Genomic DNA, 115,343 nt, shown 5'->3' with positions numbered 1-115,343 from the left:
TTGCACCTCTACCGCAGACCCCTTTAGATTCGTCGTGAACTTGAGTTTCTCATTGCTGAGTAAAGTAAAATTGGAGGCACTTTACCAGGCGGATCTCTAGTTCTTATTAAAATTACTTCGGGTCTCGCCAACCGGTTTCAGGGCAATATCGCAGGGAAAGTTGAGTATTTTATTTTTTTTTGCGATCGGTCGATCTGTCTTTACCGCTTATCCTCTACCACCAGCCCCCCAGGTGTAATCTTGATTTTGTGTCAATTAATTAATTGGTCAGCCCTGGATTCTCATCCGTAAGCCCTCCGCCCTCATCCTTAAGACCTCAGTGGCGATCGGTAATCGATTGTGGACCATCGATAATTGCTAATAACTTATTGCTAATTTGCCGCTTTTATGATATAGAAAACTTTTAATTTAACTCTCTTAATCTAGTTAAAGTTAAGCAGCAAAAATAAACTTAACCCGCCAATAACTCTCAACAATACAACGGCAATAAAATTATTCCGGTACTCTCAAGCAACCTCATTTTTGGCATCTAGAGGATTACGCCTCATCAGGCCGGTTCCTCGGAGAATTATTGGATTTGGTAGCGAAGCCTCTACAAAACAAATGGGTTTCGCAGCCTCGCCGTGGGTCGTGCCCCCTCAAAATGCCGATCGAGCTTGCAACTATCACCAAAAAATAATTCTTCGCATATACTACTCTTTAATTAATTTTGCAATATGTCTTGAGATAGATATGTTTTAGCAGAACTCTTAGTAGTGAGCCGAAAAAAAAGTTTTTCTCAGTTCGCGAGGTTTCCTAGAATCGAGAGAAAATTGTGCAACTAAAAATTAGAACAAATATTTGCCCGGGCGAATTATCTAAATTTCTAATTAATCATCGGGAACTAAAATTAGAAGCGTGCAGTCGTTTAGTCAAGAGATTCAAATCCTAAGTCAGGGAAGGATTTGTCAAAGCTGGGAGTGTTACAAAACTTCAATACACCCAGCCAAGCTCGGAAAAAATGCAAGGGAAAAATTTGGGGGATACAGGTTTTGGGTAGCTATTTAGGAGTTGTCAGTTGCGAGTTTAAATTCAGCTAATTCACTGTAGAAATTACGTAGAGAATCTACAAGAAGGGTGCCTTCGGCGCAGCTTACTGTAGAAATTACCGAGAACATCTCAAATGCTCGGCGCTTCGGCGCAGTAATTACAGTGTAGGTTGCGGATCAATTAATTTTGGTAGGCAATTGCAGAATATAAAACTCGCAATAGAGCGAAAAAAATCTTGCGGTTTAAGTGGCATCTATAATAGTAAAGATGAGGAAACCAGCTCCTCTAGCAGGCGAAAGCATGAAGTTTAAAAAAATCTTCTGCTGCCTCCTGTTTCGTGATAAATTGATTCTAAGAAGCTTATCATTTTTTGGGAAATATCAACGATGGCAGACGAACAATTGTTAGAAGAAACACCGGAAAAACTTTCTCCAGCTCAAAATGAAACACAAAATCCTGTCGGGGATTTAGGCGACGATAGCTCTACAATTTCCGATCGGGATTTAGCCGAGTTAATTCAGATAGCGATAACCGAAGACACCGACGGCCTTAAGGACAAATTTCCAGATCGGTCTAACGGCGTACAGGAAGAAGGTGCTACTGATGACAGCCAAATGGCGGAATCTACCGGCGTACTAGAAGAAGGTATGGGCGACATAGATGACTTAGACGATGGCAGCGGCATCGATCGCCGCCGAACCGTCATCGGTACCGATGACGATGACCTAATTGTCGCCACGGGCGCTAACGAGGAGATATACGGCAAAAAAGGCAAGGACAAAATCAAAGGAAACAATGGCAAAAAAAATAAAATCTACAGTGGTAAAGGTGACGACGATTGCGAAGGTGGCGATGACGACGATGAAATAAGAGGCGATCGTGGCAACGACACCGTTAAGGGCGGCAATGGCAACGACAAGGTTAATGGCGGTAAAGATAACGACAGCCTTTTTGGCGGTACCGGCAATGACACCTGCGAAGGCGATGACGGCGATGACTGGGCCCACGGCAACGAAGGAGATGATGACGTTGGCGGCGGGGCCGGCAACGATACCGTCTATGGCGGCAAAGGCAACGACGATTGTGAGGGCGACGAAGGCAACGATGCCGTCAGGGGCGACACAGGCAACGACGATTGTGAGGGCGGCGCTGGCAACGATACCGTTAATGGTGGCAAAGATAACGATACTGTGAGCGGCGGTGCCGACAGCGACAACTGTGCAGGCGACGACGGCGACGACAGCGTTAGCGGCGGCACAGGCGACGATACCGTGCTCGGCGGTGCCGGCAGCGACAACTGTGCAGGCGACGACGGCGACGACAGCGTTAGCGGCGGCATCGGCGACGATACCGTACTCGGCGGCGACGGTAGCGACAACTGTGCAGGCGATGACGGCGACGACAGCGTTAGCGGTGGTGCTGGCGACGACAGCGTTATGGGCGGTGCCGGCGACGATACCCTCGTGACTGGCGACGGCAATGACATAGGAGACGGCGGCGACGGCGACGACAGCGTTAGCGGCGGCGGCAACGGCGACGATACGCTGATGGGCGGCAACGGCAACGATACGCTGATGGGGGGTAGTGGCAACCATACCTGTGTCGGCGGTGCTGGAAATGACGTTTATGTCGTGAGTAACAGTACCTCTGGGGCAAGTGCAGTCATCACTGACTACGAAGATGGCATAGACAAGTTTCTGCTGTTTGGCGACTTGAACTTTAGCAGCTTGACCTTTATACAAGTCGGTGGCAATACCGAAATTCGGGTCAATAACTTCGCGCTGGCGCTATTGTTGAATGTCAACGCAACGCTCATCACTGCTGGCGACTTTTTGGGAGTTAATCCTCAAACTCCAACTCCAACTCAAACTCCAACTCCAACTGCGAACCCGATTTTTAACCCTCCGCGAGTGGAAGCTAATCAGCCCTTGACTGCTGGTTCCAGCGGTGGCGAGCGAACTATTACTTCTGAGTTGTTGCGGTTTGTCGATGACGAGCAAGGTCCTAGCAACACAGTCTTCAAGCTAACCGAGCTGCCCGATGCTACAACCGGCCAACTATTCTTTAAGGGAGTCGCCGTAACACAAGTCGGTTTTACCTTCACTCAAGCAGACATTAACGCAGGCTCGTTAAGTTTCAAAGCCGCAGTAGGTTTTATCGGTGCGCTTAGTTTTGGTTTTGAAGTTAGCAACGGCAAAAGATCTCTCACCGGCCAGCGTTTTAGCTTGAACGTCGAGCGAAATGTCTTTAAGTTTGCTGGCACTACAGAAGGTCAAGTTATTGTCGGTTCTGGGACGCTCGATAACGACATCGAAGGCAGCGAGGGTGACGATGACATTACAGCCGGCAAAGGCAAAGACAAAATCATCGGTGGCAAAGGCAAGGACAAAATTAAAGCAGGCGATGGCGATAACGATATCGACAGCGGCGATGACGATGACGATATCGAAGTCGGTAAAGGCAAAAACAAAATCAAAGCAGGCAAAGGCAAGGACAAAGTTAAAGCCGGCGATGATGATGACGATATCGACGGCGGCGATGACGATGACGATATCGACGGTGGTAAAGGCAAAAACACACTAAAAGGAGGCTTGGGCAAGGACAAAGTTAAAGGCGGCGATGATGATGACGATATCGACGGCGGCGATGACGATGACTCGATCGACGGTGGCCTCGGCATAGACAAAATCATCGGCGGTAGTGGCAATGACACATTAACCGGAAATGATGGCGATGACTCGATCGAAGGCGGTCTAGGAACCAATAATCTGAGTGGGGGTAATGGGAAAGATACCTTTATTTACCTCACTTCCCGCCAAGAGATTCAAACAGTTGTAGAAGCTGACTTTATTACTGACTTTAATGTCGATGACGATGTTTTACAGCTTTCTACGGCAGCTTTTGGTAATCTCAGCGTTTCTAGCTTGACCCGACTGGATATTACTGCTACTACTGCTGTTGGGTCGATCGGCAGCGCTAATTTGCTCGACTTCACCCTGGATATCAATGTTAACAGCATCGCGTCTTTGCAAGCGCGGTTTGTAGCTTTGGGTGGCAACCTAGACGTGCCTACTTTCTGTCAGTTTATAGATGCCGAGACTGGCCGTGCTGTACTGGTATTTGCTGTTGGGGGGCGCTTTGAAATTGTGACCAGTTTCTCAGTCAACATTCGCCTGCAAATCAGTAACTTTGTCTTCATCGGCGAGCCACTAAATGTTCCTGTAGGTACTGCCGGCCCTGACAATTTCGATTTCGGCACTTATCCGGCTGCTGTTAAGTTCGATGGTTTAGCAGGCGATGACAAGATTGTCGGCAGCAATTTTAACGATACCATCCTCGGCGGCGACGGCAACGATACCATCACCGGCGGCCTTGGTTTGGATGTCATAAGCGGTGGCAGTGGTGCGGATCTGTTTGTTTACAGGACAACTAAAGAAGGCGGCGATAAAATTTCCGACTTTACTGTTGGGGTAGACAAATTCGAGTTTAGCGCGAGCGCTTTCGGTAACTTGACTACGACTAACTTTGACGGCGTTAGCGGGGTTTCTCCTGATATTACTGGCAAAGAGTTAGTGATTTTTACAGGCGGCAGTTATGCCTCTTTGGAAGCTGCACAAGCTAAAGCTGTAGGCAATTCTACAACTGCTGGTTTCTTCGCCTTTACCAATGCGTCGAACGAAACAGTGTTGTATTTTGACTCGAACGGTACCGTAGCCGGTGGTTCTACCTTGATTGCGAATCTGGGTACTGCTGCTAGCACTCTGGGAACGGCGGACTTTGTATTTACAGGTACCATCGCCTCTGATAATGCGACTACTACCAACTCAGGCAGCATTGTTGATTTAACTGCTGCTGGGAACACTTACCCAAGTGACTTTAACAATTTCGGTTCTGGTGCTGGCGGTTACAACTTCACCACTCCTGTCTTGTTTACCGGAAATGCTGAGGCTAACAGCGTCACGGGTACTGAATTTGCTGACATCTTTAGCGGTGGCAGCGGTGCAGATATTCTGACTGGCGGTGCTGGTGCGGATCTGTTTGTTTACAAAGCAGCAGGCGAAGGCGGTGATACGATTACTGACTTTACCTCTGGAACTGACAAATTCGAGTTTAGCGCGAGCGCTTTCGGTAATTTGACTACGACTAACTTTGACGCTGTAAGTGGTTCAAATCCTGACATTACTGGCAAAGAGTTAGTGATTTTCACAGGCGGCAGTTATGCCTCTTTGGAAGCTGCACAAGCTAAGGCCGTGGGCAATTCTACAACTGCTGGTTTCTTCGCTTTTACGAATGCGTCGAACGAGACTGTGTTGTATTTTGACTCGAACGGTACCGCAGCCGGTGGTTCTACCTTGATTGCGAATCTGGGTACTGCTGCTAGCAATCTGGGAACGGCGGACTTTGTATTTACAGGTACCATCGCCTCTGATAATGCGACTACTACCAACTCAGGTAGCGTTGCCGATTTAACTGCTGCTGGGAACACTTTCCCCATCGCCTTTAACAATTTCGGTTCTGGTGCTGGCGGTTACAACTTCACCACTCCTGTCTTGTTTACAGGAGATGCGGGTGATAACAGCGTCACTGGTACTGAATTTGCTGACATCTTCAGCGGTGGCAGCGGTGCCGACATTTTCGACGGCGGTTTGGGTAACGACAGCATTTCCGGCGACGATGGCAATGACAGCCTCTTCGGCGGTGGCGGTAGCGATACTCTCAACGGCGGTATCGGGAATGACACTTTAATCGGTGGTGTGGGAACCAATGTTCTCAACGGCGGTGCTGGTTTGGATGTGTTTGTGTTCACCGGAACTACTGCTGACGGCGGGGATTTAATTACCAATTACAGCATTGCTGATGATGTAATTAACCTCGACACCACTGGTTTTGCCGCATTTACCACCGGATCTGGGCCTTTGGGTTCGAGTTTCTACGCTTACAGCAGCACAGTTTCTGATGTAACTGTGTTTGAAGGAACTTTAACCGGGCCGTCCATCATGGCTATCTACGACGGTTTGTCTACTAAGCTGTATTACGATAGCAACGGTTCTACGGTTGGTGGCAACAGTTTGTTTGCTACTGTCGATGTCAATTTGGGACCGACTGGTAATTCTGAATTGTTCTTGTTCTAAAGGGCAAGAATCCTAATCGGGATATCGGCGGTACGGTTAGGGACACGGCAAGCCGTGTTCCTACAATAAACAGGTAAGGACACAGTAATACTGTGTCCTTTTTTGGTAATTGTTAAACAATTTAGTCGCTCTTTTTTGCGTAGGGAAATGGCATAGCCAAGTCCTCCTTTACGTTGTTGTCCCGGGTTAGAGTCGATCGCGCTCGCGAGAGCAATTTCACGATCCAATCCGGTTTATTTTACCCGTTATATCGATTCCGGTTGTATCGGAATCGATATAACCGCAGAGGACACAGAGGATACAGAGACAGGGAAGAGACAGATGAATAATTCCGATGCCAACGGATTGGATATTACCCAAAATCAGGACACTGCGCCGTGCTGTTTCCCAAGAATTAATCAGGCGGTGGTTAAATTTGTATTCATTAATCCCTCTCCTGTGCAAGTACAAACCTCCGTTTACTTTTTAATAGTAAATTGTCATAACTTTGATTTTAGTCAACAGCTTTTTTAACAATTAAGCGCAACCGCTAATGATAATTACAGCACTTCCGGATGTTATGAGGTACAGTAGCAGCAATTAGTAAACCAGTTTTTAAGATGTTTCGGATTAATTAAGTCAAGAGCCACAGCAATTATGGTGTCAACCTTTTTAGTGGTGGTTGGTGAAAACTGGATCAATAAAGATTTGAGTGGCGACCACCATAATTCAATTGGATTAAAATAGGCGTGAGTATGGAGACAAACACAAGATAGAAGCACCCACCGCTTCAATCTACGGGCTTAATTGAATCTACTTTATGCGCTGGTAAGTTATCCATCACTACTACTGCTCCCGACCACAATTGTGGCACTAAACATTTCAAGGGTAAACACCTCAAATGCTTGGCTATCCATCGAGTTGTCTATGGTCATTAATGCCACTACTCGCTGGAAACTAATTGCACCAATTACTGTGACTTTCTTGCCTCGATAAAAAGGTTTGACTGCATAGGCTCTCGTTCCTCGTTGGGAACGTGCATGAGTTCTAGTTAAACAAGCGTAATACTCCAGTCTCATCTAAAAATACTAGATTTTTGGGGTCGATATGCTTGACTTTTTCCCAATACTCTAACCTTAATTTCATGACTCTTTCAGTGCCGGCTTGGCTACTTCTCACTGTTCTTTTTTACGATTTAATCCCAACTTTTGTAAGGCGTTACACATAGCTGTTCTACCCACCCAATTTCCCGTCTTCTGGGCAAATAACTCACACAATTCTAGTAAGGTTGCATCGGGATGTGCTGCCACTATTCCTCTCAAAGAAGCTGTGGAATTATTCAAATGACTGTATCTCGGTTTCCCCCTGGGTTTCGGCTGTAAATTTCCCTCTATTTTTTGTTGCTTGACCAGTTTCTGAACTAAGCTTTTACTGACGGAAAATATCGCTGCTGTTTTTCTGATCGACAGCTTCTGATCTTGATGGGCTGCTACTATTTTTGTCCGCAAATCTACTGAATATGCTTTCATTGGTGTATTTTTTTTATCTATTCTTATTGTACCTCATAACACCCGGAAGTGCTGTATTAATAAGCTTATGATAAAAATTTATAATTTAATGGTAGGAGTGAAGCGGGCTATGCCCATCCTACAAATAAAGTTCTCGATCGCCCCAATATAAAATCTATGAGTGCCGACTTCTGTGCCCAAAATCCCTTGTCAGTCAGTTTCGCTGATGTGGAGGCGGCGGCAAATCGCTTGCAGGGCAAAGCTTTTAAGACACCGATACTGACTTCGGAAACTTTCAACAAACGCACAAATTCTCAGGTATTTTTCAAGTGCGAGAACTTTCAGCGCACGGGTTCGTTTAAATTTCGGGGTGCTTGCAATGCTTTGATGCAGCTATCTGAAGCCGAAAAACAGCGCGGAGTGTTGACTTTTTCTTCGGGAAATCACGCGCAGGCGATCGCCCTTGCGGCACGGTTGCTAGGAATTCCTGCTACTGTTGTCATGCCGGCTGATGCGCCCAAAGTCAAGCAAGAAGCGACTCGCGGCTACGGCGCAGAGATTATTTTGTACGATCGCACTCAAGTTTCCCGCGAAGAGTTAACCGCTAAAATTGGCGCCGAACGGCACTTGACAATCATTCCTCCTTACGATCATGCGTGGGTGATTGCGGGACAAGGTACGGCGGCGCTGGAATTAATCGCAGAAGTTGGGGAGTTGGATTTGCTGTTAGTTTGTTGCGGTGGCGGCGGTTTGCTGTCGGGATGCGCGCTCGCCGCAAAAACTTTGTCTCCGCAGTGTAAGGTAATAGGAGTAGAACCGGAGCAAGCAGACGATGCGGCGCGATCGTTCCGCACGAAAACGCTACAAACTGTTACTAACCCCGATACGATTGCTGACGGTGCGCGCACGCCATCTTTGGGGAAATTAACTTTTCCTTTGGTGCTGCATTATGTTGATGATATGGCAACAGTTTCAGAAGAGGCTATTCGCAGCACAATGTTTTTTATGTGGGAACGCATGAAGATTGTTGTTGAACCGACAGGAGTGTTGGGGGCAGCAGCTTTGCTTTCAGGTGTTGTGAAAGCTGAAAATGCGAGAGTTGGGGTAATTGTCAGTGGGGGAAATGTCGATTTTAGTCATTAGTTATTGGATATCGGAATGATTTAACCGCAGATAACGCAGAGAACACGGAGGGAGACAAGAGAGAGTTGAATAATTCCTATGAAGAGATGAGATTTTATCGGGAGGCTTGTCTCTAGATTTATTTGCAGCAAAATTGCGGCTGGTAGTCGAAGGAACTGCACCTCAAGTTGAGCGAGATGCCAATAAATTATTTGCCAATACTTTCGCAACTGATGGCATTAAAACCCTAATCCGGGAAGTTTTCAGCCGCTCGATTTTGAGATACGGCGAACCAGAATTTATCGAGATTGAGGGGCGGTGGGTGTTATTGTCTGTTGAAACATCTCGTCACCAAAATATCACGATTTTGCGGACAATTTGGAGCGCGGATGGCAACTCGCTGACTCTGTTTTTTAAGGATACAACTTTTGACGATGATATGTTCGTATCGGGATATATGGCTGTGTGCGATCGCCCAAAAGGAGAAGAGTTTTTCTTAGCAGTATTGTACCACTAATGGTTTATCATTGAAAAAGCAGAGGTATTTGAATATTAATCTATAAATTTTTGGGATAATACCAATGCAGATTTAACTGGTTCCAAGGCTCTGCCTGGGAACCGATGTCTAGAGGCTCTGCTTCGGGAGCGGCTTTATCAGGCAGAGTCTGGTAACAAGTAAATTATTGAAGAGGTGAATTTATTATGACTATTGATGTGCGAAATGCAGTAGGTGCTGCTCAACGATATTTTGGTTCTCTGCAAGATGTGATAGGTTATCCTACCGAAGATTGGAGGCTGGAAGAAGCAGAACTCTCAGAGGATAAAAAACACTGGTTTATTACATTGGGGTTTATCCGACCCGTGGATAAAACAAGCAATCCCCTTGCTAATTTAATGGCAACTCCCAATTATGAACGAGAGTATAAAGTATTTAAAATAGATGCCACAACAGGGGAAGTGCAGTCTATGAAAATTCGCGAAGTATGAAAGATTTTGTTCGGTCTTTATTTCAGAAATACAAACAAAAAGGAATTTTAATTGATACAAATATCCTTTTGCTATGGTTTGTTGGTACGGTTAACCGGGAGCGAATTTCAAAATTTAATCGTACCGAAAAATTTGTGCCAGAAGATTACGATACTTTGCTGCAAATTTTGTCTGATTTTAACAAAATAGTTACAACTCCCAACATCCTGACAGAAGTTAACAGTTTAGCGAATCAGCTTGGGGAACCCGAACGTTCTCAATGTTTGTCTGTATTTGCTGAAGGAGTGGCCCGATTAAATGAATCCTATCTGGAAAGTACGGAGGTTGTTAGGACAGACAATTTTACTAAATTTGGCTTAACGGATTGTGGAATAGCCACTCTTGCAAAAAATAAGTATCTCGTACTGACTGATGACTTCAAATTAACTAATTACCTTGAAAACATTGGAATTGATACGATTAATTTCAATCATATTCGGCCCTATGGATGGAAGTTAAAAAAGTGACTGTATCAAAAAACGCCCCAAACTATTCATCGAGAAAATCATGCCCGTAAATCTGCTAAACGAAAATGCTTCAGTGTAATTGATGAGTTTTGGGAATCCGTTGTTTGAAGAAATGCTCAAGGCATCGCTCTGGTGCCAAACTGTCCTTAATCGAACACTGTGGGGCGGACTGTTTAGCTTGTTTCACGAGTTTACGTTATTTTGAGCTGTGCTAGAGTTTGCTGCTCAACTGTGGCACTTTTAGGACTAAACTACTTTTTATGACGATCGTCCTTTTTATTTAATTTGCACAATGTCTTCAGAAACAAACTCAGCGGCTCAATCTACAACTGGTGCAGATGCGATCGATGTTGCGATCGCCTCTGGAATCGATTTTGACGGTACTCCGATTCCGCAAGCAAAATTAGACCTCTACAAGCAAGTGATGGGATTAGAAGCCGGCAGACAGCGCAGTGGCGTGTCAAATACAATGCGATCGCGCATTGTCCGAATCGGTGTCAAACATCTGCCTCAAAACGAGCTCGATAAAATGCTCGTTGCTGCTGACTTCGCACCACTGAAAGATAAAGAAGTTGCGTTTTATTACGGCGGAAAGTAAAAATTATCTACCCTTCTAGATAGATGAACAGTCATCTCTGGATCGGTCAAAATTGGCACAAATCCTAGCAGAGGGTAAGTTTATGAGCACTAACGGTAGTACAGTCATCAGCAACCTCGAGTACGATTTGTTAACAGTTTTGCAAAACAAGTCTGAAGCTTTGAAAGCCTACGACGCTTACATGAAAGATGCTCAAGAAATGGGTTCTCAGCCTTGTGCTGAGCTGTTTCAAAAATTGCAGCAAGCTGACATGGAGCACGCGCAGGAAATTCGGCAGCACCTTCAACAGGTAATGCAGCACGGCAAGATGTAAAGCTGGTGCAACTCGCTCTGCAAGTTATGAGTTAGGAGTTATGAGTTAAGTAACAGCTATGAGTTAAAGAGTTTGGGATTCACAACTCATCTTCAATTCCTTAAACTCTTTCTCTACCGAGCGAGCAAAACATCAATCTGACCGCTCAACCAATGTCGCTTACAACTCTTAATTCATAACTAGCAACTGGTGACACCACTTCTTGAAACTTCAGCTACGGGTAGGGACTTAGGCTTTGCTTAAGTCCTTACCTATTTAGTGGTATAGGTTATAAAATCTCCGGTTTCAAAGCTCGTTCCATCAGCGATAAAACGGCTTGTTCGGCAGTAATTTCACCATTTAATAAGCGATAAACTTGACGAGAAACAGGCACTTCAATGCCGCGTTGATTAGCTAAATCAATCAACACATTAGTAGTATTGACTCCCTCAGCAGTGCTCTGTAATTCCTGCAAAATTTGCTCTAAAGATTTGCCTTCAGCTAATCCGAAACCAACCCGATAATTACGCGATAAAGGACTGTTGCAAGTAGCGAGCAAATCTCCTAAACCAGACAAACCGTAAAAAGTTTCTGCGCGAGCTCCCAAACGAACTCCCACCCGAATCATTTCCGGCAAAGCGCGAGTCAGCAAAGCAGATTTAGCATTAGTTCCTAATTGTAAACCGTCGCAAACACCAGCGGCGATCGCAAATACATTTTTCAAAGTTCCACCTAACTCAGTCCCCAGCGGGTCTTCATTCACATAAACCCGAAAAATATCAGAACTGTAAATATTTTGCACTTGCTTGGCCGCAGCTAAATCCGAACTCGCCGCTACCGTTGCAGCCGGCAACCCCTGCTGAATTTCCTCGGAAAGATTGGGGCCCGAAAGTACCACTATTGAATTGTTAGGAAAGGCATTTTGCCAAATTTGAGACGGAGTGCGCGTACTCGCGGGGTCTAAACCTTTGGTGACAGTAACTATAATTGTACTGGGACTTAACTCTAAAGCCAAAAGTCGATCGACTGTTGCTCCAACTCCTTTCATCGAAACTGCCGAAACAACAACATCCGCACCTGTTATAACTGATTCTAGATTAAAACAACTGCTGCGCGACCACAAATTAACTTGAGCGCCTTTTTTGCCTCCCAGATTTGCCAGTGCCGAACCCCAAGCACCTCCGCCTAATATTGTCAAGATTGGCATAGAATTTAGTTTAATGAATTTAGATGTTACACCATTCTCAAGAACGGGCTTCTAGCCCGTTCCACAAGAAGATTGAATTTTTTTTGTGGAACAGGCATCTTGCCTGTTCCTGACATTAGTGCAAGAAGATTGAATTTTTTTGTGGAACAGGCATCTTGCCTGTTCCTGACATTAGTGCAAGATGTGAAATCAACAAAGAAACAAAAACTCCCCTCCTACAAACGCGGCCGCAATCCATAATGACGGTAACGCCAATAATCACGCAAAATGCGATCGTGATCGAAACATAATTGATGGGGAATCTGCCAAGATTCAAAAATCTGTAAATTTTTAGCATCGTCGGCGGCTTGAGGTTCGCCCGTTGCAGAAGCCAAAAATACAATACTGATAGTGTGTTCGCGGGCGTCGCGATTTGGGTCAGAATAAACGTAAAATTGCTCAATTAATTCTACATTCAAGCTTGTTTCTTCTAAAGCTTCGCGTTTAGCGGCCGTTTCTACCGCTTCCCCGTAATCGACAAAACCGCCGGGAATTGCCCAGCCGTAGGGAATATTGCGACGTTCGATGAGTATGATCGGCCGATGGGGGCGATCGGCTAATTCGATGATAATATCAACTGTAGGAGCGGGATTTTTGTATGTCATTTGCAAAGGAAGAAGGAAGGCACGACAAGAATTTTGACACGGATAAACGGCTTAATTTCAACTGGTTCGGAGTTCCTTCTTCCTGCTGAATCATGCTAAACCGCGAATTAGTACGCGCTGCTTTTGCAAAACCTCAGAGTACAGCTTTTCCAACTCAGTAATATTCTGACTGAGAGTGTATCGCTCCATCGCCCGTTGGCGTGCTTTTTGACCAAGCAGCATTCCCAACTCAGGATGATCGCAAAACAGCGGCAGCAAGGTTTGCAACTGACTCCGTACCCGCTGAGTATTCAAAACTATCCCCGCACCTTCCTCCAAGGCCTCGCCGTCAGCACCGGCATCGGTTGCCAAACAAGCTAAACCGCAGGCCATCGCTTCCAGCAGCGACAGCGACAGTCCCTCCACCAAAGAAGGCAAAATAAATACGTCTGCACCCCGCAGAATTTCGATCCGGCGTTCCTCCTCGGCGACAAATCCGAGCCACACAATGCCATCATCTTCGCCGTAAAACAGTTGCAGCGAGGCGGCTAGGGGCCCGTCGCCTACGATCGCCAATACGTTCCCAGGGCCAAAATTGCACTGTTTCCATGCCTTGAGCAAAGCCTCGACATTTTTCTCCTGGGCAATGCGGCCTTGGTAAACAAAAATTCGATTGGCCTTTAATTCCGACTTCAACCCCGAAGGGCCTGGAGAATATTTAACAGCATCCACGCCGTTGGGAATCACAGCCACCCGTTCCTGTGGCACTCCCAACTTCACCAATATATCTCGCTGAATCTGAGAAAAAACGATCGTCGAGTCGTAGTTCGCCAAAAACGGAGCGTAAAGTTGATACATCAGGTGTTGGGTTCCCGATGTCAAATTCCGCAATTTGCGATCGAACGGCGGGTGAAAAGTCGCCACCAGAGGCAAATTCAATTCTTGACAAATTTCCGGCAGCAGAAAGTCTAGAGGCGAAAGCGTCAGGGAAGCGTGAACCACATCGGGTTTGAGCCGCCGCAGAGATTTCATCAGCACTGTGCGGGACTTGAGAGTGGGAATCGTATAAATTTGCGACTTGTAGTGACAGGGTAAAGAAACTTCGTTGCAACTAGCGGGCGATAGCGAATTGGTATATGAGGTTTGAGCAATTCCCTTGCCCCATGAACCATTTGCCATGTTCCACCCCGTATTGTTCCTGTCTAGTGGGCCCGCTTCTTGGGCAAAGTGCAGGAAACTGACCTGGTATCCCCGGTCTAATAGTGCGTTTGTGACTTCCCTGGAGTAAGTGACGTTACCGCAAAAAGGTGATTTTTTTCCTAGCCAAGCGATGTGCATTCCAGTAAATCAGAGTTTGTTATTTATTTAGATTCGATCGACTTTGCTATTACTGCTACGGAAAATATACCAGGTTAAGACACCCCCAGCCATCGCTAATCCTGCTAAACCCAAAAATACTGTCGGCAAACCCAGAAATGTTTCCGCTACCCCGGCCAAAGCCAACGGTAAACTCAAAGCGATATTAGTGGCATTGTTTTGGAGCCCGAAGACTTTTCCCCGCATTTCTTCTGGGGTTTCTGCTTGAATAGTAGTCTGCATCGGCACTCCCACCAAAGAAGCAAATAAACCCAACAGAGTAATGAACAGCACCGAGAGCCACAAATGGTGTGTAAATGCAGAAAGGCCCATCAAAGCAAGTGCCATGCCGATCGATCCGATTAAACTCAGTTGGGAGTGAGAAAATTTATGGCCGAGATAGCCGACTGTCGTCGCCCCACCCGCCATTCCGACGCCCACCGCCGCCAGCAAAAAGCCAAATTGTGATGCTTTCATACCGGGGAGGATTTCTGCCAGCCGAACTGCTAGAACTGCCAAGGCTGCAAAAATGGAAAATAGAATAATTAGTTGAATTAAAGCATTGCGGACTTTCGGTTGATCGTTGATGTAACGCAGGCCGTCTTGCAAATCTGCTAAGGGGTGCGGCGGTTCGTGTTCGACTTCGTTTTTTTCGCCTGTTTTCATCGACAGCAACAGCACTCCGGCGAAGGCGTAACTTCCCCCTACTACTAATTCTTTGCCGATGCCGAGTCCGCCGCCGATGTTGGAAAATAGGGTGTCGGCTAAAGCTAGTAAGGGTTCTCCGACTGCAAAGCCAATAATCACCGAACCCATCATGGTTGTGGTGTAGAGCGAGTTTGCCGATAGCAGGTGGCGGCGTTCCACAATTAGGGGAATCACTGACTGTTCTGCTGGGGCAAAAAATTGAGTTAGAGTCGATACTAGGAATGTCACTAGCAGCAGCAAGCAGAATCCGAGCGGCAGTTGACCGAGTTCCCACCCGTCAGAGAGCCACAGCAGCACGGGCAATGTTAAAACAAAGCCTCCCCGCAGGAGGTTTGTGGCTACGAGCACTGCTTTTTTCGACCACCGATCGACATACACGCCTGCTGCAGCCCCGAACAGCACTGCGGGAATGGTAAAGGCGATCATGATTGCCGATACCCACCTGCTGATGGTTTGATCTGGCGCTTGAAAGCGGCTGGCTACGAGGGCGATCGTCAGTACGAGATAAACTTTATCTGCTAGTTGGGAAAAAACTTGCCCGCTCCACAATGCTAGAAAATTTGGGTTTTTAAGCACTGGCAGAAATCCCGTTTCTTTTTCGGGAGTTTCGGCTAATGCTTCCGAGTCTTCTGCTGCTGGCTCTGGTGTGGGAACCAGGGGGATTTCTTCGGGTTGTGGGCTATTGCCGTTGGTTGACTCTGTTTTGGGAGTTGTGGGGTATTTATCCATTTCTGGGTCTGGGACGTTGCTCCATTGTCGATCGGCGGAGACGGGATAAGAGTCAAAATCTGGAAAATTTTCTCGTTCTTCCATCTTGTGGTGGGTCACAGCTAACACAGATATTCTCAAATCAGAATCGGACAGTCGCATCATAGGATTTGGGGTGGATGGCCTGGGATGGTGGAGATTGGGGGGATGGGAATTTGAAATTGAGGTGTTAACCCCTAAGTTTATTAATAATCTCGTAACTTTATCTCTATCTATTATCTGATGTCGCAACAACCTTGAGAATTTACCTGAAATGGCCGGCTGGTTCGGGTATCCGGCAGGCTGGGGGTGCGATGTACGATCGCCCGTTCACCTATTTAAATCAACACTCAAAATTTAAAACTCAAAACTCTCTAGGTAGGTGTCGATCGAGCTTCCCGATCTAATCGTGCAACCTAAATGATACTGGGCATATTGTCGCAAAATATTTTCTACTGATACCCACGTTGTTCGATCGGCAATCCCCTCTCCTAGTTCTGGACTAGCCAACTGTTGCAGCGCTGCTAATTCCTTAGCATTGATCTCAAAATTTGTCAAGTGCTTGCTGCCATTCGTTTGCCGGGAACGGGAGGCGGATTTGTACAAGCTACCGATTTCTGAAGAGAGTTCTGCCTCTAGGTTAGCTAGCTCGGGCAAGCTGAAGGTTCCCCCAGAGGGTATACTAAACCCGGTTTGCCAGTTCGGATCGGTGAAATTTGGGATGAGTGGCCCTCTGGTGGCGCAGCAAACTTGGACTTGGGGCGCGAGGCCGGCTAAGGCTAGTAGGTGAAAAATGCCGTGGCTGAGGTGGGCGACAAGCACGGCGGCGGATTCGATTTCTGTGCGATCGGACAAACGCTCCAAACGGCTCAAATGTTCGCCCAGCAACCAAAAAAGTTCTTCTTGGGGTTCGTCGGAAAGGGCGCTGGCGATCGCTAATTCGGCCAGATATTGCGCGGCGGAGAGTTTTCCGAGGTTGCGGCTCAAACCCGGATGGGATTGTACCGTGTCGGCTTGGGTAATTTTGTCGAGCGATCGGCCTTTGGCAATTAGCAATTCGTTAACGACAAATAATTCGCTTCTACCGCCAATGGTCGATCGTTGTTTGCGAACACCCGGTGCTACGGCTCGAATTAAGCCGAATTCCCGCGTCAAAATTGTCAGCACTCGATCGGATTCGCCGATGGGCGCACTCTTGAGATTGATTCCAGTTGCTTTGTAAGTTCGAGTCACTCGATTTTAGATTTGAGATTTTAGATTTACTACAATACTTCGGACAGTTTCATTGTCCTCGTTGGTCGATCGACCTGAAACAGTCATTCTACTGTTGGCAATCAAAAACTGTCCGAAGTATTGTTACTAGACAGTAGCAAAAACAGTCCAGCAGGCAGAACTTTTAGTTGTAGGGCCCGTAAGGGCGCACCAATTCCCCATTAGCCATGACCAATTAGGCCTTGCTAATAACTAATAACTAATGACTAATGACTTTTATCTAAATTATCGCGCTGGCGGAGTAATTCCGGACCGCGGGAAGTCCCCAAACGAGTTGCCCCAGCTACTACCAAATCTAGAGCTTGTTCATGAGTACGAATTCCGCCGGCCGCTTTAATCCCAATCCGTCCCTTCGTAACTTCCTTTAGCAGTCGCACATCGTCAACTTTTGCCGGACCAAAAAAGCCTGTGTTGGTTTTGATGTAAGCTACACCAGCTTCCATACAAATCTCAGCCGCTAATTGTTTTTCAGGATCGGAAAGGAGCGAACTTTCGATAATTGCTTTGATGGTGAGATTAGTTTCTTCGCAAATTTGGGCTAATTCCCGGTGGAATTCGTCGATTCTTCCAGCTTTCAACAATCCTAAGTTAACGGAGACATCTAACTCTACTGCTCCATTATCTGCAGCTTCTAGAGCTTCGTAAATTTTCACCGTTGAAGTCGAAGCACCGGTGGGAAAACCTATAACTGTACAGACTTTGGGACGTTTGCCGTGCAGCAGCTCAACGGCTTGTCTGACATAGGCGGGATACACGCAAACTGTGACAAACCCAAATCTCTCTGCTTGTTGACAACAGTATTCTACTTGCTCTGGCGTAGCGGTGGGGTCGATCAGGCCGTAGTCGATCAAGGGGGCAATATCGATGTCTGCCTGGTTTGCAGCCATTGCTGTTTTTTCTCCGAAGTAACTACTTCCTTATTATGTAGGGAATTTACCAATCTTCGACCGAAAGCAGCCCGGGTACAACCCCTCTGAATTCATCCGTGAGGTAGCTTTCTCCAATTCTCCAATCGATTGACTTTACTCCGGCCCCGACTGAGTACCTGAGTACAAATACTCGATGTGCAGGTACCAACTCTGGTAGGAATTGGTTTACCAATTAACCTCAAACAAATAATATTTATGTATCTGCCTTTAGATACATTTTCCCTCTTTCTTTAGGTATACTTTGTTAAAAAGAGTTGCGGTAGAGCCTGCGCCAGCTACGCTATGGCAGAGCCTGGTAGCGTCTACTGTTTTTACTCTTAGTAGTGCTTTAAAAACATAAAAGCCAGTGCCAAGCATGAATCATTTAGAACTCGAACAAGAAATTGGGAAAATGGCTATAGCGATGATGAGTCGCAATAGTTTAATTGGTAAAGATTTGATTGCGGATCTCAGAGGGCGGCTGTCTGTTGACAGTTTAGCTGCTTTGATGATTGTCAGTATGGAGCGTTTGATTTGGTCTGACTGCGAGTCCGTGATCTGGAGTTTGAGTTATTTGATTCCTGCTGACGTGATGGAAGAAATTCGCCGGATTACTGCGGTGGTTGTCTGCCAGCGGTTGATGGGCAAGGGTTTTGTGCTGGGGAAAGATTTTAGTATTGATGGAAGAGGCCAGTTGATGTTGAGTGAGAATGCTAAAACAGCGGTTGTGGTTGCTTGAATTGGGCAAGCAGAAGTTGAATCTATTAGCACTATGAGATTTGCAGTTGGACTTTGGGCGCTCTAGCACTCTTTGTGTGACTGCAAACCTAATTTGGGATGCGGTAATAGTGGGGTGATTCAGCAGGCTGATTTGAGATTCGCAGCAGCTTCAATAAGCGATGAGTGCGGTTAGCTAAAAGAGCTTTTTACGAGAGGAAAATAGTTAGTTTCGACAGCAAATTGTTGAGGTTGTTACTGGTCCTGTCTACGGGCAATCGCTATGTATCAAATGTTTCAGATTTTTAGTGGAATTACAGTTTTACTGCAGCTATGGTTTCATGTAGAATCATCCCTAAGATAGATACAAAATATTATGAACTTAATTCAAAACTTGGAAGCGGCTTGGTATTACCATCTGGGTTCGCGCCACCTCGAAGCTAACGATGATCATGGTGCTCTGGCAAACTTTAACAGAGCTTTGAAGTTGCAATCAGATCATTATAAGGCTTGGTTCGGTCGAGGTATGGCTCTAGGGAAATTAGAACGGCACTTAGAGGCGCTGAAGAGTTTTGATGAGGCCTTGGCGGTGGAGCCGAATGCGAGCTTTGGCTGGCACAACCGGGCTATTGCTTTAGGAAAGTTGGGCCGCTGGTTGGAGGCTCTCAACAGTTTTGATCGGGCTCTGGAGTTCAGTCCGTGTGCGGCGAGTATTTGGCACAACCGGGGACTGACACTGATCGATATGGGGCTTTACGAGAAGGCGGTTCTGAGTTTCGATCGCTCTTTAAATTTATACCCGGAGGCTGCTTGGGCGTGGTACAACCGAGGTAATGCCTTGTTGGAACTCAAGCTTTACTATCAGGCGCTCAACAGTTTTGACCGGGCGATCGAGTTTAACCCAGACGACGCAAAGGCTTGGTACAATCGCGGTATAGCTGCTAACTCTATGGGACTTTACAAACAAGCAGTGGCTAGTTTTAGCCGATCGATCACTCTACAACCGGGCAGAGCCGAAGCTGTGGGCGAACGGAGAGTTGCTTTAGAGAAATTAGTAGGTTTAAATCAGAGAAATGCCAAGTTTACTCCCACATCTGAGCGTCCCTTTGAAGATTATTTAATTTGGTACAACCGGGGTGTGGAATTGGCGCGAAAAGGCTGCTACTCTGAGGCGATTGCTTGCTACGAAACAGTCTTAGAAATAAATCCTGATTTTGCTAACGCTTTTTACAATAAAGCTTGCTGTTATGCGCTACTGGGATTTGCTGATTTGGCCCTTGACAATTTGCAGCGGGCTGTTGAGTTGATCCCTAATTTATACCGAGAGCTAGCTTTAGCTGACTCGGATTTAAGCTGCATTTGGAAACAAGAACGTTTTGAAGCGCTAATCCAAGGTTGATTTTACAAAAAAAATAGCTCGCCAATGGGGCGAGCTATTTTTTTTGTGGCGCAAATTCGATCGCCCTCAAGAGTATTTGTGCAATCTTTGCTATTGCACAGAAACTCGGATCGAGGGCTTGACTGGCCTCTTGGCAACTACGATTACCCGGTAGATGCCGGACTCGGGAAGTTGAGCAAAAGTTTGACCTTCACCTTGATCTAGGAGTTGTCCCGACGGAGATTCGATCGCCAGATCTAGATTTTTGTTGCTAGCTGTCACCCTGATAGTTTGTCCCTGTTTGCCTTGAACCGTGAGGGGCTGGATTTGGTAGCCGGACATTTTGAGTTTGACTGTGGCTTGTTTTTCCCTGAAGGCTATGGGAATTGCGCGATCGGGCCTATAAGTCCACTTAGCGTTAAAATCGCGTCCGAGTACAAAGCTGGTGGTTTCACCTTTCGGGGTAACTCGCACGCGGTAGATGCCTGACTCTGGCAACTGGCCAACCCACTGATTGTCTGATTTTTCAATAACCCCCATATTTTCACCATTGGGACTGTACAGTTCGGCTGTCAGTTGTCCCGCCCACAGGGAGAGAGTGAGTTCTCGCCCTTTGATGCCTTCAAAAATATAGGTGGTGGGTTGGTTGATGGTTTCTCGGATTTCCGAGGTTGACATTCGCTCGATCGGTTCGAGGTTGGGAACTGATTCAGAGGTAACAGGTTTGTTAAGGGTTTCTGTAATTTCCGAGGCAGCCATCAGCTCGCTCGGCGCAATTTTGGGGGCTACTGGGCTGGCAAATACTGATTTTGCCGTCATCATGAGTAGCATTCCAGTCAGTAAAATTAGTTTTTTCATGTCGCACTTCCGAGGGGGGTAAGGAATTGTATATGGTTACTTGTGTTTGCCTGTTTTCACCGGATTAAATCGGGCGATCGCACAGAGGCTACAGGAGCATATAGGATACACGTAAATATCCCGTACTTGCACAAAACCTGCGGGTAGCAAGTTGGCAGTGCGGGAGCTAAGTAGTAGCCTTAGTTTGTCGGGGCATTTTAATGATACTCCTTACACATAATATCATCAAAGAATATTAGTAATTTGGTGGAGGAAAATTCAAGCTTTTTCCGAGGATCTTGCTAAAAAAAATGCCCCCACCCAAAAAATGCGGTGTCGGGGATTCAGGCTCTGCCTTGCTACTAGAAAGCGGCTAGCACCCTCACGGGGTGACAGCCCCTAGTCTTACTTTATTTTTGACGATCGACTAATTATTTAGGGCGCTGCAAACCCCACCTTACCATATTTGTAGCGTGTTAAACTATTTTTTTCGTAAGTTTTGAACCTGTTTTTTTAGAGGGCGGATTTAGTTAGAATATCTGATGAAAACGAGTTAATCATGGCAAAATCCGCCCTCCCACACGAGGTTAATTTGTACTACGAACCAGCCAGGATTTTTAGGTAAGCTTGTACTGTGTTCGACAACCCCATTTCTAGCGCTTCCGCAATTAAAGCATGACCAATTGATACTTCGAGGATATCAGGAATAGAGCAAAATTTAGCTAAGTTTTGCAAATTTAAATCATGTCCGGCATTCACTCCCAAACCTGCTGCTTGGGCGGCTTGAGCGGCTAAAACATATTGTTGGAAAACAAGTTCTACTCTACCTTCGCGAAAAGCACTCGCGTAGGGTTCCGTGTACAATTCTACTCTATCTGCTCCAACTTCTTTTGCTAGCGGCATGAGAGCAGCATCTGCGTCCATAAATAAGCTGACTCTGATGCCATTGTCTTTTAATTTTTCAATGATTGGTAAGAGGCGATCGCGATTTTCGGGAATATTCCAACCGCTATCGGATGTTAGCACGTCGGGAGCGTCCGGGACTAAGGTACACTGAGCCGGTTTTACGTCGCAAACTATATCCATAAATGGTGGTTGAAACGGATTTCCTTCGATGTTGAACTCAACGGTTAGCATTTTAGCTAATTCGTAAACATCGGCAGCTTTGATGTGTCTTTCGTCTGGGCGGGGATGGACGGTAACGCCGTGAGCTCCGGCAGCAATTACTGTTTTTGCGGCTTCGGTAACGCTGGGGATGCCGATGTTTCGAGAGTTTCTGAGGAGGGCGATTCTGTTGATGTTGACGCTGAGTTTTGTCACGGGATGTTACTCTTTAAGGTTGATGCTACTATATTAATCGCTTTCGGTACTAAACTTTGAGCCTATTGCGGTAGTGTTGGGGTTTTATCCAAGTACAAATTAGCTTCCGCAAGCGGTAAACTTTCTGCAAAAAAAGCCTCAGCTATTTGCTGTTTTGCTGCCAAATCTTCAATGTTAGCAATGCAGAAAAGCGGTGCGACGCGATCGACTATTTCGGGCGGAAAATCTCGGCTAAAATATTTGAGTTCAAAGTCGTATCTGTGGGGACGGTAAATCATTCCCAACAATTCGACTAAGGGTAGAAGCGTCCAATTGTGATAGTTGCCGATCGCATCTACTAAATGTCCGCGATAAATCTCTTTTTTTACCAGAGGTTGCAGCAAATCAAAAAGGATTTTAATCTCGTTGAATCGGGTTTGCATTTGGGATAAATGCTGGTTTTTATCCAAAAGAGGCGGTACAATTAGATTTGCTTTGTCAAAGGCGATCGGGACTTGTCCGTGTCTCTCTCTTTCCAGAAAATCGTTGCGGCTGCTGCGCCGGAAAACGGCAAAATCAATTAGCAAAAACGGCGGGGTTTCTTTGAGCCTCCAGAAGCACTGCGACTGACCGTGCCAAGCGGGCTCGGGAACTCGATATTTCAGTTCAATTTCGCCAATTTCTGCGAGGGCTTTTTCAACAATATCAAATGTTTCTTCCACGCAGTTATCTTCAACCACAACCGCAATATCGAGGTCTGACCACTCGTCGGTGTATCCGTGGGCTGCTGAACCTCCTTGCCACAAAGCGAGAACAAAATCTAAAGGTTGTAAGGTAGAAACAATCTTTTCGAGAATGATTTGTCTCATGGAATCAAGCTATACTGTTTGTTTTCCCTGGCTTGCACAAGTTTAACAAACGATCGCGTGTTGAGATTGCTCCGCGACGGTTCTCCGAGGAGTTGCTAATGCTTCCGGTTGTGCACTGCTGCCAAAAATTACACTGGAAGCTGCAAGGGAAAGTGGCAATCTTTGGGAAAGTGCGATCGCCCGCGATTGAAAATCAATCTTAAATTGTCAGAATCAGAAACTTGTCCGCTGTCCGGTAACATGAGAAAGGATTAATTTTTAACAGCGCGGCATGGCTACTATTTGGGAACTCGACTTTTACAGCCGTCCAATCATAGACGAGCGAGAGAAAAAAAAATGGGAAGTGTTGATCTGCGAAAGCCCGCTGAATGTAGGCGACAAAGCCGAATCTCTGTTTCGCTACTCGCAATTCTGCTCCAGTTCTACCGTGAATTCCCTGTGGCTGGCGGGTGCAATTAAAGAGGCGATCGCCGCAGCACCGAAACGACCCGAAAAAATCCGCTTTTTCCGCCGCCAAATGGCGAACATGATTACCAAAGCCTGCGAGGATTTGGACATTCCCGCAGCCTGCAGCCGCCGCACCCTCGCCCTCAGCCTGTGGCTGGAAGAACGGATGCAAGACGTTTATCCTGCAGAACCGGGCTATCAACCGGTTGTGAACCCAAGTGTTCAATTTATACCCGAAACGCCAGTTGCGCTGCCGGATGCTTTAATCGGCGAAAAATGGGCGTTTGTGAGTTTGCCGATCGCAGCTTTTGACGAAATGTCCGAGTGGGATATCGGATTTGGCGAAGCTTTCGGCCTGCCGATGACACGCCTCGCCCCAGAAACGCAAATTCCGGGACTAATTATCTACTCGTCGAGAGCAACAGCTTTGGCAGGTTGGATGTCGGGGTTGGAGTTGGCTTTTCTGAAATTTGAGAGCGGCCCACCTGCTAGGCTGGTATTAGATACGGGAGCTAACGATCGCTGGATTTTAGCTAATCTCAGAGACGCAGCAACTGAGAGAGAAGCGAAAGGATTTGAAGCCGCTAAAAAGCAAGCAAAAAAAGTACATTTCTTAGCAATTCAGTCGAATCCCGAATCGGAATCTTTTGCAGGATTTTGGCTGCTGCACGAACTAACTATTTAGTCGATCGCTTGGCAATAACTGATATCGGGCAGCATTCTCAATCAGATTTAAGCAACCGGGTTTTTTCAGGAAAAATCTCGGCTTAGAGATCTGAACCGCAGCAAAAAAGTCGGTTTCTAACCGCAGCCAAAAACAGATACCTTCCCACGTACTCCTGTCGTGGAGATATCAAGATTTTAGATTCAAGTTCAAGTTCCCAGATTCACCTGTGGAGTAAATCTAAAAGCTAAAATCGACGCTAAGCGGTTGGCAAGATGCAAACAATCACAAATGCGTACAATATTGCGATCGCGCATTCTACCCGTTTCCCCAAAGAATCTAAATGTAGGCTCGTACTCCAAACCCATATCCAGTAAGTCCTTGCCAATTCTTTAATCGAAAATCGAAAATCGAAAATCGAAAATGGTATTACCATCGCCCATTACCAACCACCGAGAACAATGACCAATCAGCAATCAGCAGAACAACTGTTAGAACTAGCCACCAAAGCAGGTGCAGAAGCTGCTGAGGTATTGGAATCGCAATCGCTCTCACGGCCGGTCTTTTTTGAAGCAAACCGCCTCAAACAGCTAGAAACCGCCCAAGCAGAAGGCATTGCACTGCGGCTGTGGCGGGATGGGCGGCCGGGTTTGGCGGTGGCCTACGGGCCTGTGGAACTACAAATTTTGGTGGACAGGGCGATCGCGCTTTCGCAACTTAACGAACCGGAAACCATCGAACTCGGCACCGGTGAGAAAGTTGTTTATCCCGATCTCGGAGTGTCAGTGTCGGCCGAACAGCTAGTAAACTGGGGCAAAGAGGCGATCGCGATCGTCCGCGAAGCCTATCCAGAAAGCCTCTGCACCGCCGAACTCGACTGCGAAATCGAGAGCACCCGCTTGGTGAACACCAAAGGCTTGGATTCGAGTCACACCGACACCACCCTCAGCGGTTACTTATCAGCAGAATTAGTGCGGGGCGAAGATTTCCTCAACATTTGGGAAGGCGAAACCGAACGCGGTACTCTCGACTTAAACACCAGCGCCAAGCGGGTTTTGCAGCGTTTAGAATGGGCGAAAGACAATGTAGCCCCCCCCACGGGCCGCGTGCCGGTGCTATTTACAGCCAAAGCAGCCGATTTACTGTGGGGGACTGTGTGTGCCGCGTTGAACGGCAAACAGGTACTCGAAGGCGCTTCGCCTTGGAACGATCGATTAGGCCAACAAGTGACATCGCCACTTGTCACCCTCTCGCAGCAGCCGGATATCGGGCCCTATAGCTGTCCTTTTGACGACGAAGGTACTCCCACTCGGGCGATCGTCTTTATCAACAGCGGAGTGTTGCAGCTATTTTATACCGATCGCACCACCGGTCGAGCCTTGGGTAGCGGTACCACCGGCAACGGATTTCGCCCGGGTTTAGGCAGCTATCCGACACCGAGTTTGTTCAATGTTTTGATTAAACCAGGTTCGCTTTCGCTAATCGATTTAATCGCTCAATTAGACGACGGAATTGTAGTAGATCAAATGCTTGGCGGCAGTGCCGGAATTTCCGGCGATTTTTCAATTAATGTCGATCTCGGCTACCGAGTCAAAAAAGGTCAAATAGTCGGCAGAATAAAAGACACAATGGTAGCTGGCAACGTCTACAGCGTCCTCAAACAATTAGTAGAATTGGGAGGAGACTCTGAGTGGAACGGTTCTTGCCACACACCGTCTGTAATTGTAGAGGGATTGTCCGTCATCGGCAAGAATTAAAGGCCGTTGGCAATTGTTAGTTGTTAGTAGTCATCAATCATCAGTTAACAGTCAACAGTCACCAATTCCCAATTCCCAATTCCCAATTCCCAATTCCCACTTCCCACACATAATATGCGTATTTGTTTTATCGGCGATTCTTTTGTAAACGGTACTTGCGATCCAAAATGTCTCGGTTGGACAGGACGGATTTGCGCTGCCGCTTGCGGACAAGGACACGATATTACCTACTACAATTTAGGAATAAGGGGAGAAACCAGTGCCGATATAGAAACTCGTTGGTTCAATGAAATTTCTGCCCGCTTACCTCACTACGCCGACGGCAGAATAGTATTTTCTTTTGGTGTCAACGACACTTACCTAGAAAACGAAAAAATTCGCATAGAAGTTGAGAAATCAATTGAAAATGCCCGCTCTATTCTCACGTCAGCCCAAAATATATTTCCAGTATTAATGGTAGGGCCACCGCCAGTTATCGATGCCGATCGCACAAAGCGGATTGCCAACTTATCCGAACAGTTCTCCCAAGTCTGCAACGAGTTAAATGTGCCTTATCTAGATGTTTGCACCCCGCTGCAAAACTCGGAAATTTGGCATAAAGAACTTACCGAAAATGACGTTTCCCATCCCCGTGCGGCCGGTTACGCTGAATTGGCTAAAATAGTTCACAATTGGGACGGTTGGAAAGCGTGGTTTAAAAATATCAATATATCAGATCAAGAGACAGTAACGCTGTTCCGAGCCGTCGGCAAAAAAGAAATGGAACTGATTAAAGAAAGCGATTTTATGGCATTTCCGCCACGCTTATCCTTTCAGCCTACTTTTTATCCCGTAGTTCACAAAGCCTATGCCATACAAATCGCGCGAGATTGGAATACAAGAGATGCAGCATCGGGATATTTCGGCTATGCCACGCGCTTTCGGGTGGCAGCAGAATTCTTAAAAAAATATCCGGTTCAAAATGTGGGCAGTTCGATTCACCAAGAATATTGGATTCCGGCAGAAGAATTGAGCGAATTCAATCAAAATATTGTGGGAAAAATTGAAATTTTTGCTGAATATCAACCCTAAACTAGGAGCGAAGTATGCTGGAATTCAATCAATTTCAAGTGGTAAGTTTTGACTGCTACGGTACTCTGATAGATTGGGAAAGAGGGATATTGCCCGCATTGAAACAATTGCTGTCAAATCGGGAAATTGATTTCAGCAATGACGGCATTTTAGAGTTTTTTGCTGCGGTCGAGTCAGAATTAGAAAGTCAGAATCATCCTTATATAAAATATCGGGAAATTTTGCAAGAAATAGTTAAAATTTTCGGTAAAAAATTGGATTTTGCAGCTACAGAAATAGAAATAAACTGTTTGGTTGATTCCGTCAAAAATTGGCAACCATTTCCCGATACCGTTGCAGCGTTGGAAGCACTCAAGCAGAAATACAAACTGGCAGTAATTTCCAATATTGACGATGAGTTGTTTGCTGAGACAGCCAAACACTTAAAAGTTGAATTCGACTGGTTGATTACTGCGGAACAAGTGCGATCGTACAAACCGTCAACTCGCAACTTTGAGATAGCCCTAGAAAGAATGGGAATTTCTACTGACAAACTCCTGCACGTTGCTCAGAGCATCTATCATGATATTGTACCGGCCGCATCCATGGGAATCTCAACGGTTTGGGTAAATCGCAGACACGACAAAACAGGATTTGGGGCGACACTGCCGGCCAGCGGCCAGCCAGACTTGGAAGTACCCGATTTAAAAACATTGGTGGAAATAATAGGGTAAACAACCGCAGAGTAACGCAAATTAGTAAAATTAATCTGCGTTAATTTTGGTACACCTCCGGTTAAAAATTAGTTATATTTTGCCAAGTCGAACGATTTTTCGCTAAAGTGCGATCGAGCAGACAATTATCAGGCCATCTACGCTATTTATGCCGTACATTACTATCCCTAAACAACTTAGGGAACCTTCTAGGGTCATCGAGTCTCAACTGTTTTTACGACCGAAACGCCTCGCTATTTTTGAAGCTTGTCTGATCGGTTTAATTTCAGGGCTGGCTGGGGTTTTGCTCAAATCAGGAGTAGGATGGCTCGGCAGTTGGCGAGTTGCTACCTCGACATTAATTCCAGCTTGGATCTTGCTTCCGGCTGTCGGTTTATTTGGCGGGTTGCTGACAGGTTTCTTGGTGGAGCGTTTTGCTCCCGAAACTGCCGGCAGCGGCATTCCTCACGTCAAAGCTGCTCTGGGCGGCGTCAATCTTGCCTTAGATTTGCGAGTAGCTGTCGCCAAACTTCTGACCACTATTTTAGCAGTTGGTTCCGGTTTAACTTTAGGAAGGCAAGGCCCCACTGTGCAAATAGGAGCCTCTTTGGCCGGCTGGATAGGTCACTTAATGCCTACTTCCCCAGACTACCGCCGACAATTGATTGCTTGCGGTGCTGCTGCGGGATTGGCTGCGGGTTTCAATGCTCCGATTGCAGGAGTTTTGTTTGTAGTTGAAGAACTGCTGCATGACGTTTCGGGATTGACTTTAGGGACTGCCATTATCGCTTCATTTATCGGTGCAGTTGTCTCGCAGCTTTTGGGCGGCGATAGTTTAAGTTTGAACCTTCGCGAGTACCAAACCAGTTTTGATGCTCAGGAAATCCCGTTCTACATACTATTAGGAGTTTTAGCAGGATTGCTGGGAGCTTTGTTCACCAAAGGGATTATTGCTAGCTTGCAATTTAACAGGCGATCGCTCAAATTAGCCTTACCAATGCGAATTGCTATAGCTGGCGTAATCTGCGGTTCAGTAATAGGTTTTCTCCCAGAAACTTTCCGCGATAATACGGGTTTACGGGAGTTTATGCTGACCGGCGAAGCAAGCGGGATAACGAGTTTAATTGCTTTTGTAGCTCACTTTTTTCTGACAATTATTTCCGCTGCTTCTGGAGCTCCGGGAGGATTATTTTCCCCTGCCCTAGTTATGGGTTCTGCACTCGGTCACATTGTGGGAATTGTGCAGGCAGATTCCCTGGGCGTTGGTTTGCCAGTAACTTACGCTTTGGCGGGAATGGGAGCGTTTTTTTGCGCAGTTTCTAGGGCGCCGATTACTGCGGTAGTGATTGTGTTTGAAATTACGGCGGATTTCAAATTAGTGCTGCCTTTGATGATCTGTTCTGTAGTTGCTTATTTGGTGGCGGAAAAGGTGGACAGTGGCTCTTTGTACGATCGCCTTTTGGAGTTTAACGGCATTCAACTGACAAAAGCAAAAGCTGCCAGCAATACTTTGAGCGACTTGCATGCAGATGACGTGATGCAGCGCCGAGTTGAAACTCTTTCGAGTCTGCTGACTTTCGATGAAGTGATCCAGGCATTTTCGCGATCGCACCACCGAGGATTTCCAGTCGTTGAAGATGGCAAATTAGTCGGAATTGTCAGTCAAACCGATTTGGCAAAAGCCAGCGAGTGCAATTTGTCCGGCAACTCGCTGCTCAAAGAATTTATGACTGTACAGCCGATCGCAGTCAAAGCAAGCGATACTTTAAGCGAGGTATTGTACAGGCTTAACAACTACAATATCAGCCGCTTACCAGTCGTAGAAGGCCGGCGTTTGGTGGGAATTATTACCCGCAGCGACATTATCCGAGTTGAATCCGATCGCCTCAGCGGAGAAACAACCCAAGGCCCGCATCCAGAACCTTCCTATGTTGTCTATCAAACCAGAGCTCCGCAAGTGGGAAACGGCCGCTTATTAGTGCCGCTTTCCAACCCCCAAACAGCACCCGCTTTGCTGCGGCTGGCGGCGGCGATCGCGCGCGATCGCAATTACGAATTAGAATGCCTGCAAATCATCTTAGTACCGCGCAACAGTTCCCCCTCAGAAAGCGCAGTGCGGACAACCAAAAGTCGCCGCCTGCTACAACAAGCCGAGCGAATAATTCGCAATTTGAACTTGCCAGTACACACCCAAATACGGGTAGCTCACGACGTGCCTAACGCGATTTTGGAGACAATTAAGGAGCGACATATCGATTTGATTTTGATGGGCTGGCAAGGCGAATTATCCACAAAAGAACGCATTTTTGGCGATGTGGTCGATACCGTAATTCGGCAAGCCGGCTGCGAGGTTATTTTGGTTAAATGGAGCGAAAAACTATTAACAACACGCAAGAAAAATGAGTTTTCTGCCACTTTCAGCGGGCGGAAATATGCGTCTATAGAATGGGAGTTAAATCCCGAAGGAGTTGACGGTGCAGATAATCCCGCATTGGCGAGCTCCTCAGATTCATCCGCGACTCCTGAGAGTGAACTTTCCCAGCCGAATTCAGACATTCCAGGGCCAGAATTGGGACTGCACACGCTGATGGGTTTGCACCGTTGGTTGGTGCCTATTCGCGGCGGTTACAAGCAAGCTGCGGCTTTGCGGCTGCTACCTGCTTTGGTGGCTGCGAGTGCTGTACCGGAGATTAAATTGTGTCAGGTTCATCAGCCTTCTGTTGCAGAACCCGATCGCGGAGAATTAAAGCAAGCGGCGGAGTTTATCAAGCGCCGGGTTAGCTGTTCGATAATAGCGACTTCGGTGTGCGCTAAATCGGTTTCTGATGCTTTAATTGATTTGGCTCAGAACGATCAGTGCGATGCGATCGTCCTGGGAGCGAGCCGTGAAGGGCTGCTGAAGCAGGTGATTCACGGGAACATCCCGGAAGCTGTGGCGCGCGGGTGCGACTGTACAGTCATTTTAGTGCGATCGGCCTCTTAGCAAATTCATACCATTTTAGTCTTGTTTCCAGACAGACGTCCTAAATAATTAAACTTTAAATAATTATGGGTTAGAGCTAGATATTTTTCCTAACGCAGAGGCGTTTTCCTTAATTCCATTCCAATTCCCTAAAGAAGTCTCCATGCCTTTTTCCGCTTGTCCTTCACAACCGCTAAATTCTCGCTTTCCTTTTATTTTTAACACTCAATTGCTTAGTAAGTGATGTATAATAATGCAAAGCAAAAAGCAGGTTAATTACAAAAAACAGCAAAGTTAAAACAAATGTAAAAAAAGACGTAAATGACAGCCGGGAAGTCATCGTAAACATCGCCAAAATGATTGAGCAAAGCCCAAAACCGGCAGCAAAAGAACTTAAAAGCAGCAACCGTACCTTAGACATAGTTTAATTTAAAGATTATCAGTAAAATGCACTCTTGGCAGCTACAGAGGAGTGCCAAATGATACTTATTACTATATAGCGGAATTGCTCAGTTCCGCCAAGGGCAAAACGACTGCTTTCCTAAAAAGGTTTGAATTATACAGAAAAATACAGCCCGCCCTCTTGTAAACTCCTGTTGCTCGACTTAATATAAATCAAAGGAATTCCCCAGCCTCCGCGAGCATTCCACCTTTCGCCGTACAGTCACCGCAGCCGCAATCCCGCTGACAGCAAAGTATTCGCTTCCAAAACCGCGCTTTCCCTCGGATTCCAAACATTGCCAAAATCCACAAACGGCGTCACCTGCAAAACTCCTTGTGTGTCGTCGCTGCGCTTGCATCGGATACCGCAACTCGCCTGAATAAAAAATCCCGCTATCGGCAAGCATTGCATCCTGACGGTAGCCCCGCAATGTGTCTGAGCCTCCTCTACCGAATGGTTCGATCGCCAAAAGCTCTGCCTCAGCCAATTTCACATTACCGCCTGCAGCAGCGTCTCAGGAGCCAACCACCGCACGTACTGCAATTGACCCCCGCCAAGTCAAAAATTGACTGTCTGAGCTGCTGCTGCTCACCGTAGCGACAAATGTTACCATTCCCAGAGTGAACTGCGATCGCGTCGCCAAGACATCTCTCCCCTTTGAGTAAAATCCTGGAACAGCCTCAGCACCGCAACCGGATATCTACCCCGATTATCTGCTTCCGGCAACAGTGGAAAATCCTTTCCCAGCAAAGATCTATCGCTTTCTCGACTGTAGGTACCGATATCGGGCGCGATTTCTCTTCTGGGATTTTGCACGATCGGCTCGCGGTAAATCAACTGCCAACTACTTCAAATCGATCAACTTTTATCGTACCCGGAATCTTAGCAATTCTGCAGGCTGTGCCGGCGCCGCAACAGCAGGCGGCAAAAGCTGTGTGGCTGAAGGCAAGGGCTTTGGTGGCGCGGGTTATGGGAGAGGAGCCGGATTTGGCAGTCGCGGGTTAGGAATCGGAAATTCGTGTCTCTTTTCTCCTCGGTTCGGCAATTGAGGGAGAGTTTCTGCAGGATCACTTTGGGTCGATTGATCGAATTCCGGGATGCTATTTTCTTGCTCTTTACTGCCTCTATCTAATTCTGAACCCGAGTATAAATCACGAAGCCGATCGCGATCGTCTGCTGTTTCTTGATTTAGTTTTAATTGAGACAGTAAATTATCCTGTAAAATGGGCGCTTGCACCCCTGAGTCGGTAGCAACCATCGACTCGCTAACACTTAGAGCTGATAGCAGTGCGGGGCAAATAGCTGCAATTGAGAAACCAAGTGCTAATGCCTTGAAAAACTTGATTTTACAAAAGCCTCTAGAAAATTGCACGGGCATGACAGATTAGGCATATTTGATAGTTATTTACACTTACGCTCGGGCGCGGCCAGCGCAATTGCAAGGAATAAAATTACTATATCACTTTAGAAAAAGTTTATTTATTAAGTCAATATAAAGATAGTTGACAGCCGTCCTATTTTGTGTATAAAACTAAAACCACTCCGACCTCCCAAGCTAGCCGTCTTGCAAGGAATAAAATTACTCTATCACTTTTTAAACACTTAATTCCTTAAGTCAATATAAAGATGGTTGACAATAACCATATTTTGTGCATTCAAAAATGACTAAAAAAAACTCCGACCTCCCAAGCTAGCTCTGTAGGTCGGCGGAGCATTCTATCAAACCTGCGATCTGAGAAATAGGTAAATTTTGATACAGATTACTACATTTTATTGAGCTGCGATCGCAATTCTTCCAACTCAGCGTCAATCACCGGGCTCGACTCCGAGCTACTAGCTGCTGCCGTTTTACCCGCTGCCGGCAATTGACCTTGAGACACAGAACCCCCGGTCAGTTGAGCTTTCATCTGAGCCAACTCGTCGTCAACATCACCGCCGCTTTCGAGCAAGCGGAACTGTTCCTCTAAATTGCTGCCGCCGGCCGCCAATTCTGCCGAAGCTCCCGCGCGAGCTTCAATCTGCAAAACTTTTTCTTCCATGCGATCGAAAGCTGCCATTGAACTGCCAGTATTCAATGTGCCAATGGTATTGTTGAGCTGTTCCTGAGCTTTAGCAGCGGATATCCTCGCCTTGAGCATATCCTTCTTAGTCTTAGCTTCGGAAATTTTGCTCTCCAAACCGATCAAGTTGCGCTTGAGACTTTCCACCTGAGCCGATTGCTGATCCAGACTGGCTTTCAGCGTAGCCGCCGTTTCAGCGTGAGACTTTTTGCGAACTAGCGCTTCCCGGGCCAAAGTCTCGTCTCCTTTTTGCAGGGCTAGCTGAGCGCGCTGCTGCCACTGGTTAGACTGAGATTCAGCTTGATTGTACTGAGTCTGGGTGCGCTTTTGAGTAGCGATCGCGCTGGCAACGGCCTGACGCAACTGCACCAAGTCTTCCTGCATATCCGTAACGGACTGTTCTAAAATCTTTTCCGGGTCTTCAGCTTTGTTGACCAGATCGTTAAGATTGGCTTTGACGACTCGGCTAATGCGGTCAAATAATCCCATAATGCTATTTTTCCTGGGTGAGGTGTACGAAGTAGGCGGAAAGCAGGCTTGATAGCCCTAGCCCGCAGTTGTGAAATTCACTCTTGTCAGATTTTTAGTGCGATTTAGTTTTTGGCAATTTTTGCAGACAGATAAATCCAGTTTAAAGCGATCGAGTAATGTGATGCAGGCAAGCTTATTCATGCACCTATCTATTGAGTTTAACGTCGATCCGGGAATTCCCCAACAGGCTTCGAGCCATCTCTAGCTAGGCTGTTGAGAAGTTTTTACTCGTCCCGACTCTTGTTCTTTTGCCTGGGGTTCAGGATGCGGGCGGCTCGCTCGGTGGCAATTTGGGTGTATTGTTGCCCGGAAGCATTTGTGCTTTCATTGCCGCCAACTCGGTATCCACATCGTCGGCACCTTCGAGAGAGAGAAACTTCTTTTCTAAATCATTAGTTCCGAGTTCTGCGATTGCTTCGGAGCGAGCTTCTAGCTGCATGACTTTCTCTTCCATCCGTTCAAACGCGCTCAAAGCACTGCCGGTACTGAGATTGCCCATCATTTCTTGCAGCCTTTCCGACGATGCGGCCGATCGAGCTCGGGCAATGTACATATCTTTTTTAGATTTTGCCTCGGAAATTTTACTTTCGAGCGCCCGCATATTTTCTTTTAGTTTAGTCACAACAGCGTTCTGTTGTCCGAGACTGGCTTTCATCGCCGTTGCCGTTTCTTGATAAGATTTTTTGCGCGTCAGAGCTTCCCGCGCCAAATTTTCCTCGCCTTTTTGCAAAGCTAGCTGCGCCCGCTGATGCCATTCTGCGGCTGTAGACTCAGCTTGGGAACACTGGCGTTCAGTGCGTTTTTGAGCTGCAATAGCTCCTGCCACAGCTTGTCTGAGCTGCACTAAATCTTCCTGCATATCCATTACAGCCTGTTCCAGAATTTTTTCTGGGTCTTCTGCAGCCCCGACCAAACTGTTAATATTGGCTCGAATCACTCGCCATAGGCGATCGAATAATCCCATTTTGCCAGTCTCCCGATTTTCAACTTTAGAATTAAGACAGAGAAATCAGAATTAAAAACTAAAAATGAAAACTCCTCAATCGTGTTTTTAATTTTTAATTTGGAAATTTTAATGCCCTCTAAGTTAGGTCATCATGATTATTTTTAAGATGGGTAGGGCGCGAGCATTACCCATCAAAACTGAGCAAATGTTGGGTGAAGCGAAACGGAGGGTTCGTACCTCGGCCCAACCTACTCCCCGATCATCAGTTTAATTGTCTTTGCCTAATTTATGGTTGATAGTATTGTGGCTTCACCCCTTTTTCTTGGAGTTCTTTCACCAAACGTTCTGCTGAGGCAGGATCGTTCAAAGCCCCCATTTGGATCTTGACACCCTTTGAGAAGTTCCGCACGTAGGCATCGGGAACTGCGGTTCTGGCTTGCTGGAGCGATTTTTCGTCGGTGTAATCGGTGACAACGTAATAGAAACCGTCTGCCGCCCGTGCAGGCCTTCCCAGGGGAGATGCTGCGGCTGGGGATGCTGTCGCCGGGGATGTGGCGGCTGGCTGGGCTGGGGATGCTGTCGCCGGAGATGTGGCGGCAGGCTGGGCTGGGGATGGTGTTTGAGGCAGTGTTGGCAGTGTCGGCACAGGCTGGGCAGCGCTAGGGCTGGGAGTGGGAAGCAAAGCCGTACTCAGATTGTTGAGTCCTTGTTCCCTGCCTCTGGGGGGGTTGCCGTCTTCTGTAGGAATCGGCACAACCCCGCTGGGGCCCGGAGGCGCTGGAGGGGTTGGCGGGATTGATGCTTTTGGTGACGGGGAAGGAATCGGGCTGACTGTCGGCTTGACATTGCTGAGAGTGCTCAAATCTAGCTCGACAAATTCCTTGGATACCAGATTTGGAGCTTTCGGCAGTTCCTTGGTGCTGGTATCTGAGATGGAAGTAGAGGGGGGACTGTCGCTTGAAGAGGGTGAGGTGCGATCGAGCAAACGGTTCAGGCCTGCCATCTTAACCAGATTTGACGGGTACATGACTGCGTAGCCCAAAGCTGTGCACGACAGCAAAAACAGCAGCATCGAACTCAGTCCCAAGGGAGTTAACAAACTGGCGGCTAAACTGCGTTCTACCGTAGGCTCAGCTTTTGACTCGTCCAAACTTTCGATCAGTTTTTCGCTTGATTCGAGATAATCGTTGGGTGCCAAGGCACTGCTAGATAATTTTGTGCCGCCCCTGGTAGTTGCTAGCGGGGCATCGCCCTGAGTGCCGGCAAGGGATAAGGGCAGCGATAGCGGCTGCTGGGTTTCCTCCGCAGTCTTCGGCGCCAAATTTTGGGGTAGCTGTTGCTCGGTTGTGGCTGTTTGGTTGCCAGTACGAACTGAGGGCGACACCCACTGTTCGGCGCGCTTCCTGTGCCTTCTGTATGTTGTCAGTTCTGCTTCTAGGTTTACATCTAGACTCCCCAGGACTGCTTGCAAAGCAGGCTTGATTGGGGTTGAAGAGGATTGATGATTTGGGGATTCAACCGAAGAACGCTTACTCATTAGCAAAACTCCTACCGCCTCTGAATTAATTTTAATGTTTTGATTGTAGATATAAACAAGAAGCTTGAAAACTTGCCTATTTTATGATTAGCTACTTTTGGCGTCAATGCAACAAGGGCCCGATCGCCTGCTGTCGATCGCCTGCAGCTATTTTTCATTTTCATTGGAAAACTGAATTGTTCCTCTTTCCCAGAGGCTGCTTACCGACACTCTCAGCCAATTTTTGTATTCTAAGCTACCGCTTATTTGTAACCTCTCATACTCGTTTGGCATTTGTACTTTGTCTTGATCCCTAACGGCTTTATAAACTTTTAACCTGTGTTTTTACCTATACAATGAGCAAGCACGGAGCTAATTGTTTCTATATATAACGAGATTATAAATAAATTATAAAATTTAATTATACTTCGGGGATCGCTACAACCCAGACAGCATAAAGGTTGGGATGCTCTAAAACCTGCTAGCTCTACAAAGGAGAATTAGAGATGAAAATGATTTCCCTAAGAACTTTTATGCAAACCTCCTTAACTTCACCTTTAACTTCAGCTTGTGGTCACTGCCGTCACTATACCCCTGAAGGCAGACGCGGAGGTGTTTGCGCTTTACTAGGCGGCCCGGTTCAAAGTCACTGGAAAGCTTGTGCTTTAGCGGTTTCGCCTTTTAGGTCATCTTGGGAAAACATAGAAGAAATTGAAATGTGGCAAGAATCGACTCTGACGCTGCAGGATGCCACCGTCACTTTTTCCGATCGCCATGCCTGCCAGCTTACAGGCACAACGTTAACCGAAAAATCGGCAGCAGCAGTCTCGGTTTAGTTAGTCGGCAGCAGGATAGGTCATACCATTTTCGATTGGGGAATCACTGATCATTATCATGGTTTGGATCTGACAAAGCAGTTTCATTCTTTTTGGGAACTGGTATCACTACTGACACTTTTGGACGATCGGGTGCATTTGGCTTTACTAACTCAGAAAAATCAGCAGCATCTACTTTAATATGAGCGCATAAAAAAACTGATTTCTCCATCCAGCTATGGCAGCCAAGGATATTGACTAAAATCAGGTTGCCGTTTTTCTAAAAAGGCTTGTTTGCCTTCGGCGCCTTCTTCGGTCATATAGTACAGCAAAGTGGCATTTCCCGCCAGTTCTTGCAAACCGGCTTGACCGTCGCAGTCGGCATTAAAAGCGGATTTCAAGCAGCGAATCGCGATCGGACTTTTTTCGAGAATTTCCGCAGCCCACTGAATCCCTTCTATTTCTAGTTGTTCGACGGGCACGACGCAGTTGACTAAACCCATTTCTAGGGCTTGCTGCGCGCTGTACTGGCGACACAAAAACCAAATTTCTCGGGCTTTTTTCTGGCCGACAACTCTGGCGAGATAGCTAGCTCCGAAACCACCGTCGAAACTGCCGACTTTGGGGCCGGTCTGTCCGAAAATAGCATTGTCAGCAGCGATCGTCAAGTCGCAAATTAAGTGCAGAACGTGACCGCCTCCTATTGCGTAGCCTGCAACTAAAGCAATTACAACTTTGGGCATAGAGCGAATCAACTTCTGCAAGTCGAGCACGTTCAACCGGGGTATGCCACCTTCGTCTACATATCCCGCCGAACCCCGCACGCTTTGGTCGCCGCCGGCGCAAAAGGCGTATTTGCCGTCTGTATGAGGCCCCGCACCTGTGAACAGGACAACGCCGATTTTGGTGTCTTCGCGGGCATCAGTAAAGGCATCGCACAGTTCCAGCACGGTTTTGGGACGGAAAGCGTTCCGTTTCTGAGGTCGATTGATGGTAATTTTGGCGGTGCCGCCGCTTTTGTGATAGAGAATGTCTTCGTAGGTTTTGGCGGTTTGCCATTCAATTTGCATAATCAATCAATTTGAGATTTGAGATTGAGCTGAGTCAATCAAGGCAGCGACAAGTCGCTTTTAGATTTTAGAGGCATTCGGTTCAATGGGATAGAAGGGTCGATCGACTCTTGCAAAAAAAAATAAAGCGGGAGTTAGGCCGAAACCAGGTTTTTTACGAACATACGCCGTACAGCGCTCTTGGTAGGGGGTAAAACAACCCGGTTTTTGAGGGTAAGAGCGCCCAAGTCCCATCTCAAATGGACACAGCGTCAAATCCTCGAACTCCTCGGTCACTACTGTTACTGCCCCAAAATTTATATGCGCTGGACTATTTGCGGAGTAAAATACTCAGCAAGTGCTTTGCTGCTTTGCCAAATACTGGATCGCGGGACTCGAATTCGCTGGGATCGAGTAAAGCTTGAACTTCGCCAAAAGCTTCTGAGTCGAGGGTTCCTTCTTTAGTAAATAAAGTGTCTAGGACTGCAATGTGTCTGGAGTCCAGGCCGAGCCGATTTGCGATCGACTGTAAGTACATTTGTTCCCGCAGGTCGATGTGCCCGTCGGCTGCTGACATTTCGTAGCCGGAACCGATAAGCAACAGTTTTTCAGATTCTGAGAACAAAGCTGTCAGGGTTAGCAATTCCGTGGGGTTGAAGTAAACCTGCTGTTTGGAGACTCCTTTGACAAGGCGCTGAATTAGTTCTACCCGATCGCGGTCGCCGCTGGCAAAGGCTTTGAGAGTCTTTTGCAGCCGTTCTTCTTCTTCAACTGCGATCGTCCTGTCAATAATCATCACTCCGCGCAGGATGGAAATCAGAGCAGTCACAAACACTACCAAAGGAGTGATATCTTGTTCGCGCAGCTTTTGCCGGCTAATGCGGCACAACAGCTCAACAATTTCAGTGGTGATCGTCGTGGTGTCCATAATTAAAAATGACTTTCTATTAAGCTGTAATGTAACTTTCTTTCTCGATCTTAAGTTTTTCTGTTACGTAGGTATGACGTGAATTCTAAAACTGAGCCATTGTCTATTAGTGATACTACTTATTTTATTCACAAACGCTGGATGACTAGGGCTGTGGAGTTGGCACAAGCAGCCGGTGATGCCGGTGAAGTACCCGTGGGTGCTGCAATTGTTGACGGTACTGGCAAATTGATTGCTGAAGCGCAAAATCGGCGAGAACGAGATTGCGATCCGACTGCTCACGCTGAAATCTTAGCTTTGCGGGCGGCCGGCCAAGTTTTGCAAGACTGGCATCTTAACCAATGCACGCTCTACGTAACGCTGGAACCTTGCCCGATGTGCGCTGGTGCGATCGTCCAAGCTCGGATTGGTCTGCTGATATACGGAGCAGATGACCCGAAAACTGGCACGATTCGGACTGCAGCTAATATTCCAGATAGCGCGCATTCGTGTCACCGCTTAGAGGTACTCGGCGGTATTATGGAGTCTGTTTGCCGCGATCAGTTGATTTCCTGGTTTGAAGCACGCCGGAAAAATTAACAGGTAAAATTTTTTACTCTATTCTGGGCGATGTTTAATAGAACTTGACCCTTTAGCTGGAATAATAGATCCGTAATTGCCCGATCGAGCTTTCCAGGCGGCCGACTACTTTGTATTGGTGCTGTCCGGTTGGCTGAGGTTTTATCTGTTAGAGATTATCTCTTGCGGGCGCGATCGCTCGATCGGTACAAGGCCAATAGCAAAAGTGTCCCGACCCAAAAACTAAAGATTTGTCCAATCACTTACTTTAGACTTGAGATATCGAGAGAGCAGCTTAATTGCTATGCCCCACACCGCCACGATCGCCGTTGAGTCCAGTAAATCATCTCTAGTGAAGCCAATGCCTGCCAAGGTAGCATCTAATACCTCTCGCGTTTCTCCTTGGTTAACCTCCTTGCTCTATCCGCTAGGTCACTATGTTGTCCTACCGTTTCATTTTGGCAAGATTGAGATAACCGGACAGGAGCACTTGCCGAAAGACGGGCCTGTCATCTTAGCCCCTACGCACCGCTCCCGGTGGGATGCCCTGATGATGCCCTATTCAACGGGACAGAAGGTGACTGGACGCGATTTGCGGTTTATGGTTACTGCTGATGAGGTCAAAGGAGTGCAAGGTTGGTTCATCAGACATTTGGGGGGGTTTGCTGTAGATCTCAAGCATCCGGCAATTGGCAGTCTCCGTTATGGGGTGGAACTACTCCTCGACAAGGAAATGTTGGTGATTTTTCCTGAAGGCGGTATTTTTCAGGATGGCGAAGTTCACCCGATTAAGCCGGGATTGGCGCGTTTGGCAATGCAAGCAGAGTTGAGCAAACCGGGTTTGGGGGTGAAAATTGTACCGATGAGTATCCGCTATCGCCCGCGCATTCCTCAATGGGGTGCTCAGGTAAAAATTGCGATCGGTTCTCCGATTTCCGTGGCGGATTATGCCAATGGTGGCGGTGGTAAAAAAGAAGCACGATTGTTGAGTGCCCAGCTCGAAATGGATCTTAAAAAGCTTGATGAAAGTTGAGAAGAAGGAAGTTCGGCAAAGGATTATGTAACGGATGTAACGGATGTCAGTCCGAGGGCAGTCGGAAGAAGGAAGAAGGAAGAAGGAATTATGATATAATGTTTTATGGTGCTGTCGAGAGCTGCACCAATTATTTTGCTTGGTTATGTCTGTATTAAGTGTGAGCATTAATGGGTTGTGCTTTGAACTTTAAGCCTGGTCAAATTGTTAGTTTAGAATGTGGAGATGCCTGCCTGCATTCCGAGGTAATCCAAGTGGTTGAGGCACGTCAAGTTTGTTGGGTGCGCCCTTTGATGTTAGTTGTATCGGTGTCGGGGAAGGATTCACCGACAGAATACACTTTATCCGATTTGCGAGATGGTGCTGATTTGCTTTGGCCGCTGAGCTTGTTTCGGGCGGCTTTAGATACTGAGGTAATTTCACTATTGACCGAGTTGCACTCTCTGGATGCTGAAAAAAAGGATGGTGCGATCGCATCTCGTCAACTTAGAGATTTTGTCGATCGAGTTTGGGAAGCTTTTCCGAGTGCTTTTCATTAAGCAAATATCTGGCGTTTTGTCTATGAGTCCGCCAGGGGTTGAAAACCCCTGTCTAATAGCTAAAGTCCTCTTGCATAGGACTGATACCCTCTTAATTCTTCAGTCCGCGTAGGCGGACTTCGTTTGTCTAGAAGCGATTTCAATCGCCCAATTTTCTTTTCGCTTTTCGCGGACTCTTATACTAAAATACAGCGTGTGAAAGCTCTTCGGGGTTGAGATTATTGTGAATAACTTTACCGTCGCGGAACCAGACAACGCGGCGAGTTTGACGCGCGACTTCGGGTTCGTGCGTTACCATAACAACAGTCATGCCATTTTCATTGAATTCTGTAAAAATATCCATTACTTCTTGAGTAGTTTTTGTATCCAATGCACCAGTCGGTTCGTCAGCCAGCAACAACACGGGACGGTTGACGATAGCCCTGGCGATGGCTACCCGCTGCTGCTGTCCTCCTGATAGTTGATTCGGTCTGTTTTGCAGGCGACTTTCCAGGCCTACTTTTGTTAAAGCCTCTACTCCCCGTTCGCGTCTTTCTGCTGCGGGAATGCCGGCATAAACCATCGGTAACATGACATTTTCTAATGCTGTCAATTGAGGCAACAGGTGAAATTGTTGGAATACAAAACCTAATTTTAAATTCCGAATTCCGGCTAATTCTTCTTCGGGCATTTGGGCGACATCTACGCCGTCTAAGTAGTAACTGCCGCTCGTAGGTCGATCGAGACAGCCGATAATATTCATAGCTGTAGATTTGCCGGAACCCGATGCGCCCATAATCGAGCAATATTCTCCTTGTCTTACGGTCAAGCTGACGCCGTTTAAGGCGCGAACTTCCAGGTCGCCAATCCCGTAAACTTTTGTTACCTCTTCCAGACCGACAACAACGGGCTTTGAGAGGACTTGCGGGTCGAGGTCTTGGTATGTATCGGTTTGTAGTTCAGGCATTTTTTTTCTGTGCGATCGACACAACTAACTACTAAGTTAACACTTCTTATCGGTTTTGGCGGCGGTCAGGGCGATCGTTTGGACGCTAATTGACGAGATATAAAAAAACTAAATCTTTAAGGACGTGTTTGTGAGTTCTTTGATGAGAGTCATCTGATGTTCTAGCACTAGATAGTTATCTAATTTGCTTTTTCCAGCGCGGGTCAAGCCTTGATTATTGTGGGCCTAAATTAGGTCGGCGATATGCTCTTTTGCTTCCTCCGAGAGTTGAAAGTTGATAAAGCTGTGGGAAGTGTGGCGATCGCCAAAACTTCAACTATTTCTGCATAAGCTTTGGAGATATTAGTGGCGACAGTCATATTTTATTTTTGCTTTTTGTGTTTCTATCACAGATTCTCTAATTTGGCCAATTCTTTCTGGGCAAAATTGCGGACTTCTTCATCTGGATCGTTGGCAAATCTATCACGAAGTATTTGTAAAGTTTTTGGGCAATCGGGGTATTGTTTGATCATGATTTCAAGTGCTGTTTGTCTGGGATTATCTTGGAAGTCAGACTTGCGTTTAAAAGGATGATTAATAGCAATATCGCCCAACCATTCAAATATCCCTGGTTCATCTTTCCACCCCCGTGCTAATTCTTCAATTACTAAAGATCGCACATACCAATTATCATTAGATTGAGCCAGTTCTTTGAGTATAGGTAAGGTTTCCGGGTCATCCTTCCACCCCCCTGCTAATTGGACTGCTGCACTTCGCACAACCGAATTATCATCAGATTGAGCCATTTGTTTGAGCCAAGGTAAGGTTTCTGGGTCATCTTTCCACCCCCGTGCTAATCCTCCGACTGCTGCATATCGCAGCAACGAATCATCATCAGATTGAGCCAGTTGTTTGAGCCAAGGTAAGGTTTTTGGGTCATCTTTCCACCTCGGTGCTAATTCTGAGACTACTGCTACCCGCACGACCGAATCATCATTAGATTGAGCCAGTTGTTTGAGCCAAGGTAAGGTTTCTGGGTCATCTTTCCACCCCAATTCTAATTCTACGACTGCTACTAGCCGCACAACCGAATTATCATGAGATTGAGCCAGTTGTTTGAGCCAAGGTAAGGTTTCCGGGTCATTTTTCCACCCCCGTGCTAATTCTTGGACTGCTGTTTGTCGCACATCCGAATTTTCATCAAATTTAGCCAGTTGTTTGAGCCAAGATAAGGTTGGTGGGTCATCTTTCCAAGTGTAGGCGATCGCACTTACTGCTTGAGTGCGAATTTCAGCAACTAGCGTTCCCTCTTCTTCATCAGCCTCATAATAATAATTGAGGTCGCACTTAGTTAACTCTTTTAAGCGTTCAAGCAATTGACCCTCAACCTCAGCAATCTCTTTTCTCTCCCTTACCTCATCCAAACACTTCGCCGCCAAAAACAGATTGCTGAACTTTTTGGCTTCCGCATCCTGTTCAATCAAAAACTCAATCAATTTCCCGGTCAAGTTTCCAGGAATCAATCCGGCAATCAAGCACAAAACTTCCTGCCAAGATTCATCATCCCAGTGCTTGCCAAAAACCTCGGTTTTCAACTCCTCCCGTAAAACTTCTGGTGTCTTATAAAGCCTTTCGACCACCTCCGACGCACAGAAATATTCCAAAAAAATTCTATGCACAAACCCATAAGTATCCGCACCCAAATAACATAAAATAAAGTTGCGAGTTCGCAGTTGGTTAATTATCAACTTTGCCCGCTCTTTCGGTCTATCGAAATCTTTATTCTTCAGATATGCTGTGAGGGTATTCTCCAAATCTTCCGCACTAATAATATTGCCAGCCAACCCTTCAGGTGCTGCTTGCATTTTGTAAGCGACTCGCCGCAGCATTTCTTGCTTATCTTTAGCATCAATCGTTTTCGGATCGAGCCTGCTATCCTCTACTAAAGACCTTTCCACATCCCATTGATACAGCAATACCCGCGAAGCTTGATTGTAAAGTTCCGCCCTGTCTCTCGGCAATTCTTGACTGCGATTCAAAATCGCCATAATCGTCAACAATAACGGATTACCCGCTAAATCTCGAATCGTTGATGAATACGCTAATGCTCTTTTCATGCGCTCACTAATCCGCGCTTTTTCCCCAGCATCAGTAAAAGTTAATTCGTGCCAGCGGCGAACAAAATCCTGAATTTGTTCCGCATTCAAATCTTGGAGGATAAAGTGATGAAAGTCTGCATCTTGCAACCGTTGAGGTTTGTAACCAATAATCCGAGACGTGACAATCACTCGCACGCGGGGATACTCATTGGTAAACCGATGAATCGCCGTAATTACATCTTCTCGTTTCCCGGCATCGAAAATTTCATCTAACCCGTCGAACATCACCACAGCCTCGCCTGCTTTAAGCTGTTCATGCAATTGATGCTGATTCAAGTGACAAATTGAACCGGGACTTTGATGAAAAAATTCGAGGAAATTCTTGCAATGCCCTGATTCCCCGCTGCGAATGTAAGTCCGCAATTCTATTAGCAGCGGAATCGGCAGAGATGTCAGGCTATTTAAGGGCGATCTCGCCCAGTTTAATGCTAAATATTGTAACAGAGTAGACTTGCCAGAACCCGGATCGCCTAAAATAACAATGTAGGGATACTTTTGCTTGTCATTGATAACATCTAACACCGATACGATCGGCTGAGAAAAATAACTGCGCCGATATTTCTCTAAATTTTCTAGATCGATCGCGTCTAATTGATTGCTGTCTTGCAGCCGCCGTTGATGTTCTTTAGGAATTTCGTAAGCTTGGGGCAGAAATGATTCGTAAATCGATCGCACATCTTGGAAAATAAAGATTTGCCAAACCTTCAGTTTTTCCCGATAATCGTATGTATTGGGATCGACGCTGCTTAAATTGAGATTGCTGTAACGCTCGCACAGAGCTTCTTGATATTGCCTCAAGTCAAATTCCGGGATAATCCCCGCCGTTTCTTGAGTATTTTTCTGAATGCTATCTAGATTTTGAGCATTCAAGATATCGCGCAAGTCTTTTGAGTCAAAGAGAATTTCTTGAACTTCTGCGAGATACTGATTGGCGATGGTTTGCCACTTAAATCTTGGGGGCAAAGAAGTTAAATTTAGTTGAGTCCAGGTTTGTTCGAGAAGTTCTGCATCCAGAGATTCGCGATCGCTCTCAAAAGCCTTGCCCAAAATTTCTTTAACAGACTTGTTATTGATAAACTGTTTAACATCTTTAATATACCGCTTAATTTCGTCGGGGGGAAGTCCGGCGATTTTTAACTGCTGTTGCACCAACTCCAAAAACTTTTTGATTGCTTTGCCCGCTGCGACTTGTCGGGGGTCTTTTTCGACTAAGACGTTTTTCAGGGAATCTTTAAAAAAATCTTTAGCAAAATCCTTCGCGCCGTCTTTGACTAAATCTTCTAAGATGGGTTTAACGAGAATGCCTACTGCTTCCGTTGCTCCCCAAAGTACCAGCCACTCGATCATAAAGCTAGCCCGAGAATTAATTTATCTTTATAATATAGCAATTATCAAGGATTGATAAAATTATCAAAAACTGTAGGGTAATAATCTCCCGTGATTGCTCCGATAGGTTAGGCTAGTATCAGTTTTCTGTCGCTGCGCTGCGATTAGTCCCGATCCCGCCTGATTGTTGCCCCCTACTACCCCTTAAAAATCGGGAAGACCATCAAATTTGCGCTTTTTTACAGGGATTTACGGGAGTTCGACTCGGCTATAACGAGCGATCGACAATTCGGTCTTTCCTTCTTGGTAGCGATCTCAAAAGAGAGAAATTTTTATATTTTTTTTGTCGTTCGCTTGTGTTATACTCTAGTAATGGAAGTGTGATCAGTATTATATTAACGCCCAGATTTCTATTATTTAATAATACCTGGTTAAAGGCAAAAAGTAAAGTAGTAGACCCCAAAAAAAACAAAAAATTTTTGAGATATCATTAAGAAAAGTAAAGCGTAAAATTGGTAAGTTGGCGATAAAAAGGTACAGACAATTATGACATACGACTACGACTTGTTTGTGATAGGTGCGGGTTCCGGCGGATTGGCGAGTTCCAAGCGAGCAGCATCCTACGGCGCAAAAGTGGCGATCGCCGAAAATGACTTAGTAGGCGGAACCTGCGTAATTCGCGGCTGTGTCCCCAAAAAACTCATGGTGTACGCCTCAACATTTTCGCACCTTTATGAAGATGCGGTGGGCTACGGTTGGAGTCCAGTAGAAAGCAGCTTTGATTGGGAAAAACTTGTCACCACCGTAGACACAGAAGTGCGGCGGCTGAGCAAACTGCACATCAGCTTTCTCGAAAAAGCCGGAGTCGAATTAATCTCAGGATACGCCAAATTTATTGATCCCCACACCGTCGAAGTTGGTGACAAGAAATTTACCGCAGCCAAAATCTTAATTGCAGTCGGCGGAGAAGCGCAAAGAGTCCCAATTGTCGGCATCGAACACGCGATTACCTCTCGCGAAATATTCCTCCTAAAAGAGCAGCCAAAACGGTTGGCAATTTGGGGCGGCGGCTACATCGGCGTCGAATTTGCTTGCATTATGAACGGATTGGGGAGCCAAGTAACTCAAATCATCCGCCGCGACTTAATTTTGAACGAATTTGACACAGAAATTCGCACCAACGTGCAAGAAGGGATGATTAAGCACGGAATAAACATTTTGACAGAAAGCTCGATCAACCACATTGAGAAAACCCCAGAAGGCTTAAAATTAACTCTGTCGGGGACATCCGAAGGAACGCTAGTAGTAGACGCGCTGTTGTGCGCTACCGGGCGTCAGCCTAATTTAGAAAAATTAGGTTTAGAAAATGCGGGAGTAGAAACAGATAAAGGTGCGATCGCAGTTACCAAAGACAGCCGCACCACTCAGCCACACATTTTTGCAGTGGGAGATTGCACCAACCGCATCAATTTAACGCCAATTGCGATCGCCGAAGGACGCGCTTTTGCAGATACTGAATTTGGCAACAATCCGAGAGCAATCACTCACGAAAATGTGCCGTCAGCGGTATTTTCCCAGCCGGAAGCTGCTACAGTCGGCTTAAACGAAGTGCAGGCTAGAGCAAAGTTTCCCGACTCAATTAAGTGCTACACAGCCAAGTTTCGACCGATGTTTCACGCTTTGACAGGTGCAGACGAGAAAACTTTTGTCAAGTTAATCGTTGAGACTAATACTGACAGAGTTTTGGGCGTGCACATGGTTGGGAAAGACGCGGGCGAGATTATTCAAGGAATGGCGATCGCTGTTAATATGGGAGCTACGAAGAAAGACTTCGACGCGACTATTGGCATTCACCCATCGACTGCTGAAGAGTTTGTTACTTTGCGGTAAAGCGGGGGAAGCAGCCAGGGGTTTAAACCCCTGGCTAATAGCTAAAGTCGCTTTTAACCGACTGAATATCATTGTTTTGATGTTTTGTATAGCAGATTAATGAGTGATTCAACCAAACACAACAAAATTTTAGCATTTTATCTCGGTCAGCAGCCTGATTCACAAGGTCGGGCGATAGAGCATATTTGGTCGTGGGATTACCAGAAGCTGGAATGTGTGCACAATTACATTCAATGGCTGTTTCCGCTGAGGGAAAAGAGTCGCTTTAATTCCACTGCTCCTACTTTAAATGATGAGGTGATTCAAGCTTTTAGAACAAGTGAAGAGTTGAAAAATCGCTTACTCCATTCGTTCAAAGTCATGCTGGCGTTTTACGGGTTGGAATGCCACGAAGGGGACAACGCAGAAATTGTAATTGCCAAATCCGCCGAATATTTCTCAAGAAAAAGAGAGTGGATTGAAAAATTTAATCACAATTACTTGCGGCTGACTAGGATTATTACAAGTTTGACCGAGTTGGGATTGAAAAATTACGCTTTAGCTCTTTTCAAGTGTTTAGATGAGATTTATAATGAAGACAAAGAAAGTATTGGTTTAGAAACTTATACTTATTGGAAAAAAGCTGTAAATAGTTAGAATTTATATTTGGGACTTGCCGCCATAGCCAACCATACGCCCCACAAAAAAATTAAATTTTTGTAGAACGGGTCGGAGAACTTGTTCAGACCCACGACCCACAATCTGCTGTATTGGTTTTGGAAGAGGCCGGAAAGCCTGTTACTGACCTTGGTGCAGTTTTCCGCCCCAGACTGATTAATGCTCAAAATAATATTTTAAATAATTTGAACCTTTTTTAGAACTGTCCTGTCTAAACACTTCAGATAACGAACTGGTGAGGGAGACTTCACAGGTGTTAGGTGTGCCAGCCAATGTTTTAACCGATGACTGTTCCGACTCCGACTTAGTTGCTGAGTGTCTAAAGGGCGATCGCACTTGCTTTCGCTACCTTTACAAACGCTACCAACACAAAGTCAGGTCAACCCTTTACCAACTCTGCGGCCCCTCGCTTCTTGACGATTTAGCACAAGAAGTATTTCTGCGAGTGTGGAAAGGATTGCCTAAACTCAAGCACCAGGAAAACTTTTCTACTTGGCTTTATCGAATCACTTGGAATGTGGCTTCCGACCAAAGACAAGCATTTGCTAAACAGCATTCTTTTGACTCCCAACTCAAAAATCAAGAAACAATGGATCGGGTTATTGTCAAAGATAACACATCGGACTTGATGCAGTTGCACTATCAAGATTTAGTGCAGCGGGGACTGGAGCAATTGAGCTTTGAACACCGCAGCGTTTTGGTGCTGCACGACTTAGAAGACATCCCGCAAAAAGAAGTAGCCCAAATTTTGGGGCTGCCTGCGGGAACCGTCAAATCTCGCGTGTTTTATGCCCGAAATGCTGTGCGGCAATTTTTGCAAAAAGAAGGTGTCAGCGAGCTATGAATAACCCAAGCAGCGACCAAGAGTTAGTTAACTTCTTGAAGCAACATCGCCCCAATATTCCTGAAGCTGTACCAGACTTAGAGCAAAAAATTCTAGCAGCAATCGACAGTAATCAGGCGAGTGCTTTCCATGAAACCCACCGCAAAAAAACGCGATTAAGTTCCTCAGCTAAGCCTGATGACAGGTTAAAAATCTCCTCGGTTTCTAAGTGGGCTTTATCGTCTGCGATTACTGCTAGCCTGCTACTTTTTTGGTCGGGCTACCGTCCGTTTGAGACTGCACAAGTGTCCGATAAGGAAACAGCTCAGTTAGAAGCATTTTTAGTTACTAACTGGGAGGGTGTACTGCATGATTCTCCCCAAGAAAATATGACCGATCGCTCACAAACAGACTGGTTGACTTTCAGCCAGGGTGCTGACAGTGAACCGCCCACAAATAAGTAATATCAAAGAGGCAATTTTCATGTCAATTCGTCGTATATCTGCCCTAGCGGTTTTAATGCTGACTCTCGGTAGCACAGCAGCAGCAATAGCAGTTCCTAATCCCCTAGAACCCCAAACACTTGCACAAAATCAGCGACCAAATCGACCTGCGGGCAAGGAAGGTGGGATGTTCGAGAAACTGAATTTAAGCGCAGACCAAAAGCAGCAAATGCAGGCAGTTCGCGATCGCTACAAGGACCAAGTTTCCCAGCGGATGCAAGCAGTCCGCCAAGCCAGACAAGAATTGGAAACGATGATGTCCGGCACGGCAAATGCTAGCGAAATACGCGAAAAACACCGTCAAATAATCGGATTGAGACAGCAGTTGGAAGAGGTGCAATTTGAAATTACACTCGCAATGCGAGAAGTCCTCACTGCCGAACAGCGCAGCCAATTAGCTCAACTAATGCAGCAGCGCCGACAAACGGCTAGAAACAGGATGCAAAACGGTCAAAAACCGCAGTAGTTGACGAAGATTTTTGAGTGAATCGCAGGGTATTTACGCACTCTGCGATTCATTAGTCCAAGCTCCCAGATTGGGAGCTTGAACTTTTTCAGGTAAGCTATAAATTGGAGTTTTGAGGCAGGAGCCACAAGGAAACAGGAAGAAGAAAGAAGAAAGAAGTCATAAGAAGTGTTTTTACAAATATGAGATGCTCTCCCAGATTCATGGAGTAAATCTAAAATCTAAAATCTAAAACCTAAACTCGAATGACCCCTCTAGCTGGGGCGAAACGTTAGCTTTCATGCTGGTTCCGTCGCCTAATGTAAAGGTGTGGGTTGAGATTTTCCCCTCCAGCATGATATCATCAGGCTGCTATATTTGGTTTGTTAATTTAGACGGGCTTTTAATATAGAATTTACTAAATGAACTGCCGAGAAGGCAGAAACTACAGAGGTGAGAGAAAGATCCAGTTAGAAATTTATTGATATGAGTACAATTTTCTATTAAACCGGAGCTATTGAAATGAGATTGTTAAAACCCTGGCGTTTAGTTTTATTAAGTCTAGTTTTTGGGATGGCTGTAATTTTATCAAATTGTGGCACGCCCTCAAACACGGTTAGCAATAATTCTCCAACTCCGACAACTCCTGCTGCGGTTCCGGCTGGGGCTTTAGTTTACGGTGCGGGCGGGCCGCCGGTCAATCTGGAACCGGGAAATATTACTGATGGCAATTCAGTGATTGTTATCGACCAAATTTACAATCGCTTGACTGATTTCAAACCGGGAACTGTGGAACTTGAACCGAGTCTGGCTACTGAATGGTCAAGTTCTAAAGATGGTAAAACTTGGACTTTTAAGTTGCGTTCCGGCGTAAAGTTTCACGACGGCACGGATTTTGATGCGGAAGCTGTTAAGTTTAATGTGGAGCGCTGGTGGGATGCGAAAAATCCTAACGGTTATCGAGAATCTGGCAAAAGTTATCCAATTTGGAAGAATTTTTTTGGTGGTTTTAAGGGAGATAAAAATTCCCTGGTAAAAGATGTGGCAGTTGTTGATAAGTTTACAATTAAGTTTGTTTTAAATCAACCTTTTGCTGCTTTTCCCTCGGCGATTGGGTCTGGTTATTTCGGGATGGCGAGTCCGACGGCGGTGAAAAAAGCGGGTGCTAACTACGGCACTCCGGGGTCGCTGGCGGTGGGTACGGGGCCTTTTGTGTTTAAGGAATGGCGATCGGGCGATCGCATTGTTTTAGAGAAAAATCCTAATTATTGGAAAACCGGGACGCCAAAAGTCAATCAATTGGTAATTCGTTTTGTTGACGATCCGGCGGCGAGACTGGCTCAGTTGCGAGCTGGTCAACTTGATTTTACTGTGGATTTAACGCCGGATCAACTGAAAGAGGTTGAGGGAGATGCTAATTTAGAAGCTGTTGTGCGACCTTCTTTTAATGTCGGTTATTTCGCGTTAAATCCGAGTTACGAACCTTTGTCAAAACCCGAAGTCAGGCGGGCGATCGCCCAAACAATTAACAAGCCAGCAATAGTGCAAGCTTTCTGGGGAGAACTCGGAAAACATGATTCGCAATTTATCCCGCCTGCGCTGAATTGGGCGGCGTCCGATAGAGTTAAAGATTATGAATTTAACCCGCAGCAAGCTAAAGCAATTCTCGCGAAAGCCGGTTATCCGAACGGTTTTGATTTGGATTTGTGGTATATGCCCGTCAGCCGTCCCTATTTTCCCACGCCGAAGCCGATTGCTGAGGCTTTGGCGGCGGATTTGAGCGCGATCGGGATTCGGGTAAAATTGCTGACAAAGGATTGGTCTGCTTATCTAGCCGATCGCCTCAAACCTCCCGGCTTTCAAGCTTTTATGATGGGTTGGAGTGGAGATTACGGCGATCCAGACAATTTTTATTATCCTCACTTCGGACCGGGTTCGACGGCGGATTTGGGAAATTGGAAAAATCCCAAAGTTCTGGAACTTTTGGATCGGGGGAGGGCGAGTGGGGATAAAGCTGCTAGGGCGAAAATTTATGCGGAAGTTAGCGAGATTTTGCACGGGGAAGCTGTGCGTTTGCCGATCGTACATTCGCAGCCGCTTTTAGGGAAACGCAAGAATATTCAAGGTTGGATTCCGAGTCCTTTGGGGTCGGAGTCTTTTGAGGAAGTGAGCAAAAATTGAGAGTTTAGATCGAGACACCTCTCCTCGGTTCTCATACTTAACATGAATTTACCTTAACAAACAGTATGGACAGCAATCCGCAACCTGCAAATCATCAGCCACAAATTATTTTGATTACTGGGAACATGGCTGCCGGAAAATCAAGTGTGGCCCAATCACTTGCCGAACGGTTGCCCAAAAGTGTCCACCTTCGCGGCGATATCTTTCGTCGCATGATTGTGAATGGACAGGCGGAAATGGCGTTAAATTTGTCAGCCGAGGCATATCAGCAGCTTCAACTGCGGTATCACCTGGCAGCAATGGCAGCGCGACACTATCTCCAGGCTGGTTTTACGGTCGTTTATCAAGACATCATCATTGGTTCGGCACTGGCTGAGGTACTTGCGAGTTTCCACGATGTGCCGTTGTCCGCGATCGTTCTGTGTCCGACGGCAGAAGTTGTAGCGGCACGGGATGCAGCAAGATCGAAGACCGGATATGCCAACGAAACAATGGTTTATGCCTTCGATCGCATTCTCCGTACCGAAACTCCTCGCCTTGGCTACTGGCTGGATTCAACCAATCTAACGGTAGAAGAAACGGTCGATCGGATTTTGGCAAATTTGCAAGGTGAATGAGATCAACTGATGTTTCAATATATTGCTAAACGTTTGCTGGGACTATTGCCAGTCCTTTTCGGAATCACTCTGCTAGTATTTATATTTTTGCATTTGATACCGGGAGATCCAGCTACAGTGCTTTTGGGAGAACGGGGGACGCCCGAACAGGTGGAAATTTTGAAAGCCAGATTAGGTTTAAATCAGCCTTTACCTTTGCAATATTTGGCTTTTTTATGGAGTTTACTTCGCTTTGACTTGGGAAATAGTATTATTAGCGGTATTCCGATAATTGATGAAATTACAAGCCGCTGGCCTGCTACTTTTGAACTCTCTGTGGTGGCGATGTTGGTGGCACTTTTTATCGGAATTCCGGCGGGGATTTTGGCTGCTGTTCGGAAAAATAGCTGGCTGGACAATCTCGCGATGAGCGGTTCGTTAATTGGCGTATCTTTGCCGGTGTATTGGTTGGGATTGATGTTGATTTATTTGTTTGCAGTTTATCTAAAATGGCTGCCTCCAAGCGGGCGGATTAGTGTAGATTTGGGGTTTGGTTTTAAGTCGATTACGGGTGTTTATGTTTTGGATTCTTTGCTGAGGTGGGATTTGGTTGCTTTGCGAGATACGATCGCCCATTTAATCCTGCCAGCTTTGACTTTAGGAACTATTCCTCTGGCTATTATAGCTCGCATCACTCGTTCTGCGATGCTGGAAGTGCTTTCTCAAGATTACATCCGCACTGCAAGGGCTAAGGGATTGCCGGAATATTGGGTGATTTTGAAACACGCTTTGAAAAATGCGTTTTTACCGATCGTCACAACTATCGGTTTGCAGTTCGGCACTCTTTTAGGTGGCGCTATTCTGACTGAAACGATTTTCTCGTGGCCGGGAATTGGTTCTTGGATTTATAGCGGTATTCTGACGCGGGATTACCCAATTGTCCAAGGAGGAGTAATTTTTGTGGCTGTGACTTTTGTACTGATTAATCTGGCGGTTGATATTTCCTATGCTTTTTTCGATCCGAGAATTCAGTACCGTTAATGAAAAGGAAATCAGACACGAAATGCTTGTTTAACATCCGGCCGCAGCAGGTAGTAAATGCTAGCCACTGCAAAACCCAGAGTTAAAAAATTGACTGCTGTACCGCCGCTGCCCAACATTTTGACAATTTGCGTGAGGGTGGCAAGGATATGGACAATTAACGTTCCCGTCCATGCCCAATTTTTGAGTTGAAACAAACCCCAAGTTAAGAGTAAGGAGAGGAGGCCTAAAATAAAACTTATTGCAGCAAAAATTGCAATGAAACCACCGATTACCGTGCCAACTTTTGCCCCGCCGAAAGCCGCACCAAGACCGCCAAAAATGCCAGCAAAAAGTAAGATGAACAAGCCGTCAAGGAGGCTGAAGACGCCGCTAATTAGCTGCAATATTGCCAAAACAGTAACGCTTTGAGGACGATTCATTGTTTTTTTTGTCCATTTTTAACGAATTTGAAAAATATTTTAACCTGTTGTGGACACAGGGCGGATATGTATTCAGGATTTATGCAGCGCTACCCCTGAAGCCGGGTTTATGAGAGTAAGGCTCTTAATATTGTGTCGTTACGAGCGATTCACTGGCCGATCCCCCTGCGATCGCTAACACGAGTCCACAATGACCTAGTGACGATCGATCGCCCCCTGCCATATCTGCCTTTGTTGCTGGTGAGAAGCACGATCCTAGATCCCAAAAACAATATTATCTGCTAAAATATATTTTTATTTGCCAGCAGCCAGGAGCGATTCTGTTTAGACCCACCTCTTTTAGCTGAAAAAACTTAACATTTTTTAATAAATTGCAAAGATTAGCTATAATTGTTTACAGGTGCTGGTTGGGGAACTTTTTTAAAATCACCCGATCGGATGAGTCTGAAAGACGATGCCAAGCATCAGCAAAAATTTTACCTTTAAGGTAATCCTGAGATTAAATTAGGTGAGTCGGTATGATCGTTAGCCCTAAAAAGGAAACTGCTCAGGTCAAGGTGGAAGATACTCAGACTGTAGACACCAAGACCGCAGAGACTAAAATTGCAGATAACAAAACCGCCCAAAAGCAGTCTCCGAAGAAACCCGCGCGCAAACCGCAGCGGTGGGCGATTGGGTTGGTTGCAGCCGGGTTGCTAGCTGTACCGACCACTATATATGTAGCAAAAAGTCGATCGCAGCCGAAAGTAGATGCGATCGCCACTATGACAGTGCCGGTGGAAGCGCAAAACCTCACGGTACGGATCACGTCTAGCGGCACGGTGCAGCCCGTACAGCGCGTGAATCTCAGCCCCAAAGGCTCCGGCAGGATCGCAGAATTGTTTGTCGAACAGGGCGATCGAGTCGAAGCAGGACAGATTGTGGCGCGCATGGAAAGCCGCGATGTAGAAGCTCAACTCGCTCAAGCTAAAGCCCGCGAAGCTAGCATTCGAGCCAAACTTGCCAAAATCGAAGCCGGAAATCGATCGGAAGACATCGCCAGCGCCCGAGCGCGCTTAGAGCAAGCCGAGGCCAGTCTCGCACAAGTCCAAGCCGGCAGCCGCGTGGAAGAAGTTGCAGGAGCCAGAGCCCGCTTGCAGCAAACTCAAGCAGGCTTGCAGCGACTGAGAGCCGGCAGCCGCGTTGAAGAAGTCAGCCAAGCGCGAGCTCGTTTAGCCCAAGCTCAAGCTCGTTTAGCAGATGCTCAAACCGGCAGTGTCAAACAAGAAATTGCCCAAGCACAAACGCAAATTGACTCGAGTAAAGCTCAAGCCGAACTCACCGCTCAACGGGTGGAACGCAATCGACCGCTAGTGGAAGAAGGTGCTCTAGCTAAAGATAAACTGGATGAATTAATTAAAGAAAATCGTACAGCCCAAGCTAAATTAATAGAATCTCAAAGACGCCTGCAACAACTACAAGAAAATCGGCTGTCGCAAATTCAGCAACTGCAAGCTGCTGTGCAAGTCGAGCAGCAAGCATTGAACCAATTGCAAAACGGCACGCGATCGGAAGAAATTGCCCAAGCCGAAGCAGAAGTTGCCGAAGCTAAAAGCAAATTAGCGCAGCTAGAAAACGGCAACCGTCCCGAAGAAATCGCCAAAGCCGAAGCAGCAGTTGCTGAAGCAAAAAGCCAATTGGCGGCACAAGAAAACGGTTCTCGCCCGGAAGAAATAGCTCAAGCTCAAGCTGAATTAGCCGAAGCTCAAGCTCAAGTCCGCTTTCAAGAAGTGCAGTTAGAAGATACGAAAGTTCGCGCTCCTTTTGCTGGAATTATTACCCAAAGATACGCCATCCAAGGAGCTTTTGTAACTCCGGCAACTTCTGCCTCGGAAGCTACTTCGGCAACTTCGACATCGATTGTCGCTTTAGCTAGAGATGTGGAAGTTTTGGCGAAAGTCCCGGAGGCTGATATCAGTCAAATTAAACCGGGTCAAGAAGTTGAAATAGTCGCCGATGCTTATCCAGACAAAGTGTTTAAAGGCCGCGTTAAATTAATTGCGCCGGAAGCTGTTAAGGAACGGGATGTGACGCTATTTCAAGTGCGAGTTGCCATTGATACGGGCAAAGAGTCGCTGCAATCGGGGATGAATGTAGATTTGAGATTTGTCGGTCAAAAGCTGAGCAATGCTTTAGTTGTGCCGACGGTGGCAATTGTGACTAATAAAGGTCAAACGGGTGTCCTAGTTCCCGATGAGAAACAGCAGCCGAAGTTTAAGCCTGTTACTGTTGGATCGACTATTGGCAACAAGATTCAGATTTTAGAGGGTGCTGCCGCGGGCGATCGCGTTTTTACCGAACTTCCTCAAGGTAAAAAACTAGAGGATATCATCAAGAATCAAAAGTAGTCATTTGAGTGCTATCCTCTCGCGCACGAGTCATTAGTAGGGTGCGCATTGCGCACCTTACCCAATTACCAATTCCTTAATCTAAAATCTAAAATCTAAAATTCAAAATCGAATTATGGATATTGTTGAAAGCGTCAAAATGGCTGTCACAACTTTGATGGCAAACAAGCTTCGCAGCACCTTGACGATGTTAGGAATTATCATCGGCAATGCTTCGGTAATTTCTATGATCGGTATCGGGGAAGGAGCTCAAACATTTATCGAGGGACAAGTTAACTCTCTGGGTTCAAACTTGCTATTTATTATTCCTGGAAGTCCTGAAGCGCAAAGCCGCCCGGTGATTCCCCCCCAGACTTTAGTAGTGGAAGATGCAGAGGCGATCGCATCTCAAGTTCCTTCTGTCCAAGAAGTCGCACCAACTCTCAATGACAGTCAACTCGTTACCTACCGCAACAAAAATGTCTCATCTTCGATTGTGGGAACTACCCCAGAATTTCTGACAGTCAGAAGCTTTGATGTTGGTCAAGGCCGATTTTTAAGCAAATTAGATTTAGAAAGACAAGAAAATGTAGTAGCTTTAGGATCGGAAGCAGCCGAACAATTATTTGGCAATACACAGCCAGTTGGTCAATACATCCGCATTAAAAACTCGACCTTTCAAGTGATTGGGGTCATGCAGGCAAAAGGTTCTAGTTTTGGCGACAATCAAGATATGAACGTTTATTTGCCGCTCACAACAATGGCAAATCGTATCGTAGGTAGATCGTCTCCCTACGGTACAAAAGTAACATTTATTTCGGTTGCCATCAAGGATGAAACTATGATGCAAGCAGCCCAATTTCAAATAGAAAATTTGCTGAGATTGCGTCATAAAATTACTAAAGAGGATGATTTTACTGTTCGCAACCAGAAAGATTTGATGAATACTTTGGGCAGTATTACTGGTGCTTTGACGTTGATGTTGGCTTTCGTGGCGGCAATTTCGCTGTTTGTGGGCGGAATCGGGATTATGAATATCATGCTGGTTTCTGTTACCGAACGCACGAAGGAAATTGGATTGAGAAAGGCGATCGGAGCATCTCAGCAAGATATCCTGATTCAGTTTATGATCGAGTCTGTGATTTTGTCAGCTGCAGGCGGGGCGATCGGCACTGGATTTGGTATCGGCGGCGTGCTTTTAGTAGCTGCTTTTACTCCCCTGCAAGCTAGCGTTTCCCCAGTGGCGATCGCACTTGCAGTCGGTGTTTCCGGCAGTATCGGCTTATTTTTCGGCATCGTACCTGCAAAACAAGCTGCTAAATTAGACCCGATTGTGGCATTGAGAAGTGCTTAATCAGTTTGTTGACTGTTGACTGTTGACTGTTGACTGTAGTAATTCATTATTAAGTGTGTCATGGTTTGCTGTGCGTCGCAATCCCGATCCCCTGGGATTTGGACGCACAGCAAAGCATGACATTGGCCTGTTTTTCTTCTTCCTTCTTGTTCATTTAAAGAAAATATGAATTTTATTGAAAGCGTCAAAATGGCAGGTCAAACACTGCTAGCAAACAAAACTCGCAGCAGTTTAACAATGATTGGCATGATTGTCGGCAACGCCTCAGTAATTGCCATGATTGGAATTGGAGAAGGAGCTCAAAAATTTGTAGCAGGACAAGTTCAATCCCTGGGTACAAACGTATTAATCGTGAGGCCGGGAGTACCGAACGCTAGGCGAAGTACCATCTCAAGTGCGCCTCAAACTCTCGTACTGCCAGACGCAAAGGCGATCGCAACTCAAGTCCCCTCCGTTCAAGGCGTGTCAGCGGAACTTAACAGTTCAGAGATTGTTCGCTACAGCAACAAAAACGTTTCTGCTCTAATTTTTGGCACGATTCCCGAATTTCTAGAAGTCAGAAGTTTTGAAATGGCAAAAGGGCAGTTTTTGACCGAACTTGATGTTAAGCAAAGTAACCAAGTTGTGGTTCTCGGTTCGGAATTAGCGGAGAAACTTTTTGGCAATACAAATCCCTTGGGCGAACAGGTGCGAATCCAAAATGTCAGCCTCAAAGTAATTGGAGTATTGGCGCCCAAAGGCACATCTTTTGGTACGAATTTTGACAATTCCGCCGCTGTGCCGATCGCCACAATGGCCAATCGCATAGTCGGGCGCACATCTCCCTACGGTTTGGCTGTCACATCGATATTTATTTCAATTAAAGATGAATCGCAAATGGACGCGGCGCAATTTCAGGTGGAAAACCTGCTGAGATTGCGGCACAAAATTACTACCGAAGATGATTTTAGTGTCAGAAACCAGAAAGATTTAATGGCAAGAATGGGGGCAATTTCCGGCGCTTTGACTCTGATGTTAACTGCTGTTGCCAGCATTTCCCTATTAGTCGGGGGCATTGGGATTATGAACATTATGCTTGTGTCTGTTAGCGAACGCACTCAGGAAATTGGGCTCAGAAAGGCGATCGGCGCATCCCAACAAGATATCTTGTTTCAATTTATTGTCGAAGCTGTAATTTTGTCGGCTGCCGGAGGGATAGTCGGTACTTGCGTAGGTGTCGGCGGTATCTTGCTTGTAGGTAATTTCACACCCTTGCAAGCTGGTATTTCGCCCGTGGCGATCGCCCTTGCTGTCAGTGTATCCGGTGCAGTCGGCCTCTTCTTCGGCGTTGTCCCTGCCCGCCAAGCCGCCAAACTCGACCCGATCGCAGCTTTGAGAAGTGCTTAATCAATATATACTTATTCAGTTACACAATCTGCTCCTTTTATGCTGGTAAAAATTATCTTGCCCTAAAGATTAAAAAAAACAGTTTTTTTATAAACAATCACCAACGTTGCAGTATCTAATGCAGTTTTAACATCTGTATTTTTACGCAGATTCAAAGCGCAAAACTTCATAAAAAGCCCGTTAAATATTAAATAAAGCTTGGTTGTGGCGTTTACTTGTCAACCAGAAAGTTTAATAATATTAAATCAGGGGTAAACACACCGAAGCATCTACAGACGGTACAAACCTTTGCGCTTTAATCAAAATATCCAATAAATAAACATGGCATCTCTCCCCCCAACTCCTAAATTTGACTTTCTCGAAGGAACCACCCAACCAGACAGATTTAACGGATTGGATGGTAACGACATAATTTATGCCAACAGCGGAGACGACTATCTAGAAGGCAATGCAGGCAAAGACAAAATCTGCGGCGACCAAGGCAACGATACGATTGTTGGCGGTGCGGACAATGACATCCTCTGGGGAGGCAAAGGCAGCGATCTAATTGGTGGCGATTCCGGCAACGATATCATCTACGCGGGCGCAGGTAGCGATACCGTGAGCGGCGGCGCAGGCGATGATTTATTTGCCATTACTAAAGGCCTCGGCGGGCCAACTGTAGCCACAGCCGACTACATCGCCGACTTCGGCAACGGTAATGACAAAATTCGATTGCTAGACGGTCTCATATTTGAAGATTTAAACATCCAGCAAGGCACCGGAGTCAACAGCAACAGCACCGTAATTCAAGACAAACTCACGGGCGAATATTTAGCAGTCTTGCCAGGAGTCAACAGCAACACAATCAATCGCGACCAATTCACAAATCAGCTATCGGGCAACCCTGTCACCGAGTGGAACGGAGTCCTGCTGAATGCAGTGCGGACAGCCAGCACCGCGCCTCCCCTCGCTTCCCGCAACATGGCAATGGTTCACGTAGCCATTTACGATGCTGTTAACTCGATCAGCAAAAAATACAGCCCTTACCTCGTGGAAATAGACCCACCTGCAGGTACATCAGCAGAAGCAGCCACCGCCGCAGCCGCCCACCGCGTCTTAGTCAAGCTCTACCCAGCGCAAGCAGCCACATTTGACCAAGCATACGCATCGTCTCTAGCTAAAATTACCGACGGTAAAGCCAAACAAGACGGGATTGCCCTCGGACAGCAAGTTGCCGACCAAATTATCAGTTCGCGGAGTACCGACGGCATCACGAAAGTAGTGCAGTATACCCCCTCAACCGACCCCGGCAGTTGGGTGCCGACTCCCCCCGCTTTTGCAGCAGGGTTAGCGCCACAGTGGGTCGAAGTTACTCCCTTTGCGATGACTAGCGGTTCTCAGTTCCGCCCGTCGGGCCCGCCCACCCTTGACAGCGCCAAGTACGCAGAGGAGGTTAACTATATCAAAGAAATCGGCAAAAGTGACAGCCTCACGCGCACCCCAGACCAAACAGTCATCGCCAAATTCTGGGCTAATGGCGCTGGGACGTTTACGCCTCCGGGCCACTGGAACCAAATCGCCGAAGAAACAGCGACTCTCACTGGTCAATCCTTAGAAGATAACGCCCGCTTGTTCGCCCTGCTGAATATTGCTCTGGCCGATGCAGCTATTAGCTGCTGGGATGCCAAGTATGAGTACAACTTCTGGCGTCCCGTGACAGCTATCCGCCAAGCTGACACAGACAACAATCCCGAAACAACAGCCGACCCCCTGTGGACTCCGCTGCTAACTACTCCGCCGTTCCCTGAGTACACGTCGGGTCACAGTACCTTTAGCGGTGCGGCAGATACTGTTATGAGTTCTGTATTTGGTTCGGATTATGGCTTTGGAGATCGGGGAGACAGGACTGTTAACACTTTGCGAACCTTTGAAAACTTCAGCGAAGCGGCTGATGAATCGGGCATGAGTCGCCTTTACGGAGGCATTCATTTCATGAGTGCTAACGTAAATGGTTTAAGTGTGGGTAGAAATGTGGGGAATTATGTTGTCCAGAATTTCTTAGTCTAAGAAAGTCGGGGCGGGTTTAGGAGATTATTGGTTTGAGCTTACATCTTTCACCATTTTCAATAACGGGCAAGATGCCCGTTCCACCAAACTCAATTTTATTGTGGAACAGGCATCTTGCCCGTTCCGCAATATGCATGTTCCACAATAAATCAACTCTTTGTGGAACAGGCCGGAAAGCCTGTTGCTAATTATTATTCCAGCAATTCTACAGTGCCGAGATACCCGTCTACTCGGACTTTTTGACCGTCTCGCAGGCGAGTTGTTGCTTCAGCAATATTCATGACTGCGGGAATTTTGTACTCGCGAGCAATTATTGCCCCGTGAGATAGTTGGCCGCCAACTTCGGCGATAATTGCTGTTGCTCCTAATAGCAGCGGCGCCCAACCCGCATCGGTGTAAGGAACTACTGCGATCGCATTTTCTCCTAAATCTGTGCTCGCGGTGCGGCAAATCTTGACAAAGCCTTCGACACGACCAATACTCGCGGGAATTCCCTGGATGATATTAGTTGCGGATTGGGTAAGTTCGATCGCCCTTGTCTGAGAATTAGGCAGCAAATTCCCGTAGACCACGGGGGGAATCGGACGATCGCGATCGGCTAACAGGCGATCGCGCCTTTCCCTAATTGTATCCTTAAACGAAACACTCGCACCGCTGCGAATCCACTGCTGAATTTCCCCAAATTCCAGATAAAAAATATCTCCGCTTTCCTGGAACACCTGCATTGCCAATCCGCAAGCTTCAATCTCCAAAAAAGTCCAGCGTAAATGAGCCAACAACCGCGCGTAAATTTCGCTAATTTCGTTTTTGACGCTCGCTCTTTCCTGACATTTATCTAATCGCCACTTCTGCGAAAAAGTCAATCTTCTTTCACGCTTTTCGATTAAATTATTTTCGGCTTTTTGAGCTATACTTATTACCAACTTTTGATAAATTTCCGGTTGTTCTCGCCAAGTAGGAACAGCGATATCCGTTCCCACCTCGCTCAAATATCCGTAAGTATCAAGCCACTTTTTAAATTCTGCTTGTAAAGCCGGACTTTCGGCAAATATATGTGCTAAATTTGCTACTGAAAGAGTTTCTTCAGACTGCGAAACAGCAGCTTGGCGCAATTTCTGAGCCAACTGCTGCAAAGATCTCACAGAAGCAATTTCAGGAGCGCTGTCATTGTCCAGCCATTCATCAGAAACGCGAAAAATAGCCTTGCGAATAGCCAGCCCAATCGGCCCTAATATATTGTAGTAAGTAATCGGTTTTAGCCACTCCTGAATTTGCTCGGCTTTCTCCAACAATTCCGACAAATATTGATAAGTGGGCATTGGGCGTTGGGCATTGGGCATTAATATTGCTTCGCTCGAACCTCTTCCTTCTTCCTTCTCCAGAATTTGCAGTGCTGGGATAAAAATAGAAGTGCGATCGCCTTTAAATTCTGCATTCAGCGCCCTCTCCCGCTGCACCAAACGCCACAAACCCGGCAAAGAAGGCAAAATCTTCCCCAAAGGCGGCTTGCCCATTTTTTGCCCTCTCAGCAAAAATTCCAAACCCTGCTCCGGCAATCCCATCATCCGAAAGATTTCGCCCAACAAAGTCGCATTAAAATAGGCGTGAGATCCGAGCAAAGTTGCCGTTTCATTAAAGTTTAAGCCGATCGCGCGATCGCCCAAAACCACCTTAAAAATCTCTCCCCAAACCCCGCAAGTCAGCGGCCGGTTAATCGACCAAGTTAGGGGACGAATTGCACCAGGAATCACTTCTGCTGCAATAGTTCGCGTCCAGAATGGCTGCAAATTAGTAATGGGGCGACTTTGCAAAATCCAAACTTTTTCACCGTCCCAACTCCACTCAATATCCTGGGGGATGCCGTGAAAAAATGCTTCAATTGCTTGGGCTTGTTTCGCTAATTCTGCTATAATCAATTTATCAATAATTGAATTATTTTTAAATTCACTTAAACTTTCTTCTAATGATTCCGGTCTACTAAAATCTATTTCCAAATGAATCGGAGTAACTTGTCCGCCGACAACAGATTCAGCCCCTCCCGGTAAAGCTTCAATAATAATCTGGGAACCGCCATCTAAAGGATTGCGGCTGAACATCACTCCCGCAACTTGGCTGTCAATATAAGGCTGAATTAATACAGCCATTTGCGTGTCTGGCAGTTGTCGCTGTCGGCGGTAAGCCACAGCTTCGGCAGTCAAATAAGACTGGCGACAGCGATTAATTGCATCGATTAATTCTGTTGCCGTCAAAACAGGTCCAATGGTTTCATATTGTCCAGCCGCCGAACTAAAATCGCCGTCTTCTCCCACAGCAGAAGAACGCACAATCATTCGATTTTTGATTTTGGATTTTAGATTTTGGATTACAGAATTACTGAGTAACAGTCGCTCGCCATTTTCCTGATCTCCTCTTCCTTCTTCCTTCTTCCATCTTCCTTCTTCCTTCGAGGCCAATATAAAACCCGTAGGTACGTTAAAACCTGCGCGTTTCAGTTGAGACAATTTAGCCGCTTTATCGCCGCAGATTGCAGCATCTAACGAGTCATCAAGAGAAAACAATTGTTCAGATTTAGATAAAGCCATATCATCACCCTGGCTGAAATTAATTGCTGCTAACAACAAAGCTAATCCTGTTGCTGCTAAAAATTCAGGCATTGATTGTCGCCACACCCAAACCCAGATAGGAGTACACAGACACCCGCAACGGGAAGCAAAGAGTCTCGCCTGATCGCCCTCACCCCACCACCGCTGTGCCCAACCCCACACCAGCAGCCCCCAAATGCCCGATGAAACAGCCACTGGCGGCGAAAATACCAAAAGACCCCAAACCGCGTTGGTCACGCCTCCACCTCGGGCGATCGCATATCTGCCAGCAACTAGCGGAATTAACAGCGCGATCGCGATCGCAGGTGCATCCGGGAAGCAAAATCGCCCTGCCAAAACCGGTACAATACCCCTGGCAATTTCCGCCAACACCGCAGCAATTCCCGCTAATTTCCCCCCGTGAATGAAAGCTGCCGACACGCCAACATTCCCCGTACCCAGTGCCCTCAAATCTCGGCGGGTAAAAACTCGCACCGCCCATCCCGTTAGCGGTAAAGCACCCAGGCTGAAACTAGCAGCCAACAGCAATGCTATTGTCCCCAACGGCATAAAATCAGCTCTCATATTTTCAACCTCTAACCATTATGACGGCAATTCTGTCACTTTTTCTGTCTTCAGATATATCAACAAAACGGCATTAGCACTTAAGATAATGTAAAAGTAGAGTAGATAAGGATTTGGCCTAATGATAGATATCAGCTTGACCACTCCCATGGCAGTTCTTGTTGCACCCATCAAGCGAGTAATGATTGATCTGCTGATGCAGCAGCCAGTGCCGGAATCAAGTGTCAGCTTGACCACTCCAATATTAGTTCTTGTTGCTGGCTTTATTGCTGCAGCTACGATCGGCTCGATCGCCTGGTATAACTCCAAGCGCCCACCTGGTTGGGAATCCAAAGAACGCCCTGATTTTGTCCCGAAAGTTGATAAAGACGATTTGATTGCTGATGTTTCTGATTCAAAGAAAAAATAGAACCAAGCTCTTTTAGATCGGAAAAAGCTTTGAGAGGAATAGAAATTACCCTTGCTTATATATCAGGTAGGGTGCGCCTCGGCGCGCCTTACGCTGCTATCATGTATAAAAACTTTGAGTGAATAGTTTTAATTGACAGAAAGCACTAAGGTCAATAAATCGAGTTCTCATCCCGCCATCGAACTCTTTATTGACCTTGATGCAAGAGATCATTAGATACATTTAATTATAGAAATTTAGAGATTGACTACAGCTTTAGAGTTCTCAGGAGATTCAGCCTCTTTTGGGAGGCGGCATTTGAGACATCTCACCACATATTCGTAAATTTGACTCATAAGGCGATCGCCCCGACGATTATTTTTCAGTTTAACGTCATAAGTTTATTTTGTAGAGGTATGGGCGATCGCTCTAAACCAATCCCGTGGCGGGACGGTGTGACTTTTTTTCTACGCCTAATTGGGTCCGCTTCAAAACCAACAATGTGATGTCATCAAACACTTTTTGAGTGCCGATATGTCGCCGTAAATCGTCAATCACCGCTTGCTTGATTTCCCCAGCCGACAAATGCCAATTTTGGCTAATGACTTCACACATCGCCTCCACGCCATATTGTTTTCTCTTAATGTCTTTTGCTTCGGGAATACCATCGGTATATAGCACTATACCATCTCCTGGGTATAGCTCTATTGAAATATGACTGATGAACTTAACAATGTCATCGTCAAGAGCAATCGGAAAACCTAAATCCATCGTGTCGATACGTTCTACCTCTCCACCGTTTCGCACAATAATTGTTTCTTCATGCTGACCGCTAATGCTGACCCGTCCTTGGGAATAATTTAAAATTGCTAAGGTGAGACTTTTTTCGGACTTCATGCGCTGCACGTTTTTGTAGAGGGTGCGGTTGAGCGCATCTAGGAACCGAACGGGGTCTACTTCGGGGATTTCCTTGAGGGTACGAACGGCGGTTTGCGCCATCAGCATCAGGATGCCACTTTCGAGTCCATGTCCAGTAACATCGCCGATGCCAAGAGTGACAACGCCATCGGTGTTTAAGACATCATAGTAGTCGCCGCCGACTTCATCGGCAGCCTCCATGTATGCAGCAATATCGAGTCCTTCAATTTCCAGTTCCTCAGCATTGGGCAGAATCATTTGCTGCATCTGACGCACGATATCCAATTCAGCACCCATGCGGAGATTTTCTTCCTTGAGTCTCTCGTTGAGGGTATCTAACTTTTGCGCGGAGTCCGCCAGTTGCTCTATGGCTTGTTCGAGTCGATCGGATTGTACAAAGATCGATTGGTCAAAAACATCAAGCAACTGCGTCAAAGTCGCTACTTTGGATTTAAGCTGCGCTAGCTCCTGCTCAGTATTTCTTGTGAATATTTGCCTAGAGGCTGTAGCAGATTCATCTTTTTGAGCGAAGACAGCTCCTCGATCGAAGGGCAGCAGTGCTGTCTTGACGTTCAGCGCCAGAGTGCTGAACATCTGAGCCGTGTTATGGGGAATCTGGACTTTCAAGAACATGATAATTGCAAACATATTGCCTGAAGGTAATAGACCACCAAACCCCAACACAGACTTGATTCCGAAGGGAATCACAAAGGAGTCTTGAGCGGGAATATAGGGGCTGCCAATCGCTTCAGGTACATAGAAGACGTTGTATTTCCTCTGCTCGATTTCTACCAAAAGATTCGGGTCAGGGTTGATAACTGTTTTTATATCTAAGCCGAGCTGTCTGATGAGTTGTGAGATCATCGGCATCTGAGCGACTACAGATTCACTTGCCAGTGGAATAGCTTTGTGTCCAACGGATGTGTGTCTTGAGTTCCATTCCGTTTGTTCTCCTACCGTTGCCAGTAGATTCATGCACTTCATGCCAGGCAAAGGGGGATAGTGGTCCAACATACTACGGGCATACTCGGTAAGTTCGACTTCTAAGTCTTCATAAGGGTAAGTTTTGAACAAACGGACGAGGGCGCAGGATTTCTCACCAGTTGGCTTAGTACAGAAATTTTCGTAAAGATACCTAACAATTCTGTTACTCGCCTCTTCCATACTTTCAACCCCCAAGCCGAACTGGCGTAGAGCCAACCCGCATTCGGCCATGTCCCTTAAAGTGAATCTCGTCAAGTCGTACATCGGACTTCCTTATAGATTTGGAAATAACGGCAACTAAGAAAGACAGTGCCACAATCGAGTAATTATGGTGCCTTTCGGCAGGTACTGGCATCGCCGCCATGCCAATATCAAGCATACTTCCAATGCCATAGCCCATGAGAATACCGGGGATTAACAATGAGAACCTGTGTGCAAAACCTCAATGCAAGCTGTAGAAGGCAATACCAGATGCAATGACTGCAGCAAGCCAAGAGACAATCACCATGGGTAAATCGTAGGCGCTCGCTACTGGCAGGTGATAAGCCAGCATTCCTAAAAAGTGCATTGCCCAAATGCCCGTTCCCGTCAACGAACCACGAATTAACCCACCTAAGCGAATATTTTCACCGTTTTTTGGAGTCAGGCTCCCAGGTAATTATAAGGTGATATAGGAGGCAAAAATGAGGGAAAAAATGACTGGCAAAAAATCGTATTTAATTACCATTAATATATGACACTCATAGAAACTATGACGGTGACTACAGCTTTGAAGTTCGCTTGATATTTAGCCTCTTTCGTGGCACTGCGTTGGAGGAATTTTACCACCTCGTCGTAAATTTGACTGTTAATGCGATCGCCCCGACGACCCTTTCCAGTTTAATGTCATAAGTTTATTTTTTCGAGGTATTGGCGATCGCTCTAAACCAAGGCTGCTGCTTGTGGCTGTGACTTTTTTTCTACACCTAATTGGGTCCGCTTCACAACCAACAGCGTAATATCATCAACTACTTTTTGAGTGCCGATATGTCGCCGTAAATCCTCAATTACTGCTTGCTTAATTTCCCCAGCCGATAAATGCCAGTTTTGGCTAATGACTTCACACATCTGCTCAATGCCATACTGTTTTTTCTTAATGTCTTGTGCTTCAGGAATACCATCGGTATATAGCACTATACCATCTCCTAGTTTTAGCTCAAGTGAAATGTGACTGATGAACTCAGCAATGTCATCGTCGAGGGCGATGGGGAAGCCTAAATCCATTGTGTCGATACGTTCTACCTCTCCACCGTTTCGCACAATGATTGTTTCTTCATGCTGACCGCTGATGCTGACCCGTCCTTGGGAGTAATTTAAAATAGCTAGGGTGAGAATTTTCTCCGAATTCATGCGCTGCACGTTTTTGTAAAGGGTTCGGTTGAGCGCATCTAGGAACCGAACCGGATCAGTTTCCTGGATTTCCTTGAGGGTGCGAACGGCGGTTTGCGCCATCAGCATCAAGATACCGCTTTCGAGTCCATGTCCAGTGACATCGCCGATGCCAAGAGTGACAACGCCATCGGTGTTTAAAACATCATAGTAGTCGCCGCCGACTTCATCGGCAGCCTCCATGTATGCGGCAATATCGAGCCCGTCAATTTTCAGTTCCTCAGCGTTTGGCAGAATCATCTGCTGCATTTGACGCACGATATCCAATTCAGCACCCATGCGAAGATTTTCTTGCTTGAGTCTCTCGTTGAGGGTAATGATTTCGTCGTTAGCATTTGCTAGTTCTGCCGTGCGTTGTTTGACTTTATCTTCTAAGGTTTCAAACAATTCCTTGAGTTGGCCTGCCATGCGGTTGAAGGAGTTTCCCAACTTATCAAGTTCAACGAGGCTAGTGTGTTTAACGTATTGCTTCAAGTTGCCATCTGCCATGTCTTCTGAAGCTTGGGTAATCCGCTCAATGGGGCGGGTAATCCAACCAGCGGTGAGAATACCGATCAGCAGCGCCATCATCAACGCTACCAGAGACAACCCTATTGTGCTACGAGTATTAGCATTGATTTGACCCATGAAGTCGGATTCTGGAACTACAGTCACGATTAGCCAATTCAAGCCAAACTCGTCGTGCCAAGGATGAACACGGACAAAGTGAGGTTGTCCTTGAATTTGAAAGTTCAACGTTTGCCTTTTTGTAATTGGCTGAAAATTACTAAACCGATTTTTTAGAGTTTGAGCAGTGCTTTGAATTAACGGATCATTAATGGTTAACGCATTAAAGCGTTGGGTCTTACCACTTAGTTTGGCAAAAGAGGGTTGAGAACTAGAATTGGCGATTAACTGCCCATCTCGTTCCATGACAAAAACTCGTCCTGATGAGCTAATGTTTAAGTGGCGCAAAAAGTTCGTAATATTTGATAGTTGTAAATCCACCCCAGTCACGCCAAGTAATTTGCCGTTTTTTGCATAAATTGGACGCACTGCCGGTAGAGAAATAAAGTTGATTTCGTCAACAGAGTACACCGAACCCCAAATTGGTTTACCTGCTTTAGCCGCCTCAATATACCATGAGGATGCCACGAAGTCGTCGGTCCAAAACCGTAGCACTTTACCCCGCTCGCCCTGCTTGTTCACGGCGTAGGTAGCTACTTTTCCGTTTGTTATTGCAGACTTTTCATCAATGATGACTCCTTCCCCTGGAAAGTATTTGCCAGCCCCAATAAAGCGTCCATCTGCTAACGTATTTGAAATATAGCCAACATTCTTAAAGGCTTGCACCTGCTTCCAAAAATAACTTCCAGTCATTTCAAAGTCTTCTATATTGAGTAATCCTGTCTCGATTGCATCAATATTTATCTGATTAATTTGATGAGGTATTGAAAGATAGTCATTTAGCTGCTGATCGGTTTGGTTGCTCACCTCAGTCATCAACTGGTTGGCAAGATCAGTTACGGCTTGTTGTCCGTTGCGTAATGAAAGATAGCCGACTAATCCAACTGCTGCAACAATTTGCAGGATAAAGGGTACTACGAGGGCAGTGCGGAGGCGGAATTTAAGGGAGTTATTATTCATAAAAATCTTTCACGGGTATAGCGCTTAACTAAGAATAGTTCACCCTTTCAGCCTGGCTTCCAGTTGTTGCAATGCGTTATTATACCTGGGTTTCTAGCTGTTGATTCAAAACCAGCAGGGTAATATCATCACTGGCTTAGGAGGACACAAACGGCGTTTTAATCCCACACAAAGCCTGCACTGGCTTTATATGAAGCTGTAGACATCCCTATTTTCTTGCAACCAGCCGATTTGTGGGGTTCGCTCTCAGCAGTTTACAGGCAATATGCCCTGTATTATACAAATCTTTGGGTCATCTCTGAAAAAGTTTTCCCTCGCCAGCGATATCAATCTGGCGGGAGAGATAGGGGCAAAACTTCTCCTCTAAAAAGATTCAATAACACCTTAATGCCCAGGATCTCTCGCTATTCTAATAAAAACTCTGTTATTTTATAAAAAACTCTCCAATAATCTGGGAGCTATCTGGTATTTTATCCATCATTACAAGGCTTCTTTACGCCTAAAAGTGTTTAGGATTTTTCCTGGCTCTGCAGAACGACCCAAAAATTTAAGTTTTCTTACTAAACTTGCCTGGGAATTTTGAGATAATTTACTAAAAATAGTCGAGTTTAGCACAGTTGGTGACAGAAGTCGTTCACGCAATTAAGAATTCATTCAGTTTTATTTACAGCCAAATAGTTAATTTTAATCAATCTGTTTTATATTTACCCAACCTGAGTAAAATTTACGCTAAATAGTCTCCCGCATTCGCACCATAAATTCCCTAAAATTTAAAACCTCTTAATCGGGATTTAATCAAAAATGCAGGAACCGCGTAAATATGGTTGAGCAAATAGCAGCTATACAAGCGTTTATCTAGTTTCAATAAATTATATTATTTATGTAGGGGCTAGTTTCAGATAGCCCCTACATCATCTTTACTCCGACTGACTTATTTTTGCAGCGGATTGAGTTTCGTAACCGAGCTTTCCTTGGCATCTTCAGCGCTATCTTTGAGGAAACCAGAAGCATCCTTAAAGGCGGCGCCTACTCTCTCTAAAATATTGGCATCGGGATCGCTGCGATCGAATACGGGTTGAGCCTTAGCCGGCTGTCCGTCTGGCGCTTCTAACAGAGTTTTATCTCCGCCGAGTTCAAGGTCGAACTTGTCAGTTTCCATGGGTGCAGAACCCGGATAAAGCAGCTTTGAGGAATTAGATTCACCGGTAGTCGCGGCCATGAGACGATCGCCCAAGATCGACAAATCAGCCCGATTCTTTTGTGCTTGAGCAGGCGACTGATTTACTTTAGGATCGGTGGATGTTTTATAATTCGTGTATCCATCACCGCCACCCTTGTGAGGGTTATTCATTCCTCCAGCTTGAACGGGAGGATTCTCAGGCCGAGCACCTCGAACATCGCCCGCATTGCAAGCGGTGCTGGTAAACAGCAGCAAACCTGCCATACATACAGTCAAAAGTTGAGTCAAAAATTGACCGCTACGCAGTTTTTTCAAAAAAGAAGTTACAGTGTTCACAAAAAGTTTCCAATTTTTAATTACTACTTGTCAAGATTAAAAGTAAACTCCCCATGCCTGCCTCTAACGGCGGTGATATTTTGCGGCGGGTTGGTAGCGACTTTTTTATAACTTTAGAGGGATTGAATAAACTGCGGAGATTTTTCCAAAGCAAAGCATAATGGTAGGGTGCGCCCGTTCCAATAGTTGCGGGAATTGAAGAGCTTTTTTGTTTATGACACACCCTACAAGATCCTAATTAGGGAATTTTTCGACTTTCGCTTCAGCTTGCAAAGTCAGCAAACCAGCTTCCACATTTAGCTGCTGAATTCGCAGGGACATTCCCTCAAGTTCAAAATTTCGCAAGTTTAAAACTTCACCAGCTTTGTCAGCCAAAGCTTCTGTTAACTCCGGCGAAAATTCCTTGTTTTCGGGATACTCGACATCCTGAAGAGAAATTGCCCAACCGCCCGCTGCGATCTCAGGTTTTGCTGTGAAATAAATCTTTTCCGTGGAGGCAGTTTCCCGCACCAATACCTCAGCATTTAAAGCGATTGTTCCGGTTAGCAATTTGCACTCAATAGTTTTAACGTCTATTGTCTGCTGTTGGCCATCAACAGTAACTTTTAAGTTTTTCAGTTTCCTGCTGATGTATTCGGAATTAAAAGCGCGGTTGATATCACTTTCGGTTAAAACGGCCCGCGCCCCCCCGAAGGCAGGCCCGTTCATTTCAATTTTCCCGAACATAGCGCTCAAGGGATTGACAGCAATATCCTTAACGTGGATTTGCAATTCTTCCACGCGCAAATCTTGCTGCATTACCAATCCTTTGCCCTCAACGGCAACGGCCTCTACTTCTCCCTGGGCTAGCTGGCCAGGATCGGTGTTAACTGTGACAGACAAAGTTTCGGATTCGTCTAATTTGCTCGCAATAGCAATCTCTGCCACTTTGTCGATCGCCTGTTCCCCTAAACTTCTATTTTGTTGAAGCACGCTCAGAATTCCTAATAATATTGTTGTAAGAAATAGTAGTTAATACTTAAGTCGTTTACCGTCTTCCTCCCGGCAGGTTTATCGTCTGAAAAAAACTCAGCCAAAGACAGAGGGTTTCCAGAAAATTACTAAAATTAATCAGGTACTCTTCGGCGCACTCTACATTGACTCGGTTGCGAAGCGGTGAAAACTCAAAAACTCGGACTTTTGCCCAAAGTCTTTTCTAGAAGTTCGATCGCCCGCTACAATAAGTAAGAGCCGGCACCGCTTTTTGCAATGAATTCAGAATCAACTCTCGCTAGACTACAAGCTACACTTCCCGACGGAAAACTGCCTTCTAGCTACGGGGTATACTTCAAAAACACCCTAGTAGCCCTATGTCACGCCCTAGAAGACCACATTTTGCAAACCAGTGGCGGGGACAAGAGCGAACTCCAACCCTTAGTTTTGGTAACGTTTCAGCAGGGAAAATGGTATTTACAGGAAGCCGATCGCTACCTAGATATTGCTAATGCCTCTCGGCGCGTTGTCATCGGTGCAGTAGCCGACAGCGGTTTCGCTACCCACAAAACGGGTCAATTAGAAAATGTATCTTTAATAAATCTCGATGAGAGCGACCCCCTCATCCAAGAATGGAATTTAATCATCGTCGCCCCCACATACAAAGCAATGGTGCTTTGCCGCGAACTTTCAGCCGAGGAATACTTGCCCGAGGGCAAGCCAGAAGTCGATACAGAACGAAAGTTCTACGGTTTGTGGTCGTTTGACCAGTCTTTGGTGTCGGCCTCGGCAGAAATTTTTATAGAACAGACGCGACATTACAACTCCCCCCTAGCCGACAGTTTGCTGGAAATGTACCACGAAATCCTGGCAACCAAAGGTCCGCCCTTGGCAGATATTAGTGGCGTGGTATCGCGGATAGTCACTTACCTGCAAAGTTCTCAGCAGCAAATGGTGGCAATTAACCGCCAAACCCGCGAATTGTGGGAATTGGAAGGTCAAGCTTTGCGCGTCAGCCGCAATTTGAACGCTAACAAACTTCAAGCTTTTCTGCGGATGGCCCAGCGGGTGGACGAACGCGATACCTCCAATCCTACAGCGTCTTTGCAGGTGGCGGCTTTGTCGGAAACTTTGGGTCAACTGCTGGATTTGCCGGCTTTGCAGTTGCGGAGGCTGCGGCTGGCTGGATTGCTGTTTCGAGTCGGCTTAGTTTCTGCGCCGAATGAGGTGTTCGATCGCACTCCCGATGCTTTCGACCAAGCAACTTTATCATTTTGGCGCGATCGCAGTTTCATCGGTTCCCAACTGCTGCAAGCAATGCCGGAACTAGCACCTGTGGCGGAAATTGTCAAGCATCAACTCGAATATTGGGACGGCAGTGGCAGGCCAGAGGGTTTGCGAGCCGAAACCATACCCGTTGCTTCGCGGATTTTGGGGTTGGTCGCCGATTTTCAAGAATTGACTCAACCGCGTGGCGATCGTGCGGCTTTGAGTTTGAGCGAAGCTTTGGAACAGTGCCGCGAACTGTCTGGCACTCGCTTCGATCCGGCTTTGGTGGAAACTCTCAGCAACGTCGTCAGGCTGGCAGAAATGGGCTTGATGGAGTTACCGAACCGCCCGAGCCAACTGCCTAACGTGTGGTTGGAGGATTTGGGCGATCGAACGACCGCGACCGCTCCGGCATTATAAAATAACTGGATGGGTAATGGGCGATCGGTAATTGGTAATAGGGAACTTGTACAGAGCTTGTGCTGAGCGCTGCCGAAGTGCCTAGCCGAATTATTGGGCATTTAAAACTCAGCACAAAATCTTTTCCAACACTACAAAAAATCAGCCTGTGCTTGCTAAGCGCACCCTACCACTGGGAGTTGTAGCAGCAGCCTGTCTGTGCGCTAATGACTAATGACCAATGACTGATGACTAAAAACTAATGACTAATGACCTCGAAGCCATACGAAAAGGCAAAATTTTGATGTTGGCCGGCACTAATTTAGCCGGCAAAGACTTAGCGGGCGCCGAACTCGCCGGTGCTGACTTGTCTCAAGCCAACTTGAGTGGAGCTAATCTCGCCGGCGCTAACTTGCAGCGGGCCGTATTGCGAGCCAACCTCAGAGGTGCTGACTTGAGCGGCGCTGACTTGCGAGGCGCAGATTTTCGCAATGCCGATTTGCGGGGAGCTTCCTTCGCTAACGCTTTAGTCCGCGACGCAAGTTTTGGGGGTGCTTTTTTGACGGGGGCATCCATCGGCAATTTGGATTTGAGCGGTGTCGATTTTCGTGGCGCCGATTTGCGGGGCGCTGCTTTGGCTCGGGCAATTTTGCTTGGTGCCGATTTGAGCAATGCCAATTTGTCCGGCGCTGATTTGTCAGGAGCTGACTTGGAAGAAGCGATTCTGAATGGAGCCGTACTGCGCGGCGCTAACCTGACGGGGGCTAATTTGCTTTGCGCCGTGATCGAACAAACCCTGTGGGATGGAGCGTTGCTCGATCGCGCCTGTCTCCAAGGCACCCCCCTGAGCGTTTAAATTTCAACAATGTTGTTTTGAAGACAGACAAAAAACAAGATCTGCTTATGAGGTGAATAAGCACAAGCGATTTTTACATTTCTTAATATGAGGTTATAATGGCGACTGTAGATGAGCAAACGAATAAATGGTAGCAGCTTTGTTTAGCGGTACATCCTTTCAAGGTCAAAGTGGCGATCGCCTTGTTAGTAAAGTAGCAGGAGCTGCGATCGCAGCCTTATTCAAGCGTTCTGAAAAGGCCGAGGCCAACATCCGAGTCGAACCAGTAGCCAAACTCTTGCAGGGAAGCATCGACGGTTTCGACTTTGTTGGCAAAGGTATGTTGATGTACAACGGCCTCCGCATAGAAGTGATGGAACTCTACCTGCAAGCACTCTCCATTGATTTTGGAGCGATTTTTGCAGGTCAAGTCAAATTGCGACAGCCTACCCAGGCAAATATGCGAGTAGTCTTAAGTCGATCGGATTTAACCACCTCATTCAATACACCTTTTGTAGTTGAAAAACTCCAGAAGCTGAAGTACCAAGAGCAATCTCTGCACTTTCAAAACACTGAAGTCAGCTTCGGAACCGACAAATCAATTCGGCTTCAGTCCGAAATTACCGTAGGCGATGCCAGCGAACCGGTCAAAATAGATATTACAGCTCAATTGCAAGTAGAAGACCGACGTAAAATCCAATTTGTCAGCGTTACTTACGGCGGTGACGAGCAAGCAGTAGACTTGGGTCAAGCTATAATTGCCCACGTAAATAACTTGCTAGACTTAGACAAATTTGCCTTAGAAGGCACTCAACTGCGAGTAGACCGCTGCCGAGTTCAGAACGACGAGCTAGTTTTCTACGGTTGGGCTGGTATCGAACAGTTCCCCAAAGGCAAGCGCTAAACCTCAGCAGGCTGAGGTTGGCGCAGCCATCTAATTCGGAAAAAGAGCATTTTCAGTTAGCAAACAACCCGCACCGGCGGGTTTTGCTTTAGGTTTTAGATGGGAAGAAAAATCTAAGATCTAAAATCTCGCATCTAAAGTCGATCGACTCAAAATCAGCACTGAGGTTGATTCGAGGGGCAAATTATTTTGATAGATTTAAATAATAAATTAAATCACCCCTGAAGAATAAAAATGCTCGGATTTTATTTATTTTGTATCTACGTCGCAGTCTTGTCCGTCTTTGCGGGGCCCAGCCACCGCCAGTCTGAGAAATGGTGGGTAGAAATTGTCACCGACTTGCCCCACTGTACCTACTATTTTGGCCCCTTTGACACCGACAAAGAAGCTTCCAGCAATACTCCAGGCTACATAGAAGACTTGGAAAGCGAGGGAGCCAAAAAAGTTAGCATCCGCATCAAACGGTGTCAGCCTTCGGCTCTCACCATTTGTGATGAATTCTCAGAAGGTGTCGCTGCTTAATAATTTTGATAGTCCAACCGGCAGAAACCGGGTTTTTTAACGCAAATACTCCATCTATTGCGAGGGGTATCGGTTAAACAACCCGGTTTCTGGGCGTCAAGAGAGTGTAAGTTCTGTTTGAGCTTTTCCTTAACTGAAGCCTCAACAATAATATTAAGCATCATGTTGTCTTAGTCATTACCCTGCGGACTTTATATTTGTAGTGGTGGCTTAAATGTCGGCATCTTCTCCACCAAAATGCAGATTTTAGCTAGCACTAACTGCCAAAAATAATCGGGGCTAAATCAGCACTGAGGACGAGCCGATAGATCCTGCTGCGTTGATAAATTGAGAGAGAACAGAAAAAACTACTTAAATCTTCCCAGAGGTAAATATGTTTGAAATATCTATGTTGGCTATGTTTTTCACGGCCTTTTGGGTGCTAGGTCAACCTGCTAGCAGCACTCGACGTGGCGAATGGTGGGTAGAAGTTGAGACTGATTCGCCAAAGCGTACCTATTACTTTGGCCCCTATGACAGCAGACAGGAAGCTTCTAACAGCTCGAACAGGTACATCCGAGACCTGGAGAACAAAGGAGCTAAAAAAATTAGCATCAACATCAAAGAAGGTAGCCAGCCTACTCAGCTAACAGCTAGCGAAGAGTCTTGATCACGTTGGAAACTGCCAATTACGGGCGAATAAAATTTCAGTTCTTAACAGGGTTTTTTTAAAATGAGAGCGCGCTTGCATACAGTAGGGACACAAAAATGCTGTGTCCCTAGGAAATATGTCAGAAAGGGTATTATTTGCGTCTGAGAAATGCACGTTTTTTCAAAGCAGCATTTGGTTGATATTGCTGCGGGGATTAAAAGTGCGATTTGCCTTGATTTTTTCATAGCATTCGCGTTCTACACTGCTCATTTCTTTCGGCGGCACGATCGCAATTTTTACTAACAAATCAGTCCGCTCGTCTTTCTTGGGTTTGGGCCATCCTTTGCCCCGCAACCGCAAAGACTGACCCGATCGCATCCCGGCTGGAAATTTTACAGTTATCATACCTTCCGGCGCCGGCACTTCAATTGAAGCTCCCAATACCGCTTCGTCCGGAGTTATAGGCACTTCGCAGACCAAATTCTCTCCCTCAAATTGGAAGAAAGCGTGAGGCAAGACTTCTAATTTTAGGTACAAATCTCCCTGTTGCTTGGTGTACGGGTCAAGTTGACCTTTGCCTTTTACCCGAATTTTGCTGCCAGTTTTTACTCCTGCTGGAATCGAAACTTCGCCCGTGGCGACTCGCTTGGAAGTGCCGCGAAATGCTTCCCCCAAAGTCAGAGAAACCACCACCTCGGTGTCGAGAGAGCTTCCTGCGCTGCGGTTTTCGTACCCCGCAAAATCTTCAAATCCGCCAAAACCGGTGGGCCCGCCGGCGCGGTAGTTGCTGTAATTCCACTTGGCGTTGCGACCGCTACTCGCATTGCTACCTGCGCGGCCGAGCAAGGCATTGATAAATTCGTCAAAACTGCCGTACTGGCTGAAGTCAACGCCGCCAAAGTCTACAGTCGTACCGCCCCCACCTGGCCATCCGCCTGGAGTGGTGGCAGCTTGCTTCCAGTATTGACCGTATTGATCGTATTTTTTGCGTTTTTCTGGGTCTGATAGCACTTCGTAAGCTTCGTTTACTTCTTTAAAACGAGCTTCGGCTTCTTTGTTCCCGGGGTTCATATCCGGGTGATATTTCCGGGCTAGTTTGCGGAAAGTTTTTTTAATTTCGTCAGAGCTGGCAGTTTTGTTGAGTCCCAAAATAGCGTAATAGTCTTTAAAATCTGTTGCAGCCATTAAGCAATCCCCTCTTTATTAGTTGTTATTTGTTAGTTGTTAGAAAGAATAAATCCCAAATTAGCCGCAGGATGGCGAATTAGTTTAATGCCAGGAGTAAAAGTACCTGCGGCATCTCATTCAAATTATAGGTTATCAAAGGTTTGGACTCTATCGAGTTCGGTTGTTGCTTGCGCGACGATCGCAATTTCCGCACCCCGCTGTTGTTTGAGATTTTATAGCATTCGGCTCTCTGGTGCTGAGGGCAGCCGGAGCAGCCGGGTCTAGAAATGCTTTTGGCATTCGACAACAAAAACAATGTTTCATCAATGAATGAACAACACCCTTACCCTATGGGCGGTTGCTACACCTTTGAACTTTTAGAGGGTAAAACTCTTGCCACCATAAATTTTTAGGAGTTGTGCGCCTTCGGGCTTTTGGGAGGAGGCGATAGCTTTAGGGTGCATCCCGGTTGAAGCGAGCCCGGAGAGATGCTGCTGTTGCTGGCGCCAGTACCCGTCGGGTTGAGTGTTGCGGAAGAGCCAGCTTTTTTTGCTCTTTTTTTGCGGTGCGCGGTGCGATCGAACTTCTCTCTAGGAGGTTTTCACCCAATGCAAATCTTAGCAGGTTCTCAGCAGCGATTCCGGTTGAATCTGGTGTCTGAACTGTGACTATATTATACCCTAAAGTGCGCCGTCATCCCACAAAATTTCGAGAGATTTTTTCCTCACCCCAGACCAGTGCTATAGAAGCTTATTTTTACAACCAATGAATATATTTTAATCAAACTAATATAGCATAATATCTCCGCTGTCTGTTAGCTACATCACACACTTCTATAAAACATTAAGATAAGATAATAGAGGGATCAGGTTTTAACGCCACGAGGGTGCTCACATTATGAATTATTTGCTAAGTTGGCCTTGCGGCTGCTGCGACGAGTGGAAAGATAGTTCCGAGAGTTGTGTTGTACTCAGAAACGGGCAGCGCATTTGTCAGTCGTGCTACGAGCGCAAATACAAGAATCAGAAGCTATTCTCCAGACGCAGGCGATCGGACATATCTATATCACGGCAGACAGTAACAGAGACTGTCCCTTATTAATAATGCGCGAGCCTTTGAATGAAGCCAAGTATTTCGACAACCTCGCCTCAGCGGTGGGAATTAATAATCAACAAAAAAAAGAATGAATTTCGTCATCAGTCATCAGTCATCGGTCATTGGTGATCTGTCACTAATTTACTTATTTATCATCAGTCACTTGCTGAGAGGTAACAGATTTTAACTTAAAAAATTAATGACTGACGACTAATGACTAATGACTAATAACTAAATGATAGTTCCATCAGGAATTGTGGCATTTTTCAGGACTACGATAATGCCGCTGCGGATGTAAAAACCTTGGTTTTCGCGGTTTGCTTCTTCCACTCGGTCTTTATTAATTATTTGAACATTGCGGCCGATGCGGGCATTTTTATCCACAATCGCGCGGCGAATTGTAGTATCTGCACCGATACCGAGGGCGACGCCGCCGTTGTCCAAACTCGAATGCCGTTCGGCGTCGGGTTCGTAGAAGTCAGCACCCATGACTAGAGTGTCTTGAATCGTACATCCAGCTTCAATGCGCGATCGAACTCCCAACACAGAATGGTCGATCCGGCACTGTTTGAGAATGCAGCCTTCAGCAATAATCGATTCAGTTACGTGAGTATCTAAAAGCTTAGTCGGCGGCAAGAAACGCGGGCGAGTGTAAATCGGCGCATCTTCATCGTAGAAACTGAAAGGTGGCTGAGGCTGTTTTGTCAGCGCCAAGTTAGCTTCGTAAAAAGCCTCAATGGTTCCGATATCCTCCCAGTAATCGTCAAACAAATAAGCTTGAACGTTGTGGTCTTTTGCATTATTCGGAATAATCTCTTTACCAAAATCAGTTTGGTTGGGAGATTCTTTCAGAAGTTTAATCAGAACTTCTTTTTTGAAGACGTAAATCCCCATCGAAGCAATGTAAGGACTTTCCTGAGCCTGCTGTGCTGTCAGTCCCAGTTTAGTAGTATCCACCTGCATTTGTTTGAGCGCATCGCCTTTTGGCTTTTCGCTGAAAGAAACAATGCGGCCGTTTTCGTCGATTTTCATCAAACCAAAATCCGAGGCCCGCTTCTCGTCCATTGGCAAAACAGAGAGGGTGATATCGGCGTTGGTTTCACGGTGTCTCTGCACAAACTTCTGGTAGTCCATGCGGTAGAGGTGGTCGCCCGAAAGAATCAAGTATTCATCAACATCCCACTCTTCTAACAGCCACAGATATTGGCGAACTGCGTCCGCTGTCCCTTGAAACCAGTTGGGGTTTTCCTGAGTTTGCTGGGCGGCGAGCACCTCGGCAAATCCGTCGGTGAAGCCGGAAAAGTTGTAGGTGCGAGCGATGTGGCGGTTGAGGGATGCCGAGTTGAATTGCGTGAGGACGTAAATTTTGACTATTTCGGAGTTGATGCAGTTGCTGACAGGAATATCGATGAGGCGATATTTGCCTGCGAGGGGAACTGCGGGTTTGGCTCGCAGTTTGGTTAAGGGGTAAAGGCGGGTGCCTACACCGCCACCGAGGATGATGGCTAAGACTTTTTTCAAGGAACTTTCTCCCTAGGGTCGATTAACTCTCCAAGTACAGTGTCGGATGGTGAGGGCTTCTTGACAAGGGGGGGGAGCAAGGAAGTTTTGAGTTTTGAGTGATGAGTTGAGTCGCTTACGCAGAAACTGGGTTGTTTAATCCAAATACTTCTTCAAACCTTCAATAAAAGTTAAAAAACCCAGTTTATGAGAGTTGGAGTACGTCCGGGACTGGAGTTAGGAGTTTCGATCTGTGAGTTAAAATACCCATCAATCAATAATGAATATTTAAAAAAGTTTTGAGTTGTGAGTTAAAATACGGCTCAATAAATAAGGGCTGTTTAAGGAAAGAATAAGGTGCGGGGTTTTGGCTGTTAATAACAAGTTTTTTGGATAAATTCGCGCTTTTGGCAATTCCTCCATCCAGGCTCATAGCGCTGTTGTTCTTTTTCAAGGCTGGCGGATAGCACCGCCACGCCCACTGATGCTCTGTATGGGCCCAAAGTGAACTCTGGTTATGCTTGAGTTTGATCCGGTTGTTTTTGCTGGCGTTCCTGTTATGTAAGTTTGTCTAACTCCACAGCAGTCAGGAAGCGCAGGCCGCCGGGACGATAAATTTCTAGGTAGAGTCAGTTTTCAATCTTAAATTGACTGCACATTTGTGTAATATTTTACAATTTGTCGATCTATAAAATGGGATTAAATGTCTATTCTCTACCAAAAGCTAGATCCCCTAGAAACCCCTGCTACTGTAGCCTAACCCCTAAAAGCTAGAAAAAGTGTATGCAAATTCAAACGCCGGACTGGGTTAAACACGCAGTATTCTACCAAATATTCCCCGATCGCTTCGCCAAAAGCAAACAGCCTCGCAAACGCCTGTTGCAAAACTTCATGTGGGAAGAATGGCACGCAATCCCCACCCTGCAAGGCTACAAAGGCGGCGACTTGTGGGGCGTGATGGAACAGCTAGACTACTTGCAAGACTTAGGCATTAACGCAATTTACTTCACCCCCATATTTCAGTCGGCCAGCAATCACCGCTACCATACCCACGACTACTATCAAGTCGATCCGATGTTGGGCGGCAATCCAGCGTTTAAAGAGCTTCTAGACGCCGCCCACGATCGCAACATCAAAATCGTCCTCGACGGCGTATTCAACCACGCCAGCCGCGGCTTTTTCTTCTTTCACGACATCCTCGAAAACGGCCCCCATTCTCCTTGGGTGGATTGGTTTAAAGTTGAAGGCTGGCCGCTATCTGCCTACGACGGCAATTTTCCTGCTAATTATGCCGGTTGGGATGGGAATCGAGCACTTCCTGAATTCAATCACGACAATCCAGAAGTGCGAGAATACATCATGGAAATCGCCGAATACTGGATTAAATTCGGCATTGATGGCTGGCGACTGGACGTTCCTTTTGAAATTAAAACGCCGGGATTTTGGCAGGAATTTCGAGAACGAGTTAAAGCTATTAATCCCGAAGCTTACATTGTTGGCGAAGTTTGGGAAGATGCGAGAGAGTGGCTCGACGGCAGTCAATTTGACGGAGTAATGAATTATCTTTTTGCTGCCCCGACTATTGCTTTTGCAGCAGGCGATCGGGTAGATTTAGCTCAAATTGAAGGTCGTTCTTACCATCCCTATCCGCCGCTTTTTGCTAAAGAATACGGCGACAAAATTCAGCACGTTTTGGAACTGTACCCGTGGCCGATACAGCTAACTCAACTTAATTTGTTGGCCAGTCACGATACAGCTAGGTTGCTGTCAATTGCTGGGGGCGATAAAGCTAGCGTCGAACTCGCTACTTTGCTGCTGTTAACTTTTCCTGGAGCTCCCAGCATTTACTACGGCGATGAAGTTGGTTTACCCGGTGCTCTAGATCCCGATTCTCGTCGCGGTTTCCCCTTAAAAGCTCATTGGGAACTCGATGTTTTAGATTATCACAAGCAGTTGATAGCTTTGCGGCACAAATACGAGGCTCTCCGCACTGGGTCGTACCACATTCTGTTTGCTGAAGGAACAGTTTACGTTTTTGCCCGAATTTTGGGGGATGAGGAAATAGTTGTTGCTGTCAATGTCGCAACCGAAGAAGCTAATATTAGCTTTGAGGCAGCTAATTTGAAATCTCCTCACGAGAAATTGCTGTTCGGTAAAGGCGAGTTTGTTTGGAAAGGTGAAGGGGAAACTCGGCAGTTAGAATTGATGCTGCCGGCACGATCTGGCTTGATTTTAGGTTCGGATAATTAGTTTAAAATGTAGGGTAATCTGCTCCCCGTAGACCTACATTTATAGCAGGAAGGTGCGCGCCAGACATTTATCGGTGAAGGTGCGCACCAGACATTGATCGGTGATTTGCCCCGCGTATTCTAAATTTATTAGAATTTATTATAGCCATCAGGTGCGCCTAGCGCACCCGAAATTTATCAGCGAAAACACAAGTTTTATTCTGCTGCAACCATTGCTGGTAGTAGCACCGAATCAATGATATGAATGACGCCGTTGTCGGCAATAATATCTGAAGTGAGAACTTTAGCATCATTGACTTTAATGCCGTCAGAAGTATCAATTCCCACCACAGAACCTTCCACTGTTTCAGCAGAACTTAACTCAAGTAAGTTCTCAGTTAGTACCTCTCCAAACAGAATGTGATAAGTCAGAATTTTCTTGAGCTTGGGTATGTTTTCCAACCAAGACGTAATAGTGTTCGTAGGAATTTTGGCAAATGCCTCGTCAGTTGGTGCTAAGACGGTGTAGGGACCCGGACTTTGCAATAAATCTAACAAACCAGCCGCTTCAATAACAGTCACGAGTGTTTTGAAAGAGCCGGCATTAGTGGCAGTCTCGACAATATCTGGCATGATGTTTTTCAGGAGTGCAAATAGCAGAAAATGAATCAGAAGCGAGAATCATTTTAGCAATTTACAAATAGCAGAAAATGAATCGGAGGGATGATGATTATTTTCCTCATTATAAGTTATTTGGATGGCCGGCCCTGATGGATCGGGGCGATCGACCTTTTGGGCTTATATTTGGCTCGCCTCCTCCCCCTTGCGGAAAAACTGCTTTAAAATCTCTCCGGGCGCTCTGTCCCAGGTGTCGATATGTTCGTAAATTAACCCGTCTTTATCCAGTTTATAAGTAGAGTAGCCGTTAAAAAAAATCCGAGCTTTCCAGGGAACCCGCAGTGTCCCGCGAACAGTCCAATTTGCCACAATAGTATCATGGGCTGTCTGACCTACGCCGTGCAGGTCGAAGTAAATCTCGTTAAAGAATAGCTGCCCGTGAAATCGCAGAGTCCAAAAGATAATGCGATAGTTGATTTTTCCTTTAAATTTGTTAACAGGGTCTTGAAAATAAACATCTTTTGTGTAGATGTCGTAGGAGATGTCTTTCTCAAAAAGCGTCGGGAGATCCGCTTTCAGGGTGTCTACTGCTTGTTCTACCTGCATTTGATATTCGATGGCGCTCAAACTACCACCTTGTGACAGTATTAATTTATAACTTTAAATGAATAATCTCGATCGGCAGCGGGATGAGAAAAAAATTGATACTTCATCCAGCTCTAATCTTACTTCTAATTATATTGTCCGCGCCGGCCTTTCTGCTGGCCCGGACTTGCGACATCGAAACCTTGACACAGATTTGACAGAACACCCCCACTCCTCTGACATTCTCGTAGAAATCAACAGCGGCAAGCTGTTGATGGTAGATAGCCGTCGCCGGAACGGCCTAATTTTGATTAAACGTTTCCACGCGGAGTTTGCCGGACCTGGGGCTGCCGTTGGGGGCGCTTTTGATGTTGACTCTCAACAGGCGATTCCCGTCGGCAATTTTTGTTTGGTTTGCCCTCAATCTCCCGAACAAATACAGAAAGCTTTTGGAATTCGGCGGCAGTGGGTGCGGTTAATGGAACAGTTAACGGCAAAGCCAGCAGCTTTGGAACGCGCACAAATGGTTTTAACTCAATTTGAACAATATTTGGATTCGGAAACGGTGGCACAAATTCCCGATGAAGCTTTGGCACTTTTAGTAGGCGTATTTCCCCAAACCATTCGGGCGGCGCGACAAGAAAATAATGAGTTATAAATTGGTGTAGATACCTGATGCGGCGATCGCGCTGCTACAAGCTCCACTCGGCATTCTGCAAAACGACTCGATAGCCATCTGGGTCTTCAAAGGTCACTCCATCTTTGTCCCAGTAGGGATTGTAGGAGTTTACCGGCTCAAGTCCAATTGCTTTCATTCGCTCAACAGCCTGCTGCCATTCTTGTTTGTTAGGAAGGTAAAAGACGATAATATTGTCTTGAGTTGGAGCGCCACCTACAATATGTCCCCGTTGATGGATGAATTCAAAGTGGTGGCTTTCTCCTGGCATCCCAACCATTACTCCGTCAAAACCTTCATGGTTTTCAAAACTATCGAGGATTTGCAGCCCTAAACCCTCTGTGTAGAAATGAACAACTTGATCGAGGCAATCCGTTGGACGAGCAACTCGTAAAACCTTTCCTTGAAGCATATATATCTTCTCCAAAGTTATTTTGGTGTCAAGCAGAAACTGGATACCAAATATTATGACTTGTCAAAAATTTCTCCAATTCGATCGACTGTTCGCTGATTTTCATCGGGACTGCCCACCGTAATTCGCAAACCTCCCCCAGTATGCCGAATTAAAGTACCTCTCTCTTTTAGCTGCTGCATGATTTGTTTGTGTTCACTTTCTGCTAAATTACGATCGCCGGTTTTCACCCGCAGGTAAACGAAGTTAGCCGCACTCGGCCAAACTTGCAATTTTTGATGCTGAGTTAGCGCTGCAATTAATTTCGTTCTTTCTGATATAGTTTCGGAAATGGTTGCTAGCAATAACTGCCGCTGCGCTAAGGCTAACTCGGCTGCAGTTTGCGAGAAACTGGGAAGGTTGTAGGGGAGGCGGATTTTTTCTAAGGCGGCTGCGAGTTCGGGATGGGCGATCGCATATCCGACTCTCATTGATGCCAATCGAAATGCTTTGGAAAATGTGCGTAAAATTATCCAATTCGGGTGTTGGTGCAATTGGTCGGCTAAAGTATTTTGGCTGAATTCAAAATAAGCTTCGTCAATTACTACTAATATCTGTTCCGGCAAACTTGACAACCATTCTATTTCATCAGTGGTTAAAGCATTGGCTGTGGGAGAATTGGGATGAACGACAAAGACGGCGCGCACGGGGGGATTTTGATTTTGGGCGATAGCCCTTTTAGCCGCCTCGATATCGATTTCAAAATTCTCATCTTTCCGCTGAACACTCACAACGGGAATGCCGAGGGTTTGGGCGATTATTCCATACATCGAGAAGGTGGGATTCGCCACCAAAATAGAGCCTTGCCCGCCTAAACAAGTAGCTATTAAGAGCGATCTAATTAGTTCGTCGGAACCGTTACCTACAGAAATATTGTCGGCTGTAATGGCGTTTTTTGGCGTAACCCCCCCTAGCCCCCCCTTATTAAGGGGGGGGACATTTAGGGATTCATTGACGTATTGGGCTATCGCCTCTTTGAGAGCTGCGTGCCCTCCGTCGGGATAGCGATTTGTCTCAATTAACTGCTGGTAACTCCAAGCTAGCTTTTTTTTTAATTCCTCTGGCAAGTCGTAGGGGCATTCGTTGGTATCGAGGCGATCGATCGCCCTTTCCGAGTGCGCTGGTTCTCCTGATGTGCCGCCCGGATGGGGAGTGTATGCGGTAAGTTGGGCTAAATCTTTTCGGATAAAGGGAAGCATGGTATAGTTTTAGACTTTTTATTTTAGATAATCTGCTTACAAGCATCTGAACTTAGCATAGAGCTTGTTCTATCTCGAAAGCAAGAGGAGAGGGGGGATTTAATTTCTGTCGATCGATTGATGCGTCTGCGGTGGCCAATTGATTATTCTGATAAAGTAACTGCTGATATTTGGAAACCGAGTATGAAAGTCAATCTGTCGGATATATCTAAAAATGCCGCCGCTACCCTCATAGCTTTGAGTTTGGCTGTTCTCCCTTCAGCTATGCCTGCCTCAGCTCAAACCGAGTCAGCTCCGGCGCAGAACAATAGTGATTCTAATGGAGTTGTTTTAGACAGAACTCCCCTTCAAGAAAGCAAGGAAGACAACAATCATTGGGGTGCTTTGGGTTTGTTGGGCATCCTCGGTTTGGCGAATCTGTTTCGCAAGGATGAACCCAAACGCTACCGTGATCCGATGGGCGAATAATGTTTTTTTAAACCAATCTCGCACCAGCCAAAAACAACATCAACTGTCCTCGATTTAGAAACCGGGTTTTTTAGGAAAAAACTGGATTATTGCCTTTAATCCGCGCCAAAAACACGGTTTCTTTGATTTGATATTTACGGGAATTTTTGCCACACAGTTGATTCAATCGCGCCACAAAGCAATCCCGCCCAATAAACCGCTGACGTTCGGTACTATTTTAACCTGCGGCGGTAACTCAAAAACAATCTTTTTAGTATTGCCACCGCCGATGTAAATGCGATCGCAGTTAAAGAGATTTTGCAGAAAGGCGAGTGCTTTTTCCAGACGGCGATTCCATCTTTTGGAACCGACTGCATCTAATGCCGATCGCCCTAATTGCTGTTCGTAAGTTTCCCCTTTGCGAAACGGGTGATGTCCTAATTCTAAATTGGGTACCAAGATACCATCGACAAATAAAGCAGAACCGAAACCTGTGCCCAGGGTAATTACTAATTCTACCCCCGTCCCAGCAATTGCTCCCAATCCCTGAATATCCGCATCGTTCGCCACTCGCACAGGTTTTCCCAAGCGATCTTTGAGCGTAGTTTCTAGGTCAAAATCTATCCAAGAGGGATCTAAATTCACTGCGGTTTTGATGACGCCTAGACGCACGACGCCGGGAAAACCGACGGATACTCGGTCAAATTCCCCTTGTCCGCTGGCTAAAGAGGCGATCGCCTCTAGTACGGGCTCAGGTTTCGGTGGTTGAGGCGTTTCTAAACGGCTGCGTTCCGTTTGGGGTTGGCCTTCATGATCCAAAACCATAACTTTGATGCCACTTCCGCCAATGTCAACGGCTAAGGTGCGAGTCGATCGATCTTGTTGAGTCATTTGATTGTTAAGACTTGCAAGTTGGTCAAGTTTTAATTTTTGAATTGGCAAAACTTTTGAATCGCTTCCCAAATTTCCGCTAGGACATTTCCCAAAGAATGATCGTCTTCTAATTCGATTAATTCCACCCAGGGACGGTTAGCAGCAAAATTTCTGCTAGCTTGAATCGGTATTATTGTATCATGCTTGCCGTGAAGAATTAACGTAGGGACGGAACGCATTAATTTTTCTTCAGGGTATTGAGCCATATCTGCCACAAACTGATAATTCAGCGGCAGATAACCTTGTTCCCCGTAGTGGTAAACGGGCAGATATTTCTCCGACTGCCACTTTTCTAACTGTTGCTGTCCCAACAGTGGCAGCCAGTGGGAGATAAAGTCAAAAGCCGGTGCTAACACAACTATTTGCTTTACTGACCATTGTCGCTGGGCCAACCAAGCTGCTGTCAGTCCCCCAAAACTAGACCCAATTATGGTGACTCCCCCTATACTTTTTACATTTTCTGCTGGAGATTGGGAGGATTCGCTTGACAAAAAATCTGTTTCTATTTGATTTAATTGGCGGGTGAGAGTGAGTCCCGAAAAATCGTTTTGATTGAGATCGGGAGTTTTTAGGTCAATTCCTAGGTAAGAAAAGCGATCTCGGAAATATTTAGCCTTCGCTGAATCGGGACTTGAAGCAAATCCGTGTAAATAAATGTAACTCGAATCGTTCTGTAGATTCATCCAGAAAATTTTATGAGACTTCCCAACTAATTATTTTAACTTAATATGAGTTATTAACTAAACTAAAAAACTTAAGACACTAACTCAAAGAAAATATATACTGATATTTGGAAGACATTAAGGAGTCGCAGGGATTTAAATAATATGCTTTTAGACAATAGTCCGGACAGTTTTTAAGCAGCCAGAGTACCATCAGACAAGACTGAAGGAAGGTTAGGGTGATTGAAAATCAAATCATGGTCTAAATCTAACTTGTCAATAAAAATACAAAGTAGGTGTTTATTGAATTCCATACCTTTATAATAGGTCATTAAAAACACAAACGACTTGGCAGATTAATGACAACTAGAGAGTTAATTTTTGGCTATATTTAAAGCAATAAAACTGGCATTAAAATGAAAATCAAGCCGTATAAATGACGAGCTTGAAAATCAGACAATTCCGTAAATTGCTTGACCTCACGAAAAATAAATTCAATCTGGAAACGAGTCTGATAATATTCAACAATTTGCTCAGGTAGTAAATGAATATAAATGCTAAATAATAAAGCATTTTTGATTTTACCATTGGCTTTAACCTCAGAGATACAAGCGAAACTAATTGGGCAATTCAAACAACAACGACTCACCTCCAATGTATATAATGAAACTCCCGATTTTATATCTTTAACAAAATTTAGACGACTCAAATCATGCCAGTCAACCTTACCATCATATTTACGAGGATCACCCAGTTTCTTTTGTTCACCTGTATAGAGATAGCGTAGGTTAGCATCAACTCGCTCGCTCGCCAATAAAGTCTAAATTTAACTCCCGCACCGCCTCCCAGAATTTAGAGCGATAATAATAGCGATCAGCCACCAAATAACGTACAGAAGTTGGTCAGAAACAACGAGTATTCTTCAAATGTTGTGCCTAGTCATCAACTCTTGTAATGTCAGGCTTTGAGCTTTGAGACTCTGGTTTTTTGCGAGATTTTTTTGATAGGCTAGTTTTCGATTCTTGGGCAGTTTTTGCACGGGCTTTATTTGAGGGCGTGATGGAGTTGGTTGTATGCTTAAGCTATAATATAAACTACTATCAATCTCGACAATATAAATCATAGAAATTTCCAAGCCCTGTTCTGATTTACCCGCTACACCATTATAAAAGTAAGCCTTACCGTCAGCTTTTTTGCCACTTTTCCTTAAGAAATAACAATCAATAACAGCAATGACTGTGTGTTCAGGATTTAAGGCAACACGCGAGGAAATATTGATTAAAGTGTGGAAAGTTAAAGCTTTTGAGAAAGTGACGACGGTAGTTTTTTTCGCTCAAATAACTATAACGACTGAGATTCGTGAAGTCGATCTTGCCTTCTTACTAGCAAAATAGTTGAGAATAAAGTGATTAAAAAATTCTTTTGTGGTTGACTAATCCCTGGCATTTGTTGTAAGATGGATTCCATAATATTCCTAATGCAATCTGTTCTGCTTGTGTGTTTTTATAGCTTAACCGAAAAGAAGGTCTTTTTTTCGGTTTATTTTGGGTTCAGATTGCACTCACTTTTTTCACTTCTCTGCTGTATTGCGTAAGCGTTGCTTGCCGAAGGCATCGCATCCCTAATTAAAAAACTGCCCGGAGTATTGTCAACACTTGATGTCATTATTTTATATATTTTTTTATTTCATTAGGTTTTTAATTGTATTTTTAGCATACTAAGTGATGAAAAAAAAATCTACTTTTTTTCAAGCAATAGGATGGCTATGTGCGATCGTACCCACCCTAAAAATCAACACTCTCTTCACCAATACTTCCGAGTTCCCCGCTACCCAGAAACTCTTCCTCCTCTACTTCCTCACTGCCAGACTCGAAACTTTCCACCACAAACGGTAAACCAGCCGCCATCAAACCCCGTTGAATCAGTTCCGATGTTTCGTCAAACAAAACAAATAGCGGATGAACAGCCTCAGCTTCATCGCTGTAAATATGTCTGTAGCGGTGTGGCATCACCCATTCATAACCTTTGTCCAGCCAAACCTGAGACTGCCGCCAGCGGCCGAGCAACTCAGAAAACTCTTCGCCCGGACGATGAATGAAAATCAAAATTTCCACGCCAATTTTAACTTTCCATTCAGGATCGCACATCAAAATCGCCAAATCGCAGGGCAAACAAACTGCCTGTCCGGGCGATATGCTAGTGCCGCTGCTTCCGGCATAAGAAACACCGTCTCGCAAGCGGGCAATTGGCAAAGGAATTGTGATTAAACTCTCATGGGCGCGGCGGATACTCGGAATCATTTCCATGTAAACCCGATATTTTTTCAGCAGGGCGATCGCGGCAGAAGATTCGCTGTACTCTGCTAGTAAAGTCTCGTAATGTGATTGTTTAACAGACATTTTCAAACCAAAGAATAAGTAATTATTAATTGCTGCTAATTGCTAATCGATCGCTTCTCGTTACCAAGCAGACCTCATTTGTGACAACTTAAGCTCAAGTTCCCCGAAGGGAGGAACTTAAGCTTGCCTCCAGGCCTTGGTGTGTAACGCGAACAGCGATTGAAGCATTGAGGGCTATGGGCTACCAATGTCTGGAGAATGCTTACAGGTTTTTTATTTACAAGGTTTGAGCCATTTGGCGTCTCAAGATTAAGCCCGATACGATGCCTATTTGTCATTTTATGCCGATCGCCGGAACTTCATCTGAGCCAAAAAGGTAATCTCGTCTGTAAGGTGTGACTCTGGGAGCAACAGGGGAAAACGACGTACTATAAATCCAGATCGTATTCGCCATCGGAATGTACCAGGTCGCCTCAAATTAAGCGATCGCAGCTAGATTGCAAGAATTGCTCTCTCCCCTAGTCTATAACCAACTAGGCTATGACCAGTTGGGATTAAGGTCCCCGATACTCGGTTTACCTTTGATGATGGCCGCAGTGTTAACCTTGCATAACTTAGCGGTGGAACTTTTCTTGCAATCCTTGATGGACTACGCGGCCAAGCCAGAAGCTTACCAGAGCAGCCTAGGTGAACTATTGCCCACCTACCCAGAATTCACCGGATGTGTGTTCAAGCTTCAGGCAAACATGGACCCGAAACGCCGTGATCCCATCGCCTTTGTGCGGGTGTGTTCTGGTAAGTTTGAAAAAGACATGATGGTGAAACACACCGTCACGGGGAAAAGCATCCGCGACAATGCCTTGGAAGGTCTGATTCTGGTCTCTTTAAGAATCGAATGTGTCTTCATACCTGAGCCTCTCAATTTCCCAAGTTCAAGAGCGCGATGGGGCAATCGTAAGTATCATAAAATTGATCTTAAGTCAACATTAAACCTAAATCTTTACAAAAAGTGGCTAATTTTAAAGACTTGCTAAAACAATGAGGGGTTGTACCCCCCATAAGTTAGAGTCAGATATTATAGATGCACCCTGATGGCTTTCCCGTTCCACAAGAGCGGGATTTTTATTATTGGAAAGCCGGAGCGTTAAGTTTCACAATACCTACTACAGATAAAATCACGTAGGGATGCCAAGATTAAAGATATAGCAGAGCTAAAGCTCAAACTAGGGCGTCGATCGATCGAACCTCACCCCCAACTCTGCGAAATAACCCAAAGGCGGTAGCATAGTTTGGGAAACGGCATCAACTAAAGATGAACTTAGCGCCAGCAACAGTCCTGCAACAGGGCAAATACAAAATTAACGCGACTTTAGGGATAGGAGGGTTCGGCATCACTTACCGAGCTATCCACACCCATTTAAATCAAACCGTCGTACTCAAAACCCTCAACGAAAGTCTGCGCCAACACCCAGAATCTGCCCAATTTCAGCAGCAGTTTATTGCCGAAGCCCAACGCCTGTCGCGGTGTCAGCATTCCAACATAGTCAGGGTAATCGACTTTTTTGAAGAAGCCGGACAGTCTTTTATTGCAATGGACTACATTCCGGGCCAAACTCTCGCCCAAATAGTCGAAACCGATCAGCCGCTGCCAGAAGCCCAGGCCCTGCACTATATTCGGCAAATAGCCTCAGCCATAAGTACAGTGCACCACAGCGGATTGCTGCACGGAGATATCAATCCAGAAAATATTATCCGGCGAGCCGATTCTCACGTAGTAATGTTAATAGATTTCGGCATTGCCCGCGGCTTTACCGCCGGCACCAAACAAACCCACACTAACTTGCTCTCCCCGGGGTACGCGCCGATCGAACAATACCTCTATGACGGTAAATGTACACCGGCCACTGACATCTACGCGCTCTCCGCCACCCTATACTACTTACTCTCCGGCGTGGCGCCCGTAGCAGCACCCCTGCGCGATCGCATTCCCTTGACTGAGTTACGGCAATTTCAGCCCAACCTCAGCCCAGGAATCGAGCGAGCCATCCTTCAGGGACTCGAAATCGACCCCCACAACCGCCCTCACACAGTGGAAAATTGGCTCACCATGCTCCAAGAAACAGAGCGAGTATCAGTAAAAAGAAAAGGCAAGCAAAGTCTAAAATTGCCCGCACCTCCCCCGCCACAGTTGACTTTTGTGGCGTTTGTGGTAACGGCTGCAATTGCAGGCTGGATGGGTTTTGACCTAGCATGGCACTACAACAGCACCAGTCTCAGCAATCGTCCCAAAATTGAATCCTTCCCATCTCTGGAAGATTTGCTCAAATCCCGCGATTTGTCAGGGCCGATGTTCGGGCAGCCGTCTGTCGAAAGCAGCCCTCTCTACCCGATCGAACTCAACAAGCGCCCCAAACCCCCCTTAGACAGCACCAACATTCCCGAACAGATCGAAGATCCCTCAGAAACTAGCGCCAAACCTTCTGAATCTCCAAGCCAGGAAACTCCCGCCCCAGAACCCGAAGCGGAACCTGAGCCATCGCCGACGCCCGAACCCGCAGAGGAGCCTTCTGAGTCCCCCATTCCAGAGCCTCAAACCGAAATCGAGCCAGTTCCCCAACCAGAAGCCGCACCAGTACCAGAAGTTGCGCCTCTGCCTGCAGAACCGCCCGCCGCGCCCGCCCCGCCTGCCCCTGAGAGTGCTAGCGCTGAAACCTTGCCGCCGTCGGAATCCGCGCCGCCAGTAATAGCCTCGCCGATCGAGCGATCGCCTGAGCCTGCGATACCGAGCGGCAGTGGCAACAATTTAGATAGTTCGATCGCACCTGATTCACCACCCCCTGTGGCAGATCCCACGATACCTTTTCCCGAACCTGCGACAAATTAGTAGGGTTTTTGTTGGCTCAAAGTGCGGACAAATACTTGGTTTTATGAGTCAGCAAATATCTGCTAAGGAGTTGAGATAATAAGCCTCTACCTAGCGAACCACTATCTTCCAAAAACTTCCGTCGAATCTAAAAATCCCAACAGTCGCCGTCTGAGTTTATCGAATATTTCCTATTTCCTCTGCCATCGAAATGCCCTAAAAAAAATGCAGGACGGTGTTCTATTTTGATTTAAATTATGTTAGAATATGTGCGCGGGGCTGAGGTGGTGTGATGTCGCGTATTAATACTGCCAAGCTGCAAACATTTTGGTACAAAGCAACCCCAACCTCGAATTTGAGCCAGTGTAAGCAAGGCTTTTATGCTAAGCCGTGGCGCCTTAGACTGTTCTAACTCTCAACAATCCCATCGCCGGCACTCGGGGTGGGAGTGTCAATTCCCCCAAAATTCCTTCCTTTGGGAGCAAGCATCATCGGGGACAAGCAAGTTATAATTTGTTGCGGAAGCGCACAGAGATTTTTTATGAGTAAACCCCCAGTTCATGCTTTTTTTGTAGGCAGAGCACTTGCCGAAGCACTGTACGAGCAATTAGAAAGCGCAGCAACCAACGCTTTCTCTGAACTCGGCAGATTTGACGCAGAACAAAGAGAACGCCTGCGGCAATTCACCGATCGAGTTGTGGAACGGGCAAATCGAGCTTCGGATGAGGCGATGCAGACCAGGACTGGCACTGCGAGCACCACCACCATTCAAGACATCCATCCTGCAGATTTGCAAGCGACTATTGACGAGCTGCGCGCCGAAGTGGCTCTGGTGCGATCGGAATTGCAGCGCTACCGCAGCAGTTTGCCGTAGCGATCGATCCTCCGACGACAACTATTATTTATGACTACGTGAGCGCATTGCTTTGCGCTCCAGCGCTCCTACTTTCAATCAAAGCAACAACATAAAATAAGCAATTTGGGAACCCAAGTGTCTGCTCTCCTTGATGACTCTGTTAATCGCCAGCGCTCCCCCAAGCACACTGGCGAAGCCGATGAGCCAAAAACTGCTAGTAAATCCTACAAAAGTAAAGCTTATCGTTGGAACCGCGAAAAATATTCCCGGAAGCGGCGCTTCTTCGACATTTGGGCCTTTGTCTTGCTCTGGCTGGCTTCCCTCTGGCTCGACAGCAAAAATTGGAGCTACTGGGGAGGCGTGACTGAAGAAAAGAAAGTTGCCAGACGCCGCTTTCAAGCTATCTGGGTTCGAGAAACACTCTTGGATTTGGGGCCAACTTTCATTAAAGTTGGGCAGTTATTTTCCACCCGCGCCGACTTGTTCCCCGCAGAGTTTGTCGAGGAACTTTCTAAGCTGCAAGATAAAGTGCCTGCTTTCAGCTACGAGCAGTTAGAGGTAATTGTCGAGCAAGATTTGGGCAAGACTGTTCAAGAACTCTACCGCAGCTTTGACCCGGTGCCCCTGGCGGCTGCAAGTCTGGGTCAGGTACACAAAGCTCAACTGCATTCGGGCCCGGAAGTGGTGGTTAAGGTGCAGCGACCGGGACTGCGGAAGCTGTTCGAGATCGATTTGCAAATTCTTAAGGGAATTGCCCGTTACTTTCAAAACCATCCTAAGTGGGGCCGCGGCCGAGATTGGATGGGGATTTATGAGGAATGCTGTCGCATTCTGTGGCTGGAAATTGACTATCTCCATGAAGGCCGCAATGCTGATACTTTTCGCCGCAATTTTAGCAACTGTGACTGGGTGCGGGTGCCGAGGGTTTATTGGCGGTACGCGGCTCCGCGAGTGCTGACTTTGGAATACCTGCCGGGGATTAAAATCAGCCACTACGAAGCTTTGGAAGCGGCCGGTATCGATCGTAAATTAATCGCTCAGTTGGGCGCAAAAGCTTATTTGCGCCAGTTGCTCAACGATGGCTTTTTCCACGCTGACCCACACCCCGGCAACATCGCTGTTAGTGCTGACGGTTGTCTGATTTTCTACGATTTTGGCATGATGGGGCAAATCCAGTCGAACGTCCGCGAAGGACTGATGGAGACGCTCTACGGCATTGCTTCCAAGGATGGACAGCGGATTATGGATTCTCTGATCAATTTGGGAGCTTTGGTGCCTACGGGTGATATGAGTCCGGTGCGCCGATCGATCCAGTATATGCTGGATCACTTCATGGACAAGCCTTTTGAAAATCAATCGGTGAGCGCGATTACGGACGACCTTTACGATATTGCCTACAACCAACCTTTTCGCTTCCCAGCTACTTTTACTTTTGTAATGCGAGCTTTTTCCACCATCGAAGGGGTGGGCCGAGGTTTAGATCCCGAGTTCAACTTTATGGAGGTGGCACAACCTTTTGCCATGCAGCTTATGAGTAATGGAAATGGCCCGGATGCAGGTAGCAGCATTTTTAACGAAATCGGCCGTCAGGCGGCTCAGGTGAGTTCGAGTGCTTTGGGTTTGCCCCGCCGGATTGAGGAAACGATTGATAAACTCGAACAGGGAGATTTGCGGATTCGCGTCCGTTCTGCAGAAACAGAGCGCTTGCTCCGCCGCATGAGCAGCGCTCAAATGGGCACGAATTATGCTTTGCTGATGAGTGCTTTTACTTTGTCGGCGACAATTTTGTTTGTCAGCAATCAAGTCTGGCCGGCTGTCGCTGTGGCAGTGCTGGCGGCGGGTGCAGGGTTTGCTATGCTGCGTTTGTTCAAGCGGATCGATCGTTTAGACAGGATGTCATAATTGTGCAATTCGCGATTTGAAATTTCAGATTTGAGATTTCTCGCCAGCCAAAATTTGACATCGAATGTTCAGTTTTGGCTGGCTGACCACAGATTGCTGAAATTTACAACACTTATGCGCTTTGAGGCTAAAAACCCAGTTTCTGCCTAGATTTCTCGCCAGCAAAACCTCTAATTTTGGGTAGAAATCCAGTTTTTTTTGCAGGTGCTGCTTGATTTACTGGATTTACCGAAATTTTAAGATGGGATTACCATCATACGATCTACAATATGAGGTCAAGGAAGTGCAATTTTTCCAAAACTCGCGATCGTGGGGCGCAGAAATTTCAACTGCCGTTCGGGATTTAAGTTTTGGAAGAAAACATCGCACCCCATTAAATCAAGCTTTCAAGTTCGATGAGTCCAATCACCCAATCTATGAAACGCTCTTTCGCAGGTAAGACAGACACAGGGCTAGTTCGTTCCGTAAATCAGGATTCGTACTACATAGACTCTGACGGGCGATTTTTCATAGTGGCCGATGGAATGGGAGGACACGCCGGAGGTCAAGAAGCCAGCCGGATTGCGACTGAGGCGATTCAATCTTATTTGCTAGAACATTGGGAAGGGCCTGAGGATTCTCCGCTGTTGTTGGAAAAGGCTTTTTTAATTGCCAATCAAGCAATTTTGACGGATCAGCTCGACCACCCGGAGCGTGCTGATATGGGAACTACGGCTGTGGTTCTAATGTTTCGGGATGAGGGCCGACCCTGGTGCGCTAATATCGGGGACTCTCGCTTATACCGACTGCACGGCTCTCGCTTGGAACAGATTACTGAAGACCAGACTTGGGTGGCTCAGGCTGTCAAAAGAAAAGCTCTAACTCCCGATCAGGCTCGCACTCATCCTTGGCGTCACGTTTTGTCCCAGTGTTTGGGCCGCGATGATTTGCGGGAGATAGATATTTTGCCGGTGGACGTGCAGCCTGGGGATCGCTTGCTGCTCTGCAGCGATGGCTTGACTGAAGAACTTTCCGATCCTTTGATTGCTTCGCCTCTCAAGTCGATTCGCGCCTGCGAGGGCGCTGCAAATGCTTTAATTCAAGCAGCTAAGGATAAAGGTGGACGCGATAATATTACTGTGGTGATCGTGACGATCGACCTCAAATAATATTCGATCGCCAGATCGCAACCGACCATCCAAAATCGAAAAATCTAAAATCTAAAATCTAAAATCTAAAATCTAAAATTGAATGACCCGCGTTATCGGTTTGATCAGTGGCACGTCGGTGGATGGCATTGATGCTGCTTTGGTGGATGTGCTCGGTTCCCAAACAGACTTGAAAGTGCAATTGGTGGCCGGCAAGACTTTCCCTTATCCTGCTAATTTGCGATCGCAAATTCTCTCGGTTTGCAGTGGCTCAGCTTTGTCAATGGCTGAACTAGCAGAATTAGATGATGCCATCGCCCAAGAATTTGCCACGGCGGCATTGACAATTCAAGCAGAATATGATAGTGCCGAATTAATCGGCTCTCACGGTCAAACTGTCTACCACCGACCTGCTGGGAAAGCCCAGAAAGACAGCGCCAGTGGGTTAATGGGCTACAGTTTGCAACTCGGGCGGGGCGCGCTAATTGCAGAATTGACAGGCATTACTACTGTGAGTAACTTTCGATCGGCAGACATTGCAGCAGGGGGTCAAGGAGCACCGCTAGTGTCAATAGTTGATGCCTGCTTGCTGGCAGAACCCAACCGCAGCCTCTGCATCCAAAATCTGGGCGGAATTGGCAATGTTACCTATCTTCCGGCAAGAGGAAAAGGGGGAAACAATGATGAGTCTGAGATTTTCAGTCTTGGGGAGGGCATATCCGGCTGGGATACAGGCCCGGCGAATTCCCTGTTAGATTTGGCAGTACAGCACTTCTCAGGCGGCAGTAAGACGATCGACGAAGGTGGAGCTTGGGCGGCATCAGGAACTCCCTGTCAAGCTTTAGTCGAGGATTGGCTCGCATCAGAGTTCTTCCGCCAAGCACCGCCGAAATCAACGGGGCGAGAGCTATTTGGTGTAGACTATTTTGACAGGTGTTTGGTCGAGGCCCAAGGTTACAACCTCAGTCCTGCTGACGTGCTGGCTACTCTGACCGAACTGACTGTTGCCTCGATCGTTCACAGTTACCAAACTTTTTTACCGGCTATGCCCGATCGAGTTTTACTATGCGGGGGTGGCAGTCACAATCTCTACTTAAAACGCCGATTGCAATCTCAATTGCATCCAGTGCAAGTGTTGACTACTTCTGAGGCAGGCTTGAATGTAGATTTTAAAGAGGCGATCGCTTTTGCGGTTTTAGCCGCATGGCGGGTTCGGGGCATTCCCGGTAATCTGCCTCAAGTTACTGGTGCCCGGACACCGGTACTTTTAGGGGAAATTAACTCTTGTTGGCACAGTTGGGCGTGATAGCATAGAGTCTGAGGGACAACGGCTGTGCGTTGTTGCACCAGCATTGTAGCCAGCAGGAAAAGCATAGGAACAGCACTGTGGCTCACACGTTTTTAATGGAATCTGGCCAATGGACGCTCGAAGGAAGTTGGATTGAGCGCAATGGCGTGCCAATTACGGTTAAAGGCAAAACTTTAGTGAGCTGGAACCGAACAGATTGGTTCAGTATGGTGACGAAACTCGTGTTTCCTGGAGGCGATCGCGAAGAGATTATTTTGCAGTACCGAGGACACCTCAACAGCGATGAACGGCAGTATACTTTTGTACTCCAACACAGCGAACTCGGCCGCGTCGAGGGCGAAGGTTGGATTGCTCCCCAGTCGATCGTCCAACGTTATTGGGTATTGGGAGACGAACGCCAGCGACGAACGGGTTTTGATACCCTTCACCGCGTTGATGATAACCGATACTACCAATCTAGTGGCATCATGTCTGGTCATTACCTGACGAGTACGATGGAAGCGACTCTGGAACGTCAGCCGGAATAACTCTTTCTAGAGTCAACACTTGCGAGTTCTAGGGTTCGATGTGAAAATTAAAGGTTTTGCTAGTCGGGGGTCGCGCTCAGATGTCCGACTAGCGCCATTGCTGTCAAACCTCATCCGCTGCAACTAAAGACAAATATATTGAATAAGTTAAAAGTTTTAATTGGTTAAAAAATTAACACTTATTATTAAGAGTTATTCAATTTTCGAGTCGAGGCGCGATAAATTATATTTGCGCTCTCCTGTGGTATCAAGAAAGAAACTGCTTAGCTCGACTCCCACATTGAGTGAAATCCAAAAAGAAACTGTCAAATTTTCCTCATGTCTGTACAGAGGCCTTCTACCTTCTGTCTGCGAGTGACGCCCCATCACCCCCAACTCCTTTCCGCCTGAGGGAAGAGAGTAAGAGACGGAGGTCGCCGACTGCGACTCTTTGCTAGTCAACACCTGGGTTAGGTTCTAAACCCCAGTGGTGTTTCAGAAAATGGCGGTACATGGTTTCCCGCAGCATCATTTGCTCGTAAAGCTTGACCAAAAACTCCTGAGCTTGTTCGCGGCTCATGTCACTTACCTGTGTTTTGAAGGAACACAGGCTAAATTGCTGTTCCAAAGACAATTCTGCTGGTTGGCTCATGACTTTGACTCCTCTGTAAGTAAAGGTGACTTAAAAGTGAACACCTGGATTAACCAGATTTGTAAGTTGTTTCAGCGATCGACCGTTGGTTTCGGGATACCCGATTGCCCATCTGGCTTTAGTCTATATTACAAAAGGTAACAATCATTTGACAAAGTTACCATATGTCCGAGGAAATAACTTACTTAGGGACAGAGATGGCGAGATGCCTGCAAAAGTTCCTTCTGCAGGCATATACAACTGTATCTACTTGTCAAGAGGAAAAAGGCTCAGTACGAACCAAAAGAATTGAAGCCCTTTATACCAAATCGGGCGGAGCTTCTCTCCGCGAGGGGGAGAGGGGGAAATGAGGAGAGGGGGAGAGGCAGAGATTGGAAGATGAGGAGATGAGGAGAGGGGGAGAGGCAGAGATTGGAAGATGAGGAGAGCGGGAGATTGAAAAATGAGGAAGATGGGGAGAGTGGAAGATGAGGGAGCGAAAGATAGGGAGAGTCTGAGAATTTCTATTTCTCTGTTCTCCCTTCTTCCTTCTTCCTTCTAACTAATTCGAGGGCGGGCCATCCTGGGGTGGAGTTGCCGCTCCGGGTCGGAAATTGGGAGCAGCGGGTGCAGGCGAAACAGGAGGAAGGCCCTGATTTGCCCCAAAGTTGCTAGGCTGCTGTGGAGCCGGAAGAGGAGATTGAAACTGATTGGGATTGAACTGCTGCTGCCCCGGAGCGGGGAGAGGAGATTGAAACTGATTGGGATTGAACTGTTGCTGCCCCGGAGCCAGAGGAGACGGCAGGGGTTGACCGGAATTGCCGATCGCAGGTGCTGCAGGAATGCCAGAATTCGGAAGCGAGGGATTGGGCGATGGGGAGGAAGCCGAACTAGGAAGAGTTGCCAGGGCAACTCGATCGCCCCCTACCTCTCTCAATTTGTCTAAAACCTCGACAACTTTGGCATATCTCGCATTTTGAGGAGCGTACAGCACCATCAACCCCGTAGGATTTTGGGTTTGGAAACTCTTTAAAACTCGATCGAGCTGTTGGTAATTAACAGGCAATTGGTCGATATAAGTTTGCCCGAAATCGTCAATGCTGACAATCAGCATCTCTCGCATTTGCGTTTGTCCCGTCTTCGCTTTAGGCAAATCGACATTAATTGCTTGCTGGCGAGTCAGTTGCAAAGCGGCCAGGAGAAAAAACGTCAGAATGCAAAAGATCACGTCAATTAAAGGTACCAGTTCAATCCGAGCCTCTTCAGCAGGAGTATCTAAGTGAATCTTCATCCGTTCTCCTTAGTTCTAATTATTAGAAGGTGAATCTTCAGCCGGATCGGAACCTTTCAATTTCGGCTCCCGGTTACGTTCTCCCGCTTCTTGAGAATTGAGAGAACGCTTGTTCAAACCATCTGCACCAAAAGAAGAATTGCTGTATTCCGCACCCGGCGATCGACCTTTAGCATTAGCTGTCGGCCAGTATTGTCTGTAAAGCAATTCGAGTTCATTTCCAGCTTTGCGAAATATTTTTGCCTGGTTGAACAAAAAAGCTTGAAATATCCGATAAAACGCCAAGGTAAAAATTGCTACTACCATCCCAGTAGCAGTCGTGATCAGCGCCTCACTAATCCCCAAAGTTACGCCTGTTGTTGCCGACGTGCCGATGTCGCCCAGACGGATAGAACTGAGGGAGTTAATCAAGCCCAGAACAGTTCCCAGCAAGCCCAACAAAGGAGCTAGAGCGATCGTAGCTTCTAAGATTTTGTCACCGCGACGCATCGAAGCCAACTCTTCATCGGCTGCTGCTTCGAGTGCGAGTCGAAATAAATCTGGTTCGGGATTGTAGAGCCGCAGAGGTGCAGAAAGAAATCGTCCGATCGGCTGTCGGTTAGCTTGTCTGGCAATCTCGTTAGCCGCCCCCCAATCGCTGCGAGCCGCTTCCAGAATGCGGTTAACTATCTGCTTTTCTTTGCTCAGGAGGCTCGCCCAAAACCACAAGCGCTCGATAATTGTACTCAAAGATAAAATCGATAACAGCAACAGGGGCCACATGGCGGGGCCGCCTTTTTCAAACAGTTCTTGAATATTCACAATATTTTTGCTCCTGCAGTACCCGCTAACTTTTGCTTCTGTTCTACTTTTTTTAACAAATCTAAGGCCATTTAATTTTAGCTATTAATGTACTCAGGACTTACGCACTCGCGACTAAAGAACGCCGGTTTTGCGAAGGGGCATCGGGGTACAACGAAGTATTTTCGTCGAGGAAACCCGGTTTTTGGGTAAGTCTTGGTACTGTTTTCTAGTGCCTACGGGCTATGGGCGGCGACTTCCTCACAATTCCTCTAAGTCTTGACACATATCTTGGAGTGACTGGTGTTGAACGCGACGGGAAGAACGGCGATATTTTTTAGTTTGCAGCTTCGGTTCGTAATGCTGCGTACCATCCGACTTGGTTTGCTGCTTCAAACTCGATTCGGCGCTGCTGGAGTTTTGCAGAGCTTGTTGGCGGACGATCGCCTCTTCGAGAAACTGCAAGTAATACTCATAGCGCTCCCAACCGCCCCTAACCACACAGTTAGGCTCGTCTCGGTGCGAACAGTTGCTAAACTGGCAGCTACCCAAAGCCAGCCTCTGGCGCGCTTCTGGGAAATATTCCGCTAACTCTGAGGGATCGCATTCGAGAGCCGGCTGATTAAAGCCCGGAGTATCGGCCAAAAGTCCGCCGCCGGGGAGTTCAAATAGTTCGACGTGGCGAGTCGTATGGCGCCCGCGGCCGAGTTTGCCGGAAACAGCGTTCACTCGTAGGTTCAGCGCCGGGATCAGTTGGTTGATCAAGCTGGACTTGCCAACCCCAGAAGGGCCACAAATTACCGTTATTTTCCCTTGCAGGTGGTCTAGAAGCAAGTTCGGCAACGGGCTATGTACGGGGTTTAACGGATGTAATGCCTTGACCGAATTTGGATCTTGGGGGTGCTCCTCATAACTCATCAGAGATGGCTCTATTTTCTCCACTAAGTCATGGAAACAGGGTTCTGAGGCAGAAACTTCATTTTGAGCATTAGCGGGGGGTTCCTGAACTCCCGCACCGCTGCGGACGCTAATAAACATTGGTTCGTACCCCCAGCCTGAAAGCCGATCGCGCCACTGTTCCAACTCTTGGGGCGTGACCAAATCGCATTTGTTCAGGCACAAACTAACTTCTAAACCTGTAGATTCAGCCTTGACTAAAAACCGAGTTAATGATGCGGGATCTAAGTCGGGTTCAGCAAGGGCAAAAACAAGGAGAATGCGATCGGCATTAGCGACAGGCGGGCGGTTGAGTTCTGTTTGGCGTGGGAAGACTTCAGAAATTGCACCTCGGCGGTCAGTCCAGTCCGGTTCGTCTACCACCACGCGATCGCCCACCATCACCTGTTGACCAATTTTTTTCAGTCGAGTGCGACGAGTGCACAGGAGAATCGGAGAATCAGCGAGGGGAGCATTTTTCCCATCAATGGAGACTTCGGGATCTAACCTCACTTGGTAGAAGTTAGCCTGAACAGCAATTACAGTACCCACGATCGAGGGTGAATTCAGGCTCATCCTGCTTCCTTGTCTTCTGGGCGCTGCACTTTCATTGAAAAAAAGCCCGACTCCGGCTCATCCGCGACAAATTGCGTTTCCAGAATCTGGTAGCCTTCCATTTTGAGACTATCAGGTACTTGTTCGATCGGCTCCCCAGCATCCAGCCATACCTCCAAAACAGCACCCGGTGCCATTTGCTCCAAGCGCAGTTTAGTGCGGACAAAATTCAGAGGACACGGAGTACCCCGCAGATCGATTTTGGCATCTGGGGATTTGGGATTTTCAATTTTCGATGTTGAATTCATAATGCTTTTTGCAATCTCAAATCCTGAAAGCCTTAGTTTTTTAAACAAGTTGCCTGGAAACTGGAGAATCTAAAATTTTCTTTCCAATTGGACACAGACTATTATTCTTTCTGAAAAAAGTGAGCGCAATAGCGCTCACTTTTTTGAGCGCTGCTGAAACGCAATGCCCAGGAACAGGCCCACCTGCCATTTTTGTGAGCAATTGCACACAATTTTTTGACAGATACTAAAACCAATTGCCGGGGAATCCTGAAACAGGAAAATTTGACACCAATTGGTTTCAAAAATTGCTTATTTCTGAAACAAATTACCCAGAAATCCTTCCAAGCCGCCTTTACCGGTACGATCGCCCTTCAGCTTAGCAAGCTGCATCAGCAATTCCCGTTCCTCAGCCGTCACCTTAGTGGGAATGTCAATAGACACCGTAATCAAATGATCGCCGCGACTAACCGGATTTCCCAACCGAGGCACCCCTTTCTTCTCCAAAGTCAAAACAGTATTTGCCTGAGTTCCGCTAGGAATCAACAATTCCGTCGGCCCGTCTACGGTTTCCACTTCCAACCGGCACCCTAAAATTGCTTGCAAATAACTAATTTTAACTTCCGAGCTAACGTTAGTGCCGTCGCGCTTAAATAGCGGGTCTTCATTCACCGCCAAGAACACGTAAAGATCTCCGGGCGGCCCACCCAGTTTGCCGGCATCCCCTTCATTGGAAACGCGCAAGCGAGTACCGTTGTCAACCCCAGCCGGAATTGTGATTTTCAGCTTTTTCATCACTTCTTTCTGGCCTCGACCGCCACAAGTTTCGCACTTATCCTCAATCACTTGCCCCGTGCCGTTGCAAGTGGGGCAAACTGAAACTTGAGTAAAGCTGCCGAAAGGAGTGCGGGTAGCGCGTCGGACTTGACCGCTGCCGGTACAAGTCGAGCAAGTTTGGGGTCTGGTTCCCGGTTTGGCGCCAGTCCCGGTGCAAGTTTCGCAGGTTTCTAGATGCTTGATGCGGAGTTCTTTTTCCCCACCAAACACTGCTTCCCGAAAATCCAGCCGCAAATCGAGGCGCAAATCGTCTCCGCGCACCGGCCCGCTGCGCCTGCGACCTTGCTGTTGTTGGCCGACACCTCCCTGAAAACCCTGAAAGAAGCTTTCAAAAATATCGGCAAAGCTGTCACCGAAGTCTTGGAACCCAGGCGCGCCTGCACCGCTGACGCCTGCTTCGCCGAAACGGTCGAAACGGGCGCGGGTTTCTGGTTCTGAGAGTACCTCGTAGGCGCGGTTAATTTCTTTAAACCGCTCCTCAGCACCGGATTCTTTGTTGACATCTGGATGGTACTTGCGAGCTAGGCGGCGGTAAGCACGCTTAATTTCTTCTTTGTCTGCGCTGCGAGAAACGCCTAATATTTCATAGTAATCACCGGCCATAGAGCTGCTTGCCTGGAGGTAAATAACAAAAAGTGTACGAAAAAGAAACGGGGGACCTTTCCTGAAATTACAGATTAAAAATCAAAAATTCTCATTGTTAATTTTTAACTTTTAATTTTTAGTTTTTCAGTTTTAAAGGAAAGGATTCATATCATCAACTTCTGGTTCGGGAACCTTCTGTTTTTGTTTTGACTGTGGACTTGACTGTGGACTTGGCTGTGGACTTGGCTGTGGATTTGACTGTCGTTTTGACTGTCGCTCCGGCTTTGGTTCCGGCTTTGGTTCCGGCTTTGGTTCCGGCTTTGGTTCCGGCTTTGGTGTCGGCGGAGCTTGGGGCGCCACCAGCGGCTCTTCTTTCAGCAAAATACTGTCGTCGTCCGCTTTAACCTCTTCTGGTTCTGATGATTCTACTTCTGACATCATCTCGCTTTCAACAACAGATCCTGACGGGGCTGCCCCGCTGCGGGCTTGGTCGTAGACTGCTGTCCCCAGCGAGTATAGCAGTTGCTTGAAAGATTCGATTGCGGGCGTGAGTTCCTCGATTGTGATGTCGGGGTTAGTCATCGCTGCCCGCAAGGCTGCTGCGGCTGTTTCCGCTTCTGCCTTTAGGTCGTCGCTCAGCAGTTGCGCGTTGGTTTTTAAAGTTACACCACAATTATAGACGAGCGAGTCAGCTTGATTTTTGAGTTCGACGAGTAGAGCGCGCTTGATGTCCTCGTCGGCGTAAAGTTCGGCTTCTTGTCGCATCCGCTCGACTTCGGTTTCGCTCAATCCCCCTGTATTGGAAATTTGGATGCTTTGTTCTTTTCCGGTTCCCTTGTCTTCAGCAGCCACTTTGAGAATCCCGTTGGCATCGATTTCAAAGGTAACTTCGATTTGAGGTACGCCGCGGGGGGCTGGGGGAATGCCTTTGAGCAGGAACTTGCCGAGACTTTTATTGTCTTTAACCAATGCCCGCTCGCCTTGGAGGACGTGAATTTCTACCGAGGTTTGCCCGTCGGCCGCCGTGCTGTACATTTGCGATCGACTGGTGGGAATAGTTGTATTGCGCTCGATTACTTTGGTGAACACCCCGCCCAAGGTTTCGAGTCCCAGGGAGAGCGGCGTCACATCTAGCAGCAGCAAGTCTTTGACTTCACCACCCAACACTCCGGCTTGAATTGCCGCGCCTACGGCTACAGCTTCGTCGGGATTGACCGATTTATCAGGAGAAACGCCCCCAAAATACTTGCTAATTGCCTTTTGAACTGCCGGAATCCGGGTTGAGCCTCCGACTAAAATAATCCTGTCTATGTCTTTGGGGGTCAAACTTGCGTCTTTGAGGGCTTGAGTCACCGGATCGATCGTCGCTTGCACCAAATGAGCCACCAGTTTTTCAAACTGAGCTTTGGAGAGTTCCATTTCCAAATGCTTCGGCCCTTTTTCGTCAGAAGAGATGAAGGGCAGATTGATTGAGGTGGATTCCCGGTTTGATAGTTCGATTTTCGCTTTTTCGGCAGCTTCTCGGAGGCGCTGCAAGGCCATTTTGTCTTGTGAGAGGTCGCTGCCTTCTTGAGTCCGGAAAGCTTCTACGAGCCACTGGACTATGCAGTCGTCAAAGTCATCTCCTCCGAGATGGTTGTTACCGGAGGTAGCGTTGACTTCAAAAATTCCGTCTCCCAGTTGCAGGATCGAAACGTCGAAAGTACCGCCGCCCAGGTCAAAGACCAAGATTTTCTGTTCTATATTTTGCTTGTCCAGCCCGTAGGAAAGGGCTGCAGCCGTCGGTTCGTTGACGATCCGCAAGACTTCTAGGCCCGCGATCGTACCGGCGTCTTTAGTAGCTTGCCGTTGGGCGTCTGTGAAGTAGGCTGGCACTGTAATCACGGCTTGGGTAACAGTTTGTCCCAAATAAGCTTCAGCATCTTGCTTGAGCTTTTGGAGTACCATTGCCGAGATTTCTTGGGGAGTGTGAACCTTGTTCCGAATTTGCACGTTAACGGTATCGTCTTTGCCTTTTATGCAGGTATAGGGAGTCCGCGCTCGTTCTTCTTCCGTGTCGTCCCACCGCCGTCCGATAAATCGTTTGATACTGTAGACAGTATTTACAGCATTAGTTACAGCTTGCCGCTTGGCTAGTTGACCTACTAAGCGATCGCCCGCCTTACCGAATCCTACTATACTCGGAGTTGTGCGGCCGCCCTCGGAATTGGCGATCACGACGGGTTTACCACCCTCTAACACAGCTACGCAACTGTTAGTTGTGCCTAAGTCAATTCCAATAATTTTTCCCATAGCGCCTCATAAAACTTTGTGGGATGTTTGGAAACCTCCAACTACAGGTTGGGGGAGGAAAAACGACTCAGCTTGTTTAAACAAGCATTCCCAGACTAGATTTGTAGGAAATAAAGTTGATGTCCTAAAGCAATATCAAAGACTGGTAAAAACATTTTTCAGAATTTTTGGATCAAGCGCTGGCCTGCTTTTAGTCATCTTTAATTAAGAAGTTGGTGAGTCTGCCACCTGGGAACCCCCGAATTCTATTCGGGGGTCAGTGACTTTGAGGAATGCAGTAGCTTGTATCCCGATTAACCTTCCGAACTATCGGGATTTTCATCTGAGGCTACCACAGATAGCCCAGCCGCTGCAACTTTCACTTTGGCGTGCCGCAAGACGCGATCGCCCAGAATGTAGCCGCGTTCTAGTTCTTGGATAATTGTTCCTTCCTCGTGTTCGTCAGTTGGCTCGCTCAGTAGAGCTTCGTGGAGGTTGGGGTCAAACTGTTCGCCTTCGGGGCGCATCGGAGAAACCCCGATTTGCTTGAGGCCGTCTACCATTTGCTTGTAAACGCTTTGGTAGCTTTTGTGAATGTTCATTTCGCCATCGGTTTGCGGCTTGATGTGCGATCGAGCGCGCTCGAAATTGTCAATTACCGGCAACAGGGGTTTGATCGTGAGACACCTTGCCTGTAAATCTAGCTCTTCTTTTTCCTTTTGGGTACGCCTGCGGAAGTTTTCAAAATCTGCTGCTAAGCGGAGATTTTGATTTTTCAGTTCTTCTAGTTGAGCGGATGCGACTTGCAACTGAGTTTTTAAAGCCTCTTTTTCCTCGGTTACCTGCGCCAGTTCATTCTTCCAAGGCTCGGCCGCGTCGGCAGTCGGACTGTTAGTTGAACTGCTGGTGACGGTAGGGCCCGATGCGTTTGCTGGGGTGCGATCGCCCTGAGCACTTTGATAAGCTCGAGCAAGTTCGAGCTCCCAATCCGCCGATTCGTTCGAGTTTTCTGGGACCGCCGGATTTTCGCTTGCCATTGGCGCACCCTCTGGGGTGGCTTCCCCAGTTGAGTTAGGATCTTGATCTTGCTGTTTTTCCTCGTCAATCATAAAAGCTGCGCGACAGAACCCTATCAATTCTAGCAGATACAGTTAACCCGGTAAATCTAGAGGACTCGAATTGTCTGTGTATGGCACAATCTGAAAAGAGGCAAACTCGCCAGAGATCGAGACATTGCTCAAAGCTTTTCATAAAATATTCAAAGCTCCGTCTAGATATTTACTTATAATATGGCCGCAATGGGGGCAACCAAACCTTTGGTTGTTCCTCATTTTTAATTAACGCGATCGCCTTTACCACAATTTTTATAAGTATATTTTGCTGTTAGCTATACTACAATATTTCCACCTAAGAAACTTGATGTTTCAAGGATTACTTAAAACGATACTAACTTAAAATTATTATCGGTGAGGCTTTTTTAGTTGCAAGCTGATGCTGGCATTTATCACCATTTACTAAATTTTAGGCTTTGGGAGAAAAAGGAAGTTCTATTGAGTGACTAAGTAGCGATCTGTGTGCTTGTGTAACTGAGATACTAGGTTGTTAATCTTGATACGAATTAGGGTTGGGGTTTTTCTGATTTAATAAAGCCGAATTAGCTTTAAATCTCGAATTCTTGGCAAGCAAATGAGAGACATTAGCAGGTCTGATAGAGGTGATTATTTGTAGATCAAACTGATATCTAATTGGTTGATTTTCAACATTTATGAACCGTCAAGCTTACGTCACAAAGGTTCAGACACCAAAGAAGAATTAAAGTAATATTTAATGCTCCAAAACTAGAGTAGCTCAAAATTTGCCCTGGGGACTGATGCAGCCGACGATCGGGCACTGAGCGATCGCAGATAATTAATCAAAATATATTTCACAAGGGCGATCGAGGCTTTCGTAAAAGCTATCATCACAGAACATAGGTCATCTTGAATTTAGTACAGCTAACCGCGCCACCACGGGCGCTGTAATTTGAGCAAACAATTTGGGAAAATAGAATTAGCCTGGGAAGGGGACACACCCCGCCCCGCTTTTCTCTCCCGGTACGGGAAATCCCCAAGTGATGTGCCCTGACGCTATAACGAGAGTATCCCGCAAGTTAATCAGGTAAGTAAGCAACTTAGCACTCAACGAACAAGATTTGATTGCAAGCACCGGCAAATCCCTCCAAGGTCTCGTCAATTTGTGGACGAAGCTTAGAGGGGGCTGCGAGCTTACACTTGAGAGATAGGGATTGAGCAAGAAAATGATAGCTGATCCATAAGCAAAGAATACGGGGGTTAAAACCCCGCCTTGGTTTTCCTCTCAGCACTCTTTGTGACTGAGTTTCCCACCTATTGAGTGTTTTTTATGACTAGCACATCCCCGCTTCGCTCCACATCCATAGTTTCTGTGAGCCAATTTCCTCCGGCTCTCACCAAGATGATTCTGTCGGGTTACGTCAACGGCGAGCAAGTGAAGCAAGCTCAAATTGAAAGCCAGAAGTCGGGCAAGCGTTTGACGGAGGTATTAGAAGCACTTACCGGCCAGCCGTTACCCCCAGAATTGCTGCGACTTTACAAGAAGCAGCAGATGTTTGAACGGAAGATAGTCTACGGCGTTGAAGCATTTGACCCGGAGATGAGCGAAATGTCTAACGAGCAACTCGGAGTTATGCTCGACGCGTTGAAGATTTCGATCGACATTTGTCACCAAGGTCGGTTTTTACCCGTAGCTAAGACTGAAACTGAGCCGGCGGCGGTTTTAGTGGCAATGGTAGATCCCGACAACCTCAACGCTATAGAAGATTTGCGGCGGATTTTACAGCCTCACGGCTTGGCTTTGCAGCGGCGAGTGATTACGCCGGATGATTACCAGGACATTACTTCTGCTTATCAAGACGAACAAGTTAAGAGGGAAGCTAAAAAAGCTGAAATCGAAAAACAGAGAAAGATGGATTTAGGGGAGGGAGATTTTGGCGAGCTCTCGCTAGAAGAGGAGAGCACCGACCAAGAAGACCTCGCTAACACGTTGGACGATGCAGAGGCTGCTCCCGTAATTAAGGCCGTCAATATCATTTTGGCTAAAGCTTTGTCGGAAAAGGTGTCTGACATCCACGTAGAACCTCAAGAAGAGTTCATGCGGATTCGGATGCGGAAAGACGGGGTACTGCAAGAGTATTTCCGGTTTCCCAAGCAGGTAGTCGCATCGATTACGGCTCGTTTCAAGATTATTGCCAACCTGGATATTGCCGAACGCCGACAAGCTCAAGACGGGCGCATCCGCCGGGTGTTTGAGGGACGCACGGTCGATTTCCGGGTGAATAGCTTGCCTTCCCGGTACGGCGAAAAAATCGTGCTGCGGATTTTGGACAGTTCCAGCACTCAGTTGGGTTTGGGTTTGTTAATCTCCGACGAAGAAACTCTGGCTTTAGTGCGAGAAAGTGCTAGCCGTCCGTTCGGACTGATTTTGGTGACGGGGCCGACGGGTTCGGGCAAGTCAACTACTCTCTACTCGATTCTGGCGGAACGCAACGATCCGGGGGTTAATATCAGTACGGCGGAAGACCCGATCGAATATGCTTTGCCAGGAATTACCCAATGTCAAGTAATTCGGGAAAAAGACTTGACTTTTTCCAACATTCTGCGGGCATTTTTGCGGCAAGACCCTGACGTGATGCTGGTGGGGGAAACGCGGGACAAGGAAACGGCCAAAACCGCTCTGGAAGCTGCTTTGACGGGACACTTGGTGCTGACGACGCTGCACACGAACGACGCGGCCGGGGCGGTCGCGCGTTTGGCCGAAATGGGCGTAGAACCGTTCATGGTTTCGGCCGCTCTGTTGGGCGTTTTGGCTCAGCGTTTGATGCGGCGCGTTTGCGACAAATGCTGCATTCCTTACCAGCCTACTGCCACAGAACTCGGCAAGTACGGTCTGTCTGCTTCTCAAGAAATTGATCTAACCGTTTACAAAGCCAACACTATACCCGTGGAGGAAAGGAAGGAACTCGCAGAAAACGAGCAACTTTGTCGGAAGTGCGGTGGCCTGGGCTACAAAGGACGGGTAGGGGTTTACGAATTCCTGAAAAATACTGAGCGGCTTCAAACTCTGATCACTCAAGGAGCTCCCACAGAGCAAATTAAGGAAGCAGCAGTAGAAGAAGGGATGAAAACCTTGTTGGCTTACAGCTTGCAATTGGTGCGGGAAGGCGCGACTACTTTTGAAGAAGTCGAGCGGGTGACGTTTACAGACTCAGGCCTGGAGGCGGAAATGAAAGCCAAACGCAAGCAGGGGCTTACCTGCAAAACTTGTCAGGCGGAATTGAAGCCGGAGATGCTGGATTGTCCGTACTGCTTGACGCCACGCTTTGTGGATTGATTCAGCAGTTAACTGTTGACTGTTAACTGAGCTAGATTGGTCAATAACTATCAATTCGATCGAGGAGAGGTATCTATGGGTCTGATGATTGAAGACGTACTGGAGTCCCTGGTAGAGCAAGGGGGTTCGGACATACACATCCAAGCGGGCGCGCCTATATTCTTCCGAGTCAGCGGTAAACTAACTCCTCAGACTCAATACGGCGACATTCTGTCTGCTGAGGAAGTGCAGATCCTAATTTTCCAAATGCTCAACAATATGCAGCGCAAGCAGTTGGAAATGGAGTGGGAACTCGACTGCGCTTACGGCGTTCGGGGATTGGCTCGGTTTCGCGTCAATGTCTACCGGGAGCGGGGTGCTTGGGCTGCTTGTATGCGGGCTCTGGCTTCTAAGATTCCTAACGCCGATGCTTTAGGCGTGCCGCAAATTTTGCGGGATCTGACGGAAAGACCCAGGGGTATGCTGTTGGTGACGGGACAAACGGGTTCCGGGAAAACTACTACGATGGCGGCGTTGTTGGATCTGGTCAACCGGACGCGGGCGGAACATATTCTAACAGTTGAAGACCCGATCGAATATGTGTTTCCTAATATCAAGAGTTTGTTTCACCAGCGCCAAAAAGGGGAAGATACTAAGAGCTTTGCTAATGCGCTGAAAGCTGCTTTGCGCGAAGATCCTGATGTAATTCTGGTGGGGGAAATGCGGGACTTGGAAACGATCGGTCTGGCAATTTCGGCTGCGGAAACGGGTCACATGGTGATGGGAACGTTGCACACTAATTCTGCGGCTGCAACGATCGATCGGATTTTGGACGTGTTCCCGCCCATTCAACAACCCCAAGTTCGCGCCCAGGTGTCTAACTCTTTGGTGGGAATTTGCAGCCAAAATTTGGTAATAAAAGTTGGGGGCGGCCGCTGCTGCGCTATGGAAATCATGGTAAATACTCCAGCTATGGCTAACTTGATCCGGGAGGGCAAAACTCCGATGATTTACTCCCAAATCCAAATGGGGGCAAAATTGGGTATGAGGACGATGGAAATGGCCCTCGCTGAACTTTACAAGAGCGGTAAAGTCACTTGGGAATCGGCAATGGCCAAGGCTTCTAAGGCTGATGAACTCGAACGCTTAATCGGCCCGGCACCTGTTGGTGGCGCCCCGGTAAAAGCTCATTAATTCCGTCAGCAGTCATTAGTCTGGAGTCCGTAGAAAGAACTGATGACTGATGACTGATGAGTCATAAATTTTAATAAATTTTCAGAGGTGAGCTGTGGCTACCAACGTTATCCGCGAAAAACCGAAAGGTGGCTTTGATTTCAGTAAAATTCAGGAGCAAATAGAGTATAACCTTACCAGTCTTACTGTTAAGGATATGGCTATTTTTGCTCGTCAGTTTGCGGCTATGTTTAATGCAGGGGTGGCGATCGTGAGATGCCTTTCTGTGCTGCACGAGCAGTGTTCTAATGCTAAGCTGAAGCGAGCGCTCAGGAGCATGAATGCTGACGTGCAGGAGGGGATAAACTTGGCAGAGGCGATGGCTAAGTTTCCTGATGTTTTTGACCAACTGTTTATCAGTATGGTGGCGGCGGGAGAAGTCGGGGGTGTGCTAGATGAAACCCTAGACCGTCTGGCGGTGATGATGGAAAAAAATCACAAGACGGAGGCTGAAATTAATTCGGCAATGTCTTATCCGAAGACTGTGTTCTTTATTGCGATCGTTATTTTTTTCGCAATGACTATATTCTTGCTGCCAACTTTCGCTAAAATCTTTAAGGATATTGGTGCAGATTTGCCAGCTTTTACGCTGATGATGTTGGCAATTAGTACATTTTGTACGGCTTGGCCTCCTATCCAACAGATAACAGTTATTGGGGTAATTATAGCGCTAAAAATTGCCTTCGATATGTACTACAAAACTCCCATAGGTCGCCTACAAATTGATAGGATTGCGATGAAGTTGCCGATTTTTGGAGATTTAATCGAAAAATCTGCTGTGGCTCGGTTTTGCGTGATATTTGGGTCGCTGACGCGATCGGGCGTGCCGATTCTCAATTCTTTGGAAATTGTGCGAGATGTCGCGGGGAATCAGGCGATATCGAATGCGATCGAATATGCCAGGCAGGAAATTCAAAGCGGTGGCATGATCAGTATTGCTTTGCAAGAACAAGCTGTTTTTCCGTCTTTGGCCATCCAAATGATGGCAATTGGTGAGGAGACAGGGGAACTTGACAAGATGCTGATGAAAGTTGGCGCTTTCTACGAAACGGAAGTTGAAGAAGCAGTAAAAGGACTTACCAGTATGCTAGAACCTCTGATGATTGTTGTCGTCGGTGGTATCGTAGGTTCGATTTTGCTGTCGATGTATCTGCCGATGTTCGCAGTGTTCCAAAAGCTGTAAAAAAGGGGTAATTAGTTATTAGTTATTAGTTAGTAGAAATTAACGCATGACCAATGACTATTCCAATCGTTCCCAGGCTCTGCCTGGGAATGCCTTTGGAGGAGGCACATCCTCGATTAAAAGGAGAAAACAATAGGGAGGCAGAGCCTCCAAATCTTCATTACCAGGGTTTTCCCATTGGTGAAAAATTACGAAAATGTTACAAAAGTTAAGGAGGGTAGGCAGACAGATTTAACTGCTGCCTAATCCTGGCTTTACGATCCAGGGTAAACCCCTATTAATTTCAACCCAAAATATGCTACAGTTAAATCCGAATAAATTTCTATCTAGTTATTCTAGTTTATGGGTGCTATCAATGGAAAAAGGTTTTACTTAAACTTTAAATCACCAAGCAAAACAAACAGATTCATTGCCTTCGGTGAATATCTTAAATGCCAGTTTTTTATAAAATTTTGCCAATTTGAACGACCCCAGAAAAGAAAGAATAAAAAAACACTCAGAGATATTACAGGGTAATCACATCTTAATTAAGGTATAATGGTGAGGTAAATTTTTTAAACATTTGACAGTATCATTCAAGCGCAGCTCGTAAACTAAGGAATGAAAATTGAGTATGATGCTGATAGCCACCTAAGCACGATCGCTGCGGTTCCACTTAGTTGATGTATCTCCATCACGTACTCTTGCCTAGGGCGCGTTTTCAAACTATAACCACAACAGAATGCACGCGATCGTAATTATGGCTGTATAATTGGCAGCCAGCTTATCATATCGAATAGCGATCGGACTCCCTTGGTTGAGTAGGTTGATAGCACGTTCAACAATGTTCCGTTGCCGGTAGATTTAACGGCCGCCTTTTTCCATCTGCTTGAGTGAGGAATACCTGCCGGCAGTCCATTCCCAGTTTAACTGCTTGTTGGTCGCCGAGCGCGTCTCCACCGCAACCCTGCCTCTGGCGCGTCCATTTTCTGTCATTTGTCAAGTACAATTTATACCAAATTAGATGCGATTACCCTGACTAATAACCAATAAATATGGTTCACTTTAACGTTGGTTTCCAACCTGGGGGGGTGACAAGGCGGTCAGGAGCTAGATAGAATCTGGGCGAGAGCCTTCATCCCCCGTTGATAAAAATGGCG

At 46.5% G+C, this 115,343-nt stretch carries 99 protein-coding genes; 52 read left to right on the top strand and 47 right to left on the bottom strand.

Annotated elements, in window-relative coordinates:
• Nucleotides 1-1,415: 1,415 nt before the first annotated feature.
• Nucleotides 1,416-6,161 (top strand): cadherin-like domain-containing protein, encoded by a 4,746-nt coding sequence (locus tag QUA23_RS01515; protein ID WP_333110281.1) that lies wholly within the window; start codon nucleotides 1,416-1,418, stop codon nucleotides 6,159-6,161.
• An 812-nt stretch (nucleotides 6,162-6,973) separates the two neighbouring features.
• Here QUA23_RS01515 and QUA23_RS01510 read toward each other — a convergent pair.
• Together QUA23_RS01510 and QUA23_RS01505 are read right to left on the bottom strand one after the other, a co-directional pair.
• Complete coding sequence (locus QUA23_RS01510) at nucleotides 6,974-7,219, bottom strand: hypothetical protein (protein WP_333076529.1); 246 nt, start codon at nucleotides 7,217-7,219, stop codon at nucleotides 6,974-6,976.
• A 96-nt stretch (nucleotides 7,220-7,315) separates the two neighbouring features.
• Nucleotides 7,316-7,669, bottom strand: a complete 354-nt coding sequence (locus tag QUA23_RS01505; protein ID WP_333076528.1) for an IS630 transposase-related protein — start codon at nucleotides 7,667-7,669, stop codon at nucleotides 7,316-7,318.
• A 156-nt stretch (nucleotides 7,670-7,825) separates the two neighbouring features.
• Between QUA23_RS01505 and QUA23_RS01500 the strand changes: the two genes are divergently transcribed.
• The 6 genes from QUA23_RS01500 (at nucleotide 7,826) to QUA23_RS01475 (ending at nucleotide 11,174) form a co-directional block, all read left to right on the top strand.
• Entirely contained in the window at nucleotides 7,826-8,791 is a 966-nt protein-coding gene (locus QUA23_RS01500; RefSeq protein ID WP_333076527.1) for a threo-3-hydroxy-L-aspartate ammonia-lyase, read from the top strand.
• A gap of 106 nt (nucleotides 8,792-8,897) precedes the next feature.
• On the top strand, nucleotides 8,898-9,287 hold the full coding sequence (locus tag QUA23_RS01495) for a hypothetical protein (RefSeq protein WP_333076526.1): 390 nt from the start codon (nucleotides 8,898-8,900) through the stop codon (nucleotides 9,285-9,287).
• Nucleotides 9,288-9,472: 185 nt separating this feature from the next.
• The gene (locus QUA23_RS01490; protein ID WP_333076525.1) at nucleotides 9,473-9,757 is read left to right on the top strand and encodes a hypothetical protein; all 285 of its coding nucleotides are present in this window, start codon (nucleotides 9,473-9,475) and stop codon (nucleotides 9,755-9,757) included.
• On the top strand, nucleotides 9,754-10,263 hold the full coding sequence (locus QUA23_RS01485; protein WP_333076524.1) for a PIN domain-containing protein: 510 nt from the start codon (nucleotides 9,754-9,756) through the stop codon (nucleotides 10,261-10,263). Before QUA23_RS01490 ends, QUA23_RS01485 begins: the two co-directional genes overlap by 4 nt.
• A gap of 292 nt (nucleotides 10,264-10,555) precedes the next feature.
• Nucleotides 10,556-10,861: a small RNA NsiR4-regulated ssr1528 family protein gene (locus QUA23_RS01480; protein WP_006635311.1), complete on the top strand. Its 306-nt coding sequence runs from the start codon at nucleotides 10,556-10,558 to the stop codon at nucleotides 10,859-10,861.
• 82 nt (nucleotides 10,862-10,943) lie between these two features.
• The gene (locus tag QUA23_RS01475) at nucleotides 10,944-11,174 is read left to right on the top strand and encodes a hypothetical protein (protein ID WP_333059297.1); all 231 of its coding nucleotides are present in this window, start codon (nucleotides 10,944-10,946) and stop codon (nucleotides 11,172-11,174) included.
• A gap of 268 nt (nucleotides 11,175-11,442) precedes the next feature.
• Here QUA23_RS01475 and QUA23_RS01470 read toward each other — a convergent pair whose 3' ends face one another.
• The 6 genes from QUA23_RS01470 to deoC all read right to left on the bottom strand — a co-directional run bounded on the left by QUA23_RS01470 (nucleotide 11,443) and on the right by deoC (nucleotide 17,953).
• A complete protein-coding gene (locus tag QUA23_RS01470) occupies nucleotides 11,443-12,360 on the bottom strand; it encodes an NAD(P)H-dependent glycerol-3-phosphate dehydrogenase (protein ID WP_333076523.1) in 918 nt (305 codons plus the stop codon).
• Between the two features lie 215 nt (nucleotides 12,361-12,575).
• Nucleotides 12,576-13,004: an NUDIX hydrolase gene (locus QUA23_RS01465; RefSeq protein ID WP_333076522.1), complete on the bottom strand. Its 429-nt coding sequence runs from the start codon at nucleotides 13,002-13,004 to the stop codon at nucleotides 12,576-12,578.
• 90 nt (nucleotides 13,005-13,094) lie between these two features.
• A complete protein-coding gene (locus tag QUA23_RS01460; RefSeq protein WP_333076521.1) occupies nucleotides 13,095-14,321 on the bottom strand; it encodes a glycosyltransferase family 4 protein in 1,227 nt (408 codons plus the stop codon).
• Between the two features lie 27 nt (nucleotides 14,322-14,348).
• Complete coding sequence (locus QUA23_RS01455; protein ID WP_333076520.1) at nucleotides 14,349-15,920, bottom strand: MFS transporter; 1,572 nt, start codon at nucleotides 15,918-15,920, stop codon at nucleotides 14,349-14,351.
• Between the two features lie 231 nt (nucleotides 15,921-16,151).
• A complete protein-coding gene (gene recO, locus QUA23_RS01450) occupies nucleotides 16,152-17,027 on the bottom strand; it encodes a DNA repair protein RecO (protein ID WP_333069823.1) in 876 nt (291 codons plus the stop codon).
• A gap of 245 nt (nucleotides 17,028-17,272) precedes the next feature.
• On the bottom strand, nucleotides 17,273-17,953 hold the full coding sequence (gene deoC / locus QUA23_RS01445; protein WP_333076519.1) for a deoxyribose-phosphate aldolase: 681 nt from the start codon (nucleotides 17,951-17,953) through the stop codon (nucleotides 17,273-17,275).
• Nucleotides 17,954-18,350: 397 nt separating this feature from the next.
• Between deoC and QUA23_RS01440 the strand changes: the two genes are divergently transcribed.
• Nucleotides 18,351-18,713, top strand: a complete 363-nt coding sequence (locus QUA23_RS01440; RefSeq protein WP_333076518.1) for a hypothetical protein — start codon at nucleotides 18,351-18,353, stop codon at nucleotides 18,711-18,713.
• A gap of 354 nt (nucleotides 18,714-19,067) precedes the next feature.
• Nucleotides 19,068-20,090 (top strand): tetratricopeptide repeat protein, encoded by a 1,023-nt coding sequence (locus QUA23_RS01435; protein WP_333076517.1) that lies wholly within the window; start codon nucleotides 19,068-19,070, stop codon nucleotides 20,088-20,090.
• Between the two features lie 90 nt (nucleotides 20,091-20,180).
• On the opposite strand, the gene QUA23_RS01430 is transcribed toward QUA23_RS01435, so the two are convergent.
• The 3 genes from QUA23_RS01430 to QUA23_RS01420 all read right to left on the bottom strand — a co-directional run bounded on the left by QUA23_RS01430 (nucleotide 20,181) and on the right by QUA23_RS01420 (nucleotide 23,074).
• A complete protein-coding gene (locus QUA23_RS01430; protein ID WP_333076516.1) occupies nucleotides 20,181-20,927 on the bottom strand; it encodes a hypothetical protein in 747 nt (248 codons plus the stop codon).
• Nucleotides 20,928-21,503: 576 nt separating this feature from the next.
• Complete coding sequence (locus QUA23_RS01425; RefSeq protein WP_333076515.1) at nucleotides 21,504-22,226, bottom strand: pyridoxine 5'-phosphate synthase; 723 nt, start codon at nucleotides 22,224-22,226, stop codon at nucleotides 21,504-21,506.
• A gap of 62 nt (nucleotides 22,227-22,288) precedes the next feature.
• Nucleotides 22,289-23,074: a nucleotidyltransferase domain-containing protein gene (locus QUA23_RS01420; protein WP_333076514.1), complete on the bottom strand. Its 786-nt coding sequence runs from the start codon at nucleotides 23,072-23,074 to the stop codon at nucleotides 22,289-22,291.
• Between the two features lie 271 nt (nucleotides 23,075-23,345).
• On the opposite strand from QUA23_RS01420, the gene QUA23_RS01415 reads away from it, so the two are divergent.
• The 5 genes from QUA23_RS01415 to QUA23_RS01395 all read left to right on the top strand — a co-directional run bounded on the left by QUA23_RS01415 (nucleotide 23,346) and on the right by QUA23_RS01395 (nucleotide 30,688).
• Nucleotides 23,346-24,206: a Tab2/Atab2 family RNA-binding protein gene (locus QUA23_RS01415; protein WP_333076513.1), complete on the top strand. Its 861-nt coding sequence runs from the start codon at nucleotides 23,346-23,348 to the stop codon at nucleotides 24,204-24,206.
• 440 nt (nucleotides 24,207-24,646) lie between these two features.
• The gene (locus QUA23_RS01410; RefSeq protein ID WP_333069835.1) at nucleotides 24,647-25,942 is read left to right on the top strand and encodes a TldD/PmbA family protein; all 1,296 of its coding nucleotides are present in this window, start codon (nucleotides 24,647-24,649) and stop codon (nucleotides 25,940-25,942) included.
• 114 nt (nucleotides 25,943-26,056) lie between these two features.
• Nucleotides 26,057-27,013: a GDSL-type esterase/lipase family protein gene (locus tag QUA23_RS01405; RefSeq protein ID WP_333076512.1), complete on the top strand. Its 957-nt coding sequence runs from the start codon at nucleotides 26,057-26,059 to the stop codon at nucleotides 27,011-27,013.
• 14 nt (nucleotides 27,014-27,027) lie between these two features.
• Nucleotides 27,028-27,726 (top strand): haloacid dehalogenase type II, encoded by a 699-nt coding sequence (locus QUA23_RS01400; RefSeq protein ID WP_333076511.1) that lies wholly within the window; start codon nucleotides 27,028-27,030, stop codon nucleotides 27,724-27,726.
• Between the two features lie 148 nt (nucleotides 27,727-27,874).
• Entirely contained in the window at nucleotides 27,875-30,688 is a 2,814-nt protein-coding gene (locus QUA23_RS01395; protein ID WP_333076510.1) for a chloride channel protein, read from the top strand.
• Between the two features lie 584 nt (nucleotides 30,689-31,272).
• On the opposite strand, the gene QUA23_RS01390 is transcribed toward QUA23_RS01395, so the two are convergent.
• A complete protein-coding gene (locus QUA23_RS01390; protein WP_333076509.1) occupies nucleotides 31,273-31,602 on the bottom strand; it encodes a ShlB/FhaC/HecB family hemolysin secretion/activation protein in 330 nt (109 codons plus the stop codon).
• A gap of 164 nt (nucleotides 31,603-31,766) precedes the next feature.
• Between QUA23_RS01390 and QUA23_RS01385 the strand changes: the two genes are divergently transcribed.
• The gene (locus tag QUA23_RS01385) at nucleotides 31,767-32,114 is read left to right on the top strand and encodes a hypothetical protein (protein ID WP_333076508.1); all 348 of its coding nucleotides are present in this window, start codon (nucleotides 31,767-31,769) and stop codon (nucleotides 32,112-32,114) included.
• Here QUA23_RS01385 and QUA23_RS01380 read toward each other — a convergent pair.
• Together QUA23_RS01380 and QUA23_RS01375 are read right to left on the bottom strand one after the other, a co-directional pair.
• Nucleotides 32,077-32,367, bottom strand: coding sequence for a hypothetical protein (locus QUA23_RS01380; RefSeq protein WP_333076507.1), 291 nt, complete (start codon nucleotides 32,365-32,367; stop codon nucleotides 32,077-32,079). The two genes, QUA23_RS01385 and QUA23_RS01380, sit on opposite strands and share 38 nt — an antisense overlap.
• 505 nt (nucleotides 32,368-32,872) lie before the next feature.
• Nucleotides 32,873-33,658 (bottom strand): PspA/IM30 family protein, encoded by a 786-nt coding sequence (locus QUA23_RS01375; protein WP_006635936.1) that lies wholly within the window; start codon nucleotides 33,656-33,658, stop codon nucleotides 32,873-32,875.
• 70 nt (nucleotides 33,659-33,728) lie between these two features.
• On the opposite strand from QUA23_RS01375, the gene QUA23_RS01370 reads away from it, so the two are divergent.
• Nucleotides 33,729-33,905: a hypothetical protein gene (locus QUA23_RS01370; RefSeq protein WP_333069845.1), complete on the top strand. Its 177-nt coding sequence runs from the start codon at nucleotides 33,729-33,731 to the stop codon at nucleotides 33,903-33,905.
• Nucleotides 33,906-33,959: 54 nt separating this feature from the next.
• Here QUA23_RS01370 and QUA23_RS01365 read toward each other — a convergent pair whose 3' ends face one another.
• A complete protein-coding gene (locus QUA23_RS01365) occupies nucleotides 33,960-34,664 on the bottom strand; it encodes a PspA/IM30 family protein (protein ID WP_333076506.1) in 705 nt (234 codons plus the stop codon).
• Nucleotides 34,665-34,932: 268 nt separating this feature from the next.
• Nucleotides 34,933-36,183: a hypothetical protein gene (locus QUA23_RS01360; RefSeq protein WP_333076505.1), complete on the bottom strand. Its 1,251-nt coding sequence runs from the start codon at nucleotides 36,181-36,183 to the stop codon at nucleotides 34,933-34,935.
• A 512-nt stretch (nucleotides 36,184-36,695) separates the two neighbouring features.
• Here QUA23_RS01360 and QUA23_RS01355 point away from each other — a divergent pair.
• Nucleotides 36,696-36,998 (top strand): hypothetical protein, encoded by a 303-nt coding sequence (locus QUA23_RS01355; protein WP_333076504.1) that lies wholly within the window; start codon nucleotides 36,696-36,698, stop codon nucleotides 36,996-36,998.
• Between the two features lie 215 nt (nucleotides 36,999-37,213).
• Here the strand turns inward: QUA23_RS01355 and menB are convergent, their stop codons facing one another.
• Nucleotides 37,214-38,047, bottom strand: coding sequence for a 1,4-dihydroxy-2-naphthoyl-CoA synthase (gene menB / locus QUA23_RS01350; protein ID WP_333035757.1), 834 nt, complete (start codon nucleotides 38,045-38,047; stop codon nucleotides 37,214-37,216).
• 310 nt (nucleotides 38,048-38,357) lie between these two features.
• Nucleotides 38,358-38,954, bottom strand: coding sequence for a TerB family tellurite resistance protein (locus QUA23_RS01345; RefSeq protein ID WP_333076503.1), 597 nt, complete (start codon nucleotides 38,952-38,954; stop codon nucleotides 38,358-38,360).
• 78 nt (nucleotides 38,955-39,032) lie between these two features.
• On the opposite strand from QUA23_RS01345, the gene tadA reads away from it, so the two are divergent.
• The 3 genes from tadA (at nucleotide 39,033) to QUA23_RS01330 (ending at nucleotide 41,084) form a co-directional block, all read left to right on the top strand.
• Nucleotides 39,033-39,533, top strand: a complete 501-nt coding sequence (gene tadA / locus QUA23_RS01340; RefSeq protein WP_333076502.1) for a tRNA adenosine(34) deaminase TadA — start codon at nucleotides 39,033-39,035, stop codon at nucleotides 39,531-39,533.
• Nucleotides 39,534-39,816: 283 nt separating this feature from the next.
• On the top strand, nucleotides 39,817-40,545 hold the full coding sequence (locus tag QUA23_RS01335; RefSeq protein WP_333035702.1) for a lysophospholipid acyltransferase family protein: 729 nt from the start codon (nucleotides 39,817-39,819) through the stop codon (nucleotides 40,543-40,545).
• Nucleotides 40,546-40,727: 182 nt separating this feature from the next.
• Entirely contained in the window at nucleotides 40,728-41,084 is a 357-nt protein-coding gene (locus QUA23_RS01330; RefSeq protein WP_333076501.1) for a hypothetical protein, read from the top strand.
• A gap of 181 nt (nucleotides 41,085-41,265) precedes the next feature.
• Here the strand turns inward: QUA23_RS01330 and QUA23_RS01325 are convergent, their stop codons facing one another.
• The 3 genes from QUA23_RS01325 to QUA23_RS01315 all read right to left on the bottom strand — a co-directional run bounded on the left by QUA23_RS01325 (nucleotide 41,266) and on the right by QUA23_RS01315 (nucleotide 45,515).
• On the bottom strand, nucleotides 41,266-42,030 hold the full coding sequence (locus QUA23_RS01325) for an ABC transporter ATP-binding protein (protein ID WP_333076500.1): 765 nt from the start codon (nucleotides 42,028-42,030) through the stop codon (nucleotides 41,266-41,268).
• Nucleotides 42,031-42,260: 230 nt separating this feature from the next.
• On the bottom strand, nucleotides 42,261-42,389 hold the full coding sequence (locus tag QUA23_RS01320; protein WP_333076499.1) for a hypothetical protein: 129 nt from the start codon (nucleotides 42,387-42,389) through the stop codon (nucleotides 42,261-42,263).
• A gap of 27 nt (nucleotides 42,390-42,416) precedes the next feature.
• Nucleotides 42,417-45,515 (bottom strand): HEAT repeat domain-containing protein, encoded by a 3,099-nt coding sequence (locus QUA23_RS01315; RefSeq protein ID WP_333110279.1) that lies wholly within the window; start codon nucleotides 45,513-45,515, stop codon nucleotides 42,417-42,419.
• A gap of 525 nt (nucleotides 45,516-46,040) precedes the next feature.
• Between QUA23_RS01315 and gor the strand changes: the two genes are divergently transcribed.
• From gor to QUA23_RS01275, 8 genes are all read left to right on the top strand, one after another.
• Nucleotides 46,041-47,384: a glutathione-disulfide reductase gene (gene gor / locus QUA23_RS01310; protein ID WP_333076496.1), complete on the top strand. Its 1,344-nt coding sequence runs from the start codon at nucleotides 46,041-46,043 to the stop codon at nucleotides 47,382-47,384.
• A gap of 99 nt (nucleotides 47,385-47,483) precedes the next feature.
• Nucleotides 47,484-48,020 carry an opioid growth factor receptor-related protein gene (locus QUA23_RS01305; protein ID WP_333076495.1) on the top strand — a complete coding sequence of 179 codons (537 nt, stop codon included), beginning with the start codon at nucleotides 47,484-47,486 and terminating at the stop codon, nucleotides 48,018-48,020.
• Nucleotides 48,021-48,294: 274 nt separating this feature from the next.
• Nucleotides 48,295-48,885, top strand: a complete 591-nt coding sequence (locus tag QUA23_RS01300; RefSeq protein ID WP_333076494.1) for a sigma-70 family RNA polymerase sigma factor — start codon at nucleotides 48,295-48,297, stop codon at nucleotides 48,883-48,885.
• Nucleotides 48,882-49,328 (top strand): hypothetical protein, encoded by a 447-nt coding sequence (locus QUA23_RS01295; RefSeq protein WP_333076493.1) that lies wholly within the window; start codon nucleotides 48,882-48,884, stop codon nucleotides 49,326-49,328. The genes QUA23_RS01300 and QUA23_RS01295 overlap by 4 nt, the downstream gene beginning before the upstream one ends.
• A gap of 19 nt (nucleotides 49,329-49,347) precedes the next feature.
• Nucleotides 49,348-49,833: a Spy/CpxP family protein refolding chaperone gene (locus tag QUA23_RS01290; protein ID WP_333076492.1), complete on the top strand. Its 486-nt coding sequence runs from the start codon at nucleotides 49,348-49,350 to the stop codon at nucleotides 49,831-49,833.
• A gap of 501 nt (nucleotides 49,834-50,334) precedes the next feature.
• Entirely contained in the window at nucleotides 50,335-51,993 is a 1,659-nt protein-coding gene (locus QUA23_RS01285) for an ABC transporter substrate-binding protein (protein WP_333076491.1), read from the top strand.
• A 65-nt stretch (nucleotides 51,994-52,058) separates the two neighbouring features.
• Complete coding sequence (locus QUA23_RS01280; RefSeq protein WP_333076490.1) at nucleotides 52,059-52,610, top strand: AAA family ATPase; 552 nt, start codon at nucleotides 52,059-52,061, stop codon at nucleotides 52,608-52,610.
• Between the two features lie 9 nt (nucleotides 52,611-52,619).
• A complete protein-coding gene (locus QUA23_RS01275) occupies nucleotides 52,620-53,630 on the top strand; it encodes an ABC transporter permease (RefSeq protein ID WP_333076489.1) in 1,011 nt (336 codons plus the stop codon).
• Between the two features lie 11 nt (nucleotides 53,631-53,641).
• On the opposite strand, the gene QUA23_RS01270 is transcribed toward QUA23_RS01275, so the two are convergent.
• The gene (locus QUA23_RS01270; protein WP_333035717.1) at nucleotides 53,642-54,052 is read right to left on the bottom strand and encodes a hypothetical protein; all 411 of its coding nucleotides are present in this window, start codon (nucleotides 54,050-54,052) and stop codon (nucleotides 53,642-53,644) included.
• Nucleotides 54,053-54,570: 518 nt separating this feature from the next.
• Between QUA23_RS01270 and QUA23_RS01265 the strand changes: the two genes are divergently transcribed.
• The 4 genes from QUA23_RS01265 to QUA23_RS01250 all read left to right on the top strand — a co-directional run bounded on the left by QUA23_RS01265 (nucleotide 54,571) and on the right by QUA23_RS01250 (nucleotide 61,207).
• A complete protein-coding gene (locus QUA23_RS01265; protein WP_333076488.1) occupies nucleotides 54,571-56,439 on the top strand; it encodes an efflux RND transporter periplasmic adaptor subunit in 1,869 nt (622 codons plus the stop codon).
• Nucleotides 56,440-56,554: 115 nt separating this feature from the next.
• Complete coding sequence (locus QUA23_RS01260; protein ID WP_333063437.1) at nucleotides 56,555-57,772, top strand: ABC transporter permease; 1,218 nt, start codon at nucleotides 56,555-56,557, stop codon at nucleotides 57,770-57,772.
• A 165-nt stretch (nucleotides 57,773-57,937) separates the two neighbouring features.
• Nucleotides 57,938-59,158 (top strand): ABC transporter permease, encoded by a 1,221-nt coding sequence (locus QUA23_RS01255; RefSeq protein ID WP_333076487.1) that lies wholly within the window; start codon nucleotides 57,938-57,940, stop codon nucleotides 59,156-59,158.
• Between the two features lie 321 nt (nucleotides 59,159-59,479).
• Nucleotides 59,480-61,207: a chemotaxis protein CheB gene (locus QUA23_RS01250; protein ID WP_333076486.1), complete on the top strand. Its 1,728-nt coding sequence runs from the start codon at nucleotides 59,480-59,482 to the stop codon at nucleotides 61,205-61,207.
• Between the two features lie 191 nt (nucleotides 61,208-61,398).
• Here QUA23_RS01250 and QUA23_RS01245 read toward each other — a convergent pair whose 3' ends face one another.
• Nucleotides 61,399-64,359: a glycerol-3-phosphate acyltransferase gene (locus QUA23_RS01245; protein ID WP_445243464.1), complete on the bottom strand. Its 2,961-nt coding sequence runs from the start codon at nucleotides 64,357-64,359 to the stop codon at nucleotides 61,399-61,401.
• A 211-nt stretch (nucleotides 64,360-64,570) separates the two neighbouring features.
• Between QUA23_RS01245 and psb35 the strand changes: the two genes are divergently transcribed.
• On the top strand, nucleotides 64,571-64,783 hold the full coding sequence (gene psb35, locus QUA23_RS01240) for a photosystem II assembly protein Psb35 (RefSeq protein ID WP_333076532.1): 213 nt from the start codon (nucleotides 64,571-64,573) through the stop codon (nucleotides 64,781-64,783).
• 408 nt (nucleotides 64,784-65,191) lie between these two features.
• Here the strand turns inward: psb35 and QUA23_RS01235 are convergent, their stop codons facing one another.
• The 6 genes from QUA23_RS01235 to QUA23_RS01220 all read right to left on the bottom strand — a co-directional run bounded on the left by QUA23_RS01235 (nucleotide 65,192) and on the right by QUA23_RS01220 (nucleotide 72,206).
• Entirely contained in the window at nucleotides 65,192-66,928 is a 1,737-nt protein-coding gene (locus QUA23_RS01235; RefSeq protein ID WP_333076484.1) for a PP2C family protein-serine/threonine phosphatase, read from the bottom strand.
• On the bottom strand, nucleotides 66,849-67,064 hold the full coding sequence (locus tag QUA23_RS30965; protein WP_445243462.1) for an MHYT domain-containing protein: 216 nt from the start codon (nucleotides 67,062-67,064) through the stop codon (nucleotides 66,849-66,851). The genes QUA23_RS01235 and QUA23_RS30965 overlap by 80 nt, the downstream gene beginning before the upstream one ends.
• A 42-nt stretch (nucleotides 67,065-67,106) precedes the next feature.
• Entirely contained in the window at nucleotides 67,107-67,256 is a 150-nt protein-coding gene (locus tag QUA23_RS30960) for an MHYT domain-containing protein (RefSeq protein WP_445243461.1), read from the bottom strand.
• 329 nt (nucleotides 67,257-67,585) lie between these two features.
• Complete coding sequence (locus tag QUA23_RS01230) at nucleotides 67,586-69,718, bottom strand: SpoIIE family protein phosphatase (RefSeq protein WP_333076483.1); 2,133 nt, start codon at nucleotides 69,716-69,718, stop codon at nucleotides 67,586-67,588.
• A gap of 931 nt (nucleotides 69,719-70,649) precedes the next feature.
• Nucleotides 70,650-71,234 carry a DUF6658 family protein gene (locus QUA23_RS01225; RefSeq protein WP_333076482.1) on the bottom strand — a complete coding sequence of 195 codons (585 nt, stop codon included), beginning with the start codon at nucleotides 71,232-71,234 and terminating at the stop codon, nucleotides 70,650-70,652.
• A gap of 234 nt (nucleotides 71,235-71,468) precedes the next feature.
• Nucleotides 71,469-72,206: a DUF2993 domain-containing protein gene (locus QUA23_RS01220; RefSeq protein ID WP_333076481.1), complete on the bottom strand. Its 738-nt coding sequence runs from the start codon at nucleotides 72,204-72,206 to the stop codon at nucleotides 71,469-71,471.
• A gap of 276 nt (nucleotides 72,207-72,482) precedes the next feature.
• On the opposite strand from QUA23_RS01220, the gene QUA23_RS01215 reads away from it, so the two are divergent.
• The 5 genes from QUA23_RS01215 to QUA23_RS01195 all read left to right on the top strand — a co-directional run bounded on the left by QUA23_RS01215 (nucleotide 72,483) and on the right by QUA23_RS01195 (nucleotide 76,784).
• Nucleotides 72,483-73,895, top strand: coding sequence for an HD domain-containing phosphohydrolase (locus QUA23_RS01215; RefSeq protein ID WP_333076480.1), 1,413 nt, complete (start codon nucleotides 72,483-72,485; stop codon nucleotides 73,893-73,895).
• Nucleotides 73,896-74,136: 241 nt separating this feature from the next.
• The gene (locus tag QUA23_RS01210; protein WP_333076479.1) at nucleotides 74,137-74,730 is read left to right on the top strand and encodes a pentapeptide repeat-containing protein; all 594 of its coding nucleotides are present in this window, start codon (nucleotides 74,137-74,139) and stop codon (nucleotides 74,728-74,730) included.
• 127 nt (nucleotides 74,731-74,857) lie between these two features.
• The gene (locus QUA23_RS01205; RefSeq protein WP_333035730.1) at nucleotides 74,858-75,613 is read left to right on the top strand and encodes a DUF2993 domain-containing protein; all 756 of its coding nucleotides are present in this window, start codon (nucleotides 74,858-74,860) and stop codon (nucleotides 75,611-75,613) included.
• 234 nt (nucleotides 75,614-75,847) lie between these two features.
• The gene (locus QUA23_RS01200) at nucleotides 75,848-76,135 is read left to right on the top strand and encodes a DUF1816 domain-containing protein (RefSeq protein ID WP_333076478.1); all 288 of its coding nucleotides are present in this window, start codon (nucleotides 75,848-75,850) and stop codon (nucleotides 76,133-76,135) included.
• A 373-nt stretch (nucleotides 76,136-76,508) separates the two neighbouring features.
• Entirely contained in the window at nucleotides 76,509-76,784 is a 276-nt protein-coding gene (locus tag QUA23_RS01195) for a DUF1816 domain-containing protein (RefSeq protein ID WP_333076477.1), read from the top strand.
• Between the two features lie 162 nt (nucleotides 76,785-76,946).
• Here QUA23_RS01195 and QUA23_RS01190 read toward each other — a convergent pair whose 3' ends face one another.
• A complete protein-coding gene (locus QUA23_RS01190) occupies nucleotides 76,947-77,951 on the bottom strand; it encodes a J domain-containing protein (protein ID WP_333076476.1) in 1,005 nt (334 codons plus the stop codon).
• A gap of 980 nt (nucleotides 77,952-78,931) precedes the next feature.
• Between QUA23_RS01190 and QUA23_RS01185 the strand changes: the two genes are divergently transcribed.
• Entirely contained in the window at nucleotides 78,932-79,120 is a 189-nt protein-coding gene (locus QUA23_RS01185; protein WP_333076475.1) for a hypothetical protein, read from the top strand.
• Nucleotides 79,121-79,259: 139 nt separating this feature from the next.
• On the opposite strand, the gene QUA23_RS01180 is transcribed toward QUA23_RS01185, so the two are convergent.
• Nucleotides 79,260-80,549, bottom strand: a complete 1,290-nt coding sequence (locus tag QUA23_RS01180; protein ID WP_333076474.1) for a glucose-1-phosphate adenylyltransferase — start codon at nucleotides 80,547-80,549, stop codon at nucleotides 79,260-79,262.
• A 762-nt stretch (nucleotides 80,550-81,311) separates the two neighbouring features.
• On the opposite strand from QUA23_RS01180, the gene QUA23_RS01175 reads away from it, so the two are divergent.
• Entirely contained in the window at nucleotides 81,312-82,778 is a 1,467-nt protein-coding gene (locus QUA23_RS01175; RefSeq protein WP_333076473.1) for an alpha-amylase family glycosyl hydrolase, read from the top strand.
• A gap of 194 nt (nucleotides 82,779-82,972) precedes the next feature.
• Here QUA23_RS01175 and QUA23_RS01170 read toward each other — a convergent pair whose 3' ends face one another.
• Nucleotides 82,973-83,389, bottom strand: coding sequence for a fasciclin domain-containing protein (locus QUA23_RS01170; RefSeq protein ID WP_333076472.1), 417 nt, complete (start codon nucleotides 83,387-83,389; stop codon nucleotides 82,973-82,975).
• A gap of 165 nt (nucleotides 83,390-83,554) precedes the next feature.
• Nucleotides 83,555-83,980 carry a DUF2358 domain-containing protein gene (locus QUA23_RS01165; protein ID WP_333076531.1) on the bottom strand — a complete coding sequence of 142 codons (426 nt, stop codon included), beginning with the start codon at nucleotides 83,978-83,980 and terminating at the stop codon, nucleotides 83,555-83,557.
• A 58-nt stretch (nucleotides 83,981-84,038) separates the two neighbouring features.
• Here QUA23_RS01165 and QUA23_RS01160 point away from each other — a divergent pair, with 58 nt between their 5' ends.
• Nucleotides 84,039-84,617 (top strand): hypothetical protein, encoded by a 579-nt coding sequence (locus QUA23_RS01160; protein WP_333076471.1) that lies wholly within the window; start codon nucleotides 84,039-84,041, stop codon nucleotides 84,615-84,617.
• Nucleotides 84,618-84,651: 34 nt separating this feature from the next.
• On the opposite strand, the gene QUA23_RS01155 is transcribed toward QUA23_RS01160, so the two are convergent.
• Nucleotides 84,652-85,047: a VOC family protein gene (locus QUA23_RS01155; RefSeq protein WP_333076470.1), complete on the bottom strand. Its 396-nt coding sequence runs from the start codon at nucleotides 85,045-85,047 to the stop codon at nucleotides 84,652-84,654.
• Nucleotides 85,048-85,100: 53 nt separating this feature from the next.
• Nucleotides 85,101-86,285, bottom strand: a complete 1,185-nt coding sequence (locus QUA23_RS01150; RefSeq protein WP_333076469.1) for a histidinol-phosphate transaminase — start codon at nucleotides 86,283-86,285, stop codon at nucleotides 85,101-85,103.
• A 183-nt stretch (nucleotides 86,286-86,468) separates the two neighbouring features.
• Here QUA23_RS01150 and QUA23_RS01145 point away from each other — a divergent pair, with 183 nt between their 5' ends.
• The gene (locus QUA23_RS01145) at nucleotides 86,469-86,753 is read left to right on the top strand and encodes a WGxxGxxG family protein (RefSeq protein WP_333076468.1); all 285 of its coding nucleotides are present in this window, start codon (nucleotides 86,469-86,471) and stop codon (nucleotides 86,751-86,753) included.
• A gap of 162 nt (nucleotides 86,754-86,915) precedes the next feature.
• Here the strand turns inward: QUA23_RS01145 and QUA23_RS01140 are convergent, their stop codons facing one another.
• The 4 genes from QUA23_RS01140 to QUA23_RS01125 form a co-directional block, all read right to left on the bottom strand.
• Complete coding sequence (locus tag QUA23_RS01140; RefSeq protein ID WP_333076467.1) at nucleotides 86,916-87,623, bottom strand: ROK family protein; 708 nt, start codon at nucleotides 87,621-87,623, stop codon at nucleotides 86,916-86,918.
• A 32-nt stretch (nucleotides 87,624-87,655) separates the two neighbouring features.
• Nucleotides 87,656-88,348 carry a YqiA/YcfP family alpha/beta fold hydrolase gene (locus QUA23_RS01135; protein ID WP_333076466.1) on the bottom strand — a complete coding sequence of 231 codons (693 nt, stop codon included), beginning with the start codon at nucleotides 88,346-88,348 and terminating at the stop codon, nucleotides 87,656-87,658.
• A 370-nt stretch (nucleotides 88,349-88,718) separates the two neighbouring features.
• The gene (locus QUA23_RS01130; RefSeq protein WP_333076465.1) at nucleotides 88,719-89,141 is read right to left on the bottom strand and encodes a hypothetical protein; all 423 of its coding nucleotides are present in this window, start codon (nucleotides 89,139-89,141) and stop codon (nucleotides 88,719-88,721) included.
• A 970-nt stretch (nucleotides 89,142-90,111) separates the two neighbouring features.
• Nucleotides 90,112-90,726: a hypothetical protein gene (locus QUA23_RS01125; RefSeq protein WP_333076464.1), complete on the bottom strand. Its 615-nt coding sequence runs from the start codon at nucleotides 90,724-90,726 to the stop codon at nucleotides 90,112-90,114.
• Nucleotides 90,727-91,250: 524 nt separating this feature from the next.
• On the opposite strand from QUA23_RS01125, the gene QUA23_RS01120 reads away from it, so the two are divergent.
• The 7 genes from QUA23_RS01120 to QUA23_RS01090 all read left to right on the top strand — a co-directional run bounded on the left by QUA23_RS01120 (nucleotide 91,251) and on the right by QUA23_RS01090 (nucleotide 99,250).
• On the top strand, nucleotides 91,251-91,700 hold the full coding sequence (locus QUA23_RS01120; protein WP_445243463.1) for a hypothetical protein: 450 nt from the start codon (nucleotides 91,251-91,253) through the stop codon (nucleotides 91,698-91,700).
• A gap of 278 nt (nucleotides 91,701-91,978) precedes the next feature.
• Complete coding sequence (locus QUA23_RS01115; RefSeq protein WP_333076462.1) at nucleotides 91,979-93,550, top strand: serine/threonine-protein kinase; 1,572 nt, start codon at nucleotides 91,979-91,981, stop codon at nucleotides 93,548-93,550.
• 520 nt (nucleotides 93,551-94,070) lie between these two features.
• Nucleotides 94,071-94,403: a DUF6825 family protein gene (locus QUA23_RS01110; RefSeq protein WP_333076461.1), complete on the top strand. Its 333-nt coding sequence runs from the start codon at nucleotides 94,071-94,073 to the stop codon at nucleotides 94,401-94,403.
• Between the two features lie 117 nt (nucleotides 94,404-94,520).
• On the top strand, nucleotides 94,521-96,287 hold the full coding sequence (locus QUA23_RS01105; RefSeq protein ID WP_333076460.1) for an AarF/ABC1/UbiB kinase family protein: 1,767 nt from the start codon (nucleotides 94,521-94,523) through the stop codon (nucleotides 96,285-96,287).
• 416 nt (nucleotides 96,288-96,703) lie between these two features.
• Nucleotides 96,704-97,435, top strand: a complete 732-nt coding sequence (locus tag QUA23_RS01100; RefSeq protein ID WP_190274384.1) for a PP2C family protein-serine/threonine phosphatase — start codon at nucleotides 96,704-96,706, stop codon at nucleotides 97,433-97,435.
• 82 nt (nucleotides 97,436-97,517) lie between these two features.
• A complete protein-coding gene (locus QUA23_RS01095; protein ID WP_333076459.1) occupies nucleotides 97,518-98,720 on the top strand; it encodes an anhydro-N-acetylmuramic acid kinase in 1,203 nt (400 codons plus the stop codon).
• A gap of 80 nt (nucleotides 98,721-98,800) precedes the next feature.
• Nucleotides 98,801-99,250 (top strand): hypothetical protein, encoded by a 450-nt coding sequence (locus QUA23_RS01090; RefSeq protein WP_015176194.1) that lies wholly within the window; start codon nucleotides 98,801-98,803, stop codon nucleotides 99,248-99,250.
• A 433-nt stretch (nucleotides 99,251-99,683) separates the two neighbouring features.
• Here the strand turns inward: QUA23_RS01090 and QUA23_RS01085 are convergent, their stop codons facing one another.
• From QUA23_RS01085 to grpE, 8 genes are all read right to left on the bottom strand, one after another.
• A complete protein-coding gene (locus tag QUA23_RS01085; protein WP_333076458.1) occupies nucleotides 99,684-99,881 on the bottom strand; it encodes an NblA/ycf18 family protein in 198 nt (65 codons plus the stop codon).
• Nucleotides 99,882-100,422: 541 nt separating this feature from the next.
• On the bottom strand, nucleotides 100,423-101,151 hold the full coding sequence (locus QUA23_RS01080; protein WP_333076457.1) for a biopolymer transporter ExbD: 729 nt from the start codon (nucleotides 101,149-101,151) through the stop codon (nucleotides 100,423-100,425).
• A gap of 15 nt (nucleotides 101,152-101,166) precedes the next feature.
• Complete coding sequence (locus QUA23_RS01075) at nucleotides 101,167-101,952, bottom strand: MotA/TolQ/ExbB proton channel family protein (protein WP_333076456.1); 786 nt, start codon at nucleotides 101,950-101,952, stop codon at nucleotides 101,167-101,169.
• A gap of 240 nt (nucleotides 101,953-102,192) precedes the next feature.
• The gene (rsgA, locus tag QUA23_RS01070; protein ID WP_333076455.1) at nucleotides 102,193-103,443 is read right to left on the bottom strand and encodes a ribosome small subunit-dependent GTPase A; all 1,251 of its coding nucleotides are present in this window, start codon (nucleotides 103,441-103,443) and stop codon (nucleotides 102,193-102,195) included.
• The gene (locus tag QUA23_RS01065; RefSeq protein WP_333042225.1) at nucleotides 103,440-103,730 is read right to left on the bottom strand and encodes a sulfurtransferase TusA family protein; all 291 of its coding nucleotides are present in this window, start codon (nucleotides 103,728-103,730) and stop codon (nucleotides 103,440-103,442) included. The genes rsgA and QUA23_RS01065 overlap by 4 nt, the downstream gene beginning before the upstream one ends.
• A gap of 291 nt (nucleotides 103,731-104,021) precedes the next feature.
• Nucleotides 104,022-105,149, bottom strand: a complete 1,128-nt coding sequence (gene dnaJ, locus QUA23_RS01060; protein ID WP_333042223.1) for a molecular chaperone DnaJ — start codon at nucleotides 105,147-105,149, stop codon at nucleotides 104,022-104,024.
• Between the two features lie 132 nt (nucleotides 105,150-105,281).
• Nucleotides 105,282-107,423: a molecular chaperone DnaK gene (gene dnaK, locus QUA23_RS01055; protein ID WP_333076454.1), complete on the bottom strand. Its 2,142-nt coding sequence runs from the start codon at nucleotides 107,421-107,423 to the stop codon at nucleotides 105,282-105,284.
• Between the two features lie 293 nt (nucleotides 107,424-107,716).
• A complete protein-coding gene (gene grpE, locus QUA23_RS01050) occupies nucleotides 107,717-108,511 on the bottom strand; it encodes a nucleotide exchange factor GrpE (protein ID WP_333076453.1) in 795 nt (264 codons plus the stop codon).
• A 1,291-nt stretch (nucleotides 108,512-109,802) separates the two neighbouring features.
• On the opposite strand from grpE, the gene QUA23_RS01045 reads away from it, so the two are divergent.
• From QUA23_RS01045 to QUA23_RS01035, 3 genes are all read left to right on the top strand, one after another.
• The gene (locus tag QUA23_RS01045; protein WP_333076452.1) at nucleotides 109,803-111,809 is read left to right on the top strand and encodes a GspE/PulE family protein; all 2,007 of its coding nucleotides are present in this window, start codon (nucleotides 109,803-109,805) and stop codon (nucleotides 111,807-111,809) included.
• 75 nt (nucleotides 111,810-111,884) lie between these two features.
• On the top strand, nucleotides 111,885-112,982 hold the full coding sequence (locus QUA23_RS01040; protein WP_333076451.1) for a type IV pilus twitching motility protein PilT: 1,098 nt from the start codon (nucleotides 111,885-111,887) through the stop codon (nucleotides 112,980-112,982).
• Between the two features lie 94 nt (nucleotides 112,983-113,076).
• A complete protein-coding gene (locus QUA23_RS01035) occupies nucleotides 113,077-114,204 on the top strand; it encodes a type II secretion system F family protein (protein WP_333076450.1) in 1,128 nt (375 codons plus the stop codon).
• The last annotated feature ends 1,139 nt before the right edge of the window (nucleotides 114,205-115,343 follow it).

It is taken from the genome of Microcoleus sp. Pol1C5 (genome assembly GCF_036701115.1).
Lineage (GTDB): Bacteria > Cyanobacteriota > Cyanobacteriia > Cyanobacteriales > Microcoleaceae > Microcoleus.
This window is presented reverse-complemented; position numbering and strand designations above follow the sequence as displayed.

Bases quoted from the DNA above. Each gene is read 5' to 3' on its own strand.
- QUA23_RS01515 (WP_333110281.1), top strand. From the start codon at position 1,416: ATGGCAGACGAACAATTGTTAGAAGAAACACCGGAAAAACTTTCTCCA.
- QUA23_RS01510 (WP_333076529.1), bottom strand. From the start codon at position 7,219: ATGAGACTGGAGTATTACGCTTGTTTAACTAGAACTCATGCACGTTCC.
- QUA23_RS01505 (WP_333076528.1), bottom strand. From the start codon at position 7,669: ATGAAAGCATATTCAGTAGATTTGCGGACAAAAATAGTAGCAGCCCAT.
- QUA23_RS01500 (WP_333076527.1), top strand. From the start codon at position 7,826: ATGAGTGCCGACTTCTGTGCCCAAAATCCCTTGTCAGTCAGTTTCGCT.
- QUA23_RS01490 (WP_333076525.1), top strand. From the start codon at position 9,473: ATGACTATTGATGTGCGAAATGCAGTAGGTGCTGCTCAACGATATTTT.
- QUA23_RS01485 (WP_333076524.1), top strand. From the start codon at position 9,754: ATGAAAGATTTTGTTCGGTCTTTATTTCAGAAATACAAACAAAAAGGA.
- QUA23_RS01480 (WP_006635311.1), top strand. From the start codon at position 10,556: ATGTCTTCAGAAACAAACTCAGCGGCTCAATCTACAACTGGTGCAGAT.
- QUA23_RS01475 (WP_333059297.1), top strand. From the start codon at position 10,944: ATGAGCACTAACGGTAGTACAGTCATCAGCAACCTCGAGTACGATTTG.
- QUA23_RS01470 (WP_333076523.1), bottom strand. From the start codon at position 12,360: ATGCCAATCTTGACAATATTAGGCGGAGGTGCTTGGGGTTCGGCACTG.
- QUA23_RS01465 (WP_333076522.1), bottom strand. From the start codon at position 13,004: ATGACATACAAAAATCCCGCTCCTACAGTTGATATTATCATCGAATTA.
- QUA23_RS01460 (WP_333076521.1), bottom strand. From the start codon at position 14,321: ATGCACATCGCTTGGCTAGGAAAAAAATCACCTTTTTGCGGTAACGTC.
- QUA23_RS01455 (WP_333076520.1), bottom strand. From the start codon at position 15,920: ATGATGCGACTGTCCGATTCTGATTTGAGAATATCTGTGTTAGCTGTG.
- deoC (WP_333076519.1), bottom strand. From the start codon at position 17,953: ATGGCTGCAAACCAGGCAGACATCGATATTGCCCCCTTGATCGACTAC.
- QUA23_RS01440 (WP_333076518.1), top strand. From the start codon at position 18,351: ATGAATCATTTAGAACTCGAACAAGAAATTGGGAAAATGGCTATAGCG.
- QUA23_RS01435 (WP_333076517.1), top strand. From the start codon at position 19,068: ATGAACTTAATTCAAAACTTGGAAGCGGCTTGGTATTACCATCTGGGT.
- QUA23_RS01430 (WP_333076516.1), bottom strand. From the start codon at position 20,927: ATGAAAAAACTAATTTTACTGACTGGAATGCTACTCATGATGACGGCA.
- QUA23_RS01420 (WP_333076514.1), bottom strand. From the start codon at position 23,074: ATGAGACAAATCATTCTCGAAAAGATTGTTTCTACCTTACAACCTTTA.
- QUA23_RS01415 (WP_333076513.1), top strand. From the start codon at position 23,346: ATGGCTACTATTTGGGAACTCGACTTTTACAGCCGTCCAATCATAGAC.
- QUA23_RS01410 (WP_333069835.1), top strand. From the start codon at position 24,647: ATGACCAATCAGCAATCAGCAGAACAACTGTTAGAACTAGCCACCAAA.
- QUA23_RS01405 (WP_333076512.1), top strand. From the start codon at position 26,057: ATGCGTATTTGTTTTATCGGCGATTCTTTTGTAAACGGTACTTGCGAT.
- QUA23_RS01400 (WP_333076511.1), top strand. From the start codon at position 27,028: ATGCTGGAATTCAATCAATTTCAAGTGGTAAGTTTTGACTGCTACGGT.
- QUA23_RS01395 (WP_333076510.1), top strand. From the start codon at position 27,875: ATGCCGTACATTACTATCCCTAAACAACTTAGGGAACCTTCTAGGGTC.
- QUA23_RS01380 (WP_333076507.1), bottom strand. From the start codon at position 32,367: ATGGTTGCTACCGACTCAGGGGTGCAAGCGCCCATTTTACAGGATAAT.
- QUA23_RS01375 (WP_006635936.1), bottom strand. From the start codon at position 33,658: ATGGGATTATTTGACCGCATTAGCCGAGTCGTCAAAGCCAATCTTAAC.
- QUA23_RS01365 (WP_333076506.1), bottom strand. From the start codon at position 34,664: ATGGGATTATTCGATCGCCTATGGCGAGTGATTCGAGCCAATATTAAC.
- QUA23_RS01360 (WP_333076505.1), bottom strand. From the start codon at position 36,183: ATGAGTAAGCGTTCTTCGGTTGAATCCCCAAATCATCAATCCTCTTCA.
- QUA23_RS01355 (WP_333076504.1), top strand. From the start codon at position 36,696: ATGCAAACCTCCTTAACTTCACCTTTAACTTCAGCTTGTGGTCACTGC.
- menB (WP_333035757.1), bottom strand. From the start codon at position 38,047: ATGCAAATTGAATGGCAAACCGCCAAAACCTACGAAGACATTCTCTAT.
- QUA23_RS01345 (WP_333076503.1), bottom strand. From the start codon at position 38,954: ATGGACACCACGACGATCACCACTGAAATTGTTGAGCTGTTGTGCCGC.
- QUA23_RS01335 (WP_333035702.1), top strand. From the start codon at position 39,817: ATGCCCCACACCGCCACGATCGCCGTTGAGTCCAGTAAATCATCTCTA.
- QUA23_RS01325 (WP_333076500.1), bottom strand. From the start codon at position 42,030: ATGCCTGAACTACAAACCGATACATACCAAGACCTCGACCCGCAAGTC.
- QUA23_RS01320 (WP_333076499.1), bottom strand. From the start codon at position 42,389: ATGACTGTCGCCACTAATATCTCCAAAGCTTATGCAGAAATAGTTGAA.
- QUA23_RS01315 (WP_333110279.1), bottom strand. From the start codon at position 45,515: ATGATCGAGTGGCTGGTACTTTGGGGAGCAACGGAAGCAGTAGGCATT.
- gor (WP_333076496.1), top strand. From the start codon at position 46,041: ATGACATACGACTACGACTTGTTTGTGATAGGTGCGGGTTCCGGCGGA.
- QUA23_RS01305 (WP_333076495.1), top strand. From the start codon at position 47,484: ATGAGTGATTCAACCAAACACAACAAAATTTTAGCATTTTATCTCGGT.
- QUA23_RS01295 (WP_333076493.1), top strand. From the start codon at position 48,882: ATGAATAACCCAAGCAGCGACCAAGAGTTAGTTAACTTCTTGAAGCAA.
- QUA23_RS01290 (WP_333076492.1), top strand. From the start codon at position 49,348: ATGTCAATTCGTCGTATATCTGCCCTAGCGGTTTTAATGCTGACTCTC.
- QUA23_RS01285 (WP_333076491.1), top strand. From the start codon at position 50,335: ATGAGATTGTTAAAACCCTGGCGTTTAGTTTTATTAAGTCTAGTTTTT.
- QUA23_RS01280 (WP_333076490.1), top strand. From the start codon at position 52,059: ATGGACAGCAATCCGCAACCTGCAAATCATCAGCCACAAATTATTTTG.
- QUA23_RS01275 (WP_333076489.1), top strand. From the start codon at position 52,620: ATGTTTCAATATATTGCTAAACGTTTGCTGGGACTATTGCCAGTCCTT.
- QUA23_RS01270 (WP_333035717.1), bottom strand. From the start codon at position 54,052: ATGAATCGTCCTCAAAGCGTTACTGTTTTGGCAATATTGCAGCTAATT.
- QUA23_RS01265 (WP_333076488.1), top strand. From the start codon at position 54,571: ATGATCGTTAGCCCTAAAAAGGAAACTGCTCAGGTCAAGGTGGAAGAT.
- QUA23_RS01260 (WP_333063437.1), top strand. From the start codon at position 56,555: ATGGATATTGTTGAAAGCGTCAAAATGGCTGTCACAACTTTGATGGCA.
- QUA23_RS01255 (WP_333076487.1), top strand. From the start codon at position 57,938: ATGAATTTTATTGAAAGCGTCAAAATGGCAGGTCAAACACTGCTAGCA.
- QUA23_RS01250 (WP_333076486.1), top strand. From the start codon at position 59,480: ATGGCATCTCTCCCCCCAACTCCTAAATTTGACTTTCTCGAAGGAACC.
- QUA23_RS01245 (WP_445243464.1), bottom strand. From the start codon at position 64,359: ATGCCGTTGGGGACAATAGCATTGCTGTTGGCTGCTAGTTTCAGCCTG.
- psb35 (WP_333076532.1), top strand. From the start codon at position 64,571: ATGCAGCAGCCAGTGCCGGAATCAAGTGTCAGCTTGACCACTCCAATA.
- QUA23_RS01235 (WP_333076484.1), bottom strand. From the start codon at position 66,928: ATGTACGACTTGACGAGATTCACTTTAAGGGACATGGCCGAATGCGGG.
- QUA23_RS30965 (WP_445243462.1), bottom strand. From the start codon at position 67,064: ATGGGCTATGGCATTGGAAGTATGCTTGATATTGGCATGGCGGCGATG.
- QUA23_RS01230 (WP_333076483.1), bottom strand. From the start codon at position 69,718: ATGAATAATAACTCCCTTAAATTCCGCCTCCGCACTGCCCTCGTAGTA.
- QUA23_RS01215 (WP_333076480.1), top strand. From the start codon at position 72,483: ATGAATTCAGAATCAACTCTCGCTAGACTACAAGCTACACTTCCCGAC.
- QUA23_RS01210 (WP_333076479.1), top strand. From the start codon at position 74,137: ATGACTAATGACCTCGAAGCCATACGAAAAGGCAAAATTTTGATGTTG.
- QUA23_RS01205 (WP_333035730.1), top strand. From the start codon at position 74,858: ATGGTAGCAGCTTTGTTTAGCGGTACATCCTTTCAAGGTCAAAGTGGC.
- QUA23_RS01200 (WP_333076478.1), top strand. From the start codon at position 75,848: ATGCTCGGATTTTATTTATTTTGTATCTACGTCGCAGTCTTGTCCGTC.
- QUA23_RS01195 (WP_333076477.1), top strand. From the start codon at position 76,509: ATGTTTGAAATATCTATGTTGGCTATGTTTTTCACGGCCTTTTGGGTG.
- QUA23_RS01190 (WP_333076476.1), bottom strand. From the start codon at position 77,951: ATGGCTGCAACAGATTTTAAAGACTATTACGCTATTTTGGGACTCAAC.
- QUA23_RS01175 (WP_333076473.1), top strand. From the start codon at position 81,312: ATGCAAATTCAAACGCCGGACTGGGTTAAACACGCAGTATTCTACCAA.
- QUA23_RS01170 (WP_333076472.1), bottom strand. From the start codon at position 83,389: ATGCCAGATATTGTCGAGACTGCCACTAATGCCGGCTCTTTCAAAACA.
- QUA23_RS01165 (WP_333076531.1), bottom strand. From the start codon at position 83,980: ATGCAGGTAGAACAAGCAGTAGACACCCTGAAAGCGGATCTCCCGACG.
- QUA23_RS01160 (WP_333076471.1), top strand. From the start codon at position 84,039: ATGAATAATCTCGATCGGCAGCGGGATGAGAAAAAAATTGATACTTCA.
- QUA23_RS01155 (WP_333076470.1), bottom strand. From the start codon at position 85,047: ATGCTTCAAGGAAAGGTTTTACGAGTTGCTCGTCCAACGGATTGCCTC.
- QUA23_RS01150 (WP_333076469.1), bottom strand. From the start codon at position 86,285: ATGCTTCCCTTTATCCGAAAAGATTTAGCCCAACTTACCGCATACACT.
- QUA23_RS01145 (WP_333076468.1), top strand. From the start codon at position 86,469: ATGAAAGTCAATCTGTCGGATATATCTAAAAATGCCGCCGCTACCCTC.
- QUA23_RS01140 (WP_333076467.1), bottom strand. From the start codon at position 87,623: ATGACTCAACAAGATCGATCGACTCGCACCTTAGCCGTTGACATTGGC.
- QUA23_RS01135 (WP_333076466.1), bottom strand. From the start codon at position 88,348: ATGAATCTACAGAACGATTCGAGTTACATTTATTTACACGGATTTGCT.
- QUA23_RS01125 (WP_333076464.1), bottom strand. From the start codon at position 90,726: ATGTCTGTTAAACAATCACATTACGAGACTTTACTAGCAGAGTACAGC.
- QUA23_RS01120 (WP_445243463.1), top strand. From the start codon at position 91,251: ATGATGGCCGCAGTGTTAACCTTGCATAACTTAGCGGTGGAACTTTTC.
- QUA23_RS01115 (WP_333076462.1), top strand. From the start codon at position 91,979: ATGAACTTAGCGCCAGCAACAGTCCTGCAACAGGGCAAATACAAAATT.
- QUA23_RS01110 (WP_333076461.1), top strand. From the start codon at position 94,071: ATGAGTAAACCCCCAGTTCATGCTTTTTTTGTAGGCAGAGCACTTGCC.
- QUA23_RS01100 (WP_190274384.1), top strand. From the start codon at position 96,704: ATGAAACGCTCTTTCGCAGGTAAGACAGACACAGGGCTAGTTCGTTCC.
- QUA23_RS01095 (WP_333076459.1), top strand. From the start codon at position 97,518: ATGACCCGCGTTATCGGTTTGATCAGTGGCACGTCGGTGGATGGCATT.
- QUA23_RS01085 (WP_333076458.1), bottom strand. From the start codon at position 99,881: ATGAGCCAACCAGCAGAATTGTCTTTGGAACAGCAATTTAGCCTGTGT.
- QUA23_RS01080 (WP_333076457.1), bottom strand. From the start codon at position 101,151: ATGAAGATTCACTTAGATACTCCTGCTGAAGAGGCTCGGATTGAACTG.
- rsgA (WP_333076455.1), bottom strand. From the start codon at position 103,443: ATGAGCCTGAATTCACCCTCGATCGTGGGTACTGTAATTGCTGTTCAG.
- QUA23_RS01065 (WP_333042225.1), bottom strand. From the start codon at position 103,730: ATGAATTCAACATCGAAAATTGAAAATCCCAAATCCCCAGATGCCAAA.
- dnaJ (WP_333042223.1), bottom strand. From the start codon at position 105,149: ATGGCCGGTGATTACTATGAAATATTAGGCGTTTCTCGCAGCGCAGAC.
- dnaK (WP_333076454.1), bottom strand. From the start codon at position 107,423: ATGGGAAAAATTATTGGAATTGACTTAGGCACAACTAACAGTTGCGTA.
- grpE (WP_333076453.1), bottom strand. From the start codon at position 108,511: ATGATTGACGAGGAAAAACAGCAAGATCAAGATCCTAACTCAACTGGG.
- QUA23_RS01045 (WP_333076452.1), top strand. From the start codon at position 109,803: ATGACTAGCACATCCCCGCTTCGCTCCACATCCATAGTTTCTGTGAGC.
- QUA23_RS01040 (WP_333076451.1), top strand. From the start codon at position 111,885: ATGGGTCTGATGATTGAAGACGTACTGGAGTCCCTGGTAGAGCAAGGG.